General features: G+C 72.3%; 91 protein-coding genes and 1 tRNA gene (1 of these 92 running past the window's edge). 47 read left to right on the top strand and 45 right to left on the bottom strand.

Going from position 1 to position 115,343, the window contains the following annotated elements; genetic code table 11:
* The 3 genes in view from ABZT03_RS11475 to ABZT03_RS11465 are tightly spaced (at most 51 nt apart) and all read left to right on the top strand, a layout consistent with a single transcriptional unit that may run on beyond the window.
* Positions 1-582, top strand: the 3' portion of a protein-coding gene (locus ABZT03_RS11475) for a carbohydrate ABC transporter permease (protein WP_356036885.1). It extends 312 nt beyond the left edge of the window; only the last 582 of its 894 coding nucleotides appear in the window; its start codon lies off the left edge, out of view; the stop codon is at positions 580-582.
* 51 nt (positions 583-633) lie between these two features.
* Positions 634-1,947 carry a glycoside hydrolase family 36 protein gene (locus ABZT03_RS11470; RefSeq protein WP_356036883.1) on the top strand — a complete coding sequence of 438 codons (1,314 nt, stop codon included), beginning with the start codon at positions 634-636 and terminating at the stop codon, positions 1,945-1,947.
* The gene (locus ABZT03_RS11465) at positions 1,944-3,950 is read left to right on the top strand and encodes a beta-galactosidase (RefSeq protein ID WP_356036881.1); all 2,007 of its coding nucleotides are present in this window, start codon (positions 1,944-1,946) and stop codon (positions 3,948-3,950) included. The genes ABZT03_RS11470 and ABZT03_RS11465 overlap by 4 nt, the downstream gene beginning before the upstream one ends.
* Positions 3,951-3,965: 15 nt before the next feature.
* Here ABZT03_RS11465 and ABZT03_RS11460 read toward each other — a convergent pair whose 3' ends face one another.
* Entirely contained in the window at positions 3,966-4,160 is a 195-nt protein-coding gene (locus ABZT03_RS11460; RefSeq protein WP_356036879.1) for a DUF397 domain-containing protein, read from the bottom strand.
* An 11-nt stretch (positions 4,161-4,171) separates the two neighbouring features.
* Positions 4,172-5,053 (bottom strand): helix-turn-helix transcriptional regulator, encoded by an 882-nt coding sequence (locus ABZT03_RS11455; protein ID WP_356036877.1) that lies wholly within the window; start codon positions 5,051-5,053, stop codon positions 4,172-4,174.
* Between the two features lie 238 nt (positions 5,054-5,291).
* On the opposite strand from ABZT03_RS11455, the gene ABZT03_RS11450 reads away from it, so the two are divergent.
* Positions 5,292-5,732 carry an ATP-binding protein gene (locus tag ABZT03_RS11450; protein WP_356036875.1) on the top strand — a complete coding sequence of 147 codons (441 nt, stop codon included), beginning with the start codon at positions 5,292-5,294 and terminating at the stop codon, positions 5,730-5,732.
* Between the two features lie 67 nt (positions 5,733-5,799).
* Here the strand turns inward: ABZT03_RS11450 and ABZT03_RS11445 are convergent, their stop codons facing one another.
* The gene (locus ABZT03_RS11445; RefSeq protein WP_356036873.1) at positions 5,800-7,233 is read right to left on the bottom strand and encodes a GH1 family beta-glucosidase; all 1,434 of its coding nucleotides are present in this window, start codon (positions 7,231-7,233) and stop codon (positions 5,800-5,802) included.
* A 667-nt stretch (positions 7,234-7,900) separates the two neighbouring features.
* On the opposite strand from ABZT03_RS11445, the gene ABZT03_RS11440 reads away from it, so the two are divergent.
* The 5 genes from ABZT03_RS11440 to ABZT03_RS11420 all read left to right on the top strand — a co-directional run bounded on the left by ABZT03_RS11440 (position 7,901) and on the right by ABZT03_RS11420 (position 14,460).
* The gene (locus ABZT03_RS11440) at positions 7,901-9,223 is read left to right on the top strand and encodes an extracellular solute-binding protein (RefSeq protein ID WP_356036871.1); all 1,323 of its coding nucleotides are present in this window, start codon (positions 7,901-7,903) and stop codon (positions 9,221-9,223) included.
* Between the two features lie 374 nt (positions 9,224-9,597).
* On the top strand, positions 9,598-10,590 hold the full coding sequence (locus ABZT03_RS11435) for a sugar ABC transporter permease (RefSeq protein ID WP_356036869.1): 993 nt from the start codon (positions 9,598-9,600) through the stop codon (positions 10,588-10,590).
* A 14-nt stretch (positions 10,591-10,604) separates the two neighbouring features.
* On the top strand, positions 10,605-11,528 hold the full coding sequence (locus ABZT03_RS11430) for a carbohydrate ABC transporter permease (RefSeq protein WP_356036867.1): 924 nt from the start codon (positions 10,605-10,607) through the stop codon (positions 11,526-11,528).
* A 182-nt stretch (positions 11,529-11,710) separates the two neighbouring features.
* Entirely contained in the window at positions 11,711-13,162 is a 1,452-nt protein-coding gene (locus ABZT03_RS11425) for a GH1 family beta-glucosidase (RefSeq protein ID WP_356036865.1), read from the top strand.
* Positions 13,163-13,404: 242 nt separating this feature from the next.
* Positions 13,405-14,460 carry a LacI family DNA-binding transcriptional regulator gene (locus tag ABZT03_RS11420; RefSeq protein ID WP_356036863.1) on the top strand — a complete coding sequence of 352 codons (1,056 nt, stop codon included), beginning with the start codon at positions 13,405-13,407 and terminating at the stop codon, positions 14,458-14,460.
* Positions 14,461-14,564: 104 nt separating this feature from the next.
* Here ABZT03_RS11420 and ABZT03_RS11415 read toward each other — a convergent pair.
* From ABZT03_RS11415 to ABZT03_RS11400, 4 genes are all read right to left on the bottom strand, one after another.
* A tRNA-His gene (locus ABZT03_RS11415) sits at positions 14,565-14,637 on the bottom strand.
* A 115-nt stretch (positions 14,638-14,752) separates the two neighbouring features.
* Positions 14,753-15,355, bottom strand: a complete 603-nt coding sequence (gene orn, locus ABZT03_RS11410; RefSeq protein ID WP_356036861.1) for an oligoribonuclease — start codon at positions 15,353-15,355, stop codon at positions 14,753-14,755.
* 119 nt (positions 15,356-15,474) lie between these two features.
* Positions 15,475-16,737, bottom strand: coding sequence for a helix-turn-helix domain-containing protein (locus ABZT03_RS11405; RefSeq protein WP_356036859.1), 1,263 nt, complete (start codon positions 16,735-16,737; stop codon positions 15,475-15,477).
* Positions 16,738-17,124: 387 nt separating this feature from the next.
* Positions 17,125-17,430: a hypothetical protein gene (locus ABZT03_RS11400; protein ID WP_356036857.1), complete on the bottom strand. Its 306-nt coding sequence runs from the start codon at positions 17,428-17,430 to the stop codon at positions 17,125-17,127.
* A 428-nt stretch (positions 17,431-17,858) separates the two neighbouring features.
* Here ABZT03_RS11400 and ABZT03_RS11395 point away from each other — a divergent pair, with 428 nt between their 5' ends.
* Both ABZT03_RS11395 and ABZT03_RS11390 read left to right on the top strand, forming a co-directional pair.
* Positions 17,859-18,386: a universal stress protein gene (locus ABZT03_RS11395; RefSeq protein WP_356036856.1), complete on the top strand. Its 528-nt coding sequence runs from the start codon at positions 17,859-17,861 to the stop codon at positions 18,384-18,386.
* A gap of 151 nt (positions 18,387-18,537) precedes the next feature.
* Positions 18,538-19,104 (top strand): GPR1/FUN34/YaaH family transporter, encoded by a 567-nt coding sequence (locus ABZT03_RS11390; protein WP_356036853.1) that lies wholly within the window; start codon positions 18,538-18,540, stop codon positions 19,102-19,104.
* Positions 19,105-19,376: 272 nt separating this feature from the next.
* On the opposite strand, the gene glmS is transcribed toward ABZT03_RS11390, so the two are convergent.
* Both glmS and ABZT03_RS11380 read right to left on the bottom strand, forming a co-directional pair.
* Positions 19,377-21,194 (bottom strand): glutamine--fructose-6-phosphate transaminase (isomerizing), encoded by a 1,818-nt coding sequence (glmS, locus tag ABZT03_RS11385; protein WP_356036851.1) that lies wholly within the window; start codon positions 21,192-21,194, stop codon positions 19,377-19,379.
* A 19-nt stretch (positions 21,195-21,213) separates the two neighbouring features.
* Positions 21,214-21,471 carry a hypothetical protein gene (locus ABZT03_RS11380; RefSeq protein WP_356036848.1) on the bottom strand — a complete coding sequence of 86 codons (258 nt, stop codon included), beginning with the start codon at positions 21,469-21,471 and terminating at the stop codon, positions 21,214-21,216.
* A 186-nt stretch (positions 21,472-21,657) separates the two neighbouring features.
* On the opposite strand from ABZT03_RS11380, the gene ABZT03_RS11375 reads away from it, so the two are divergent.
* On the top strand, positions 21,658-23,220 hold the full coding sequence (locus tag ABZT03_RS11375) for a metallophosphoesterase family protein (RefSeq protein ID WP_356036845.1): 1,563 nt from the start codon (positions 21,658-21,660) through the stop codon (positions 23,218-23,220).
* 64 nt (positions 23,221-23,284) lie between these two features.
* Here ABZT03_RS11375 and ABZT03_RS11370 read toward each other — a convergent pair whose 3' ends face one another.
* The 11 genes from ABZT03_RS11370 to ABZT03_RS11320 form a co-directional block, all read right to left on the bottom strand.
* A complete protein-coding gene (locus ABZT03_RS11370) occupies positions 23,285-24,160 on the bottom strand; it encodes a DUF4429 domain-containing protein (RefSeq protein ID WP_356036843.1) in 876 nt (291 codons plus the stop codon).
* 93 nt (positions 24,161-24,253) lie between these two features.
* A complete protein-coding gene (locus ABZT03_RS11365; RefSeq protein ID WP_356036840.1) occupies positions 24,254-26,023 on the bottom strand; it encodes an IucA/IucC family siderophore biosynthesis protein in 1,770 nt (589 codons plus the stop codon).
* Complete coding sequence (locus ABZT03_RS11360) at positions 26,020-26,574, bottom strand: GNAT family N-acetyltransferase (protein WP_356036838.1); 555 nt, start codon at positions 26,572-26,574, stop codon at positions 26,020-26,022. Before ABZT03_RS11360 ends, ABZT03_RS11365 begins: the two co-directional genes overlap by 4 nt.
* Entirely contained in the window at positions 26,571-27,854 is a 1,284-nt protein-coding gene (locus ABZT03_RS11355; protein WP_356036835.1) for a SidA/IucD/PvdA family monooxygenase, read from the bottom strand. Before ABZT03_RS11355 ends, ABZT03_RS11360 begins: the two co-directional genes overlap by 4 nt.
* Positions 27,838-29,283, bottom strand: coding sequence for a lysine decarboxylase DesA (gene desA, locus ABZT03_RS11350; protein WP_356036832.1), 1,446 nt, complete (start codon positions 29,281-29,283; stop codon positions 27,838-27,840). The genes ABZT03_RS11355 and desA overlap by 17 nt, the downstream gene beginning before the upstream one ends.
* 136 nt (positions 29,284-29,419) lie before the next feature.
* Positions 29,420-30,322, bottom strand: a complete 903-nt coding sequence (locus ABZT03_RS11345; RefSeq protein ID WP_356036829.1) for a siderophore-interacting protein — start codon at positions 30,320-30,322, stop codon at positions 29,420-29,422.
* 42 nt (positions 30,323-30,364) lie between these two features.
* Positions 30,365-31,411, bottom strand: coding sequence for an ABC transporter substrate-binding protein (locus tag ABZT03_RS11340; protein WP_356036827.1), 1,047 nt, complete (start codon positions 31,409-31,411; stop codon positions 30,365-30,367).
* Positions 31,412-31,573: 162 nt separating this feature from the next.
* Entirely contained in the window at positions 31,574-32,734 is a 1,161-nt protein-coding gene (locus ABZT03_RS11335; protein ID WP_356036985.1) for an acyl-CoA dehydrogenase family protein, read from the bottom strand.
* A gap of 11 nt (positions 32,735-32,745) precedes the next feature.
* Positions 32,746-33,663: a hydroxymethylglutaryl-CoA lyase gene (locus ABZT03_RS11330; protein WP_356036982.1), complete on the bottom strand. Its 918-nt coding sequence runs from the start codon at positions 33,661-33,663 to the stop codon at positions 32,746-32,748.
* 8 nt (positions 33,664-33,671) lie between these two features.
* Positions 33,672-35,687, bottom strand: a complete 2,016-nt coding sequence (locus ABZT03_RS11325) for an acetyl/propionyl/methylcrotonyl-CoA carboxylase subunit alpha (RefSeq protein WP_356036825.1) — start codon at positions 35,685-35,687, stop codon at positions 33,672-33,674.
* A gap of 11 nt (positions 35,688-35,698) precedes the next feature.
* Complete coding sequence (locus tag ABZT03_RS11320; protein ID WP_356036823.1) at positions 35,699-37,315, bottom strand: carboxyl transferase domain-containing protein; 1,617 nt, start codon at positions 37,313-37,315, stop codon at positions 35,699-35,701.
* Between the two features lie 96 nt (positions 37,316-37,411).
* On the opposite strand from ABZT03_RS11320, the gene ABZT03_RS11315 reads away from it, so the two are divergent.
* The 4 genes from ABZT03_RS11315 to ABZT03_RS11300 all read left to right on the top strand — a co-directional run bounded on the left by ABZT03_RS11315 (position 37,412) and on the right by ABZT03_RS11300 (position 41,261).
* The gene (locus tag ABZT03_RS11315) at positions 37,412-38,017 is read left to right on the top strand and encodes a TetR/AcrR family transcriptional regulator (protein ID WP_356036820.1); all 606 of its coding nucleotides are present in this window, start codon (positions 37,412-37,414) and stop codon (positions 38,015-38,017) included.
* A gap of 176 nt (positions 38,018-38,193) precedes the next feature.
* Positions 38,194-39,351 carry an acyl-CoA dehydrogenase family protein gene (locus ABZT03_RS11310; protein ID WP_356036819.1) on the top strand — a complete coding sequence of 386 codons (1,158 nt, stop codon included), beginning with the start codon at positions 38,194-38,196 and terminating at the stop codon, positions 39,349-39,351.
* A 36-nt stretch (positions 39,352-39,387) separates the two neighbouring features.
* Positions 39,388-40,269: an acyl-CoA thioesterase II gene (locus ABZT03_RS11305; RefSeq protein WP_356036816.1), complete on the top strand. Its 882-nt coding sequence runs from the start codon at positions 39,388-39,390 to the stop codon at positions 40,267-40,269.
* Positions 40,270-40,274: 5 nt separating this feature from the next.
* Entirely contained in the window at positions 40,275-41,261 is a 987-nt protein-coding gene (locus ABZT03_RS11300; RefSeq protein ID WP_356036813.1) for a cation diffusion facilitator family transporter, read from the top strand.
* 34 nt (positions 41,262-41,295) lie between these two features.
* Here the strand turns inward: ABZT03_RS11300 and ABZT03_RS11295 are convergent, their stop codons facing one another.
* A complete protein-coding gene (locus ABZT03_RS11295) occupies positions 41,296-42,090 on the bottom strand; it encodes a phosphatase (protein ID WP_356036811.1) in 795 nt (264 codons plus the stop codon).
* A 62-nt stretch (positions 42,091-42,152) separates the two neighbouring features.
* Positions 42,153-43,721, bottom strand: coding sequence for a helix-turn-helix domain-containing protein (locus tag ABZT03_RS11290; protein ID WP_356036808.1), 1,569 nt, complete (start codon positions 43,719-43,721; stop codon positions 42,153-42,155).
* Positions 43,722-43,907: 186 nt separating this feature from the next.
* Here ABZT03_RS11290 and ABZT03_RS11285 point away from each other — a divergent pair, with 186 nt between their 5' ends.
* From ABZT03_RS11285 to ABZT03_RS11275, 3 genes are read left to right on the top strand one after another with little or no spacing between them, the layout of a single operon-like run.
* On the top strand, positions 43,908-45,371 hold the full coding sequence (locus ABZT03_RS11285; RefSeq protein WP_356036805.1) for a sodium:solute symporter: 1,464 nt from the start codon (positions 43,908-43,910) through the stop codon (positions 45,369-45,371).
* A gap of 57 nt (positions 45,372-45,428) precedes the next feature.
* Complete coding sequence (speB, locus tag ABZT03_RS11280) at positions 45,429-46,397, top strand: agmatinase (protein ID WP_356036803.1); 969 nt, start codon at positions 45,429-45,431, stop codon at positions 46,395-46,397.
* Positions 46,394-48,079, top strand: coding sequence for a thiamine pyrophosphate-binding protein (locus ABZT03_RS11275; protein ID WP_356036800.1), 1,686 nt, complete (start codon positions 46,394-46,396; stop codon positions 48,077-48,079). Before speB ends, ABZT03_RS11275 begins: the two co-directional genes overlap by 4 nt.
* Positions 48,080-48,341: 262 nt before the next feature.
* Here the strand turns inward: ABZT03_RS11275 and ABZT03_RS11270 are convergent, their stop codons facing one another.
* The 3 genes from ABZT03_RS11270 to ABZT03_RS11260 all read right to left on the bottom strand — a co-directional run bounded on the left by ABZT03_RS11270 (position 48,342) and on the right by ABZT03_RS11260 (position 52,359).
* Positions 48,342-48,944, bottom strand: coding sequence for a hypothetical protein (locus tag ABZT03_RS11270; RefSeq protein ID WP_356036798.1), 603 nt, complete (start codon positions 48,942-48,944; stop codon positions 48,342-48,344).
* A 114-nt stretch (positions 48,945-49,058) separates the two neighbouring features.
* Positions 49,059-49,862 carry an endonuclease gene (locus ABZT03_RS11265; RefSeq protein WP_356036979.1) on the bottom strand — a complete coding sequence of 268 codons (804 nt, stop codon included), beginning with the start codon at positions 49,860-49,862 and terminating at the stop codon, positions 49,059-49,061.
* Positions 49,863-50,052: 190 nt separating this feature from the next.
* Positions 50,053-52,359 (bottom strand): glycosyltransferase family 39 protein, encoded by a 2,307-nt coding sequence (locus ABZT03_RS11260; protein ID WP_356036795.1) that lies wholly within the window; start codon positions 52,357-52,359, stop codon positions 50,053-50,055.
* Between the two features lie 156 nt (positions 52,360-52,515).
* Here ABZT03_RS11260 and ABZT03_RS11255 point away from each other — a divergent pair, with 156 nt between their 5' ends.
* The 4 genes from ABZT03_RS11255 (at position 52,516) to ABZT03_RS11240 (ending at position 59,504) form a co-directional block, all read left to right on the top strand.
* Positions 52,516-53,376 (top strand): serine hydrolase, encoded by an 861-nt coding sequence (locus ABZT03_RS11255; protein WP_356036792.1) that lies wholly within the window; start codon positions 52,516-52,518, stop codon positions 53,374-53,376.
* Positions 53,377-53,741: 365 nt separating this feature from the next.
* Positions 53,742-57,473 (top strand): ABC transporter ATP-binding protein, encoded by a 3,732-nt coding sequence (locus ABZT03_RS11250; RefSeq protein ID WP_356036789.1) that lies wholly within the window; start codon positions 53,742-53,744, stop codon positions 57,471-57,473.
* A 77-nt stretch (positions 57,474-57,550) separates the two neighbouring features.
* On the top strand, positions 57,551-57,937 hold the full coding sequence (locus ABZT03_RS11245; protein ID WP_356036786.1) for a hypothetical protein: 387 nt from the start codon (positions 57,551-57,553) through the stop codon (positions 57,935-57,937).
* 118 nt (positions 57,938-58,055) lie between these two features.
* A complete protein-coding gene (locus ABZT03_RS11240) occupies positions 58,056-59,504 on the top strand; it encodes a S28 family serine protease (protein ID WP_356036783.1) in 1,449 nt (482 codons plus the stop codon).
* 116 nt (positions 59,505-59,620) lie between these two features.
* On the opposite strand, the gene ABZT03_RS11235 is transcribed toward ABZT03_RS11240, so the two are convergent.
* On the bottom strand, positions 59,621-61,414 hold the full coding sequence (locus ABZT03_RS11235) for a glycoside hydrolase family 3 protein (protein ID WP_356036780.1): 1,794 nt from the start codon (positions 61,412-61,414) through the stop codon (positions 59,621-59,623).
* Positions 61,415-61,731: 317 nt separating this feature from the next.
* Positions 61,732-62,649 carry a LysR family transcriptional regulator gene (locus ABZT03_RS11230; protein WP_356036777.1) on the bottom strand — a complete coding sequence of 306 codons (918 nt, stop codon included), beginning with the start codon at positions 62,647-62,649 and terminating at the stop codon, positions 61,732-61,734.
* An 88-nt stretch (positions 62,650-62,737) separates the two neighbouring features.
* Here ABZT03_RS11230 and ABZT03_RS11225 point away from each other — a divergent pair, with 88 nt between their 5' ends.
* A complete protein-coding gene (locus tag ABZT03_RS11225) occupies positions 62,738-63,667 on the top strand; it encodes an EamA family transporter (protein WP_356036775.1) in 930 nt (309 codons plus the stop codon).
* Positions 63,668-63,725: 58 nt separating this feature from the next.
* Here the strand turns inward: ABZT03_RS11225 and ABZT03_RS11220 are convergent, their stop codons facing one another.
* Complete coding sequence (locus ABZT03_RS11220; protein WP_356036772.1) at positions 63,726-64,526, bottom strand: sugar phosphate isomerase/epimerase family protein; 801 nt, start codon at positions 64,524-64,526, stop codon at positions 63,726-63,728.
* Positions 64,527-65,349: 823 nt separating this feature from the next.
* Positions 65,350-66,396, bottom strand: a complete 1,047-nt coding sequence (locus ABZT03_RS11215) for a LacI family DNA-binding transcriptional regulator (RefSeq protein WP_356036769.1) — start codon at positions 66,394-66,396, stop codon at positions 65,350-65,352.
* 372 nt (positions 66,397-66,768) lie between these two features.
* Here ABZT03_RS11215 and ABZT03_RS11210 point away from each other — a divergent pair, with 372 nt between their 5' ends.
* The 6 genes from ABZT03_RS11210 to ABZT03_RS11185 all read left to right on the top strand — a co-directional run bounded on the left by ABZT03_RS11210 (position 66,769) and on the right by ABZT03_RS11185 (position 73,011).
* The gene (locus ABZT03_RS11210) at positions 66,769-67,920 is read left to right on the top strand and encodes a Gfo/Idh/MocA family oxidoreductase (RefSeq protein ID WP_356036766.1); all 1,152 of its coding nucleotides are present in this window, start codon (positions 66,769-66,771) and stop codon (positions 67,918-67,920) included.
* Positions 67,917-69,071, top strand: a complete 1,155-nt coding sequence (locus tag ABZT03_RS11205) for a dihydrodipicolinate synthase family protein (RefSeq protein WP_356036763.1) — start codon at positions 67,917-67,919, stop codon at positions 69,069-69,071. The genes ABZT03_RS11210 and ABZT03_RS11205 overlap by 4 nt, the downstream gene beginning before the upstream one ends.
* Before the next feature lie 32 nt (positions 69,072-69,103).
* Positions 69,104-69,904, top strand: a complete 801-nt coding sequence (locus ABZT03_RS11200) for a sugar phosphate isomerase/epimerase family protein (protein ID WP_356036977.1) — start codon at positions 69,104-69,106, stop codon at positions 69,902-69,904.
* Positions 69,905-70,270: 366 nt separating this feature from the next.
* Positions 70,271-71,305 (top strand): winged helix-turn-helix domain-containing protein, encoded by a 1,035-nt coding sequence (locus ABZT03_RS11195; protein WP_356036760.1) that lies wholly within the window; start codon positions 70,271-70,273, stop codon positions 71,303-71,305.
* Between the two features lie 326 nt (positions 71,306-71,631).
* Positions 71,632-72,042 (top strand): hypothetical protein, encoded by a 411-nt coding sequence (locus ABZT03_RS11190; RefSeq protein WP_356036757.1) that lies wholly within the window; start codon positions 71,632-71,634, stop codon positions 72,040-72,042.
* Positions 72,043-72,114: 72 nt separating this feature from the next.
* Entirely contained in the window at positions 72,115-73,011 is an 897-nt protein-coding gene (locus ABZT03_RS11185) for a hypothetical protein (RefSeq protein ID WP_356036754.1), read from the top strand.
* Positions 73,012-73,330: 319 nt separating this feature from the next.
* Here ABZT03_RS11185 and rbsD read toward each other — a convergent pair whose 3' ends face one another.
* The 5 genes from rbsD to ABZT03_RS11160 all read right to left on the bottom strand — a co-directional run bounded on the left by rbsD (position 73,331) and on the right by ABZT03_RS11160 (position 79,294).
* Positions 73,331-73,720, bottom strand: coding sequence for a D-ribose pyranase (gene rbsD / locus ABZT03_RS11180; protein WP_356036752.1), 390 nt, complete (start codon positions 73,718-73,720; stop codon positions 73,331-73,333).
* On the bottom strand, positions 73,717-74,700 hold the full coding sequence (locus ABZT03_RS11175; RefSeq protein ID WP_356036749.1) for a ribokinase: 984 nt from the start codon (positions 74,698-74,700) through the stop codon (positions 73,717-73,719). The genes rbsD and ABZT03_RS11175 overlap by 4 nt, the downstream gene beginning before the upstream one ends.
* Before the next feature lie 67 nt (positions 74,701-74,767).
* On the bottom strand, positions 74,768-76,717 hold the full coding sequence (locus ABZT03_RS11170) for a substrate-binding domain-containing protein (RefSeq protein WP_356036745.1): 1,950 nt from the start codon (positions 76,715-76,717) through the stop codon (positions 74,768-74,770).
* Positions 76,707-78,245: a sugar ABC transporter ATP-binding protein gene (locus ABZT03_RS11165; RefSeq protein ID WP_356036742.1), complete on the bottom strand. Its 1,539-nt coding sequence runs from the start codon at positions 78,243-78,245 to the stop codon at positions 76,707-76,709. The genes ABZT03_RS11170 and ABZT03_RS11165 overlap by 11 nt, the downstream gene beginning before the upstream one ends.
* Positions 78,242-79,294, bottom strand: coding sequence for a LacI family DNA-binding transcriptional regulator (locus ABZT03_RS11160; protein WP_356036739.1), 1,053 nt, complete (start codon positions 79,292-79,294; stop codon positions 78,242-78,244). Before ABZT03_RS11160 ends, ABZT03_RS11165 begins: the two co-directional genes overlap by 4 nt.
* A gap of 178 nt (positions 79,295-79,472) precedes the next feature.
* Here ABZT03_RS11160 and ABZT03_RS11155 point away from each other — a divergent pair, with 178 nt between their 5' ends.
* Together ABZT03_RS11155 and ABZT03_RS11150 are read left to right on the top strand one after the other, a co-directional pair.
* On the top strand, positions 79,473-81,731 hold the full coding sequence (locus ABZT03_RS11155) for an ATP-dependent RecD-like DNA helicase (RefSeq protein ID WP_356036737.1): 2,259 nt from the start codon (positions 79,473-79,475) through the stop codon (positions 81,729-81,731).
* Between the two features lie 221 nt (positions 81,732-81,952).
* Positions 81,953-83,251, top strand: a complete 1,299-nt coding sequence (locus ABZT03_RS11150) for a citrate synthase (RefSeq protein ID WP_356036734.1) — start codon at positions 81,953-81,955, stop codon at positions 83,249-83,251.
* Positions 83,252-83,926: 675 nt separating this feature from the next.
* Here ABZT03_RS11150 and ABZT03_RS11145 read toward each other — a convergent pair.
* From ABZT03_RS11145 to ABZT03_RS11135, 3 genes are all read right to left on the bottom strand, one after another.
* On the bottom strand, positions 83,927-86,179 hold the full coding sequence (locus ABZT03_RS11145) for a heavy metal translocating P-type ATPase (RefSeq protein ID WP_356036731.1): 2,253 nt from the start codon (positions 86,177-86,179) through the stop codon (positions 83,927-83,929).
* A 202-nt stretch (positions 86,180-86,381) separates the two neighbouring features.
* On the bottom strand, positions 86,382-86,621 hold the full coding sequence (locus tag ABZT03_RS11140; RefSeq protein ID WP_356036974.1) for a heavy-metal-associated domain-containing protein: 240 nt from the start codon (positions 86,619-86,621) through the stop codon (positions 86,382-86,384).
* A gap of 191 nt (positions 86,622-86,812) precedes the next feature.
* Complete coding sequence (locus ABZT03_RS11135) at positions 86,813-87,478, bottom strand: TetR family transcriptional regulator (RefSeq protein WP_356036728.1); 666 nt, start codon at positions 87,476-87,478, stop codon at positions 86,813-86,815.
* Between the two features lie 184 nt (positions 87,479-87,662).
* On the opposite strand from ABZT03_RS11135, the gene ABZT03_RS11130 reads away from it, so the two are divergent.
* Positions 87,663-89,870: an MMPL family transporter gene (locus ABZT03_RS11130; protein ID WP_356036724.1), complete on the top strand. Its 2,208-nt coding sequence runs from the start codon at positions 87,663-87,665 to the stop codon at positions 89,868-89,870.
* A 163-nt stretch (positions 89,871-90,033) separates the two neighbouring features.
* Positions 90,034-91,077 (top strand): zinc-dependent alcohol dehydrogenase family protein, encoded by a 1,044-nt coding sequence (locus ABZT03_RS11125; RefSeq protein ID WP_356036721.1) that lies wholly within the window; start codon positions 90,034-90,036, stop codon positions 91,075-91,077.
* Here the strand turns inward: ABZT03_RS11125 and ABZT03_RS11120 are convergent.
* From ABZT03_RS11120 to ABZT03_RS11105, 4 genes are all read right to left on the bottom strand, one after another.
* Positions 91,058-91,621: a GNAT family protein gene (locus tag ABZT03_RS11120; protein ID WP_356036719.1), complete on the bottom strand. Its 564-nt coding sequence runs from the start codon at positions 91,619-91,621 to the stop codon at positions 91,058-91,060. The genes ABZT03_RS11125 and ABZT03_RS11120 overlap by 20 nt on opposite strands.
* 73 nt (positions 91,622-91,694) lie before the next feature.
* Positions 91,695-91,895, bottom strand: a complete 201-nt coding sequence (locus ABZT03_RS11115; protein ID WP_356036716.1) for a MerR family transcriptional regulator — start codon at positions 91,893-91,895, stop codon at positions 91,695-91,697.
* Positions 91,896-92,384: 489 nt separating this feature from the next.
* Positions 92,385-93,308, bottom strand: coding sequence for a helix-turn-helix domain-containing protein (locus ABZT03_RS11110; protein ID WP_356036713.1), 924 nt, complete (start codon positions 93,306-93,308; stop codon positions 92,385-92,387).
* A gap of 132 nt (positions 93,309-93,440) precedes the next feature.
* A complete protein-coding gene (locus ABZT03_RS11105) occupies positions 93,441-94,358 on the bottom strand; it encodes a sugar phosphate isomerase/epimerase (RefSeq protein ID WP_356036711.1) in 918 nt (305 codons plus the stop codon).
* Between the two features lie 160 nt (positions 94,359-94,518).
* Here ABZT03_RS11105 and iolC point away from each other — a divergent pair, with 160 nt between their 5' ends.
* The 9 genes from iolC (at position 94,519) to ABZT03_RS11060 (ending at position 107,743) form a co-directional block, all read left to right on the top strand.
* Positions 94,519-95,469, top strand: a complete 951-nt coding sequence (gene iolC / locus ABZT03_RS11100; protein WP_356036708.1) for a 5-dehydro-2-deoxygluconokinase — start codon at positions 94,519-94,521, stop codon at positions 95,467-95,469.
* Positions 95,466-96,356 carry a deoxyribose-phosphate aldolase gene (locus tag ABZT03_RS11095; RefSeq protein WP_356036705.1) on the top strand — a complete coding sequence of 297 codons (891 nt, stop codon included), beginning with the start codon at positions 95,466-95,468 and terminating at the stop codon, positions 96,354-96,356. Before iolC ends, ABZT03_RS11095 begins: the two co-directional genes overlap by 4 nt.
* A gap of 7 nt (positions 96,357-96,363) precedes the next feature.
* A complete protein-coding gene (gene iolB, locus ABZT03_RS11090) occupies positions 96,364-97,212 on the top strand; it encodes a 5-deoxy-glucuronate isomerase (RefSeq protein ID WP_356036701.1) in 849 nt (282 codons plus the stop codon).
* Positions 97,209-99,110 (top strand): 3D-(3,5/4)-trihydroxycyclohexane-1,2-dione acylhydrolase (decyclizing), encoded by a 1,902-nt coding sequence (iolD, locus tag ABZT03_RS11085; protein WP_356036698.1) that lies wholly within the window; start codon positions 97,209-97,211, stop codon positions 99,108-99,110. The genes iolB and iolD overlap by 4 nt, the downstream gene beginning before the upstream one ends.
* A 14-nt stretch (positions 99,111-99,124) precedes the next feature.
* Positions 99,125-100,627, top strand: coding sequence for a CoA-acylating methylmalonate-semialdehyde dehydrogenase (gene mmsA, locus ABZT03_RS11080; RefSeq protein WP_356036695.1), 1,503 nt, complete (start codon positions 99,125-99,127; stop codon positions 100,625-100,627).
* Positions 100,628-100,920: 293 nt separating this feature from the next.
* A complete protein-coding gene (locus ABZT03_RS11075) occupies positions 100,921-102,321 on the top strand; it encodes an APC family permease (protein WP_356036692.1) in 1,401 nt (466 codons plus the stop codon).
* A gap of 136 nt (positions 102,322-102,457) precedes the next feature.
* On the top strand, positions 102,458-105,109 hold the full coding sequence (locus tag ABZT03_RS11070; RefSeq protein ID WP_356036690.1) for an alpha/beta fold hydrolase: 2,652 nt from the start codon (positions 102,458-102,460) through the stop codon (positions 105,107-105,109).
* The gene (locus ABZT03_RS11065) at positions 105,106-105,978 is read left to right on the top strand and encodes an ABC transporter permease (RefSeq protein ID WP_356036687.1); all 873 of its coding nucleotides are present in this window, start codon (positions 105,106-105,108) and stop codon (positions 105,976-105,978) included. Before ABZT03_RS11070 ends, ABZT03_RS11065 begins: the two co-directional genes overlap by 4 nt.
* A 202-nt stretch (positions 105,979-106,180) precedes the next feature.
* Entirely contained in the window at positions 106,181-107,743 is a 1,563-nt protein-coding gene (locus ABZT03_RS11060; protein ID WP_356036684.1) for a von Willebrand factor type A domain-containing protein, read from the top strand.
* A gap of 109 nt (positions 107,744-107,852) precedes the next feature.
* Here the strand turns inward: ABZT03_RS11060 and ABZT03_RS11055 are convergent, their stop codons facing one another.
* Both ABZT03_RS11055 and ABZT03_RS11050 read right to left on the bottom strand, forming a co-directional pair.
* Positions 107,853-108,260, bottom strand: coding sequence for a rodlin (locus tag ABZT03_RS11055; protein ID WP_356036681.1), 408 nt, complete (start codon positions 108,258-108,260; stop codon positions 107,853-107,855).
* A gap of 201 nt (positions 108,261-108,461) precedes the next feature.
* Complete coding sequence (locus tag ABZT03_RS11050; protein ID WP_356036678.1) at positions 108,462-108,872, bottom strand: rodlin; 411 nt, start codon at positions 108,870-108,872, stop codon at positions 108,462-108,464.
* A 231-nt stretch (positions 108,873-109,103) separates the two neighbouring features.
* On the opposite strand from ABZT03_RS11050, the gene ABZT03_RS11045 reads away from it, so the two are divergent.
* The 3 genes from ABZT03_RS11045 (at position 109,104) to ABZT03_RS11035 (ending at position 111,121) form a co-directional block, all read left to right on the top strand.
* Positions 109,104-109,517, top strand: a complete 414-nt coding sequence (locus ABZT03_RS11045; protein ID WP_356036674.1) for a rodlin — start codon at positions 109,104-109,106, stop codon at positions 109,515-109,517.
* A gap of 238 nt (positions 109,518-109,755) precedes the next feature.
* Positions 109,756-109,983 carry a chaplin ChpD gene (gene chpD / locus ABZT03_RS11040; protein WP_356036671.1) on the top strand — a complete coding sequence of 76 codons (228 nt, stop codon included), beginning with the start codon at positions 109,756-109,758 and terminating at the stop codon, positions 109,981-109,983.
* A 109-nt stretch (positions 109,984-110,092) separates the two neighbouring features.
* Entirely contained in the window at positions 110,093-111,121 is a 1,029-nt protein-coding gene (locus ABZT03_RS11035) for a chaplin (RefSeq protein ID WP_356036668.1), read from the top strand.
* A 43-nt stretch (positions 111,122-111,164) separates the two neighbouring features.
* Here the strand turns inward: ABZT03_RS11035 and ABZT03_RS11030 are convergent, their stop codons facing one another.
* Positions 111,165-112,451, bottom strand: coding sequence for an NAD(P)-binding domain-containing protein (locus tag ABZT03_RS11030; RefSeq protein ID WP_356036665.1), 1,287 nt, complete (start codon positions 112,449-112,451; stop codon positions 111,165-111,167).
* The gene (locus tag ABZT03_RS11025) at positions 112,451-113,791 is read right to left on the bottom strand and encodes an ATP-grasp domain-containing protein (protein WP_356036662.1); all 1,341 of its coding nucleotides are present in this window, start codon (positions 113,789-113,791) and stop codon (positions 112,451-112,453) included. Before ABZT03_RS11025 ends, ABZT03_RS11030 begins: the two co-directional genes overlap by 1 nt.
* A gap of 171 nt (positions 113,792-113,962) precedes the next feature.
* Between ABZT03_RS11025 and ABZT03_RS11020 the strand changes: the two genes are divergently transcribed.
* Complete coding sequence (locus ABZT03_RS11020) at positions 113,963-115,309, top strand: glycosyl hydrolase (RefSeq protein WP_356036659.1); 1,347 nt, start codon at positions 113,963-113,965, stop codon at positions 115,307-115,309.
* Positions 115,310-115,343 lie beyond the last annotated feature (34 nt).

Genomic DNA, 115,343 nt, shown 5'->3' with positions numbered 1-115,343 from the left:
TTCTACGTCAGCCGCTTCGACTTCCGGCTCAACATCTTCCTGCTGCTGGTCTTCACGGCCGGCAACCTGCTGCCGCAGCAGGTCATCATCACCCCGCTGTACCGCCTGTACCTGCTCGTGAACCTGCCGGGCGTCACGGACAGCGGCAAGCTGTACGACTCCGCGCTCGGCCTGGTCCTGATCCACGTGGCGTTCCAGTCCGGGTTCTGCGCCTTCGTGCTGAGCAACTACATGCGCATGCTGCCGCACGAACTCACCGAGGCCGCACTGGTCGACGGGGCGTCGGTGTGGCGGATGTACTGGCAGATCGTGCTGCCGCTGTGCAAGCCCGCGATGGCCGCCCTGGCCACCCTGTTGTCGATCTGGATCTACAACGACTTCTTCTGGGCCATCGTGCTGATCTCGACCGGCGAGAACATGCCGATCACCTCGGCCCTGAACAACCTCTCCGGCCAGTACTTCACCGACCCCAACCTGGTCGCCGCCGGCGCCCTGCTCACCGCGATCCCCACCCTGATCGTGTACTTCGCGCTCCAGCGGCAGTTCGTCAGCGGTCTCACGCTGGGCGCCAACAAGGGCTGACCCGTCCCGTCCCGCCGGCCGGACCAGCCCCCTTTGTGAAAGAGAACCACCGTGCCCCACCCCTTCACACCCGTGGCCTCCGTGCCCGTGGACGTCCGCACCGCCCGCGTCCACGAGGAGGGCTGGCAGTCCTGGAGCCCCAGCGGCGCCTACGCCCTCGACGCGGCGCCGTACCGGCCGACGAACGACAACTGGGCGACCGTGTGCTACCGGCCGGGCGTCACCGTCCCCGCCGGTGCCTTCCAGGGTGAGGGGCTCCTCGCCCTCGACCCGGGTGACGGCTCGCCGGTGCGGCTGTGGGCGGCGGCCGACCCGACCCGTGAGGTGCCCTCGGTCCGCCTGGTCGCGGAGGACGGGGTGGCGGCCGTCAGCGCCGACGGCCCGGTGAAGGAGTGGACCGGCCCGGACATCCAGTCGGTGCTGGCCGACTGGGCGGCCGGCCTCGGCCTCGCGGCGCCCCGCCCGGCGCCCACCGTGTGGTGCTCCTGGTACGAGTACTTCACCGCCGTCACCGAGGACGACATCCACGAGAACCTGCGCGCGATGGACACCCTCGACCTGCCCGTCGACGTCGTGCAGATCGACGACGGCTACCAGAGCGCCCTCGGCGACTGGCTCACCCTCTCCGGCCGTTTCCGCTCCCGCCGTGACATCGCGGACGCCATCCGGGCCCGGGGCCGCAGGGCGGGCATCTGGACGGCGCCGTTCCTGGTCGACCCGAGCAGCGAACTGGCCGCCGGGCACCCCGACTGGCTGGTGCGGGACACCGACGGCGGCTTCGCGCACGCCGGCCGCAACTGGGGCCACGACCTGCGCGTCCTGGACACCACCCACCCGGACGCGGCGGCCTGGGTCACCGAGGTGTTCACCACCCTGCGCGCCGAGGGCTACGACTACTTCAAGACCGACTTCCTCTACGCGGGCGCGCTGGACGGCGTCCGGCACGGGTCCGGTGACGCACTCGCCGCGTACCGCGCGGGCATCGAACTCATCCGCGCGGCCATCGGCCCGGACGCCTACCTGCTGGGCTGCGGCGCCCCCGTGCTGCCCTCGATCGGGCTGTTCGACGCCATGCGGGTAAGCCCCGACACCGCCCCGCACCGCCTGCCCGAGGCCGGCGACTACAGTCAGCCCGGACAGGACCCGGCCGAGTTCACCGGTGCCGGCCGCCAGTGGCAGCACGGCCGCCTCTGGGTCAACGACCCCGACTGCCTGATGGCCCGCCCGGCGGTGGAGACCCGTGAACGCTGGGCCGCGCATGTCGAGGCGACCGGCGGCCTGATGGCCTCCAGCGACCGCCTGCTGTCCCTGGACGCCTGGGGCGTGACCACAACCCGACGTCTCCTCACGGGAGTTGACCAGTGAGCCGCACCCTCTCCGTCCCCGGTATCGCGTACGGCGGCGACTACAACCCGGAGCAGTGGCCGGAGGAGGTCTGGGCCGAGGACGTACGCCTGATGCGCGAGGCCGGGGTGAACCTGGTCAGCGTCGGCATCTTCTCCTGGGCCCTGCTCGAACCCGCCGAGGGCACCTACGACTTCTCCCGGCTGGACCGCGTCCTGGACCTGCTCCACGCGAACGGCATAGCCGCCGACCTGGCCACCCCGACGGCGGCGCCGCCCGCCTGGTTCTTCCGCGCCCATCCCGGGGCGCTGCCCGTCGACCACGAGGGCCGCACCCTCTCCTACGGCAGCCGCCAGACCTTCTGCTCCAGCAGCCCCGCCTACCGGACGGCGGCCCTGCGGATCGCCGGGGAACTGGCCCGCCGCTACGCGGAGCACCCGGCCGTGGTGATGTGGCACGTGCACAACGAGTACGGCTGCCACAACGCCGAGTGCTTCTGCGACACCAGCGCGGCGGCCTTCCGGGTGTGGCTGCGCGCCAGGTACGAGAACCTGGACGCGCTCAACGACGCCTGGGGCACCACCTTCTGGAGCCAGTGGTACTACGACTGGGACGAGATCATCCCGCCGCGCGCGACCGGCGCCGTCCCCAACCCCACCCACCGCCTCGACTGGCGCCGCTTCTGCAGCGACGCCCTGCTCTCGCTGTACGAGGCCGAACGCGACGTGCTGCGGAAGGCGGCCCCCGAGCGGCCCGCCACCACCAACTTCATGGTGATGCACAACTTCGACGCGCTGGACTACTGGCGCTGGGCCCCGCAGCTGGACATCGTCTCCAACGACCACTACCTGCGCTCCACCGACCCGGAGTCGCAGATCGACATCGCGCTCAGCGGCGACCTGGTCCGCTCCCTCGCCGGCGGCCGCCCCTGGCTGCTGATGGAGCACTCCACCGGAGCCGTCAACTGGCAGCCGGTCAACCGGGCCAAGAACCCGGGGGAGTTGCGCCGCAACGCCCTCGCCCACGTGGCCCGCGGCGCCGACGGCATCGCCTACTTCCAGTGGCGGGCGGCGAAGGCCGGCGCCGAGCAGTGGCACTCGGCGATGCTGCCGCACGCCGGCACCGACAGCAGGATCTGGCAGGACGTCGTCGCGCTGGGCGCCGACCTGAAGGCCCTCGCCGAGGTGCGCGGCAGCACGGGCGCGGCCGAGGTCGCGATGGTGTGGGACTGGGACGCCAAGTGGGCCCTCGAAGCGCCCTCGCAGCCCAGCGACCAGGTGCGGTATCTGGACCTCGTCCGGTCCTGGTACGAGCCGTTGTGGCGCTCGGGGATCGCGGTCGACTTCGTCCGCCCGGACGCCGACCTGTCCTCGTACCGCCTGGTCCTGGTCCCCAGTCTCTATCTGGTGGACGACGAGTCGGCCGCCAACCTCACCGCCTTCACCGCCCGAGGCGGCACCCTCGCGGTGGGCTTCCACAGCGGTGCCGTCGACGAGAACAGCCATGTCCGGCTGGGCGGTTACCCGGGCGCCTTCCGTGAAGTGCTCGGCGTCCGCACCGACGAACTGTTCCCGCTGCTGCCCGAGGAGACGGTGGAGCTGGACAACGGCGGTACGGGCTCGCTGTGGACCGAACGCGTACGCCTGGACGGCGCGCGGGCCGTCACCTCCTTCACCTCGGGACCCCTCACCGGTGTCCCGGCGGTGACCCGGCACGCGCACGGCACGGGCACCGCCTGGTACCTGGCGACGCTTCCCGACACCGACACCCTCGCCGCGCTGGTGGACCGGGTGCGCACCGAGGCGGGAGTGGCACCGGTCCGGGTCACGCCCGAGGGAGTGGAGGCCGTCCTGCGGCGGGGCGAGGACGCGGACTACCTCTTCCTCGTCGACCACCGGGGAGCCGGCGCGGAGGTGCCCGTCGCCCCGGACGCCGTCGAACTCCTCACCGCCGAGCCCCTGAAGAACGGCACGGTCACCGTGGCGCCGGGAGGCGTGGCGGTCGTACGGGAGCCGCGCCGCTGACCACGCCGACCCGGGTCAGCGACCGAGGTCGCCGGCCTTCACCGCGCGCAGGAGGTGCGCCAGGGCGCGGGGGGCTACGGCGGCGACCTCGCCGGGACGGTCGCTCTCGCGGAGGTGGATGTGAGTGGGGCCGGACGTCGTCGCCAGTTCTACGCACTCGCCCTCGCCGCCGGTGCTGAACGACGACTTCTGCCAGGCGAGTTGAGACACGACGCTTCCTCTCAAAGGGTGTACATGACGTGCTGGACAAGACTCAGCGAGTCGCGTGACTCGTGGGACTCCGGTGGCGAATCCGGGTCGACGGGCGCGAGCGCCAACTCGGAGAGGGTCTCGAACATCTTGGCGTACTCGTGGAGCTGGTTTCCATCCCGCAGGAACAGCGAGTTCGTCGGGTGTTCCAGGTAGACCGTGTCCAACTGAGCGGCGGGGCCGCCGAAGATGACGAACGAGCGGGTGTGCGCCGAGTAGACGCCGGCTTCGAAGGGGTAGACCTGCACGGTCACGTTGGGCAGCCGGGACACCTCCATCAGGCGTACCAGTTGTCTGCGCATGACTTCCGGGCCTCCCACGCGGGTGTGCAGCGCCGACTCGTGGATGACGGCCCGATAGGTGACTGATGGAACGTCCGTGAGCACGCGTTGACGGGCCAGGCGGAACGCCGTGTAGCGGTCACTGCGTCCAGGATCGCTTTCAGTGGCCGCGAGTACCGCGTGGGCGTACTCCTCAGTCTGGAGCATTCCTGGGATCACGAGGGGCGAGTGGGTACGCAACACCGTGGACCGTGACTCCAGTTCGGCCAGATCGCGGGCCGCGGGGCCGATGGTGTCGTTGAAGTCGTCCCACCAGCCCCTGCCGCTCGCCTGGCCCATGCTCATGAGTTCGTCGAAATAGGGTCCCGGTGGGCACTCGTACGCCCGAAGCAGTGCGTGCAGCCGGTTGCGGGAGACGCCGAGACGACCGGACTCGATGTAGCTGATGCGTGACCGCTCGCCCTCCAGCAGCTGTGCGGCGGCGTCGCTCGACATGCATACCCCGAGCCGCAGCTTGCGCAGCTCGGCGCCCAGGCGGCGTTGACGCTCGCTGGGGCTGGTGCGTGGTGCCATGGTGCCTCCCTCGTAACCGTGCGCAGTGTGGCGCGAGCGCAGCCGCACCGTCGCCCTGTTGCGCTCGCATCACTCACAAGGGTTGTTATCGGGGTTCACGATTGAACTCGACTCACGATTGACCCTACCGTCGACACCAAGTCACCCACCCCGCCCCACCCGGAAGCACCCCCACCCTCACCCCAGTTGAGACGTGGACCTGGTCACCGTGTGGGCCCCCACCGGGAAGGAACCCTCCATGGAGGACCCCCCACGCGCCGCCGACGTCTCGCTCGTCTTCCCGCCCCACCCCGCCTGGGTCCGCGCCGCCCGGGAGGCCGTCCGGGCCCTGCTCACCGCGGCCGGCCGCCCCCAGCTCACCGACACCGCGGTGCTGCTGACCTCCGAGGCGGTCACCAACGCCATCAACGCCTGCGCGGACAAGGGCTGCACCGCCCCCGTCACCCTCTTCGCCGGCTGGACCGACCCGCGTCTGCTGCGCGTCCTCATCCACGACGAGGCGCCGGGGCTGCCCGCCGTCCGCACGCCCGGCCGCGACGACGAGGGCGGCCGGGGCATGCACCTCATCTCCCGGGGCGCACACGCCTGGGGCGTCCGCGCGAACGGGACGGGGCGGGGCAAGGCCACCTGGTTCGAGCTGTCGTACGACGGCGACGACGGGGACGACGGGCGTCGATGACGGCGCGGGGCGCGGCTCGCCCCCACGACGTGCCGCGCCCCTTCTCCCCGTCCCCCGGGTCGGATGGTCAGGCGATCAGGCCCGTCTCCAGGGACGGAAGCGTGCCCGTGCGGGCCGCCCGGCCGTACCAGTGGGCGCTGGACTTCGGGGTGCGGGCCAGCGTCGCGTAGTCGACGTACACCGCGCCGAAGCGCTTCTCGTAGCCGTAGGCCCACTCGAAGTTGTCCATCAGGGACCACAGGTAGTAGCCGCGTACGTCGGCGCCGTCGGCGATGGCCCGGCGGACCGCCGTCAGGTGGCCGTGCAGGTAGGCGATGCGCTCCGGGTCGTGGACGCGGCCGTCCGGGTCGGGCTTGTCGTCGTAGGCCGCGCCGTTCTCCGTGATGTAGAGGGGCAGGCCCGGGGCCTCGCGGGCGTAGCGGGTGATCAGCTCGTGCAGGCCCGCCGGGTCGATGGTCCAGCCCATCTCGGTGCGCTCGCCCGGCGTCTGGTGGAAGGCCACGTCGTCCGCGCCGGGCCACGGGGTGTGCGGGCCGCCTCCGTGGCCGTCGGCGCGGGGTCCGCCGACCGCGGAGCCGGCCGCCGACACCAGCGTGGGCGTGTAGTAGTTGAGGCCCAGCGCGTCCAGCGGCTGGTTGATCGCCACCAGGTCGCCGTCCTGGACGAACGACCAGTCGGTGACGGACTCCGTCGCCGCGTACAGCGTCTCGGGGTACGCGCCGTGCAGCATCGGACCGTGGAACACCCCGTTGGCCAGGTCGTCGATCCTGCGGGCCGCGGCCAGGTCGGCCGGGTCCTGCGAAAGGGGCCTGACCACCGAGGAGTTGAGGCTGACCGCGACGGAGTTGCGGGCCGGCATGGCCGCACGCAGCGCGGTCGTGCCGAGGCCGTGCGCGAGGTTGAGGTGGTGGGCGGCCTTCAGCGAGGCGGCCGGGTCGGTGCGGCCGGGGGCGTGCACACCGGAGCCGTAGCCCAGGAAGGCGCTGCACCAGGGCTCGTTGAGGGTGATCCACTGGTCCACCCGGTCGCCGAGCGCCGCGCCGACGAGCTGCGCGTACTCGGCGAAGCGGTACGCCGTGTCGCGCTCGGGCCAGCCGCCCGCGTCCTCCAGCTCCTGCGGCAGGTCCCAGTGGTAGAGGGTGACGGCCGGCTTGATGCCGTGCGCGAGCAGCTCGTCCACCAGGTGGCGGTAGAAGTCCAGGCCCACCTGGACGGCCGGACCGCGGCCGGTGGGCTGCACCCGGGACCAGGAGACCGAGAAGCGGTACGCGGACAGGCCGAGGTCCGCCATCATCGCCACGTCGTCGCGGTAGCGGTGGTAGTGGTCGACGGCGATGTCACCGGTGTCGCCCCCGGCGGTCCTGCCCGGCGTGTGGCTGAAGGTGTCCCAGATGGAGGGCGTACGGCCGTCCTCCCGCACCGCGCCCTCGATCTGGTACGCGGAGGTCGCGGCGCCCCAGAGGAAGGCGGGAGGAAAGGCCGCGGTCGTCAGGTCGGGCATGGAGTCGCTCCCGTGGTCGGGTGAGCGCCCATTATGCATGGGAGCGCTCCCACGGCGAAAGGGGGAGGCGCGGTCGAAAAGGTCCGGTCCTTCGCGTGCCGTCCGTCGGCGGCGCCCGGTCCTTCGCGTCCGCCGGTGGGCGGCGCCCCGTTCTGGTGCGCGTGGGGCTGATCGTTCACCTTCCGGCGGCCCCGTCGAACTCGCGCCCTCGTGGCCCGGGAAATCCCGGACGCGGCCGCCGGTGATCGGCGCGGGCCCCTCCCGTCGAGCGCCGCCCCCTCGATGACCTGCGTGATTCCACCGGGGAACGCGCCGATGTCCGGGCCGGTGCCACATTGCGATGCGACACATTCACGTGACGTACAGAACACGCTTAGGCAACAACGCCGTTTTCAAGTCTTGACACCCGGCCCGGCAGGAAGGAGTCTTCCGGCATGCCGCGTGGGAGCGGTCCCACGGACTGTCGAGGGCCTCTCTTCCGTGGGCCGTACCACCAACAGTCCTTCCCTCCGTCGCACATGGCGCCATCGTTGACCAGCGCTTTTCCACCGCACCCCGCGTGCTGTGGGCTGGCCACCGCTCGAATCGAGAGGGCAGGTCGGGAGCGTCGAACCCCGGCGGTCCGATTCCTGAGATCCCGTTCCCCACTGGAACAAGGAGTAGTGGAATGCGCATCACCCGTACCCGCGGCGGTCGCGGCCGCAAAGCAGCGGCCCTGACCACCACGGTCCTGACCGCCTCGGCGTTGCTGCTGACCGGATGCAGCGACGACGGCGGCGACTCGGACGCCTCGGACTCCAACGGGAACATCACTCTCAAGGTGGCCGACTTCGGGCAGTTCGGCTACAAGGAAGCCGGCCTGTTCGCCAAGTACCACACCCTTCACCCCAAGATCACGGTGAAGGAGGAGACCACCGCCAACGAGCAGGACTACTACCCGAAGCTTCTTCAGCAGCTGAACACGGGCAGCGGTCTGGCGGACGTCACCGGCATCGAGGTCGGCCGCATCAAGGAGGTCACCGACACCCAGGCGGCCAAGTTCGCCGACCTCAGCAAGACGATCAACGTGGGCGACTGGGTCTCCTGGAAGGAGAAGCAGGCCACCGCGCAGGACGGCACGGTCATAGGCGCCGGCACCGACATCGGCCCGATGTCCCTGTGCTACCGCAAGGACCTCTTCAAGGAGGCGGGCCTGCCGACCGACCGCGAGGCCGTCGCCAACGCGGTCAAGGGCGGCTGGGAGGACTACATCAAGCTCGGTGAGCAGTACAAGAAGAAGGCGCCCTCCGGCACCTACTTCATGGACTCCGCGAGCGCCATGTACAACGCGGTCGTCAGCTCCTCCCCGAAGCAGTACTACGACGCCGACGGCAAGGCCATCTACAAGGACAGCCCGTCCGTGCAGCAGGGCTGGAACCTGGCCGCCGAGGCCGCGTCGAAGAAGCTGACGCAGGGCCTGCCGCAGTTCACCGACCCGTGGACGGCGGCGCTGCGCAAGGGCACCGTGGCCACCGTGGCCTGCCCCGCGTGGATGGCCGGCCAGATCTCCACCAACTCCGGTGACGCCTACAAGGGCAAGTGGGACATCAGCCGCGCCCCCGGCACCACCGCGGCCAACTGGGGTGGCTCCTTCCTGGCCGTGCCCAAGAGCGGCAAGCACGTCAAGGAGGCCACCGAGCTGGTCAAGTGGCTGACCGCCCCCGAGCAGCAGGCCGCCGTGTTCAAGGCGATCGGTGTCTTCCCGTCCAACAAGGGCGCCTACGAGCTCGCCGACGTCAAGGACGCGAAGCTCCCGTACTTCAGCGACGCCCCGATCGGCCAGATCTACGCCGACGAGGCCAAGTCCATCCCGGAGACCGTGCTCGGCCCGAAGGACGCCACGATCAAGGACACGATCTCCACGCAGATCAACAACATGGAGAAGCGCGGCACCAAGCCCGCTGACGCGTGGAAGGCCGCGACCGAGACGATCGACAAGGTGATCGGCTGACACCCGCCGGTGCGGGCGGCCCCACGGGCCGCCCGCACCGCCTTGCGGCGCGCGGGGCCGTGCTGCGGCTCCCGCGCCGCCGCGCGGAGGGCGTCCGCACCGGTCCGGCCTTCCGGGGCCGGTCCGCTCCGCGACATCCGGCAGACACTGACCGGACGTCGCGGCACCGTGTCGTCCGGGGGCGGTGACCGGAGTCCGAAGACGTGGCGCGAGCCGCGTGACGGGCTTCGCGCGAGCAGGAGGTGCCACGTCACCGCCGGGACGCGGGCCGCTCGCCACCGTACCGATCCGCCCAGGCGGCGGGACCGGCACCCGGCCCGTCGACTCGCCTCCCGCCCCCACCCGGCCCAGCTCTCCAGGGAAGGACTCCCTCCGTGGCAACCACAACCCCCACACGGGGTGCCCACACCCCGCCACCCGGCGGCTCCGGCGCCACGTCGAACGCACCCAGCGCGTGGCGAACGCGGCTGTGGCGCTTCGACGACAAGGCGTCGCCGTACGCGTACATCGCCCCCTTCTTCCTCATCTTCGGCGCCTTCGGGCTCTATCCGCTGCTGTACACGGGCTGGATAGCCCTGCACCGGGTGGAGATGACGGGCCTCGACCAGTCCGAATGGGTCGGCCTCGACAACTTCGTCAAGATCCTCCAGGACTCCGAGTTCTGGACGGCCGTCACGAACACCTTCGTGATCGGCGTCATCTCGACCGTCCCGCAGCTCCTCGTGGCCCTGGGCCTCGCCCACCTGCTCAACTACAAGCTGCGCGCGAGCACGTTCTGGCGGACGGTGATCCTCACCCCGTACGCCACCTCGGTGGCCACCGCCGCCCTGGTCTTCGCCCTGGTCTTCCGGGCCGACGGCGGCCTGCTCAACTGGGTGCTCCACTTCGTCGGCATCGGCAACACCGACTGGGGCGACGGCGAGTGGACGTCCAAGATCGCCATCTCCGTCATCGTGATCTGGCGCTGGACCGGCTACAACGCCCTGATCTACCTGGCGGCCATGCAGGCCGTGCCCACCGACCTGTACGAAGCGGCGTCGATCGACGGTGCGACGCGCTGGCAGCAGTTCCGCAAGGTCACCATCCCCTCGCTGCGGCCGACGATCCTGTTCACCATCGTCATCTCGACGATCGGTTCCATGCAGCTGTTCGGTGAGCCGCTGCTGCTGCAGGGCGGCACGATCGGCGCCGTCGGAGGCAGCGAGCACCAGTACGAGACCCTCAGCATCTACCTCTACAACTACGGCTGGAAGCTGGGGCATCTGGGTCCGGCGGCGGCCGTGGCCTGGGCCATGCTCGTCCTGCTGCTGCTCATCGCCTTGATCAACTGGATCGTCGGCCGGTTCGTGCGCAAGAGCGCGGCCTGACGGGAGCGATTTCGATGACCACGACCAGTCCCACCAAGACCACCGTGCCGGACCTCGCCCCGGCACCGCTTCCCGCCTCCGCCGACAGGAGCGGCAGCCGTTTCAAGCTCGGCGCCGGCCAGCACCTCAAGGGCGGGCCGTTCACCTACGCCGCCCTGGTCGTCATCGGCCTGGGCTCGATCTTCCCGCTGTACTGGACGCTGGTGGCCGCCTCCCACGACCAGCAGCGGGTCCTGGACAGCCCGCCGCCGTTCCTGCCGGGCGGCCGCCTCTGGAGCAACCTCCAAACGGCCTGGGAACAGGCCCACTTGGGGAAGGCCATCGTCAACAGCGTCATCGTGGCCGGCTGCATCACCGCGGCCACGCTGTTCTTCTGCACCCTCGCCGGTTACGCCTTCGCCAAGATGCGCTTCCGCGGCCGCGGCGCCCTGATGACCGCGGTCATCGCCACCCTGACGATTCCGCCGCAGCTCAGCGTCGTCCCGCTGTTCATGATGATGTCGGACATCGGGTGGGGCGGAAAGCTGGAGTCGGTGATCTTCCCGACCCTGGTCGGCGCGTTCGGCGTCTTCTTCATGCGCCAGTACCTGCTGGAGGCCCTGCCCTACGAGCTCATCGAGGCGGCCAAGGTGGACGGGGCGACCAACATCCGCATCGTCTGGAACGTGGTCCTGCCCGCGGCCCGGCCCGCGATGATGGTCCTCGGCATGCTGACGTTCGTACAGGCGTGGAACGACTTCTTCTGGCCCTTCCTCGCCCTGAACCAGGAGAACCCCACCCTCCAGGTGGCGCTCGGCCAGCTCAGCGCCTCCTACACCCCCGACCAGAGCATCGTCATGGCCGGGGCGCTGATCAGCACCCTGCCCCTGCTGCTGGTCTTCGTCGTCTTCGGCAAGCAGATCGTCGGCGGCATCATGGCGGGCGCCGTCAAGGGCTGATCCCGGGCCGTCGCCGGGGTGCCGGTCCCGACACCCCGGCGCCCCCCGATCGCCGCTCCGCACGGCCCGCCCCGCACACGGGCCGTGCCCGGCCGGGCGCCCAGAGCCGTGCCCCGTCCGCTTCCCCCATCGCCGGAACCATTGTCCGGCCCTTCCACACGCCACTTGGGAGCGTCCTCTCCATGACTGCCGTACGAACCGAGACCAAGGCCAAGCCGGCCGCCGACACCTCCTTCCCGCCGGGCTTCCTATGGGGTGCCGCCACCGCCTCCTACCAGGTGGAGGGCGCCGCCGCGGAGGACGGCCGCACCCCCTCCATCTGGGACACCTTCAGCCACACCCCCGGCAAGGTCCGCAACGGGGACACCGGGGACATCGCCGCCGACCACTACCACCGCTACCGCGACGACGTGGCGCTGATGAAGGACCTCGGCCTGGGCGCGTACCGCTTCTCGATCTCCTGGTCGCGGGTCCAGCCCACCGGCCGCGGCCCCGCCGTGGAGCGCGGACTCGACTTCTACCGCCGGCTCACCGACGAGCTCCTGGAGGCCGGCATCAAGCCGGTCGCCACGCTCTACCACTGGGACCTGCCGCAGGAGCTGGAGGACGCGGGCGGCTGGCCGCAGCGCGACACCGCGCACCGCTTCGCCGACTACGCGGAGATCATGAGCCGCGCGCTCGGGGACCGCGTCGGACTGTGGACCACCCTCAACGAGCCCTGGTGCAGCGCCTTCCTGGGCTACGGCTCCGGTGTGCACGCCCCCGGCCGCACCGACCCGGCCGCCACCCTGCGCGCCGCCCACCACCTCAACCTGGCCCACGGCCTCGCGGTCGGAGCGCTGCGCACCCACCTGCCGGCGTCCGCGCAGACCTCGATCACCCTCAACCTGCACCAGGTGCGCCCGCTCACCGACAGCCCCGAGGACGCCGAGGCCGCCCGCCGGATCGACGCGGTCGGCAACCGGATCTTCACCGGCCCGGTCCTGGACGGCGTCTACCCCGAGGACCTGATCGCCGACACCTCGCACCTCGTCGACTGGGCGGAGCTGGTGCACGACGGCGACCTGGAGGAGATCTCCCGCCCCATCGACGTCCTGGGCGTCAACTACTACGCCCCGACGGTGGTTTCGGCCGCCGCCAGCACCGGCACCAAGAACGACGGCCACGGCGCGAGCGACCACTCCCCGTGGACCGGCTCGGACCACGTCGGCTTCCACCTCGCCAACGACCAGCTCACCGCGATGAACTGGGCCATCGACCCGAGCGGCCTGCACACCCTGCTGACCGACCTGGCCGCGTCGCACCCGCAGCTGCCGCTGATGGTCACCGAGAACGGCGCCGCCTTCGACGACTACGTCTCTCCCGAGGGCCTGGTGAACGACCCGCAGCGGATCGCCTACCTGCACTCCCACCTGGACGCCGTCCGACGGGCCGTGGCCGACGGAGCCGATGTGCGCGGCTACTTCCTGTGGTCCCTGCTGGACAACTTCGAGTGGTCCTACGGCTATTCGAAGCGCTTCGGCGCCATCTACGTCGACTACGCCACCCAGCGCCGTATCCCCAAGGCGAGCGCCCACTGGTACGCCGAGGTGATCCGCGGGAACGCGCTGCCGGCCGCCGCCGGACAGGAGTGAGCCCCGCACCGGCCGGAGCCCGTGGGCGCGCCCCGGCCGATCCCCGCACGTCGTCCCGGGGCGCCCCCGCGTGAGCGTGGCGGACGGTGCGCCGGGCCGGCGGGGCCCGGCCGCGCCCCGCCGCGTCTCTCCGCCCCCTGGGGAGAGAAACCCCCGGTCGACGGGGGAGGATGGGCCGGGGAGGGCCGGGGCTGCGACTGTTACATTCCTGGCCTGAATGCTGCGAACGGAAGGCGGCGACCATGGCGGTCAGCAGTGGGCGGAGCCGGGGCGGCCGCCGGCCGACCCTGGAGGAGGTCGCCGCTCGTGCCGGCGTCGGTCGCGGCACGGTCTCCCGGGTGATCAACGGCTCGCCCCGGGTCAGCGACGCGACCCGCGCGGCCGTCGAGGCGGCGGTCGCCGAACTCGGCTACGTCCCGAACACGGCCGCCCGCGCCCTGGCCGCCAACCGCACCGACGCCATCGCCCTCGTCGTCCCCGAGCCGGAGACCCGCTTCTTCGCGGAGCCGTACTTCTCGGACATGCTGAAGGGCGTCGGGGCCGAGCTGTCCGACACGGAGATGCAGCTCCTGCTGATCTTCGCGGGAAGCGACAAGGAGCGCCGCCGGCTCGCCCAGTACCTGGCCGCGCACCGGGTGGACGGCGTCCTGCTGGTGTCCGTGCACGCCGACGACCCGCTGCCCGACCTGCTCGCCCAGCTGGAGATCCCCGCCGTGATCAGCGGCCCGAGGTCGGCACGCGAGTCGCTGGCGTCGGTGGACTCCGACAACTACGGCGGCGGCCGCTCCGCCGTCGAGCACCTGCTGGCACGCGGTCGCCGCGAGATCGCGCACATCACCGGACGCCTCGACGTGTACGGCGCCCAGCGCCGCGTCGACGGCTACCGCGAGGCGCTGCGCGACGCGGGCCACGCCGCGGACGAACAGCTCATCGAACCGGGGGACTTCACCGAGGAGGGCGGGCGCCGCGCGATGACCGCGCTGCTCGGCCGGCGCCCCGGACTGGACGCGGTGTTCGCGGGCTCCGACGTCATGGCGGCCGGTGCCCGGCAGGTCCTGCGCGAGCAGGGCCGCCGTATCCCCGACGACGTGGCGCTCGTCGGGTACGACGACTCGGCCATAGCGCGCCACATGGATCCGCCGCTCACCAGCGTCCGCCAGCCCATCGAGGAGATGGGCCGCAGGATGATCGACCTGCTGCTCTCCGAGATCGCGGACAGCAGTCCGTCGGTGCCCCGGGGCCTGGAGCGGCGGCAGGTGGTGCTGGCGACGAAGCTGGTGGAGCGGGCGTCGTCGTGACGTGGGCGCGGGGGCGACGGGGGGCGGGGCCCGCGCACCGCGCCCTCCCCGCAACGCAAGTCAGCCGGTGACCTTCTTCCGAAGGTCACCGGCTGACTACTCAGGGTGAGTGACGGGACTCGAACCCGCGGCATCCTGGACCACAACCAGGTGCTCTACCAGCTGAGCTACACCCACCATGACCGGCGGTTCATCGCGTGGTTTCCCCGACCGGCTGAGAAAAAGTGTACAGGGTCCCAAGGGGTGCTCGCGCCCGGCTTTCCGGGCGCCCCTCCGGGCCCGCGCGCGGCCGCTACCGCGCGGGCAGGACGTGCTTGGCGGCGATCGTGCGGGCCGTCTCCGAGTCGGGTCCGGGCTGCGGCACGAACACCGCCTCCCGGTAGTAGCGGAGTTCCACGATGGAGTCGCGGATGTCGGCGAGAGCCCGGTGATTGCCGTTCTTCTCGGGGCTGTTGAAGTAGGCGCGGGGGTACCAGCGGCGGGCCAGTTCCTTGACCGAGGAGACGTCGACGATCCGGTAGTGCAGGTAGCTCTCCAGTGTCGGCATGTCGCGGAGCAGGAAACCCCGGTCCGTGCCCACGGAGTTGCCGCACAGCGGCGCCTTGCCCGGCTCCTTGACGTGCTCCCGGATGTAGGAGAGGACCTGCTCCTCGGCGTCCGGCAGGGTCGTGCCGGCCGCCAGCTCGTCGAGCAGTCCCGAGGAGGTGTGCATCTGGCGCACCACCTCCGGCATCGTCTCCAGCGCCCGGTCCGGCGGGCGGATGACGATGTCCACCCCCTCGCCGAGCACGTTCAGCTCGGAGTCGGTGACGAGGGCGGCCACCTCGATGAGCGCGTCGTCGGACAGCGAGAGGCCGGTCATCTCGCAGTCGATCCACACCATGCGATCGTTCATGTGTCTCACCTTAAGGCTCGTTGTCGTGCGCCGAGCCGACCGTGCCGTGACCTTGGTTCCGGCAGCCGAACGCCGGACGGGCCGGTTCACCCGGCCCGTCCGGCGTCAGCCGGTCACCCTCACGTACCGCTGCGCTGCCCCGGGACACTCGCCCTGCTCGGCACGTACGCGTCGCGCCCGTTGTCCGGGCCCGTCGACATCGAGGCCGAGGGCCCCACCGAGCTCGCCGCCGCGGTCCGGCGGGTCTGCAGCGGAAGCGGGCCGCCCTCCGCGTGCAGCGCGGCCGGCACACCGGACGAGCCCACCGCGGACGGCATGCCGGACGGGTGCGTGGCGCTCTCGTCGGCCGTGGGCCGCTCGGCCTGCGGCCTGCGGGCCCGGTACGCGGCCCGGTAGGCGGCAGGGGAGGAGCCCAGCTGGCGGCGGAAGTGACCGCGCAGCGCCACCGGCGAGCGGAACCCGCACCGGCCCGCGACCTCGTCCACCGAGTAGTCCGACGTCTCCAGGAGGCGCTGCGCCTGCAGGACGCGCTGAGTGATCAGCCACTGCAGGGGTGCGCTTCCGGTCAGCGAGCGGAACCGGCGGTCGAAGGTGCGCCGGCTCATGTAGGCCCGCGCCGCCAGGGTCTCCACGTCGAACTGCTCGTGGAGGTGCTCCAGCGCCCAGGCGACGACCTCCGCGAGGGGGTCGGCGCCGATCTCCTCCGGTAAAGACCTGTCGAGGTAGCGCTCCTGGCCGCCGCTGCGGCGCGGCGGGACCACCAGGCGGCGGGCCAGGGCTCCGGCCGCCTCGTTGCCGTGGTCCGTGCGCACGATGTGCAGGCACAGGTCGATCCCCGCGGCCGTACCCGCCGACGTCAGCACGTCGCCGTCGTCGACGAACAGTTCGCGTGGATCGACGTGCACCGACGGATAGCGTTTCGCCAGCGTCGGCGCGTACATCCAGTGGGTGGTCGCGGGACGGCCGTCCAGCAGGCCCGCCGCCGCGAGGACGAACGCACCGGTGCACAGCCCGACGATGCGGGCACCCTCCTCGTGCGCCCGGCGCAGTGCGTCGAGCGCCTCCTCCGGTGGCGGGGAGGTGATCGAACGCCACGCGGGCACGACGACGGTGCCCGCCCGCGAGATCGCCTCCAGGCCATGTGGTGCGGTGAGTTCCAGGCCCCCTGTGGTCCGCAGGGGGCCTTCCTCGCCGCCGCACACCAGTAGTCGGTAGCGGGGCACGCCGGCGTCCTGGCGGTCAATCCCGAACACCGACAGCGGTATGGAACTCTCGAAGATGGGGCCGCCGCTGAACAGCAGCACCGCGACGATCTCCTTGCGGCGTCGCCCGGAAAGCTTCCGGGCCGCGGCTTCCGGCGCGGCGGTGGAGTCGTGGCTCATACTGCTAAGCCCCCCTCGGTGGTCGCGTCGCCCCTAACTTGTCGGGCATGTCGCTCCAGCACGTTTCCCCTCGGTCCTGCACGAGTCCCCCGCCGTAAGACAGTCAAGATCGAATCTACTGTGTCGCGTGGTGCCGACGTGACAACTTCAGCACTCGGCACATTGTCGACATGGCAACTTGGCGTGAAGCATTCGATCACGAAGCGTTGCACTCACGGGCCGTGCAGGGAAGTGCGCCTTGTCGCAGTGGCCAATCCCCATAGGGTGCGCGGGGTCCCCGAAGGGCTTTTCTCGCAGGTCGCACCAGGGATGAGGGGGAGTGGGGGGAGGTAATGCGCCGAACCGAGAAGTTGGCTGAAAAGAACCGGCCGCGTGCGCGGAAACCGGTCAGGCGACCGGTGTATTGCCCCCGGAGTGACGCCCGCCCCGGTGGCCCCCCGTGCCACCCCGCTGACGGTGTCCGCTCCGGGGTGCTTCCTCCTCCTCGCGCAGGCGGGCCGCGCCGCGCTCGGACTGGCGCAGGAGGATACGGCAGACGGCGGTCACCGCGGCGAGCCCGAAGGCGGTGCCGGCGGCGCCGGCCAGGGAGGTGCCGTACCAGACCAGGACCACCGGAACCAGGACACAGCTGAAGGCCGCCCAGCGGACCAGGTCCGTCGCGGTGTCCTGGGAGGGCGTTCGGGGTGCGGGCATGCAGTGCTCCCTCTGGCGTGGCTCGGCGGGTTCAACGCGGGTAGGCCGGGTCGGTCACTGGGTGTCACCCGCTTCCCGCGCCCCGGGTCCGCCGTCCGGGCCGCCGGTGGCCCGCGGGTGGTGCCCGCGGCGGGTTCCGGACCGGCCTCCGCCCGCCTCCCGCCCGCCCCCGGCCGGAACGCAGGCCCCGCCGGAAGCCGTGACGGCACGTGAATGCCATGGAAACCGGCTGTACGTCGCAGCGACCATTGCGTTACGGGCGCCCCCTCGTGCATGCTCCGGGGAACCCCCGCGGAGTACGCGCGGGAACTGGGCTAAGGAGGCGTGCCGCCGTACCCTTGCGGGTATGGGGTTGGGAAGATGATTCCCGGACACAGCTCCGCCGCACACTGTCGTCCCTCCCACGAGGATCTAACGCCGAGACACTCATGGCCGGTCACGAATTCTTCGAACCCGCGGACCGCAAGCGGCCGGTAGCCGATCACACGGCGTCCGAGCCCCGGGCGGCGGAAGAGCCACGCCATTCCTGCGACCCCGCCTTCAAGCACGGCGTCGTGGTCGGCTTCGACGGCTCGACCTCCAGCGAGAGAGCCCTCGCGTACGCCATCGGCATGGCCCACCGGTCGGGCTCCGGCCTGATCATCGTGCATGTCGCCAACCGGCTGCCCACCACCGTGTGGGCGGGCTGCGAACCGCCCGTCTTCGTCGACGTGCCGGACCACAGGACCGAGGTCCTCGGCCTCGAACTCGCCTGCGCGGAGTACCTCTCCGAAGTGCCGTGGATCCTCGTCGAGCGCGGCGGGGACATCTGCCACGAACTGGAGGAGGTCGGGCGGGAGTACGAGGCGGACGCCATCGTCGTCGGCTCCACGCACGGTCTCGTGGGCCGGCTCTTCGGGTCGGTCGCCGGGCGACTCGCCAAGCGGGCACAGCGGCCCGTCATCGTCATCCCGTAACCCGCGGTTCTCCCAGGTGAGTTGTGCCCTGGGCGCTGCCCGTCGCCTGTAGTGCGCCTGTTGAAGCTACTCGTGCGTAGAGGTGTTTGTGCCTTTGTGAAGGGCATATATCGCTCACCGCACCACCGCGCACGCAGGAAGGGAGCCCGCCGTGGACAACGACGTCTCCGCGGGAAGCACCACCACTACGATCGCCGGCCGACTCGCCCTGGGAATCACCCTGTTGGCCTTCGGCCTCGGCAACACCGGCGTCCTGGACGGAGTGACGGCGGCTGACGCCGTGTCACTCGCCCACTACGTCGGCGGAGTTGCCCTCTTCGTCGCCGGCCTGTTCGCGTTCCGCGACCGCGACACGGTCACCGGTACGGCCTTCTCGGCGCTCGGCGCCCTCTGGTTCACCTGGGCCGTCTCGGCCGGCGGCCAGGTCTCCGACAACGCGGCGGGGCTGTTCCTGCTGCTCTTCGCCCTCGTGACGCTCTCCCTCACCCTGGCCGGGGGCGACCAACTCGGCCAGGGCACCTACGGGTTGTTCTGCGTCTCGCTCGTGCTGCTCGCCGTCGGCCGCTTCGCGGACAACGACGGCCTGGCCAAGGCGGGCGGCTGGGTCGCCGTCGCGGCGGGTGCGGTCGCCTGGTACGCGGCGACCGCGGCGCTGGCGCACTGGCCCACCGTCCTTCCGCGACGCGCCGCCGGCCGGGGAGTGACGGCCACCGGTTGAGCTGCGCCGGCCGGGGGGCAGGGCGGTCCCCGGCGACAGGGCGGGGCCCCACGCGCGGGTGGCGTGCGTGGGGGTCCGTCCTGTTTTTTGCGCAGTTCCCCGCGCCCCTGTTGTCTCCGGTCGGCCTCGGTGGTGGGGTGCGGGTTTGTGGGGGGTTTGCGCAGTTCCCCGCGCCCCTGTCGACTCCCGCCGGCCTCGTGGTGGGGTGCGGGTTCGTGGGGGGTTTTGCGCCGTTCCCCGCGCCCCTAGGGGGTGCGGCCGGTGTTGTGGGCTTACTCGACCGTTACCGACTTGGCCAGGTTTCGGGGCTTGTCGATGTCCCGGCCCAGGGCCAGGGCCGTGTGGTAGGCGAGGAGTTGGAGGGGGATGCCCATGAGGATCGGGTCGAGTTCGTCCTCGTTCTTGGGGACGATGATCGTCTGGTCGGCCTTCTCCTGCTCGCGGTGGGCCACCGCGAGGATCTTGCCGCTGCGGGCCTTGATCTCCTCCAGGGCGGCGCGGTTCTTCTCCAGCAGATCGTCGTCCGGGACGATGGCGACCGTGGGCAGCGCGGGCTCGATCAGCGCCAGCGGGCCGTGCTTGAGCTCGGAGGCCGGGTAGGCCTCGGCGTGGATGTAGGAGACCTCCTTGAGCTTCAGGGAGGCCTCACGGGCCACCGGGTAGCCCCGGACGCGGCCGATGAAGAGCATGGAGCGGGCCTCGGCGTACTCCTGGGCCAGCTTCTTGATCTCGTCCTCCTGCTCCAGCATCTCGGTGATCTGCGCGGGCAGCCGGCGCAGGCCCTCGATGATCCGCTTGCCGTCGCGGACGGAGAGGTCACGGGTGCGGCCCAGGTGCAGCGCGAGGAGCGCGAAGGCGACCGTGGTGTTGGTGAAGCACTTGGTGGACACCACGCAGACCTCGGGGCCGGCGTGGACGTAGACGCCGCCGTCCGCCTCCCGGGCGATCGCGGAGCCGACCACGTTGACCACGCCCAGCACCCGCGCGCCCTTGCGCTTCAGCTCCTGGACGGCCGCCAGCACGTCGTAGGTCTCACCGGACTGGGAGACCGCGATGTACAGGGTGTCGGGGTCCACGACGGCGTTGCGGTAGCGGAACTCGGAGGCCGGCTCGGCGTCGGCGGGGATGCGGGCCAGCTCCTCGATCATCTGGGCGCCGATCATGCCCGCGTGGTACGAGGTGCCGCAGCCGAGGATCTTCACCCGGCGCACGGCGCGGGCCTCACGGGCGTCCAGGTTGAGGCCGCCGAGGTGCACGGTGGAGAAGCGGTCGTCGATGCGGCCGCGCAGCACGCGGTCCACGGCGTCGGCCTGCTCGTGGATCTCCTTGTGCATGTAGGTGTCGTGGCCGCCCATGTCGTACGACTCGGCCTCCCACTCCACGGTGGTCGGCTCGGACGTGGTCCGGGTGCCCTCCGTGGTGTACGTGCGGAAGTCGTCGGCCTTGAGGGTGGCCATCTCGCCGTCGTCCAGCGTGACGATCTGCCGGGTGTGGGCGACCAGCGCGGCCACGTCGGAGGCGACGAACATCTCCTTCTCGCCGATACCGAGCACGACCGGGGAGCCGTTGCGGGCCACCACGATGCGGTCGGGGAAGTCGGCGTGCAGCACGGCGATGCCGTACGTGCCCTCGATGACCCGCAGGGTCTCGCGGACCTTGTCCTCCAGCTTCTCGGCCTGCGCGCGGGCGATGAGGTGGACGAGGACCTCGGTGTCGGTCTCGGAGAGGAACTCGACGCCGTCCGCCTCCAGCTTGCGGCGCAGGTCGGAGGCGTTGTCGATGATGCCGTTGTGGACGACGGCGACCTTGCTGTCGGCCGACATGTGCGGGTGGGCGTTCACGTCGGAGGGGGCGCCGTGGGTGGCCCAGCGGGTGTGGGCGATACCGGTGGTGCCCTTGAAGCGCGCCGGGACCTTGGCCTCCAGGTCACGGACCCGGCCCTTGGCCTTGACCATCTTCAGACCGGTGGTCTTCGGGGAGGTGACGACGATGCCCGCGGAGTCGTAGCCGCGGTACTCCAGGCGCTGCAGTCCCTCCAGCAGCAGGGGCGCCACGTCACGCTTCCCGATGTATCCGACGATTCCGCACATATAGGTGTATCCCTCAGTCTCAGCCGTAGACCAGGCGGCGCAGCTGCCTGAGCGTGAGCTCCGGCGGCGCCACCGCGCGGTATTTCAGGTCCGCCCCGATCCGTTCGAAGATCGCCGCGTTCACCATGCCCTGGGCCTGGAGCTCGCGGTGGCGGCGACGGACGTACTCCTCGGTCGTCTCGTCGAAGTAGGCGAGAACGTCCTGGATCACGCGCAGCGCTTCGCCCCGGCTCAGGGGTGTGGAGCGCGTCAGGTGATCAACGAGTTCGTCGTGCACCCGGTAGATCCTGGGGGACCGCAGGCCGTTTCGCAAGAATCCTGCCCGATTTCGGGCAAGCCCCTGTTAAGGGCTCTTGGGAGAACATTGAATCTGTTATGGGCCCCTGTTCGTGAGCCGTCCATCCTGTGTCCCGCGACCCGTCGCCTGAGCAGACGAGTTTCAGACGCCATGGACACTCCTCGCATGGGCGTACCGGAGCAGCTGGCCGAGCGCATGAGCATCGCCGAGCAGCACGAGTACCTGCGCGCCAGATTCTCCCGGCGCACGATGATCAGAGGCGGCGCCGTCACCCTGGGCGCCGTCGCGGGTGGCGCGTTCGTACCGGGCGCCACCGCCCAGGCCGCCGTGCCGACGCGGCCCGCCACGAGCACCGAGCACGTCGACGGCGCCCTGGTCGCCCCCTTCGGCCGCCACCTCGCCTTCGGCGGCGACCCCCGTACCGAGATCACCGTCTCCTGGCAGGTCCCGGTCGCGGTGAAGAAGCCCTTCATCCGGATCGGCGCCCACCCCTGGGACCTCTCCCGCAAGATCGAGGCCGAGGTGCGCACCCTGTACACCCCGGCCGGTGTCGGCGCCAGCGGCGACCACACCCAGTACTACCTGCACGCCGAGCTCACGCACCTCAAGCCCGGCAGGACCTACTACTACGGCGTCGGCCACGCCGGCTTCGACCCGGCCGCCCCGCACCTGCTGGGCACCCTCGGCACCTTCACCACCGCCCCCGCGCACAAGAAGCCCTTCACCTTCACCGCCTTCGGCGACGAGGGCGTCAGCTACCACGCCCTCGCCAACAACAGCCTGCTGCTCGGCCAGAACCCGGCCTTCCACCTGCACGCCGGTGACATCGCCTACGGTGACCCGGCCGGCCAGGGCAAGGCCACCGACACCGGCTTCGACTCGCGCGTGTGGGACCAGTTCCTGGCCCAGACCGAGTCCGTCGCCAAGTCCGTGCCGTGGATGCCGGCCTACGGCAACCACGACATGGAGGCCTGGTACTCGCCCAACGGCTACGGCGGCGAGGACGCCCGCTGGAACCTGCCCCGCAACGGCCCCGACAAGAAGAACCTGCCGGGCGTGTACTCCTTCGTCTACGGCAACACGGCGGTCATCTCGCTGGACGCCAACGACATCTCCTTCGAGATCCCGGCGAACCTCGGCATCTCCGGCGGCACCCAGACCAAGTGGCTGGAGGCGCAGCTGAAGAAGTTCCGCGCATCCAAGGACGTCGACTTCGTCGTCGTCTTCTTCCACCACTGCGCCTACTGCACCTCCACCGCGCACGCCTCGGAGGGGGGCGTCCGCCAGGAGTGGGTGCCGCTGTTCGAGAAGTACACCGTGGACCTGGTCATCAACGGCCACAACCACCAGTACGAGCGCACCGACGTCATCAAGGCGGGCGCGGTCACCAAGAAGCTCCCGATCGGCGGCACGGCGTACCCGGAGACGGACGGCGTGGTGTACGTGACGGCGGGCGCGGCCGGCCGCAGCCTCTACGCGTTCAGCGCCCCGCTGTCCTACGAGGGCCACGAGAACGAGGTCGACTCGGTCGCCTCCTTCATCAACACCAAGGACGGCAAGGTCAACGAGACGGTCACCTGGTCGCGCGTGCGCTACCTCGACTACTCGTTCCTGCGCGTGGACGTCACCCCCGCGGCCAAGGGCCGGCACGCCACCCTGACGGTGCGCGGCATCGCCGAGACCGGTGAGCAGGTCGACCACTTCACGGTGGCCCGCAGGGCCAAGTGACACCGCTCCCGCGCCCCGGCCGCCGGGGCGCGGGAGAGACAGGCGGTCCCCGGGCGGGTGAGGACTACATCCGCCTGAGGACCGCCTGTTTGGCCTGGGTGAACTCCGCCTCGGTCAGGACACCGGCGCGGTGGAGTTCGCCGAGTTCGCGCAGCCGCCGCAGCAGCGCGTCGTGGCCGTCCTCCCCGGCGGGCGGCAGCTGCCGGGGCACCCGGGGTCCCGCCCCGCGCGGGTCGGCGGCGGCCGGGTGGGGGAGGCGGGCCTGCACGGCCGCGGCGACCAGCGCCATCAGGGGGTCCTTCCGGAACCCCCACAGCTCCACGGCGTTGGGGTCGTACTTCGGCGGGGCCGTGCTGGGGGCGTGCCGGACGGTGAAGCGCAGGTGCCCGTTCTCCAGGCCGGCCGCCGGGTGCCACTCCACGGAGGTGATCTCGGGCAGCGTGAGGACGCGCGGGCCGGCGGCGGCCTTGGTGTCCTCCGTCCTCCAGTTCCACTCCAGCCGGACCCGCTCGCCGTCGAAGCCCGCGCTGCCGTCCCCCGCGGAGGCCGCCACCGGGACGGCGGGGCCCGGCAGCAGATACGCGTCGACCGGGTCGGCCGGCACCCGGTCCAGGAGCAGCGCCTCGCGGACCTCCTCGACCAGGTACTCGGCGACGCCGTACCGGTCGGAGCGGACGGTCAGCTGGTAGGGGTCGTCGGGTTCGCCGAGCCGACCGCCGGTGGCGCGCAGCAGCGGGTCGGCGCCGTCGCGCAGCCGCAGTCTCATCCGGCCGGACCGCCTGCCCTGCTCGAACGAGATCCCCGCCAACGCGCCCAGCGGTACGACCAGTTCACCCAGGGCCCGGCGGAAGGGGCTGACGTCCCTGTCGCGTCCCGGTGTCAGCCGCAGGGCGTCGGCGTCGAAGGCCCAGGTGCCGTCCTTCTGGATGATTTCCGCCATGGGCGGATTGTCCCACCCCGGACTCTGCCCGCCGGGCCGGCGGGCACCCCGCGGGACGGTACCGCGGGGCGCCCGGCCGTCCCCGGCGGCCGGTCACCGGCCGGCGAGGGGGTTCTCCAGGGTGCCGGCCAGCTGGAGCGCGCCGGAGGGGTCGGCGAGGTCCACCATCTGCCGGTTGTCGCGCAGCTGGAGCCGGTTGAGGCAGGACAGGGCGAACTCCGGGGCGAACAGGTCGTACTGCCGGAACCGGTCGGCGAGTTCGGGCGCCGACCGCTGGTAGTCGCGGGCGACCTCGGCGACGGTGTCCCAGAAGCCGTCCTCCTCCAGGATCCCCTCGGCGGCGAGGTTCGCGGCCAGGAAGCGGAAGAAGCAGTCGAAGACGTCCGTGAACACCGACAGGAGTTTCATGTCCTCCGGCACCTCGACCCGGACGCGCCGCACCTCCGGCGGCAGCACCGCGTCCGGGTCCATGACCGCGATCTCCTCGGCGATGTCCTTGTAGACCGCGCGCCGCACCGCGCCGTCCGCCAGGACGAGGATCACGTTCTCACCGTGCGGCATGTAGACCAGGTCGTAGGCGTAGAAGCTGTGCAGCAGCGGGGTGAAGTAGGCCCGCAGATACCCGCGCAGCCACTCCCTCGGGGGGAGCCCGGACCGTTCGATCAGCGCGCCCGCGAAGGAGGCGCCCTCGTGGTCCACGTGCAGCAGGGAGGCCATCGTCGCCAGGGACTCGCCGTCCGCCAGGGAGGGGACGGGGCTCTCGCGCCACAGCGCCGCGAGCATCTTCCGGTACGGCGAGTAGCGGTCCGTGGCCGCCTCGTACTCCAGGTGCCGGTAGCCGACCGCGGCCCGCTCGCGGATGATCGTCAGGCCCGTCGACCTCAGCACCGGGTCGTTCGCGACGAGCTGCGCCAGCCAGTCGTTGATCGCGGGGGTGGCCTCCATGTAGGCGGCGGACAGGCCCCGCATGAAGCCCATGTTGAGGACGGACAGGGCCGTCTTCACATAGTGCTTGCCGGGGTGGGAGGTGTTGAAGAAGGTCCGGATGGACTGCTGGGCCAGGTACTCGTCGTCGCCCTCCCCGAGGCACACCAGGTGGCCGCGCGCGACCTCGGCGGCGAAGGTCACGGTCAGCTTGTTCCACCACTGCCAGGGGTGGACGGGGATGAGGAGGTAGTCGGCGGGGTCGAGACCCCGGTCGCGGAGGGTGGCGGTGAAGCGGTCCAGGGTCGCGTCCCCGAGTTCCTCCCGCACGAAGGACTCGTACTCGATGCCCACCCCGGCCGTGAACGCGGCCCGGGAGCGGTGCGCGGCCAGCCACACCAGCCGGACCGGGCTCGCGGCCTCGGGGGCGTACGACAGGTAGTCGTGCATGCCGAAGCCGAGCCGGCCGTTGTTGGCGACGAAGCAGGGATGGCCCTCGGTCATCCCGGTCTCGATCGCCTGGAAGCCGCCGCCGGCGAGTTCGGCGGACCGGATCCGCGGCTTGGTGAGCTTGTAGCAGGTGCCGGACAGGGTGGAGGAGATCTCCTCCAGGTAGACCGGCAGGATCTCGTCGCTCAGACCGAGCGACTTCCGCAGCTCGACGAGGAAGTCCAGTGCCTCCAGCGGCAGTTCGGTCCCGTCGCGGTGCCGGGTGATCGAGTCGGCGTCCACCTGCCAGTGGTCCAGGGCACGGCGGACGGCGGTGAAGCGGTAGCGGGTCAGGCCGTCGTCGCCGCGCACCACGTACCCGTCGCCGTCCGGCTCGGGCGTGATCAGCCGCTCGTGCGCGAACTCGGCGAGCGCCTTGCGGATCAGCAGGCGGTTGGCCCGCTCCCAGCGTTCGGGGGAGAGGTGGTCCACGGCGTCGGCGAGGCTCATACGGACACCCCGGTCGCCGCGGTGAACCGCTCGCGGGTGCAGAAACCGAGCAGGGCCCGCTTCTCCGGCTTGCTGATCACCCGCTCGGGCAGGAATCCGACGGCCTCGTTCAGCGCGTGCACCGCCTTGTTGTCCACGTCGGGTTCGACGACGACGCGGGTGGTGGCGGGGTCCGTGAACAGGTGCGCCATGACAGCGGTGATGACGGCCCGGGTGAAGCCGTGCACCGGTGTGTCGGTCGGCGCGACGAGGAAGTGCATGCCGACGTCGCCCGGTTCGGGCGGGTAGAGGCCGACGAGTTCCCGGTGCGCCGGGTCGTACCGCTCCATCAGGAAGGCGGGGACGCCGTCGTGCAGGCCGAGGTACGCGTCGTGGTGCTCGTCGGCGGCTATCTCCATGTAGGCCCGCTCGACGTCCTCCAGCCTGGCGTCACCCATCATCCAGAAGGCCGACTTGGGGTGGGTGACCCAGCCGTGCAGCAGTTCGGCGTCCTTCAGCGGGTCGAGCGGGCGGACGGAGAGAGCACCGATCCCGGTGCCGGGGGTGGTCATACCGCGAACTCCTGGAAGGCGATCGTCTTCTCGACGGGGTAGGGGTCGGTGCCGAGCAGCTCACGGATGATGTAGCTGTTGCGGTACGCGCCCATGCCCAGGTCGGGGGAGGTGATGCTGTGCGTGTGGACTCCCGCGTTCTGCAGGAAGACGCCTCTGCCGGTGACGTCCACGGCGTAGTTGCGGGCGAGGTCGAAGTTGCCGTGCGAGTCGTAGCGCAGCCGGTGACGCACGGGCTTGAGGAACTCGGGCTCGGTGTACTTGTAGCCGGTGGCGAGGATCAGGCCCTCGGAGCGCAGTTCGTAGTCCCTGCCCTGTTCCTCCTGGCGCAGGCCGAGGGTGTACGTCCCGTCCGTGTGGGCGGCCGAGGTGAGCGCGGAGTTGGTGAGCAGCCGGGTGGGGACCGGGCCGCCGAGGTTCTTCCGGTAGAGCAGGTCGAAGATCTCGTTGATCAGGTCGCCGTCGATGCCTTTGAACAGGCCCTTCTGTTGCTCGGTGAGGCGGTAGCGGGTCTGTTCCGGCAGCGCGTGGTAGTAGTCGACGTACTCCGGGGAGGTCATCTCCAGCGTGAGCTTGGTGTACTCCAGCGGGAAGAAACGCGGGGAGCGCGTGACCCAGTTCAGCCGGTAGCCGTGGACGTCGATCTCGCTGAGCAGGTCGTGGTAGATCTCGGCGGCGGACTGGCCGCTGCCGACCAGCGTGATCGACTCCTTCGCCTGGAGCTCCGCCTTGTGCTGGAGATAACGGGAGTTGTGGATGAAGTCGCCGCCCAGGCCCCGGCAGGCGTCGGGGATGTGGGGCGGGGTGCCGGTGCCGAGGACCAGGTGCCGGGCGCGGTGGAGGTCCCCCGCCTCGGTGCGCACGTCGTACAGCTCGGCGTCTTCGTCGTACGTCACCTCGGTGACCGTCGTGCCGAAGCGCACGCTGTCCAGCTTGTTCGCGGCCCACCGGCAGTAGTCGTCGTACTCCACGCGCAGCGGGTAGAAGTTCTCCCGGATGTAGAACGAGTACAGCCGGCCGCGCTCCTTCAGGTAGTTGAGGAAGGAGTACGGCGAGGTCGGGTCGGCGAGGGTGACCAGGTCCGACAGGAACGGGGTCTGGAGGTGGGCGCCGTCCAGGAACATGCCCGCGTGCCACTCGAAGTCGGGCTTCGACTCCAGGAAGACCCCGTCGAGTCCGGCGATGGGCTCGGTCAGGCAGGCCAGGCCGAGGTTGAAGGGCCCGAGCCCGATGCCCACGAAGTCGTGTGTGTGCGTGCGGGGTTCAGGATGCGCGGTCAAGGGACTCTCCCAGGTACTGCTCGGCGTGGCCGGCGATCAGGTCGAGGACGGCGGTGATGTCGGCCCTCGTGGTCTCGGGGTTCAGCAGGGTGAACTTCAGGTAGTGGCGGCCGCCCACCTTGGTGCCCGCGACCACCGCGTCGCCGGAGGCGGCGAGGGCCTTGCGGGCGTACAGGTTGGCGCGGTCGATCTCGGCCGGGTCGGTGACGGCGGCCGGGATGTGCCGGAAGACCAGGGTGGACAGGCTCGGCTCGACGACGACGTCGAAGCGCGGGTCGGCGACCAGCAGTTCCCAGCCCGACCGGGCCAGGTCGCAGACCTCGTCGAAGAGTTCGCCGATGCCGTCGGCGCCCATCACACGCAGCGTCATCCACAGCTTGAGCGCGTCGAAACGGCGGGTGGTCTGCAGGGACTTGTCGACCTGGTTGGGGATGCGCTCCTCCACCATGCGGCGCGGGTTGAGGTACTCCGCGTGGTAGGTGGCGTGCCGAAGGGTGGAGCCGTCGCGGACCAGCACGGCGGAGGAACTCACCGGCTGGAAGAACGACTTGTGGTAGTCGACGGTGACCGAGTCGGCGCGCTCGATGCCGTCGATGCGCCCGCGGTACCTGCGGGAGGCGAGCAGCCCGCAGCCGTAGGCCGCGTCGACGTGCAGCCAGGTGCCGTGGCGCGAGCACAGTTCGGCGATCTCCGGCAGCGGGTCGATGGAGCCGAAGTCGGTGGTGCCGGCCGTGGCGACGACGGCCATCGGGATCAGGCCCTCCCGCTCGCAGCGCTCCAGCTCGCGGGCGAGCGCCACGGTCTGCATGCGCTTGTCGTGGTCGACGGGGATCGACACGACCGCGTCGGGGCCCAGGCCGAGCAGTTTCGCGGACTTCTGCACGCTGAAGTGGCTGACCTCGGAGGCGAAGACGCGCAGCGGGGCGAGCGATCCGGCGGTCTTCGCCTCCTCGCGGGCCAGCAGCAGCGCCTGGAGGTTGGACTGGGTGCCGCCGGAGGTGAACACGCCGTCGGCGGCCGGGCCGAGGCCGATGCGCGCGGTCGTCCAGTCGATCAGCTTGCGCTCGATGAGGGTGCCTCCGGCCGACTGGTCCCAGGTGTCGAGGGAGGAGTTGACGGCGGACAGGACCGCCTCGCCGAGCAGGGCCGGGATGACGACCGGGCAGTTGAGGTGGGCCAGGTAGCGGGGGTGGTGGAAGTAGACCGCGTCCCGCAGGTAGACCTCCTCCAGCTCGTCCAGGGCGGCCGTGGTGTCGAGCAGGGGCCGGTCGAGGTCGATCCGGTCGACGCGGGGGGAGAGGGCGTCGACCGTGACGCCGGTGAACGGTCGTTCGGTGGTGGCGAGTTTGGCCGCCACCCGCTCCACGCCCTCCGTCACGGAGCGGCGGTACTGCTCCGTGGTCGTGTCATTGAGCAGGTGCGAGCGCATCTGGGGGTCCTCCGGTGGGGACGGTCCGTGCGGGACGGGGAAGAGCGGCGACTCTAACTTAGGTAAGCCTAACCTAATCAGTTGACCTCGAAACTCCGCCCTTCCGTGACCGGCGTCACTCCGGACGGGGCCGCCGTCACTCGGCCTCGCGCAGCTGTTCCTCGCTCAGCCCCTGCCGCCAGTAGCCCACGAACGTCACCCGCCGGCGGTCGATGCCGCGCTCGCGCACGAAGTGGCGGCGCAGCGCCTTCACGCACCCGGACTCGCCCGCGATCCAGACGTACGGGTGCTCCGCGGGCGGGAGTCGCGCCCCACGGATCGCCTGGAGGGCCGCCGGGGAACCCGGGGCGGAGGGGGAGTCCGGGGAGCCTGGGGAGCCGTCCCCGCCGTGTCCCTGGCGCACCAGCCAGGTGATCTCGGCGTCCGCCTCCGTCGCCAGGTCCTGGATGTCCCCGGCGTCCCGCACCTCCAGCCAGACGCGGGCGCGGGTGCCGGCCGGCAGTGAGGCGACGATCGCGGAGACGGCCGGCAGCGCGGTCTCGTCACCCCACAGGACCACCAGGTCGGTGTCCTGGGGCGGCCGGAACCGGATCGCCCGGTTGTCGGCGACCGCCGGGCCGAGCATCACGACCCGGTCACCGGCGGCGGCCCGCGCGGCCCACCGGGAGGCGGGACCGGCCTGGACGGCGGACCCGGGCTCCACGCCGTGCAGCACGAAGTCGACGTCGATCTCGGCCGTGTTCCCACAGGCGTCGCGGCGCAGTGCGCGCAACGTGTACGAGCGCATCACCGCCCGTACGCCGTCGGGCAGTTCACGCCACGCCTGCCACCAGCCGTCGCCCAGTTCGTACGGCACGGCCGGTTCGGACTGGCCTGGATGCGGCAGGAAAAGGGACAGGCTCTGGTCGTGTCCGTGGGAGTGGAACGCGAGCAGGTCGGGCCCGGCGAAGGTGACCCGGACCAGGGACGGGCCGAGCCGCCTCGTTCCGGTGACCTGGAGGGAGAAGAAGCGGAACGGGGCGGCGACGGCCGTCGTCATGAGGGCTCCTGAGCGTGCGGGGGTGTCAGGAAGGGCGGAGGGTCAGCTGACCTTCTTCGCCTGCTCCAGCGCCTCGGCGAGGTTGGTGAGCAGCGGGACGCACTTGTCGTACGACAGGATCGGCTCGGGGGAGCGCGCGATGACCTGGCCGGCCTTGACGGCGGGCAGCTTCTTCCAGGTGGCCTCGGTGATGTCGGCCGGCTGGATGGTCGAGGAGCGGTCGTCCATCATGATGATGTCCGCCGGGTACTTGTCGACGTTCTCCCAGCTCAGGGACTCGTACCAGCCGCCGCCGACGGCCTTGGCCTTCTCCGGGGGCTCCACGAGGTTCACGCCGAGGGCCTTGAAGTACTCCAGGTCGACGGAGAGGTTGGAGCCGGAGACGTAGAAGAGTTCCTGGCTCGCGGAACCGGCCATCACCTTGATGTCGGGCTTGGCCTTCGCGGCGGCGCGCAGCCGGGTGGCCGCCGCCTCGAACCTCTTTCTGGCGCCGGTGACCCTGGCGGCCGTCAGGTCGGCGCCCAGCGACTCCGCGAGCTTCCACATGCGCTCCAGCGGCGCGGTGAGCTGACGGTCGTAGACGGAGATGCCGACGCTGGGGGCCAGCTTGGCGATCTTTCCCTTGGACGCCTCGGGGACGTACCAGAGGGTGCCGGCGTCGTCGAACATCGTGGAGATGAGGAGCTGGGGGGCGAGCGCCGCGTACTTCTCGACGCTGAACTGGTCCCAGGCGTTGCCGAGGACGGTCAGCTTGCTGACGTCCATGTCGCCGGCCTGCACGTCGGCCTTGCCGTCGGCGGTCTTCGTCGGGCCGAACACGCCCTTCACCTGGATGCCGTAGTCGTGGAGGGCGGCGGCGACACCGGTGAACGCGACGATGGTCGTGGGCACCTTGTCGAGCTTCACGGTCGTGCCGCGGTCGTCCTTGAACGTCCAGGGGCCCGACGCGGCGGCCGTGGTCCCCGCGCCCGAACCACCGCTTGTCTCTTTGTCGTCACCGCAGGCGGCGAGCGCGGCACCGAGGCCGAGTGCGCCGCCCGCGGCGAGGATGCCGCGGCGGGTGAAGCGGGGGGCACGGGCGTTGGGCATGAGTGTGCTGCTTTCGAACGGGGCGGAACGCCCGCCGGACAGGTTCGAACGAAGGTTAGCCTAACCTCATTAACTGTCCATAGGGCGGGCGCGACCCGCTCGCAGGCGGGTGGCCGGTCCGGTGCGGACCGGCCACGCGCGCGCGACGCTCGGACCCGACTGTCAGCCCGTCAGGCCCAACTCCCGCGCGATCAGCATCCGCTGCACCTCGCTCGTGCCCTCGCCGATCTCCAGGATCTTGGAGTCGCGCCACATCCGGGCCACCGGGTACTCGTTCATGAAGCCGTAGCCGCCGTGGATCTGCGTGGCGTCCCGGGCGTTGTCCACGGCGACCGTGGACGAGTACAGCTTCGCCAGCGCCGCCTCCTTCTTGAACGGGTCGCCGGACACCAGGCGGGAGGCCGCGTCGCGCCAGGCGAGACGGGCGGTGTGCGCCTTCATCTCCATGTCGGCGATCTTGAACTGGATCGCCTGGTTCGCCCCGATCGGGCGGCCGAACGCCTGCCGTTCCTTGGCGTAGCGCACCGACTCGTCCACACAGCCCTGCGCCAGGCCCGTCGCCAGCGCCGCGATCGCGACGCGGCCCTCGTCGAGGATGCGCAGGAACTGCGCGTAGCCGCGGCCCTGTTCGCCGAGCAGGTTCGCCGCCGGCACCCGGACGTCCTGGAAGGACAGTTCACGGGTGTCCGAGGCGTTCCAGCCGACCTTGGAGTAGGGGGCGGCGACGGTGAAGCCGGGCGTACCGGACGGCACGATGATCGCCGAGATCAGCGGCCTGCCGTCCGGCTTGCGGCCGGTGACCGCGGTGACGGTGACCAGGCCCGTGATGTCCGTGCCCGAGTTGGTGATGAAGCACTTGGTGCCGTTGATCACCCACTCGTCGGTGTCGGCGTCGAGGCGGGCCGTCGTACGGGTCGCCCCCGCGTCCGAGCCGCCGTCCGGCTCCGTCAGCCCGAACGCGCCGAGGATCTCCCCGGAGCACAGCCGGGGCAGCCACTCCCGCTTCTGGGCCTCCGTGCCGAAGAGATGCAGCGGCATCGCGCCCAGCGAGACACCCGCCTCCAGGGTGATGGCGACCGAGGAGTCGACCCGGGCGAGCTCCTCCAGGGCGATGCCGAGGGCGAGGTAGTCGCCGCCCATCCCGCCGTACTCCTCGGGGAACGGCAGCCCGAACAGGCCCATCCGCCCCATCTCGCGGACGATCTCGTACGGGAACTCGTGCCGCTCGTAGAAGTCGCCGATCTTCGGTGCGACGACGTCGTGGGCGAACTCCTCGACCGTACGCCGGAGTTCCTCCAGCTCGGGCGAGAGACGGTGGTCCAGGGACATGCTGATCACTCCTGGTGGGAGAGGGCTTTGACGGTGCGGGACGGGCTGGGTCGGCCCAGTCGTTCGGCCATCCACACGCTGGTGGCGGTGAGACGGCCCAGGTCCACCCCGGTGTCGACACCGAGGCCCTGGAGCATCCACACGAGGTCCTCGGTGGCGAGGTTGCCGGTCGCGGACTTCGCGTACGGGCAGCCGCCGAGGCCGCCCGCGGAGGCGTCGACGGTCGTGACGCCGAACTGGAGGGCGGCCAGGGTGTTCGCGAGCGCCTGGCCGTAGGTGTCGTGGAAGTGCACGCCGAGCGCGCCGGCCCCGACGCCCTGCTCGCCCAGCGCCGTGAGGAGTGCGAGAACGTGCCCAGGGGTCGCCACGCCGATGGTGTCGCCCAGGCTCAGCTCGTCGCAGCCCAGGTCCATGAGGGCCCGGCAGACCCGGACGACCTGGGCGACGGGGACCGCGCCCTCCCACGGGTCGCCGAAGCACATGGAGAGATAGCCCCGCACGTGCACGCCCTCCGCCTTCGCCCGCGCCACCACCGGCTCGAACATGGCCAGCGCCTCGTCCACCGTGCGGTTGAGGTTGGCCTTCGCGAAGGACTCGGTGGCGCTCGCGAAGACCGCGACCCGGCGGGCCCCGAGGGCGAGCGCGCGGTCGAGCCCGCGTTCGTTGGGCACCAGGACCGGCAGCGCCACCTCCAGATCGCTCACCAGCGGGAACAGCTGCTCGGCGTCGGCGAGTTGGGGCACCCACTTGGGGTGGACGAAGCTGGTCGCCTCGATCGTGGTCAGTCCCGCGCCGGCGAGGCGGCGGACGAACTCCGCCTTGACGGCCGTCGGCACGGTCGTCTTCTCGTTCTGCAGGCCGTCGCGGGCGCCGACCTCGTGGATACGCACCCGCGCGGGCAGGCCCGGGGCCGGCACCACCATGGGAAGGGTCACCGGTCCTCCTCCGCCGGGGCGATGACGGCCAGGACCTGGTCCATGGCGACCGTCGTGCCCGCGGTCACGTCCAGTTGGGCGACGGTGCCGGCGTGCGGGGCGGAGATGACGTGCTCCATCTTCATCGCCTCCACCACCAGCAGGCTCTGGCCCGCGCTCACCTCGTCGCCGACGGCGACCTTGACGACGGTGACCGTGCCGGGCATCGGCGCCGTGAGCGAGTCGGCGCCCGCGTGCGCCCCCCGGGTGAGGGACGCGGCGACCGGGTCGTGGTCACGGACCTGCCAGGCGTCGCCGTCGCGGCCCAGCCAGGTGCCGTCCGGCAGGGCGGCGAAGGTGTGGCTGACGCCGTCGAGCCGGCAGGTGAACCGGGCGTCCCCGTCCGTCGGCGGGGGCGGGCCGCCGTAGCCGCTTCGCGGGGTGTCCTCGCCCTCCAGCAGGACCTCGGTGCCGCCGTCCGCGCCGGCCCGCAGGCGGACCGTCACCGGGTCGTGCCCGGGCACGTGCAGAGGGTGGGCCGTCCAGGCGCGCTCGCCGCCCAGGCGCCAGCCGTCCGCGGCGGAGAACGGGTCCACCCAGCCCGCGCCGGGCGCGGGGGCGAGCGCGGCCTGACGCAGCAGCGCGGCCGCCGCGTACACCTCGCCCGGCACCTCGGTGGTCACCAGGGAGTCCACCTCCCGCTCCACCAGCCCGGTGTCCAACTCGCCCGCCACGACCGCCGGATGGGCCAGCAGCCGGCGCAGGAACCCGGCGTTGGTCGGCACGCCCAGCGTGACCGTCCGCGCGAGGGCGCCCCGGAGTCTGCGGAGCGCGGTCGCCCGGTCGGGGCCGTACGCGATCACCTTGGACAGCATCGGGTCGTACAGGCTGCCGACCTCGGTGCCCTCGCTGAGCCCGGAGTCGGTGCGCACGCCGTCGCCCTCGGGCTCGCTCAGCCGCAGCACCGTGCCGCCCGAGGGCAGGAACCCGCGCGCGGGGTCCTCGGCGCACAGGCGGGCCTCCACGGCGTGCCCGGTGAGCGTGACGTCCCGCTGCGTGTACGGCAGTCGCTCACCGGCCGCCACCCGCAGTTGCCACTCCACCAGGTCGAGGCCGGTGACCAGTTCGGTGACCGGGTGCTCCACCTGGAGGCGGGTGTTCATCTCCATGAAGTAGTACGAGGAGGGGTCGGTGCCGGGCACGATGAACTCCACCGTGCCCGCGCCCCGGTAGCCGCAGGAGCGGGCCGCCTGGACCGCGGCCTCGCCCATCGCGGCCCGGGTCGCTTCGTCGAGCAGGACGCTCGGCGCCTCCTCGATGATCTTCTGGTGCCGGCGCTGGAGGGAGCACTCGCGCTCGCCCAGGTGGATCACGCCGCCGTGGCCGTCGGCCAGGACCTGGATCTCGATGTGGCGGGGCCGGTCCACCCACCGCTCGACCAGGAGCGTGTCGTCCCCGAAGGAGGCGCGGGCCTCGCGCCGGGCGGCGGCGATCTCGTCGGCGAGGTCGGCCTCCGCGCGCACCAGGCGCATGCCCTTGCCGCCGCCGCCGGCGCTCGGCTTCAGCAGCACCGGCATGCCGATCTCCCGTGAGGCGGCGGCCAGTTCGCCGTCGGTCAGACCGCTGCCGCTGGACCCGGGCACCACCGGCACCCCGGCGGCGCGGACGGTCTCCTTGGCGCGGATCTTGTCGCCCATGAGGGAGATCGCGTCGGCGGGCGGTCCGATGAAGACGAGCCCGGCGTCGGCGCAGGCGCGCGCGAATCCGGCGTTCTCGGCGAGGAAGCCGTAACCGGGGTGGACGGCCTGGGCGCCGGTGCGTTCGGCCGCCTCCAGCAGCCGCGGCACCGACAGATAGCTCTCCGCCGCCGGCGCCGGACCGATGCGTACCGCCGTGTCGGCCTCCCGGACGTGCCGGGCGTCGGCGTCCGCGTCGGAGAAGACGGCCACCGAGCGCACGCCCAGCGAGCGCAGCGTGCGGATGACGCGGACGGCGATCTCGCCGCGGTTGGCCACGAGCACTGTGTCGAACATGGGTCCCCTCCTCACATCCGGAAGACGCCGAAGCGCGGCTCGCCCAGCGGCGCGTTGGCGCACGCGGTCAGGGCGAGTCCCAGCACCTGGCGGGTCTCCAGCGGGTCGATCACACCGTCGTCCCACAGGCGGGCGGTGGCGTAGTAGGCGTTGCCCTGGCGCTCGTACTGGGCGCGGATCGGGTCCTTGAAGGTCTCCTCGTCCTCGGTGGGCCAGGACTCGCCGCGCGCCTCCAGCTGGTCGCGCTTGACGGTCGCGAGGACGGAGGCCGCCTGCTCGCCGCCCATCACGGAGATCTTGGCGCCGGGCCACATCCACAGGAAGCGCGGCGAGTAGGCCCGGCCGCACATCGAGTAGTTGCCCGCGCCGTAGGACCCGCCGACCACCACCGTCAGCTTGGGCACGCGGGTGCAGGCCACCGCCGTGACCATCTTGGCGCCGTGTTTGGCGATGCCGCCCGCCTCGTAGTCCCGGCCGACCATGAAGCCCGAGATGTTCTGCAGGAACACCAGCGGGATGCCGCGCTGGTCGCACAGCTCGATGAAGTGGGCGCCCTTCTGGGCGGACTCGGAGAACAGGATGCCGTTGTTGGCGACGATCCCCACCGGGTGGCCGTGGATGCGGGCGAAGCCGGTGACCAGGGTCTGCCCGAACTCGGCCTTGAACTCCGCGAAGCGGGAGCCGTCGGCCACGCGCGCGATGACCTCGCGCACGTCGTAGGGGGTGCGGGAGTCGACCGGCACCGCGCCGTACAGCCCGAAGGGGTCGACCTTCGGTTCGGCGGGCGCCGTCACCTCCCAGGGCAGCGGTCCGCGCGCGGGGAGCGTGGCGACGATGTTCCGCACGATCCGCAGCGCGTGCGCGTCGTCCTCGGCGAGATGGTCGGTGACGCCCGACACGCGCGCGTGGACCTCGCCGCCGCCCAGTTCCTCGGCGGTCACCACCTCACCCGTGGCGGCCTTCACCAGCGGCGGTCCGCCGAGGAAGATCGTGCCCTGGCCGCGGACGATGACGGCCTCGTCGCTCATGGCCGGGACGTACGCCCCGCCGGCCGTGCAGGAGCCGAGCACCGCCGCGATCTGCGGGATGCCGGCGCCCGACATCCGGGCCTGGTTGTAGAAGATCCGCCCGAAGTGGTCGCGGTCGGGGAACACCTCGTCCTGCATGGGCAGGAAGGCGCCGCCGGAGTCGACCAGGTAGAGGCAGGGCAGCCGGTTGTCGAGGGCCACCTCCTGCGCGCGCAGGTGCTTCTTCACGGTCATCGGGTAGTACGTGCCGCCCTTGACGGTCGCGTCGTTGGCGACGATCACGCACTCGCGGCCGCTGACCCGGCCGATCCCGGCGATCACCCCGGCGGCCGGGGCCTGCCCCTCGTACATCCCGTCGGCGGCCAGCGGCGCCAGCTCCAGGAAGGGCGAGCCGGGGTCGAGCAGCGTGTCCACGCGCTCGCGCGGCAGCAGCTTCCCGCGCGCGGTGTGCCGGGCCCTGGCCCGCTCACCGCCGCCCAGCCGGGCCGCGGCCAGCTTGCCGCGCAGTTCCTCCACGAGGGCGCGGTGCGCCTCCTCGTTGGCCCGCCAGGCCTCCGACGCGGGATCAGCCGCGCTCTGGAGCTCCGGTGCCTCTTGCATCCTGCGGTCCCCTCACCCAGTGGTCGACTGGTTAATGAGCGTTAACCATTTCCGACAGGTTAACGACCGCTAACCTCCCTGTCTAGAATCGTTCGCATGACCACCAGAACCGACGCCCCCACCCGGCGCGAGCAGATCCTCAGGGAGGCGGCCCGGCTGTTCGCCGAGCGCGGTTTCCACGGCGTCGGAGTCGACGAGATAGGCGCCGCGGTCGGCATCAGCGGGCCGGGCCTGTACCGGCACTTCGCCGGCAAGGACGCGATGCTCGCCGAGTTGCTGGTCGGCATCAGCGGCCAGTTGCTGACGGGCGCGAAGCGGCGCGTCCAGGAGGCCCGGGAGGGCCGGGAGGCGGCGGCCCCCGGGGAGGTCCTCGACTCGCTCGTCGAGGGCCACATCGACTTCGCCCTGGACGACCGCCCGCTGATCACCCTGCACGACCGCGAGCTGGACCGGCTGCGGGACACCGACCGCAAGCTGGTGCGGCAGTTGCAGCGGCAGTACGTGGAGCTGTGGGTGGAGGTGGTCCGCGAGGTGTATCCGGGCCTCGCCGAACCGGCCGCCAGGTCCGCGGTCCACTCGGTCTTCGGCCTGCTCAACTCCACCCCCCACCTGGGTCGCCCCGGCGCCCTCCCCGGCCGCGCGATCACCGCGGCCCTGCTGCACCGCATGGCGAGGGGAGCCTTCGCGGCAGCGGGGGAGTGACGAGCGTTACGGCTCCCCCCTGCCCTGATCCTCTGGACGCGTCTGCCTACCCGCCGGTACGGTTAATGAGCAAGCGCTTAGCCGAGGGACCGTAACCACGCATTGAGCAACCCCCACGGCGAGCAACCACGTACGCGAGAGCGGCGCCGGTTTAGGCGCAAGGAAGGGTGGCGGCGGTGCGCCGTACGGTGTTCAACGAGGATCACGAGGCGTTCCGGGAGACCCTCCGGGCCTTCATCGAGGCCGAGGTCGTCCCCGTCTACGACGAGTGGTTCGCTGCCGGCCAGGCGCCGCGCGACTTCTACTACAAGCTCGCCGAGCTCGGCGTGTTCGGTATCCGCGTGGACGAGGAGTACGGCGGCGCGGGCATCGACTCGTACAAGTTCGAGGCCGTGATGTACGAGGAGACCGCCCGCGCGGGCGTGTCCTTCGGCGGCTCCGGTGTGCACGTGCTGCTGGGCCTGCCGTACATCAAGGCGCTCGCGTCCGACGAGCAGAAGAAGCGTTTCCTGCCGAAGTTCGTCTCCGGTGAGGAGATGTGGGCGCTGGCGATGACCGAGCCGGGCACGGGTTCGGACCTGGCGGGCATGAAGACCACCGCGAAGCTCTCCGAGGACGGCACGCACTACGTCCTCAACGGCGCCAAGACCTTCATCACCGGTGGTGTGCACGCCGACCGGGTCATCGTCTGCGCCCGCACCTCGGCGCCGACGGCGGAGGACCGCCGTTTCGGCATCTCCCTGTTCGCGGTGGACACGAAGTCCGAGGGCTACTCCGTCGGCCGCAAGCTCGACAAGCTGGGCCTGAAGACCTCCGACACGGCCGAGCTGGCGTTCGTCGACGTCAAGGTGCCGGTCGAGGACCTGCTCGGCGAGGAGAACAAGGGCTTCTACTACCTCGGCGGCAACCTGCCCTCCGAGCGCTGGGGCATCGCGTTCGGCGCGTACGCGCAGGCCAAGGCGGCTGTCCGGTTCGCCAAGGAGTACGTGCTGGAGCGCACGGTCTTCGGCAAGCCGGTCGCCCACTTCCAGAACACCAAGTTCGAGCTGGCCGCCTGCCAGGCCGAGGTGGACGCGGCCGAGGCCGTCGCCGACCGCGCGCTCGAGGCTCTCGACGCGGGCGAGCTCAGCGCCGCCGAGGCCGCCAGCGCCAAGCTGTTCTGCACCGAGGTCGCGCACCGCGTCATCGACCGCTGCCTCCAGCTGCACGGCGGCTACGGCTTCATGAACGAGTACCCGATCGCCCGCCTGTACGCGGACAACCGCGTCAACCGTATCTACGGCGGCACCAGCGAGATCATGAAGTCGATCATCGCGAAGAACATGGGTCTGTAAGGTCCGCGAAATTTCCGGCCGGTAGAACTGAGCCCCATGAGCCAGGCACTACTCGATCTCCTCGATCTGCTCGACCTGGAGCAGATCGAGGAGAACATCTTCCGCGGCCAGTCGCGGTCCGCCGTCGTCCCCCGGGTCTTCGGCGGGCAGGTCGCCGCGCAGGCGCTGGTCGCCGCCGGGCGGACGGTCCCCGCGGACCGTCACGCCCATTCCCTGCACGCGTACTTCCTGCGCCCCGGTGACCCCGGCGCGCCCATCGTCTACAACGTCGACCGGCTTCGCGACGGACGCTCGTTCACCACCCGCCGGGTGGTCGCCGTGCAGCACGGCAAGGCGATCTTCGGCCTGTCGGCGTCCTTCCAGACGTACGAGGAGGGGCTCGACCACCAGGCCCCGATGCCGCCGGCGCCGGACCCGGTGACGCTGCCGACCTCGCAGGAGCGGCTGCGCGGCTACCGCCATCTGGACCCGCGGGTGGTGGAGAAGTTCATCGAGGCGCGCGAGGCGATCGACCTGCGCCATGTGGAGGAGCCGCCCTACGGCGAGTTCGGGGCGCCCCGCGAGCCGCGTTCACAGGTCTGGTTCCGCACCAACGGCAAGCTCGAGGGCGCCGTCGACATCCCCCTGCTGCACGTGGTCCTCGCCACGTACGTCTCCGACATGACCCTTCTCGACTCCATCCTGATCGCGCACGGCCGGGGCGGCTGGGCCGTGGGGGACGTCGTCGGGGCCTCCCTGGACCACGCCATGTGGTTCCACCGGCCCTTCCGCGCCGACGACTGGCTGCTGTACGACCAGGAGTCGCCGTCCGCACACGGCGGCCGCGGTCTCGGGCAGGCCCGCATCTACACGCAGGACGGCCGGCTCGCCATCTCGGTCGTGCAGGAGGGCGTGGTCCGGGTCCCTCGGGAAAACTGAAGGACATGGCACAGGTGCAGGCACAGCAGACGGAGCAGCAGCAGGGCGGCGGCGAGAGCACCTTCACGGTGATCGTCGCCGCCGTCGCCAATCTGGGCATCGCGCTCGCCAAGGCGGTCGCCGGCGTCATCAGCGGATCGAGCGCGATGCTGTCGGAGGCCGCGCACTCCGTCGCGGACACGGTCACCGAGGTCCTGCTGCTGACCGCGCTGAAGCGCAGCGAGAAACCGGCCGACGAGGACCATCCGCTCGGCTACGGCCCCGAGCGCTACATCTGGGCCATGCTCGCCGCCGTCGCCACCTTCGTCGGCGGCGCGGTCTTCTCCCTCTACGACGGCGTCCACACCCTGGTGGCGGGGGAGGACCTGGGTGATCCCCTCGTGTCGTACATCGTGCTCGCCGTCGCCTTCCTGCTGGAGGGCTACTCCCTGCGCACCGGCGTCCGGCAGGCGCGCGGCGAGGCGGCCAGGGCCCGGGTGGCCTTCGGGCGCTACCTTCGGCACACCCCCGACACCGCTGTGAAGGCGGTCGTCCTGGAGGACTCCGCCGCCCTCGTCGGCCTGGTCCTCGCCGCGGGCGGACTGCTCGGCGGGCAGCTCTCCGGATCGGGGGTGTGGGACGGCGTCGCCTCGCTCCTCATCGGCGTGCTCCTGCTGTACGTCGCCTGGGTGCTCGGCCGCTCCAACGCCGAACTGCTCATCGGACGGCCGCTGCCGAAGTCCGTTCGGGAGCGGATCAGGGCGGAACTGCTCGCGGTGGAGCACATCGAGGCCGTACTGGAGCTGACCACGCTCGTGCAGGGCCCGCGGGAAGCACTCGTGGCCGCCAAGGTCGACTTCCGCGACATCTCGACGGCAGCCCAGATCGAGTGGGCCTGCGAGCAGGCCGAGCAGCGGCTGCGGGAGGTCGTCCCGGCGGTGAGCCGGGTCTACCTGGACCCGACGCCCGGGTACGCGCAGCGGCGGGCCGAAGGTCTCAACCCCTGGCCGTGACCGGCCCGCGAGCCCGGCCTGATCCGAACAAGCCCTAGCTCTGTGTGAGTCCGGCCTCCGACAGCAGGTACGCCGTCATCGGGTCGTAGTGGCGCGGGCTGAGGACGTGGTCGTCGAGGGGGACCGTCACCTGGACGGTGCCCTCCGCCTCGGCGAGGAACAGGGCCGGGTCGTTGGAGTCGGCGTAGCCCACGGAGTCCACGCCGTGCCGGCCGGCGTATCCGGCCCAGCCGTGGTCGGCGACGACCAGGTCGGGCAGCGGGCGCCCCTGGCGCTCCAGGGCGGTGAGGATCGCCTTCATGGGCTCGCCGGAGTGCGTGTGCCACAGCGTGGCGCCGTGTTCGAGCACCGCCACGTCCGCGAACTGCATGACGTACCCCTCGTCGGTCTGCAGCCCGTCGGGGATGACGACGATCTCGCAGCCGGCCGCGCGCAGGGCGGCGGCGGTGGCGCGGTGGACGTCGAGGAGGCCGCCCGGGTGGCCGGTCGCGAACAGCACCCGCTGCTGTCCTTCGGCGGCCTTGCGCAGCCGTCCCGCGAGACGCTGGAGGGCGTCGACGGTCAGCTCGGGGTCGATGGTGTCCTGGCCGAACCGGTACTCGGGATCGTCGTTCACGCCGACCCGCTCCGCCATCACCGCGAGCACGTCCTGCTCGTCGCTCCAGCGGTCGCCGAGTTCCAGGCCGAGCCAGAAGTTGCGGACGCCGTTGGAGAGCTGGCGGTAGTGGGAGAGGTTGTTCTCGCGGGGTGTCGCGACGTCGCCCGCGATGCGGGTCCGTACGAGGTGGTCGACGAGCTCGGCGCGGCTGGGTGTCCCGGGTATCGGCATGGTTCCCATTGTGAGGCAGGCGACTGCGCGAGTTCCCGGCGTCCCGCCCGCTGGGACGTGTGTCACTGGTCCTCTTGACGCAGGGCGAACCACAGCTCCATGCGTACGTCCGCGTCGTCCAGGTCCGTGCCGAGGAGGGCCGCGCAGCGCGCGATCCGCTGCCGGACGGTGTTGCGGTGCACGCCCAGGGCCACCGCCGTGCGGTCCCAGCCGCCGTGCAGGGAGAGCCAGGTGCGCAGGGTCTCGGTGAGCGCGGGCAGCGCGGCCACGGGCGCGAGGACGGCCCGGGCGTGGGCTGCGGCCTCGTCGCGGGGGAGCAGCGCGGCGAGCCCGGCCCGGGAGCCGTGCCGGACCAGGTCGGTGCGGGTGGCGCGGGCCCGGGCCAGGGCGCGGGCCGCCCGGGCGTCGGCGGCCGCCCACTCCCCGGGGGTGACGGCGTCGCTGACGCCCAGGGTCCAGCCGGGCTGCGGGGCCGGTTCCCGGCCGGCCGGGACGAGGACCCGCACGACGTCCGGCGCCAGGTCCACCAGCGCGGACCCGAGGGCCGCGCCCAGCGCGGCGGCGGCCATGGCGTCGGGCGCCCGGGTGTCCGGGCGGGCGTGCACGACGAGCCACCGCTGCCGCCCGCCGAGCAGCGGGGCGACCTCCTCGGGCGCCGCGCCCAGCAGCAGCCGTACGAGCGCCGACGAGCGGTCCGCCCCCGCTTCGCCGCGCTGTTCGCCGGTCAGCAGGGAGAGCAGGACCGCGGCGACGGAGGCGATCGTGTGATCCCCCGGCTCCCGCCCCGGCACCACCACCCCCAGCACGAACCCCTCCCCGGCCCCCAGGGCGTAGGCGGCGAGGTGCGCGTCACCGGCGGTGTCGGTCGCGGAGGCGGGGTGCGCGGGGCCGGGCCCCGGTTCGGGGCCGGTCGCCCCGGCTTCCGCGCCTCCCTCGCCGCGGGGGCCCGGGGGCGCCGGCCGTACGACCCCTGCCAGCGTCGCCAGCGCGTTCCTCGTGCCGGGTCCGGGCTCCCGGCCCGCCGAGGCGATCTCCGCGCCTTCCGGGCCGTAGAGCACCGCCCGGCCGCCCAGGCGCTGGGCGAGCCGGCGCAGCACCGAGGGGACCGGGTCGGGGCCCGAGGCGGCGGCCGCCAGGCTCTGCTGGGCGGCCGTGACGCGGCGGAGTTCCGCCAGGCGGGCCTGCGCCATCAGCTGCCAGACCGCGCGGGCCACCCCCGAGAACGTGGTCTGCGGCGGCACCTCCAGCAGCGGCAGCCCGTACGCCTCGCAGGCCGCCACCAGCGCCCCCGGCACCGTGTCGTGCACCGGGGCCAGGCCGAAGCCGAGGGCCGCGCCGCCCGCCGCCACGATCCGCGAGACGTAGCCGTCGAAGTACTCCCCCGGTCCCGACCTCGCTCGACCGGGACCCCCGGCGGACACGGCCGCCTCCGGGATGTGCACGCCGGCCGTCAGCAGCAGCTCCCCGCCCAGCAGGTACGGGTACGGGTCGGCCATCTCCGAGGTGTGCGCCCAGTGGATCACGATGCCCGGGTCCGCCGGCCCGGCGACGCGGCGCAGGGCCAGGTCCTCACGGGCCAGCAGGGCCGCGAGGGGCACGGGCGGGGTCGGCGGAACGGCGGGGTCCGGCATGGTGGACGTTTCCTCCGTCCGGGGAGTCGGGAGTGGATGAAACGTACACTTCGCAGTCGCTTTCCGGCCACCTAGTGTCGGTCCCGACCGGCGGCCACGGGTACGGGCGGATGTCCCCGTGAACCGCCGCCGGCCGTCCCCGGTATCTGCACGACACGCCACCGACCGTGCGCGAAGGAGAGCCCCATGGCCGTCGACTACACAGTGATCGTCGTCTACCTGGCCGGCATGCTGGCCGTGGGCTGGTGGGGCATGCGCCGCGCCCGGTCCAAGAGCGACTTCCTCGTCGCCGGACGACGGCTCGGGCCCGCGATGTACTCCGGCACCATGGCGGCCATCGTCCTCGGCGGCGCCTCCACCATCGGCGGCGTGGGACTGGGCTACCAGTACGGACTGTCCGGGGCGTGGATGGTCTTCACCATCGGCCTGGGCCTGCTCGCGCTGAGCGTCTTCTTCTCCGCCCGCATCGCCCGCCTCAAGGTCTACACCGTCTCCGAGATGCTCGACCTGCGCTACGGCGGCCGGGCGGGCGTGATCTCCGGTGTCGTCATGTGGGCGTACACCCTGATGCTCGCGGTGACCTCCACGATCGCCTACGCCACGATCTTCGACGTCCTCTTCGACATGAACCGGACCCTCGCGATCGTCCTCGGCGGCTCCATCGTCGTCGCCTACTCGACGCTCGGCGGCATGTGGTCCATCACGCTCACCGACATGGTGCAGTTCGTCGTGAAGACCGTCGGCGTGCTGCTCCTGCTGCTGCCGATCGCGGTGGTCCGGGCCGGCGGCTTCTCCGAGATGCGGGCGAAACTGCCCACCGAGTACTTCGACCCGCTGGGCATCGGCGGCGAGACGATCTTCACCTACGTGCTGATCTACACCTTCGGCATGCTCATCGGCCAGGACATCTGGCAGCGCGTGTTCACCGCCCGCGGCGACCGCACCGCGAAGTGGGGCGGCACCGTCGCCGGCACCTACTGCCTCCTCTACGCCCTCGCCGGCGCCGTCATCGGCACCGCGGCCAAGGTGCTCTACCCCACGCTCTCCAGCCCCGACGACGCCTTCGCGACCATCGTCAAGGACGAGCTGCCCGTCGGTGTGCGCGGTCTGGTGCTCGCCGCCGCCCTGGCCGCCGTGATGTCGACGTCCTCCGGCGCGCTCATCGCCTGCGCGACCGTCGCCAACAACGACATCTGGTCCCGGCTGCGCGGAGCGGTCCGGCCGGCCGCCGGGGACGCGCGGGACGAGGTCCGGGACAACCGGGTGTTCATCCTGGTGATGGGTCTCGCGGTGATCGGCACCGCGATCGCCCTCAACAACGTCGTCGAGGCGCTGACCGTGGCGTACAACCTGCTGGTCGGCGGCCTGCTCGTGCCGATCCTCGGCGGACTGCTGTGGCGGCGCGGCACCGTGCGGGGCGCCCTCGCCGCCGTCACCGTCGGCGGCCTCGCGGTGATCGGCCTGATGGCGGGCTACGGCATCCTCGCCAACGAACCCGTCTACTACGGCCTGCTGTCGTCCCTGGCCGCCTACGTCGTCGTGTCCCTGGCGACCCGGCCGACCGACGCCGCCGTCCTCGCCGCCTGGCGCGAGCGGCTCGCCGGCCGGAGCCCCGAACGCGCGTCCGAACCCGTGGCGGCTTCCCAGTAAAGTCGTCAGAAGACGCAGTACATACGCGATGTAGCGTAGGAAAGAAGGCAGTTCCCCATGAGCAGCAACGAGACGCCCCGCGGCCCCGTCGACTCCTCCCGGATCCCGCGCTACGCCGGACCCGCGACCTTCGCCCGGCTGCCCCGCCTGGACGAGGTCGGCCGCGCCGACGTCGCCGTGATCGGCGTGCCCTTCGACTCGGGCGTCTCCTACCGGCCGGGCGCCCGCTTCGGCGGCAACGCGATCCGCGAGGCGTCCCGGCTGCTGCGCCCGTACAACCCGGCCCAGGACGCGTCGCCCTTCGCGCTGGCGCAGGTCGCGGACGGCGGCGACATCGCCGTGAACCCGTTCAACATCAACGAGGCCGTCGAGACCGTCGAGGCCGCCGCCGACGACCTGCTCGGCACCGGCGCCCGCCTGATGACCCTGGGCGGCGACCACACCATCGCGCTGCCCCTGCTGCGGTCCGTGGCGAAGAAGCACGGCCCGGTCGCCCTGCTCCACTTCGACGCGCACCTCGACACCTGGGACACCTACTTCGGCGCCGAGTACACCCACGGCACGCCGTTCCGCCGCGCGGTCGAGGAGGGCATCCTCGACACCTCGGCGCTGTCCCACGTCGGCATCCGCGGCCCGCTGTACGGCAAGCAGGACCTCACCGACGACGAGAAGATGGGCTTCGGCATCGTCACCTCCGCCGACGTCTACCGCCGGGGCGCCGACGAGGTCGCCGACCAGCTCCGCCAGCGCATCGGCGACCGCCCGCTGTACATCTCCATCGACATCGACTGCCTCGACCCGGCGCACGCGCCCGGCACGGGCACGCCGGAGGCGGGCGGCATGACCTCCCGCGAACTCCTGGAGATCCTGCGCGGCCTCGCCTCCTGTCACCTCGTCTCGGCCGACGTCGTCGAGGTGGCCCCCGCCTACGACCACGCCGAGATCACGTCGGTGGCCGCGTCCCACACGGCGTACGAACTGACCACGATCATGTCCCGCCAGATTGCCGAGGCCCGCGCGAAGTGACTCACGACCACGACCTGGAACTCCGTCCCACGCCCGCCCAGACGGAGGCCGCGCTGAACCCTCCTCCCGGCCGCAACGGCGGAGACCTGGTCGTGGAGACACTGGCCGGGCTCGGCGCGACCACCGTGTTCGGGCTGCCCGGCCAGCACGCCCTCGGCATGTTCGACGCGCTGCGCCGCTCGGACCTGCGGTACGTGGGCCTGCGGGTGGAGAACAACGCGGGCTTCGCGGCCGACGCCTACGGCCGGATCACCGGCGAGGCGGCGCCGCTGCTGCTGTCCACCGGTCCGGGCGCGCTGACCTCGCTGGCCGCGCTCCAGGAGGCGGCGGCCGCCTCCGCCCCCGTGCTGGCGATCAGCAGCCAGATCCCGACCCGCGGCCTCGGCGGCGGCCGCCACGGCTACCTCCACGAACTCCCCGACCAGGCGGCCTCGTTCCGGGGTGTGGTGAAGTCGGTGCACACCGTGCGCGCCCAGTCCCAGATCCCGTCCGCGATCGCGGCGGCCTGGAAGTCGGCGCTCACGGCCCCGCACGGGCCGGTGTGGGTGGAGATCCCGCAGGACGTGCTGCTCGCCGAAACACCCCTGCCCGTCGTGACGGCGGCGGACGCGACGCCCGAGGAGCTGCCGCCGCGCCCCGAACTGACCGCCGTGGCAGCCCACTTGCTGTCGCGGGCCGAGCGTCCGGTGATCATCGCGGGCGGCGGGGTCGTCCGGGCGGACGCGTCGCGGAAGCTCCGCCAGCTGGCGGAGAAGCTCCGGGCCCCCGTGGTCACGACCTTCGGCGGCAAGGGCGCGTTCCCCTGGGAACACCCGCTCTCCCTCCAGTCCTGGCTGGAGGACCGGCACACCACCGATTTCCTGGAGGACGCCGACGTCGTCCTGGTCGTCGGCTCGGGCCTCGGTGAACTCTCCTCGAACTACCACACGTTCAGGCCGCGCGGCCGGGTGATCCAGATCGAGGCGGACCTCGGCAAGCTGGAGTCCAACCAGCCGGCGCTGGGCATCCACGCCGACGCGCGTCTCGGGCTCCAGGCGTTGCTGGAGACGGTGGACGCGCGGGAGGACCCGACGGCCCCGGATCGCGTACGAACCCTGCTGGCGAAGGTGCGTGAGCGCATCGACGCCCAGGAACTCACCCTGGAGCAGGACCTGTTGGCGTCGGTGCGGCGCGCGCTGCCGGACGACTCGCCGTCCTTCTGGGACATGACGATCCTCGCCTACTGGGCGTGGTCGGCCTTCGACGCCAAGGGTCCCAACCACATGCACTCCGCGCAGGGCGCCGGCGGCCTCGGCTACGGCTTCCCGGCGGCGCTGGGCGCGGCGGCCGCCGACCCGACCCGCCCGGTCCTCGCGGTGTCAGGTGACGGTGGTGCCCTGTACTCGATCGCGGAGTTGGCGACGGCACGGCAGTACGACCTCAACGTCACCTGGCTCATCGTCGACGACGGCGGCTACGGCATCCTGCGCGAGTACATGACCGACGCCTTCGGCCAGGCCACGGCGACGGAACTGAGCCGCCCCGACTACGTGGCGCTGGCCGAGTCGTTCGCGGTCCCGGCGGCCCCGACGACCCCGGAAACCCTGGAAGACGACCTGAGGAAAGCCCTGACGACCCCCGGCCCCACGGTGGTGGTCCTCCCAGCCCGACTCCACATGTTCGCCCCCACCCACCTGCCATAACCACCCCCGGCCCTTCAGGGGCGGCGGGAAACGGCCCAAACCAACAAACTGGAGGGGCGCGGGGAACGGCGCAAACCAACAACGCACCAGCACCCGACCAGCGCCCCTGAGCCCACCCCACCAGGGGCGCGGGGAACTGCGCGACAAGCCCCCACGCACCGGCACCCGACCGACGAACGTGCAGCCCCTCAGGGGCGCGGGGAACCGCGCAAAACATCAACGCACCCGCGCCAACCAGCCACCCACGCCCCGCAGGGACCCGTCAGCTGAACCAGAAGAAGATCGTGTCCGGACACCCCCCAAGCTTCTGCGCCCGCTCGAACTCCTCCGCCTCGAACCGCATCAACCCCCCGAACTTCCCCACGGTGTCCTGGTATTCGGGACTCAGACGCTGGTGAATCGCCTCGTACACGTCCGCGAGCGCCGCCGCCCGCTGCGCCGGCAGGATCCCCACCGAGGGGAACCCGTCGCCGGGATGCGGCATCGGTATCGGCGGCCCGCTGAACAGGAACGAGCCCGGCAGCAGGTCGGACGGCACTCCGTGGCGGACCAGTTCGTCGTCCATGCGGTAGAACCAGGACGGCCACCGCCACACCCCGAGGTCGGTGGTGTCGGAGAAGTGGGACGCCACCGCCTCGTGGAAGGCGTAGGTGTACGCCGGGCTCATCTCCACGCTGGGCGTTCCCTCGATCAGTTCGTCGAGCGCCCGGCTCACGGTCACCCCGAGTTCGACGTGCTGCTCGCGAAACCGCGCGTCGGTCCGCGCGCAGCGTTCACGGACGACGCCGAGGACCCGTTCCTGCTTCTCCGTGCGCTCCACCGCGGTGAGCAGACGGATCACGTCCCGCATGTCCCCGGTGCTCATCTCCAGGCAGTGGCCCACTCTTTCCTCCCCGTTGGCCGGACGACTGCGTCCATGATCCGCAACGGGGTGGGGGCGCGGTGCGGCGGGGGGCACCGCGCCCGGCGAACGTGAGTCCTACCAGATCGCCTCGACCCACTCCGGGTGGTCGATGAACGGGTTCCGGTTGTGCTGGTAGGTGTCGTAGATGACCTGGTTGCGCTTCTCCTCGAAGGCGCTGGGCGGGTCCGCCTCGTTCCACGCCTTGAGGACGGAGAGCTTGCCCATGTACGGGTTGCTGCCGTTGTTGACCTGCTCGTTGGGCTCCAGGTCGGCGAAGCCGTCGTCGCCCTCGTAGCGCACGGCCATGTAGAGGATCATGCGGGCCACGTCGCCCCGGTCGGCGGCGCGCGGCTGGAAGGAGTCGGAGTCGACGAGGCTGCCGCCGCCGTTGGTGACCGTGCTGCCCCCGTTGTCGAAGTCCAGGTTGCCGCGGGTGCTGTTGACCTGCACGTCGGCGGGGCGCAGATGGTGCAGGTCGGTGCCGGGGCCCGTCACCTCGCCGAAGTCGCCGTGGGACTTGGCCCAGGTGTGCTCGCGGTTCCAGTCGCCGACGTCACCGCCGTTGAGGGACTTGGCACGCGAGACGCCGCTGTACAGCAGGATCACGTTGTTGCTGTTGTTCGGGTCCTGGTCGGTGACCTTCAGCGCGTTCCAGACCGCGGAGTAGGAGATCTTCGTCTGGCTGCTGATGATCGTGTGCAGCGAGGACTTGAGGCTCGTACCGGTCTTTCCGATCGCGTTCTTGTAGTACGTCGAGTCGTACGCGGTCGTGGTCGCCGCGGCGGGGGTCGCGGTGAGCGCGGGAACGGTGAGTCCGACCAGGACGGTGGCGGTGGTGAGCGCCACCGACTTCCAGTGGCGTAGGCGTGTCGCCGGCATGTAGGGGAGTCCCATCTACGCGGGTTGAATGAAGGCGGCAAACGGGAGAGTGGCATGGACATGCAGGCTTGTCCATGAACCGAACGTGTCCATCGGATGACGGAGACCGGCAATCTGCCCCTTGTCTACGCGAGTTGACATACCGAAACGGCCCCCGACCGGTGGGTCGGGGGCCGTCGGACCGCGTACGTCAGCCGACGTCCGAGGCGTCGAGCCGGTAGACCGTCGACGTGTCGCTCTGCGCGGACGAGGACGAGGCGGACGAAGACGACGAAGATGAGGGCGAAGACGAAGACGAAGACGAGGACGAGGACGAGGACGAGGACGAGCTGTACTCGCTCTCCTTCACCGCCGTCCCGTTCTTCTTCACCCAGGCGGTGACCTCCTGGTTGAGGCTGCTGTTGCCGCCCATGCCACCGCCACCGAGCTGGACGTAGTGCAGCTCGCCCTTCTTCACCAGCTCCTTGAGCTTGGGCAGGGTCATCGCCGCGTCGGAGCCGGTGAAGCCCCACATGGAGATGACGGGCTTGCCGGTGCTGATGATCAGCTGACCGGCGCTCTGTAAATTGGCCACCGCGAGCAGCCACTTGGCGCCGTCCTGGTGCTTCTCCAGGTAGGAGACCAGCTGGGTGTCGGTGCCGCCGCCCATGCCACCGCCGCCGAAGCCGCCGCCCGCACCGCCCGGGGCCGTACCGGTGCCGCCGGGCGCGGTCCCGCCGGACGGGGTCTCGCCGCCGCCCGGGAACCCGCCGTTCGTGCCGCCCGGGAACCCGCCGTTCGTGCCGCCCGGCGCCCCACCGGGTGCCCCGCCGCCCTGGGGGAGTTCGCCGTTGCCGCCGCCGGGTGTCGTCTGGCCCTGGCCGCCGCCGGGGAACTCCCCGTTCGCCTGGCCGCCCTGCCGCGTGCCGCCGGGCATCTCGCCGCGTTGTCCGCCGAAGCCACCACCCCCGCCGCCGGGACCGCCCATGCCGTTGCCGGTGGAGGGGCCCGCGGTCGGGTTGGTGCCGCCCATGCCGCCGCCGGCGGACGAGGCGAAAGCGGGGGAGGCGGCGTACGCCGTCGGGCCCGCGAGCCCCGCCACGATCGCCGCGGCGACGGACACCGCGAGCAGCCGTGCCCTGGTGCCGGAGCCGGCGGACCGGAACACCAGCAGGCCCGTGATCGCGAGGATCATGACCGCGCCGACGGCCGGCCACAGCCAGGTGTTCCAGCCGGAGGCCCGGCGCAGCAGCACGATCGCCCAGACGGCGGTGACCGCGAGCCCGGCCGGCAGCACCCACGACCAGCGTGGGTCGCCGCCGCGGAAGGCACGCCACAGCATGACGCCGCCCGCGCCGGTCAGTGCCGCGATGCCCGGGGCGAGCGCGGTCGTGTAGTACGGGTGCATCGTGCCCTCGGCCATCGCGAAGGTCAGGTAGTGCAGCACGAGCCAGCCGCCCCACAGCAGCAGCGCGGCCCGTGTGAGGTCGGTACGCGGGGCGCGGCCGCACCGCACCAGGCCGGCGACGAGCGCGATGCCCGCGAAGGGGATCAGCCAGGAGATCTGGCCGCCGAGGATGTCGTTGAACATCCGGCCGATGCCGGCGGTTCCGGCGAAGGTGCCGCCCCCGCCGCCTCCGCCTCCGCCGTTGCCCTCGCCGCCGAGGACCCGGCCCAGGCCGTTGTAGCCCATGATCAGGTTCCAGGCGGAGCCGTCGGTCGAACCACCGATGTACGGCCGGTCGTCGGCGGGCACGAGTGAGACAGCCGTCGCCCACCAGAAGCTGGAGACCGCCAACGCCACAGCCGCCAGTGCCAGGTTGACGGCCTTCTTCCTCCAGCCCAGCTTCGAGGCGTACACGTACACGGCGAAGACGGCCGGCAGCGCGATGTAGCCCTGGAGCATCTTCGTGTTGAAGGCGAGGCCGAAGCAGACCGCGGAGCCCAGCAGCGGCAGCAGCCTGCCGTCGCGGACCGCGCGCAGGCCGAGCGCCGCCCCGCCCACCATGAGCAGGACCAGCAGCGTGTCCGGGTTGTTGTCGCGGTTGATGGCGACCGTGATCGGCGTCAGGGCGAGGACCAGCGCGGCCACGGTGGCGGCCGCATGCCCGAACACCCGCTTGACGCTGGAGTGCAGGATCCAGATCGTGCCGAGGGCGGCCACGATCATCGGCGCCATCATCTGCCAGGTGCCGTATCCGAAGATCCGGCACGACAGGCCCATCACCATGAGGGCGAGCGGCGGCTTGTCGACGGTGAGGAAGTTGCCCGCGTCCAGCGAGCCGAAGAACCACGCCTTCCAGCTCTGCGTGCCGCTCAGTACGGCGGCGCTGTAGAAGCTGTTGAGGCTGGAGCCGGACAGGTTCCAGGAGTAGAGGACCGCCGCCAGCGCCATGATCGCGATCAGGGCGGGGAGGGACCAGCGGGGCGCCGTGTCCGGGACCGCCGCGGCGGGGTCCGGCGGCGGCCGGTCGGAGGTCACGGTGGTCTGGGCGTGTGGGTCGGTGGCAGATGTCACCCGCGCAGCGTGTCCGGCCGGGGTGGGTGAGCGCTGTGCCGGAGCTGGCTCCGGGCTGTGAATTCGCCGAGGACGCGGTGACGCCTTGCCGAGCCTTTGCCCAACGCGGCAGAGGACCCGTACAACCTTTCGATCGAACTCGTGAGTCAACAGGGCATGACTCACGGGAACCCCAGACGCGCGAGACTCGTCGCGGCCGCCCTCGGCGCCGGCGTGCTCATACCCGTCGTGGCCGGCGCGACCCCGGCGGCCGCGGCCACGACGACGGTCAGCTGCACGTCCACGAACGCGGCGCTGGCCACGAAGCTGAAGAAGGACATCACCGCCGCCCTGGTCAACCGCACGGGCACCATCGCGGTCGGCCTCTACGACCGGACCACCAAGACCACCTGCACCCTGCGCCCCACCACCTCCTACGACTCCGCCAGCGTCGTCAAGGTGACCGTCCTCGCCACCCTGCTGTGGGACGCGCAGAAGACCGGCCGCGCGCTCACCGACCGCGAGAAGACCCTGGCCAAGGCCATGATCACGCAGTCGGACAACGACGCCACCAGCAGCCTGTGGAAGCAGTTGGGGCTCACCAGGGTCAACGGCTTCCTGGCCGCCGCCAACATGACCCGCACCACGCCCGGCGCGGACAACTACTGGGGCCTGACCCAGATCAACGTGACCGACGAGCAGCGGCTGCTCAAGCTGATCACCGCGAGCAACACGGTGCTGACGGACGCGTCCCGCACCTACATCCGGACGCTGATGAGCCAGGTCGTCTCCTCACAGCGCTGGGGCACCCCGTACGGCGCCCCCTCCACCGTCTCCGTGCACGTCAAGAACGGCTGGCTGGAGCGCGCCACACACGGCTGGCGGGTGCACAGCGTCGGCACGTTCAAGGGCGGCGGCCACGACTACATGATGACGATCCTCACCCACGGCAACACCACCATGAGCTACGGCATCACCACCATCCAGAACATAGCCAAGGTCATCCACAGAGACCTGGCGGCCAACACCCCCACATAACCCCGGCCCCCACGGACCCGCACCCAGGCCCCGGGCCACGAACCCCAGGGGCGCGGGGAACTGCGCACCCCGCCCCCACGGACCCGCACGGAAATCCAGGGGCGCGGGGAACTGCGCAATCCCCCCACGGACCCGCACCCAGGCCCCAGGGGCGCGGGGAACCGCGCACCCCGCCCCCACGGACCCGCACGGAAATTTAGGGGCGCGGGGAACTGCGCAAACCCCCCACCCACCCGCACCCACCCACCGACGCAAGCCACCGCACCCCCCACCCTCCAGCGAAGCGAATTGTTGCGGAGGGATGAAATCCGCTCCCGCCCGCGTTGGTGCCTTCCGGTACATCAGGTCGAACGGAAGGCTCCGGCGTGGCAGGGCAACAGGCGCAGACGCGAGGCTGGGCGCGCAGACTCGCCGGATACGCATGGCGCTATCCGAAGGACGTCGTCCTCGCCCTCGGTGCCTCGCTCGCCGGCATGGCCGTCATGGCGCTGGTCCCGCTGGTCACCAAGGTGATCATCGACGACGTGATCGGCGACCACACCCGTGACATGGCCCCCTGGGCGGGCGCCCTGGTCGTCGCGGCCCTGCTGGTGTACGTCTCCGCCTACGTCCGCCGCTACTACGGCGGCCGGCTCGCCCTGGACGTCCAGCACGACCTGCGCACCGAGATGTACGAGACGATCACCCGGCTCGACGGGCGCCGTCAGGACGAGCTGTCCACGGGCCAGGTGGTCGGCCGGGCCACCAGCGACCTCCAGCTGATCCAGGGCCTGCTGTTCATGCTCCCGATGACCATCGGGAACCTGCTCCTCTTCGTCATCTCCCTGGCGATCATGGCGTCGCTGTCGCTGCCGCTCACCCTCGTCGCCCTCGCGGTGGCCCCCGCCCTGTGGTGGATCGCGCGGCGCAGCCGGACCCGGCTGCACCCCGCCACCTGGTACTCCCAGGCCCAGGCCGCCGCCGTGGCCGGCGTGGTCGACGGCGCCGTCAGCGGCGTCCGGGTCGTGAAGGGCTTCGGCCAGGAGGAGCAGGAGACCGGGAAGCTGCGCGAGGTCGGCCGGCGGCTGTTCGCGGGGCGGCTGCGCACCATCCGGCTGAACGCCCGCTACACCCCGGCCCTCCAGGCCGTGCCCGCCCTCGGGCAGGTCGCGATGCTCGCGCTCGGCGGCTGGCTCGCCGTCGGCGGGCACATCACGCTCGGCACGTTCGTCGCCTTCTCCAGCTACCTCGCGCAGCTCGTCGGCCCGGTGCGCATGCTCGCCGTGGTCCTCACGGTCGGGCAGCAGGCGCGGGCCGGCACCGAACGCGTCCTGGAGCTGATCGACACCGAGCCGTCGATGGCCGACGGCACCAAGGAGCTGCCCGCCGACGCCCCGGCGAGCGTCGAGTTCGACGACGTCCACTTCGGCTACGCCGACGGACGTCCCGTCCTCGACGGGCTCTCCTTCGAGATCCGCCCCGGCGAGACCCTCGCCGTCGTCGGTTCCTCCGGCTCCGGCAAGTCCACGGTCTCGCTGCTCCTGCCGCGCTTCTACGACGTGACGCACGGCGCCGTCCTGATCGGCGGCCACGACGTCCGCGAGCTCACCCTCGACTCCCTGCGCGCCGCGATCGGCCTGGTCCCCGAGGACTCCTTCCTCTTCTCGGACACGGTGCGCAGCAACATCGCCTACGGCCGCCCCGACGCGAGTGACGAGGAGATCCGGGCCGCCGCCCGGGCCGCCCAGGCGGACCGTTTCATCTCCGAGCTGCCCCACGGCTACGACACCACGGTCGGCGAGCACGGCCTCACCCTCTCCGGCGGCCAGCGCCAGCGCGTCGCACTCGCCCGCGCGATCCTCACCGACCCGCGCCTGCTCGTCCTGGACGACGCCACCTCCGCCGTGGACGCCCGCGTGGAGCACGAGATCCACGAGGCCCTCAAACACGTCATGGAGGGCCGCACGACCCTCCTGATAGCCCACCGCCGCTCCACCCTCAACCTCGCCGACCGCATCGCCGTCCTCGACGGCGGCCGGCTCGCCGACCTCGGCACCCACGAGGAGCTCCAGGCCCGCTCCGCCCTCTACCGGCGGCTGCTCACCGACCCGGACGAGCTCGGCGGTGTCTCGCCCGGCCACGCCCCGGCGGCGGCACCCCGGGAGGACACCTCCGTACGGGACGAGCTGGACGCCGAGTTCGACGCCGAGCGCGGCATCACGCCCCGGCTGTGGGCGGGCGAACGCGCTCCGAGGGACACCGCGATGGAGGGCATGCCGGCGACCCCCGGACTCCTCGACCAGGTCGAGGCGCTGCCCCCGGCGACCGACGTCCCCGACGTCGACGAGTCCCGCGCGGTCACCGCCGAGGAGTCCTACGGACTGCGGCGGCTGCTGCACGGGTTCGGCCTGCCGCTGCTGGTCAGCCTCGGCCTGGTCGCCGTGGACGCCGGCATGAGCCTGCTGCTGCCGGTGATGATCCGGCACGGCATCGACCAGGGTGTCTCCGCCGCCGCCCTCGGCGCGGTCTGGACGGCCTCGCTGTTCGCGCTGCTCGCCGTCGGCGTCCAGTGGGCGGCCCAGGTGGGCGAGACCCGGATGACCGGACGCACCGGTGAACGCGTCCTGTACTCGCTGCGCCTGAAGATCTTCGCCCAGCTCCAGCGGCTCGGTCTCGACTACTACGAGCGGGAGCTGACCGGCCGGATCATGACGAGGATGACGACGGACGTCGACGCCCTCTCCACGTTTCTGCAGACCGGCCTGGTCACCGCCTTCGTCTCGGTCGTCACGTTCTTCGGCATCATGGCCGCGCTGCTGGTCATCGACGTGCAGCTCGCGCTCGTCGTGTTCGCCACGCTGCCCCCACTGCTCGTCGCCACGTTCTTCTTCCGCAGGGCGAGCGTGAAGGCGTACGAACTGGCCCGCGAGCGCGTGTCGGCGGTCAACGCCGACCTCCAGGAGTCGGTGTCCGGGCTCAGGATCGTGCAGGCGTTCCGGCGTGAGAAGGACGGCGGACGCCGCTTCGCCGAGCGCAGCGACAGCTACCGCCAGGCCCGGGTCCGGGGACAGCGGCTGATCTCCGTCTACTTCCCGTTCGTGCAGCTGCTGTCCTCCGTCGCCGCGGCCGCCGTGCTCATCGCGGGTGCCGGCCGGGTGGACGCGGCCACGCTGACGACCGGCGCGCTGGTCGCCTACCTGCTGTACATCGACCTGTTCTTCGCGCCCGTGCAGCAGCTCTCGCAGGTCTTCGACGGCTACCAGCAGGCGACCGTCTCGCTGGGCCGCATCCAGGAACTGCTGCGGGAACCGACGTCGACGAAGGCCGCCGAGGAGGCGCTCCCCGTGCGGTCCCTGCGGGGCGAGATCGCCTTCGAGGACGTGGACTTCAGGTACGGCACGGAGGAAGAGGCCCTGAGCGGCGTCGCGTTGCGGATCCCGGCCGGCCAGACGGTCGCCTTCGTCGGCGAGACCGGCGCCGGCAAGTCGACCCTGGTGAAGCTGGTGGCCCGCTTCTACGACCCGACCGGCGGCCGGGTCACCGTCGACGGCACGGACCTGCGCTCCCTCGACCTCACCTCCTATCGTCACCGCCTGGGGGTCGTCCCGCAGGAGGCGTACCTCTTCCAGGGCACCGTGCGCGACGCGATCGCCTACGGCCGCCCCGACGCCACCGACGCCGAGGTGGAGGCGGCGGCCCGCGCGGTGGGCGCCCACGAGATGATCGCCACGCTGACCGGCGGCTACCTGCACGAGGTCGCCGAACGCGGCCGCAACCTCTCCGCCGGACAACGCCAGTTGATCGCCCTGGCCCGAGCCGAGCTGGTCGACCCCGACGTCCTGCTCCTGGACGAGGCGACGGCCGCGCTCGACCTGGCCACCGAGGCCCTGGTCAACCAGGCGACGGACCGTCTCGCGGGCCGCCGTACGACCCTCGTCGTCGCCCACCGCCTCACCACCGCCGCCCGCGCCGACCGGGTCGTGGTGATGGACCACGGCCGGGTCGTGGAGGACGGCACACACGGCGAACTGCTGTCCCTGGGCGGGCGGTACGCCGAACTGTGGCGGACGTTCGCCGGCGAGGACGAGCCGGAGGAATCCGTCACCGCGGCCACCTGAGAATCGGGCAACCGTCCGACACACGTTCTGCGTCCGTACACCCGTACGCTCGTTGCCGGGGTGTGGGAGGGACGACAGTGGATCGTGGGGCGATACGCCGGAGGCTCGCGGCCGGGGTGGCCGTACTGACGGCGTCCGGGCTGCTCGCGCTGGTGGCGCCGGCGGACGCGCAGGCCGCCACCTCGTGCTCGGGCCGCAAGGTCCGCACGCTGCCGTTCGCCACCGGCGCCGTGCACGTCTACAAGCGCGGCGGCTACGTCTGTGCCGTCACCCTCCCGGATGCACCCGGCACCCGCAGGGACATGTCGGTCAGCGTCCAGGCGCGCGGCAGCCGTCCCGTGGTCGACCGGGGCCGCTACTCCCACCGCGCCGGGCCGGTGACCGTGCACGCCGGCCACCGCTGCGTGTGGATCAAGGGCTCGGTGGGACGCAAGGCGGTCAGCTCCGGCTGGATCCTGTGCTGAACCGGGGCGCTTCGCGCCGCTCGACGGAGGGATTTCCCTCTTCTGCCCATCTCCCCTGGTGCTGAGGCGAGTTGCTCCGCTAGCTTCCGGCGCACATACGTCTCACAGGGGAGTGTGCATGCGCAAGGCGCTCAGATGGCTGCTGGCGCTCACCGTGCTCATCGGCACGTTGGGCACGGCAGGTGCGGCCACCGCCGCCGCCGGGCCGGAGGCCACCGGCACCACCGCCACGGACACCGACATCAAGGACCAGCTGCTCGCCATCCCGGGGATGAGCCTGGTCCAGGAGAAGCCCTACACCGGCTACCGCTTCTTCGTCCTGAACTACACCCAGCCGGTGGACCACCGCCACCCGTCCAAGGGCACGTTCCAGCAGCGGATCACCGTGCTGCACAAGGACGTCTCGCGCCCGACGGTCTTCTACACCGGCGGCTACAGCGTCTCCACGACCCCGAGCCGCCGCGAGCCGACCCAGATCGTGGACGGCAACCAGGTCTCCATGGAGTACCGCTTCTTCACCCCCTCGCGGCCCGCCCCGGCCGACTGGAGCAAGCTGGACATCTGGCAGGCGGCCACTGACCAGCACCGCATCTTCACCGCGCTCAAGTCCGTCTACACCAAGAAGTGGATCTCGACGGGCGGCTCCAAGGGCGGCATGACCGCCACCTACTACGAGCGCTTCTACCCGCGGGACATGGACGGGGTCGTCGCCTACGTCGCCCCCGACGACGTCGTCAACGACGAGGACTCCGCCTACGACCGCTTCTTCACCAAGGTCGGCACCAAGGAGTGCCGCGACCGGCTGAACGCGGTGCAGCGCGAGGCCCTGGTGCGCCGGGAGCCGCTGGAGAAGAAGTACGCGGCCTACGCGGCCGGCAACGGCTACACCTTCGACACCATCGGCAGCCTGGACCGGGCCTACGAGGCGGTCGTCCTCGACTACGTCTGGGGCTTCTGGCAGTACAGCCTGCTGTCCGACTGCGAGTCGATCCCGGCGGACGCCAAGGCCGCGACCGACGACGACATCTGGAACTCCGTCGACACGATCTCCGGGTTCTCCTTCTACACCGACCAGGGCCTGGAGCCGTACACGCCGTACTACTACCAGGCGGGCACCCAGCTCGGCGCCCCGACGATCCACTTCCCGTACATCGAGAGGAAGTACCTCCGCTACGGCTACCAGCCGCCCCGGAACTTCGTCCCGCGCTCCATCCCCATGAAGTTCCGGCCCACGGCGATGCGTGACGTCGACTCCTGGGTCCGGCACCACGCCCACCACATGCTCTTCGTCTACGGCCAGAACGACCCGTGGGGCGCGGAGCGGTTCGCCGTCGGCAAGGGGGCGAAGGACGCGTACGTCTTCACGGCACCCGGTCTCAACCACGGCGCGAACGTCGCCGGTCTGGTCCCCGACCAGAAGGCCCTCGCCACGGCCCGCATCCTGCAGTGGGCGGGCGTCGCCTCCGCCTCCGTCCAGGCGGACCCGGCGGCGGCCAGGCCGCTGGCGGCGTTCGACGCGCGGCTCGACCGCAGGGACGTCGAGCGCGAACCGGCGCTGCGTCCGTAACCGAAGTGCCGCGCCCGGCCGGTGGGTTCACACCGGCCGGGCGCGGCCCACCGGGTCCGCACCGGATGTGTGCCGAGGACGCGGCGCACCGGCGGCACGCCCGGCACGGGTGGCCGCTACGACTCGTACGACAGCCCGTGTCCGACCGGGAACAGCACCCGCGCCGGATCGTCCGCCCGCTGCACCGCGACCGGCAGCCTCCCGCGCGGCGCGACCCTCCCGGCGATCACCCGGGCGGCGGCTCGCAGTTCGACGTCGGTCCAGGAGTAGGCGGCCAAGTAGGCTCTCACCGACGGCAGTTGAGCGACGTCGTAGGGGTTGCGGACCGCGATCGCCACCACCGGCCTCCCGGTCGCCGTCAACCGTTCGACCAGCGTCTTCTGCGAGTTGGACGCGGTGACGTTGTACGTCCCGACCACCACCGCGTCCACGTCCGCGGCCGCCGCGACGGCCCGGTCGACGACCGCCGCGGACGGGGTCGTACCGGTGGACAGGGCGGTCGCGGCGAAGCCGAGTTCGGTGAGGGCCGCGGCCAGCACGCCGGTCGGCGGGCCGGTGGTGCCGGAGGGGGAGGCCGGGTCGGCGCCGACGACGAGCAGCTTCCGGTGGGTGCGAGGGGACAGCGGCAGCAGACGCCCCTCGTTGACCAGCAGCGTCGTCGTGCGCTCGGCGATCCGGTCGGCCGCCCTGAGGTGCGCCGCGGTGCCGACCGTCCGCGTGACCTGGGAGCGGCTGACGTACGGCCGTTCGAAGAGACCCAGCCTCGACTTGAGCCGCAGCACGCGCAGCAGGGACTCGTCCAGGCGGGCCTCGGTGAGCTCGCCGTCGCGCAGGGCGGCGAGGACGGCGTGCCAGGCGACGTCCAGGGAGGGCGGGTTGAGGAGCTGGTCGGCGCCGGCCTTGAGCGCGAGCACGGGCACCCGGTCGTCGCCGTACTTGGTGCGCACGCCCTCCATCGCGAGGGAGTCGGTGACCACCACCCCGTCGTAGCCGAGCTGCCCGCGCAGGATGCCGGTCAGGATCGGGTGGGAGAGAGTGGCCGGGTCGCCGGAGGCGTCGAGCGCCGGGACCATGATGTGCGCGGTCATGATCGAGTCGATGCCGGCGGCGACGGCCGCCCGGAAGGGGACCGCGTCGAGGTTCTCCCACACCTCGCGGCTGTGGGTGATGACCGGGAAGCCGAAGTGGCTGTCGACGGCGGTGTCCCCGTGCCCGGGGAAGTGCTTGGCGGTCGCGGCGACCCCGGAGCGCTGGTACCCGGACACCTCGGCGGCCACCAGCGACGCCACCGCGCCCGGGTCCGCGCCGAAGGACCGTACGCCGATGACCGGGTTGGCCGGGTTGACGTTCACGTCGGCCACCGGGGCGTAGTCCTGCCGGATGCCCGTCGCGCGCAGCTCCGCGCCCGCGATCCGGCCGAGGTTGCGGGCGTCGGTCCGGGACCGGCCGGCGCCCACCGCCATCGCGCCGGGGAACAGGGTGGCGGGCTCTCCCACGCGCGTGACCGTGCCGTGCTCCTGGTCGGTGGAGATCAGCACCGGCAGCCCGCGCGGCTGCTCGAGGGAGGCCCGCTGGATGCCGTTGGACAGCGCGGCGATCTGGTACGGGTCACGGGTGTTGTGCGCCCAGGTGAAGTAGATGATGCCGCCGACCCGGTACTTCGCGATCAGCTCGGCGGCCGTGCGGACGCCGATCTCCGCGAGGTTGGCGTCGGCGTCGGCCTGGTCGGGCGCGGTGGCCGAGTGGCCGTACACCCGCATCACGAACAGCTGGCCGACCTTCTCCTCCGGCGTCATGCGGGAGATGAGGGCGCGCAGCCGGCGGTCGTCCGCGTGCGCCGGGCCGCCGGCCGTCAGGGCCGCGGCGACACCGCCGGCCGTGGCGGCGAGAACGGTACGTCTGGAGGGCACGTGCGCTCCTTCCGGAGGCGATCCACTGAAGGAAACTGCCAAGGGGCCAGCAATAGCCGGGAAGTTTCTGCCAGTCAAGACAGCGCGCGCACCGCTCGTCGGCGGGGGCCGTCACCGGCGCGGTCGGAGGGGGCGCGCGCCGATGACGGCAGGCTGCCGGCCGCGGTACGGCGGAGAGGGTGGTTCGGCGGTCGCAGCCAGCGGCGAGGCCGATACCGCACCGAGGTGACTCATCCGGCAGCGTGCGCGTTGGACGGACCGGGGCCGCGGCGGGTTCCCGGGCCGGGGCCGATTCCCGCAAGTCGGTGGGCGTGGGGTCAGCGGGACGTGTGCGCCGCGGCGCCGGGCCAGTGCTCCCGCAGGGCGCGCACGGTCTCCGCGATCGCCGGACGCCCCGCCGCCCCCGCCCGCCACAGCGCGTACAGCCGTCGTACCGGCATCGGGTCCAGCGGCACCTCCACCACCCCGGCGGGCAGCGGACCGCGGCCCAGGCGCGGGATCAGCGCGACCCCCAGGCCGGCCGCGACCAGCGCCACCAGGGTGGGGTTCTCCTCCGCCTGGTGGACGATCTCCGGCTCGTGGCCGGCGGCGCGCAGCGTCCGCACCAGCCAGTCGTGACAGACCCGGCCGGGCGGCTGGCAGATCCACCGCTCCCCTCCCAGCTCCGCCCGCCGTACGGCCGTCCGCCCGGCGAGGGGATGCCCCTCGGGCACCAGCAGATCGCACAGGTCGTCGCCGATGACCGCCTGCTCCACCCCCGCCGGCGCCGGCAGCGGGGCGATGTCCCAGTCGTGCGCGACGGCCAGATCGACGGCCCCCTTCGCCACCAGGTCCACGGACAGATGCGGGTCGATCTCGGTCAGCCGGGTGTCGAGGGCGGGGTGCCGCGCCGCCAGGTCGGCCAGCACGCCGGGCAGCAGACCGCGTGCCGCCGACGCGAACGCGGCGATCGTCAGCCAGCCCGCCGGCACCCCGCGCCGCTGCTCGAGCTCGGTCTCCGCCCGCTCCACGATGGCGAGCAACTGACCTGCGGTGCAGACCAGTTGGCGGGCCTCCGCGGTGAGCCGGACCCCGCGCCCCTCCCGCTCCAGCAGGACGGTCCTGGTCTCCCGCTCCAGCTTCGCGATCTGCTGGGACACGGCGGAGGGCGTGTAGCCGAGGGCCGCGGCGGCCGCTCCCACGGTCCCGTGGACCGAGACGGCGTGCAGGGCGCGCAGACGCTGCAGATCGAGCACGGAGCCTCACTTCCGTTAGCGTTGCTTCATCCCACCATGCAGCAATCATCGCTGGTGCTACACGGTCGACGCACGTGATCCTCGACGTATGCGCCCCGCTCACCTCGCCCTCGCCGTTCTCGTCGCCGCCGTCTGGGGCGTGAACTTCACCGTCATCGAGATCGGCCTCGGCCACTTCCCGCCCCTGCTCTTCTCCGCCCTGCGCTTCCTCGTGGCCGCCCTCCCCGCGGTGTTCCTGGTGGGCCGCCCCAAGGTGGCCTGGAAGTGGATCGTGGCGGTCGGACTCACCCTGGGCGTGGCCAAGTTCGGGCTGCTGTTCGTCGGGATGGACGCCGGCATGCCGGCCGGTCTCTCGTCGCTCGTCCTGCAGATCCAGGCCGTGTTCACCGCCGTGATCGCGGGCGTGGTGCTGGGTGAACGCCCCACCCGCGTCCGGGTGACGGGCATGCTGGTCGCCCTCGCGGGCATCGGCGTCGCCGCCGTCGACGAGGGCGCCTCCGGGCCGCTCGGCGCCTTCGCGCTGGTCGTCGCTGCGGCCGCCTGCTGGGGCGTGTCGAACGTCCTCACGCGCAGGGCCGCACCCCCCGACGCCCTGAACTTCATGGTCTGGGTCAGCACCGTCCCCGTGCTGCCCCTGCTGGCCCTGTCCCTGCTGACGGAGGGCCCGCACCGGGACCTGGACGCCCTGCGGGCCCTGGACTGGCAGGGCGCGGGCACGGTCCTCTACGTCGCCTGGATCACCACCGTCGGCGGGTTCGGCGTGTGGGGGTGGCTGCTGCGCCGCCACCCCGCCTCCACCGTCGCCCCCTTCTCCCTGCTCGTCCCCGTCTTCGGCATGTCGTCCGCCGCCCTGTTCCTGAACGAGCCGGTGACCCCGCTCAGATGGTGCGCGGCGGCCCTCCTGGTGGGCGGAGTCGCCCTCACCTCGACCCGGGGAGGGCGACCGGCAGAGGCCGCGGGGCCGGCACCGGTGCCCGCGCCGGCCCCGGCAGCGCGGGGAGCGGCGGTTCGGCAGTGAGGGGAGGGCCTGCCCGGTGCCCGCGCTCGGCCCTCGCCCGTGCCGTCCTCCGGTCGGGTCAGGCCGAGTCGTTGAGGAGGCGGGACAGGTGCTCGCGGCCGGGGCCCAGCAGGCCGGGCAGCGGGGCGGCCCGCTCGTACCACCGCTTCTCGTACTCCCAGCACAGCCAGCCGTCCCAGCCGTGCCGGGAGAGCACCTCCACGCACTCGGTCAGCGGCAGCACGCCCGTGCCGAGCCGGACGGGCGTGGTGTCCTCGGCCGAGGCGATGTCCTTGACCTGGACGTAGCCGAGGGTGGGGGCGAGGGCCGCGTACGTCTCCGCGGGCTGCTCGCCGCCCAGCCAGGTGTGCATGACGTCCCACAGCGAGCCCACCTGGTGGTGGCCGACCGGGCCGATGATCCGGATCGCGTCGGCGCCCGTACGGTGCGAGTCGTGGGTCTCCAGCAGGATGCGGACCCCGAGGTCGGCGGCGTACTCGGCGGCGGTGCCCAGCCGCCGGGCCGCCGTGGCGTCGGTGTCCTCCCGGCTCTGGTCGGGGGCGCCGCCGGGGAAGACCCGGACGAAGGGGGCGCCCAGGTCGCGGGCGAGATCCAGGAGCCGGCGGATCTCCTCGATGACGGGGGCGTCCGCGCCAGGCGCGGCGACGCGCGCGTAGCCCGCCACACCGAGCAGCTCCACGCCCGCCGCCTTGAACTCGGCCGCCACCTCGGCCCGTTGGGCGAGGTCGAGGCCGACATGGACCGGTTCCTCGGAATGAGCGCGCAGTTCGATGCCGTGATAGCCGTACGTGGTCGCGAGCCGCAGCACCTCCGGGATGGGAAGGCCGGGAACGCCGAGGGTGGAGAACGCCAGTTTCATGCCCCCACTCTCACCCCCCGGTACCCCGCGGGTCCAGGCGCCAGTCCCAGCCGACCAGGTCCTTTCCACGTGGCTCGGCTCGCGCGCTCGCGGCAAACCCCGGCCACCGCCCCGCGAGACCTGCCCCGGCCCGGACGGCAGGAGCCGCCCCTCGCCCCGAGCCCTCGCCCCCGTCCCGCCCGGCGAATCCCGAGCCCTCGTCCCCTCGTCCCCGTCCCGCCCGGCGAATCGCGAAGCCCTCGTCCCCTCGTCCCCGAGCCCTCGTCCCCGTCCCGCCCGGCGAATCCCGACCCGGCGGACCCGGCGGACCTGGCCGACCCGGGACTGTCCGTCCGGCCCAGGCAACACGCGCCACCGCCCCGCGAGACCTGGTCCAGACGGCAGGGGCCCCCTCGCCGCCCTGAAGCCTTCGCCCGGCCCGGCGAATCCCGACCCGTCGGCCCCGGCGAGACCCGGGGCCGCCCGGCCCCGGCGATTCCCCCGCCACCGCCCCGCGAGAGCTGCCCCGGCCTCAGCCGGACCTGACTCCGCCCGGCCTCAGCCGGACCTGACTCCGCCCGGCCTCAGCCGGACCTGACTCCGCCCGGCCCCCGCCGAACCCCGCCCGGCCTCCGCCGAACCCCCGCCCGGCCCCCGCCGATCCCGGCCCCGCCGAACCCCGCCCGGCCCCGCCGAACCCCGCCCGGCCCCGCCGAACCCCGCCCGGCCTCCGCCGAACCCCGCCCGGCCCCGCCGAACCCCGCCCGGCCTCCGCCGGACCTGACCCCGCCGAACCCCGCCGAACCCCGCCGAACCCGGCCCCGCCGGCACCTCGGCCCCGTCCTCACTTCCGGGGCGCCCCGGAGGAGCCCCGGACCATCAGGTCTCCCCGTACCGTGGCGATTCCGCCGGGCGGGGGTTCCTCGCGGCCCATCGCGATGCGGCCGGCACGCGCGCCCGCCTCCGCGAGGGGGAGCCGCACCGTCGTGAGGGACGGCACCGTGTCCACGCTGAACGGCAGGTCGTCGAAGCCGGCCACGGACACGTCGTCCGGGATGCGCAGGCCGGAGTCGCGCAGGGCGGCGCACGCGCCGAGGGCGACGGAGTCGTTCGCCGCCACCACCGCCGTCAGGGACGAGTCCCGGCGCAGCAGTTCGAGGGTGGCCTCGTACCCGGAGCGTCTGTCGTACCGTCCGTGCACCGTCCAGCCCGGGTCCTCCTCGATGCCGTGCGCCTCCAGCGCCGCCCGGTGGCCCTCCAGCCGGTGCCGGGTGGTCGTGCGCTCCTCGGGGCCGGTGATGTAGCCGAGGCGCCGGTGGCCCAGCCCGATCAGGTGGTCCGTGAGCTGCCGGGCACCCCCGCGGTTGTCGAAGGTGAGCGCGATCGCCCGGGTGTCGGGCGCGGGCGGGCGCCCGCACAGCACCACCCGGGTCCCGGCGTCCGCGAGTTTCCGCAGCTTCGCCGTCATCGCCGCCGCGTGCGGCACGCTCTCCACCGCGCCGCCGGTCAGCACGACGGCCGCCGCCCGCTGCCGTTGCAGCAGCGTGAGGTAGGTCAGCTCGCGTTCCGGGGAGCCCCCGGTGTTGCACACCACCGCGAGCCGCTCCCCGCCCGCCCGGCCGCCGGGCCCGCCGATCTCGGACTGGATCGCGCTCGCCATGATCCCGAAGAAGGGGTCGGCGATGTCGTTCACCAGGATGCCGACCAGGTCGGAGGTGGCCGCGGCGAGGGCGCTCGCCGGACCGTTGAGCACGTAGTCCAGGTCGTCCACCGCCCGCAGCACCCGCTCACGGGTGGACGCGGCGACGGGGTAGTTCCCGTTCAGCACGCGCGACACCGTCGCGGGGGAGACCTGCGCGCGGGCCGCCACGTCCGCCAGGGTCACCGTCATGTCCTCGTCCTCCGGTCGCGCATCTCGTCGCATCTCGTCGTACGTCATCGTCTGCGGTTCTGCGGTTCTGCGGATCCGCGGTTCCACGGGTTCGCGGGTCCGGGTCGTACGGTCCGGACGGCCGACACCGACCGCACAGCCGCCGCACAGCGGCGACGGTCCGAGCAGACCTTACGGCCCCCGACCCCTGTTGTTCGCCCCCTCGAACAACTCAACCCCGTCACGGTCTTGTCCAGACCGCTGGTCAGAGGCTAGCTTCTCAGAGGATAGAAAGCGCTTGCTGCACCGCTCATCGGGTAGGGCGGACGCGGCGCGCACCCGCGCGTACGACGCGCGTACGACGCTGCGTACGACACCTACGAAGGGACAGACGTGACACGCAAGACGGTGCGTATCGCCATGAACGGCGTGACCGGGCGCATGGGTTACCGCCAGCACCTCGTCCGCTCGATCCTGGCCATCCGCGAACAGGGCGGCCTCGACCTCGGCGACGGCACCGTGCTGTGGCCCGAGCCGATCCTCGTCGGCCGCCGCGAGCACGTGCTCAGGTCGCTCGCCGAACAGCACGGCCTGGAACACGTCTCGACGGACCTGGACGCCGTCCTCGCCGACGACGGCGTCGACATCTACTTCGACGCCCAGGTCACCTCCGCCCGCGAGGAGGCCCTCCGCAAGGCGATCGCCGCCGGAAAGCACGTCTACACCGAGAAGCCGACCGCCACCGGCCTCGACGGCGCCCTCGAACTCGCCCGGCTGGCCGCCGCCGCCGGCATCAAGCACGGCGTCGTCCAGGACAAGCTGTTCCTGCCGGGCCTGCTGAAGCTCAAGCGCCTCATCGACGGCGGCTTCTTCGGCCGCATCCTGTCCGTCCGCGGCGAGTTCGGCTACTGGGTCTTCGAGGGCGACTGGCAGTCCGCCCAGCGCCCGTCCTGGAACTACCGCAGCGAGGACGGCGGCGGCATCGTCGTCGACATGTTCCCGCACTGGGAGTACGTCCTGCACGAGCTGTTCGGCCGGGTGAAGACCGTCCAGGCCATCGCCACCACCCACATCCCGCAGCGCTGGGACGAGACCGGCAAGCCCTACGACGCCACCGCCGACGACGCCGCCTACGGCATCTTCGAACTCGACGGCGGCGCCATCGCCCAGATCAACTCCTCCTGGGCCGTCCGCGTGCACCGCGACGAACTCGTCGAGTTCCAGGTCGACGGCACCGAGGGCTCCGCGGTGGCCGGCCTGCGCGACTGCCGCGTCCAGCACCGCAGCGCCACCCCCAAGCCGGTGTGGAACCCCGACATCCCCGCCACCGAGGTCTTCCGCGACCAGTGGCAGGAGATCCCGGACAACGCCGAGTTCGACAACGGCTTCAAGGCCCAGTGGGAGCTGTTCCTGCGGCACGTCTACGCCGACACCCCCTACCACTGGGACCTCCTCGCCGGGGCCCGCGGTGTGCAGCTCGCCGAACTGGGCCTGCGGTCCTCGGCCGAGGGCGTCCGCCTCGACGTACCGGAGATCACGCTGTGACCATCCGACTCCCCGACTCCGAAGGGGGCCTGCGGACGTACGAGCCGCGCGGCCACCCTCTCGCCGTCGCCGCCGGCACCCCCTTCACCTCGCGCACGGTCTACTCGGCGGCGCACGTCGTCGCCGACCCCTTCGCGGACGTCTCCCCGGACTCGCCCGCCGCCGTCGACTGGGACGCCACCCTCGCCTTCCGCCGCCATCTGTGGTCCCACGGGCTGGGCGTGGCGGAGGCGATGGACACCGCGCAGCGCGGCATGGGCCTGGACTGGGCGGGCGCGGCCGAACTGATCCGGCGCAGCGCCGCCGAGGCCAGGTCCGTGGGCGGCCGCATCGCCTGCGGTGTCGGCACCGACCAGCTGACCGGCCCGGCGTCCCTGGCCGAGGTCCGGGCCGCGTACGAGGAACAGCTCGCGCTGGTGGAGGAGTCCGGCGCCCGCGCGATCCTGATGGCCTCCCGCGCCCTCGCGGCCGCCGCCGAGGACCCCGCGGACTACCTGGAGGTCTACGGCCACCTGCTGCGCCAGGCCGCCGAACCGGTGATCCTGCACTGGCTCGGCCCGATGTTCGACCCGGCCCTGGACGGCTACTGGGGCTCCGCCGACCTCGACGCCGCCACGGACACCTTCCTGGAGGTGATCGCGGCGCACCCCGACAAGATCGACGGCATCAAGGTCTCCCTCCTGGACGCCCGGCGCGAGATCGACCTCCGCCGCCGCCTGCCCGACGGCGTCCGCTGCTACACGGGCGACGACTTCAACTACCCGGAGCTCATCGCCGGCGACGAACAGGGCTTCAGCCACGCCCTGCTCGGCATCTTCGACCCGCTGGGACCGCTGGCGGCCCAGGCCGTACGGGTGCTCGACACGGGCGACGTCCCCGGCTTCCGCGCCCTCCTCGACCCGACGGTCGAGCTGTCACGGCACCTCTTCCAGCCGCCCACCCGCTTCTACAAGACCGGCGTGGTGTTCCTGGCCTGGCTCGCCGGCCACCAGCCGCACTTCACGATGGTCGGCGGCCTCCAGTCGGCCCGCTCCCTCCCGCACCTCACCCGCGCCTACGAACTCGCCGACGGCCTGGGCCTGTTCCCCGACCCGAAGCTCGCCGAGGAACGGATGAAGACCCTGCTCGCACTCCACGGGGTGACCCAGTGACCGGCCCGCTCTCCCGCTTCTCCGTCAACCAGATGACCGTCAAGCAGCTGTCGCTGCCGGACCTGGCCGACGCCTGCCTCGCGCTCGGCGTGCCCGCGGTCGGCCTCTGGCGCGAACCCGTACGGTCGTACGGCCTGGAGGCCACCGCCAAACTGGTCAGGGACGCGGGCCTGACCGTCACCACGCTGTGCCGCGGCGGTTTCCTCACCGCGATCGACCCGGCCGAGCGGGCCGAGGCCCTGGCCGACAACCGGCGCGCGGTCGACGAGGCCGCAGCCCTCGGCACCGACACCCTGGTCCTGGTCTCCGGCGGCCTGCCGGCCGGCTCCAGGGACCTGCACGGTGCCCGGGAGCGGATCGCGGACGCGCTCGGGGAACTCGGCCCGTACGCGGAGACCCACGGGGTGCGGCTGGCCATCGAGCCGCTGCACCCCATGTTCGCCTCGGACCGCTGCGTCGTGTCGACCCTCGCCCAGGCCCTCGACCTTGCCGAACGCTTCCCCGCCCACCAGGTCGGCGTCACCGTCGACACCTACCACGTCTGGTGGGACGACACGGCGCCGCGCCAGATCGCCCGGGCCGGCGCGGGCGGCCGTATCCACACCTTCCAGCTCGCCGACTGGACCACCCCCCTCCCCGAGGGCGTCCTCAACGGGCGCGGCCAGATCGGCGACGGCTCGGTCGACATGCGCGAGTGGAGGGGATACGTCGAGGCGGCCGGCTACACCGGGCCGATCGAGGTCGAACTGTTCAACGACGCGCTGTGGGCCCGGGACGGGCGCGAGGTGCTGGCGGAGACGGCCGAGCGGTTCGTGGAGCACGTCGTCGGGTGAACGCCGAAAAGAATCCCCGCAACCCGTGCAACCCTTCCCGCACTTCGCGGGTCGTACGTGGCATCAGGACTTCTGGGGTGGGATCTGGGGGGATCGCGGAGTCCTGACACGGAGGGGAAAACCCGAAGGGGCCCGGTCGACAGACCGGGTCCTTTCGAATGTCCGGCCCCCGTCGACCAGGCGTCCGCCGGTCCGTCCGGCACCGTGCCCCGCGCGTCCGCGACAGCGCTCCGGTCCGTCCGGCACCGCCGCCGTCGCCTCCCCGGTGACGCTCCGGAGCGGCCGGAACCGGGAGTTGTCCCCCGTGCGAAGGGGACCCACGCTGCTCCTGGGCAGGACGACAGTCGATTCGGCGGGTGGGGTCTCGTGCTGCGCATCCACTTCGGTCCCGAGGACCTCGCCCGCGTCCAGGTGGCACGCACCCCCGACCCGCTCTGGGAGATCGCCTGCAGCCTGCACCGGCTCCAGACCACGCGCGGACGATGGGCGTACGCCGACTGGTACCGCGAGACCCGGGCCACCCTCGCCGGCGGCCCGCTCGACCGGGCCGTACGACGACTGCTGATCCCCGTACTGCCCCGGGCCCGCTACATGCCCGACTTCCTGACCCCGCCCGAAGCCGCCGACGGGCTGGAGCAGGCGTTCGAGGCGATCCTCGACACCCCCGCGGAGCGGGTCACCCACGAGATGCGCGTCCTCGACCGGCTGAGCGGCGCCCCCGACTGGGCCCCGAGGCTGTCCGAGCGCGCGACCCGCGAGGAACTGGTCAAGGTGCTCCGCGCCTACCACGAGGCCGTCATCGCGCCCTACGAGGACCGCATCCTGGCCACCATCACCGGGGAACGCGCCCTGCGCGGCCGGGAGGCCCTGGACACCGGCGTCGGCGGACTGCTGTCCGGGCTGTCGCCGGGCGTCCGCTGGCACCCACCGGTCCTGCACGTCGACTACGTCGAGGACCGGGACCTGCACCTGGGGGGCCGAGGGCTGCGCCTGGTCCCCTCCTACTTCTGCTGGCACACGCCGGTCTCCCTGGCCGACGAGGCCCTGGGACCGGTACTGGTCTACCCCGTGCACGGCACCCGGCCGCCCGCGCCCGTCCGCCCCGCCGACGCCTCCCTCGCCGCGCTGCTCGGCCGTACCCGCGCCGCCGCCCTGAAGGCGCTGGCGCCCGGCGCCACGACCTCCGAACTGGCGGGGTTCCTGGGTGTCTCGCCGGCCACCGTGACCCACCACGTCACGGTGCTGCGGGACGCCGGCCTGGTCCAGAGCCGCCGCCGCACCAACACGGTGCTGCACACCCTCACCCCGCTCGGCGCGGCCATGCTCCGCCGGACCCCGCCCGCGCGGCACGCGCGAGCCGTCGGCCCGCACGCCCACCCCTTCCCGGACGCCGGACGCTGACGGGGCGCCAGGCAGGTCGCGTCGGTCGCGTCCGGAGGGATCCGAGAGTTCCGGGTGTTCCGGGTGTTCCGGCGGGGAGCGTCGCGATCCGGTCAGACGTCACCCGGGTCCATGGCCGCCCCGGGCCCCCGATCGGACCCCGTGCCTCCCACGGGTCACAGCGGTACCGGGGACACCACCGGAGCAACCGCTTCCGCCCCTCGGCCGGGAACTTTCGACGCCGGTCGAAGGTCGTGGTCCGGCGGTGCCCCCTCTGCGAGCGTTTCCCGCGAAGCAAGGACGGGCGGGGCAGCCGCCCCACCCGCACCCGCAGAAGGGGGAATCCCATGCAGAAGGCCCTCGCGGCCGGCGCGCTCGCGCTGGTGTCCGCCGCCACATGTCTGGTCCTCGCTCCGGCGGCGTCAGCCGCCCCGGACGCGTGCACGACCGTCACCCTGAAGACCGGGGGCAACGAGGGCGTGGGCGGCACGGCCAACAAGTCGTCCACCAGCTCGTGCAGCGACCTCAACCTCGTCTACGCCCACGACGCGGCGGGCGACGGCTACGACGCCTACGCCGGCCGCCTCTACCACTCGTCCACGGGCTCGTGGAAGACCTGCGACGCCGGATACATCGGGGTCCTCGACGGCTCGTACGCCGTCGACCGGTACGTGCTGTGCACCGACGTCAGCGACGGCACCAAGTTCACCGTCGCGAGCAAGTACGACTCCGGCGACACCGTCAAGATCACTCACTGACCGTCCGCGGGCGGGGGTGCCGCCGTTCATGGCGGCGCCCCCGCCCGCGCCACAGAACGAAGGGATCCACGGATGACGCGCCCCGCCGCCCGGCGCCGGTTCGCGGTGCGCGCCGCCGCGGCCGCCGCCGTCCTGCTCCTGGCAGCCTGCTCGGCCGGCGCCGACGAGCCCGACAGCGCCCCCGCCGCGCCGGTGACCCCGGCCCGTCTCACGCACACGCTGCCGAAGGACCCGCTGACCATGGTCCTCCCGGCCACCGGTGCCGAGACCCGCTGGACCCAGGGTCTGGATGTGTTCGTCCAGCAGGTGGGACGGGTCACCGCGGCCGCGTGCGCCCGCGACCGGGGCACCGAGCCGCCGGCGGCGGTCCCGCTCGCCTACATCCGGTTCTTCGACGTGCCCGACCTCGCGTTCGTCGCCCGGCACGGCCTCAGCGAGAGCGCCGAGGTGCCGCGTCCCACGGCGAGCCCCCGTCCGCTCCCCGCGCCGCGGCGCGCGGCCGCCCGGACGGCCCGGTCCGGCTCCGTCCGGAACTGCGCGGACGAGGGCACGGCCGCGGTCGCCGCACTGCGCGACACCTACGCCCCGCTCCAGCGGCAGTGGCTGACCCAAGTGGCCGCACTGCGCCGCGACCCCGCCGTCGCCCGGGCGCTTGCCGCTCTGCCGGGCTGCCTCGCGGGCCGGGGCGTACCGGCCCGCGACGAGATGGCCTTCATGGCCCGCGCCGAGGAGCGCGAGAGCACCGCGGGACCGGCCGAACTCCCCGCCGTCGAACGGTCCATGGGCCGTACGTACGCCACCTGCATGCGCCCCGTGGAAGCCGTCCGCGAACCCGCCCGCCTGCGCCTGCGCGACCGGTTCCTGACCGCCCACCCCGACGAGGCATACGAACTGCGCGGGACCCTCGTCCCGACCCTCCACACCGCCGAACGACGCTACGGCCTGCGCCTGTCCTTCCCGGCGCCGTGAGCCACGGGAGCGGTCCTGCGACGGCCGACGACTGCCGGCGGCCGGTCGTCGGCCGAGCAAGTGGCCGGCCCTCGGTCGACGGCGACCGGGGGCAAGCGGTCCGGCGGCGGCCGGGATCGGCCCGGCGTACCGACCGGCAACGCTTGTCAGCGGCCTGCGGCGGCCTGCGGCGGCCTGCACCGGCCCGCAGCGGCCGAGCGGTGGACGAGGATGCGGCCGGCCCCCGGTCGACGGCGACCCGGGGCAAGCCGTCCGGCGGCGGCCTGGGCCGGTCCGGCGGCGACCGGCGGCGTCGGCCGAGCAAGTGGCCCGCCCCCGTCTAGAAGAACACCCCGCACCGCAGCAGCACGTTCGCGTACGGTCGGGCCTCCCCGGTTCGGACGATCAGGCGCGCGTCCCGGGAGAGGGTCTTCAGCCGGTCGTGCGGGACCAGGGACAGGGCGGGGAAGTGGCCGTCCAGCAGCGCCGCGGTCCCCGGGTTCGCCTCCCGTACCTCCGTCGCCGCCGTCGCGCCCTCCACCACCAGCTCGGCGAGCAGCCCGTCCAGCACCTCCGCGAAGGACGGCACCCCCGCCCGGAACGCCAGGTCCACGACGCTCGGGCCGTCGGGTATCGGCATCCCCGCGTCGCACACCAGCACCCCGTCCCCGTGGCCCAGTTCGGCCAGGGCGCCGGAGAGACGCCGGTTCAGGATTCCGGCCTTCTTCACCGGGAGCCACCTCGCGCGCTCGCGCCGGACGCGCCCGAGCCGTGACCGGCGGTCCCCGCCTGGCCGCCCAGCGCCTCGACCTCCGCCGCCGTGGGGAAGGACACCTGCGCCCCCTCCCGGGTGACCGCGGCCGCCCCGACCCGGGACGCGTAGGCCGCCGCCTGCGCGAGGGAGGCGCCGGCCCCCAGCCGCCAGGCCAGCGCGGCGGTGAACGCGTCGCCCGCGCCCGTCGTGTCCACCGCGTCCACCCGTACCGCCGGCACCCGCGTCACGCCCTCCGCGGAGGCGACCAGCGCGCCCTGCGCGCCCAGGGTCACGACCACCGAGCGGGGGCCCCTCGCGAGCAGGGCACGCGCCCAGTCCTCGGGCCGCCCGCCGGCGTCAGCACCGTCGCCGGCCTCGCCGAGGATCACCTTCGCCTCGTGCTCGTTGACGATCAACGGGTCGCAGGCGGCCAGCAGTTCGTCCGGCAGCGGCCGCGGCGGCGACGGGTTGAGGACGAAGCGGCTGCCCGCGTCCAGGTTCCGTACCGTCTCCACGACCGTCTCCAGCGGGATCTCCAGCTGCGCCGACACCACCCGCGAGGCGCGCAGGAGCGGCGCGGCGGCCCGCACGTCCCCGGGGGTCAGCCGGCCGTTCGCGCCCGGCGAGACGACGATGCTGTTGTCGCCGGACGGGTCCACGGTGATCAGCGCGACCCCGGTCGGCGCCCCGCCCACCAGGACGCCGGAGGTGTCGACCCCGGCCGTCCGCTGCGAGTCGAGCAGCAGCTCACCGTGCGCGTCGGCGCCCACCCGGGCCAGCAGGGCCGTCCGGGCGCCCAGCCGGGCGGCCGCGACCGCCTGGTTGGCGCCCTTGCCGCCCGGATGGACAGCCAGGTCCGAGCCGAGCACCGTCTCCCCGGTCCCGGGCCGCCGCTCGACCGCGATCACCAGGTCGGCGTTGGCCGACCCCACGACCAGGAGGTCGTAGTCGTACATGCAGTGTCTCCCCTGGGTATAGGCGGTGGGCGGGCGGCCCCGTGGACCGCCCGCCCGCTCGCCGATGTCAGCCGCCGAAGCCGGCCACGTTCTGCTTCGTGACCACCTTCACCGGCACCTTCACCGTCTTCTCGACCTTCTTGCCCTCGGCCGCCCGCACGGCGTTGTCCACCGCGATCCGGCCGAGCTGGGTCGGCTGCTGCGCGACCGACGCGTACAGCGTGCCGTCCGCGACCGCCTTCAGCCCGTCCGGCGTGCCGTCGAACCCGACGACCTGCACCGAGGTGCCGGCCTTCGCGCCGAGCGCCTTGACCGCGCCGAGCGCCATCTCGTCGTTCTCGGCGAAGACGCCGTCGATGTCGGGGTGGGCCTGGAGCAGGTTCGTCATCACGTCCAGGCCCTTGGTGCGGTCGAAGTCGGCGGGCTGCTCGGCGACGACCTTGATGCCCGGGTACTCCTTCAGCCCGGCCGCGAAGCCGGCGCCGCGCTCGCGGCTCGCGGAGGTGCCGGCCTGGCCCTGGAGGATCACGATGGTGCCCTTGCCGCCGAGCTTCCCGGCCAGCGCCCGGGCGCCCAGCTTTCCGCCCTCGACGTTGTCGGAGGCGACCAGGGCGGCCGTCTCGGCGTTGTTCACCCCGCGGTCCACGCCGACGACGGGGATGTCGGCCTTGTTCGCGGAGCGCACCGAGGGGCCCGCCGCGTCGGAGTCCACCGGGTTGACGATGATCGAGGCGATGCCCTCGCTGGTGAAGTTCTGCAGCTGGTTGGCCTGCTGCGAGGCGTCGTTCTGCGCGTCGGTGACCGTCAGGTCCACGCCCAGCCGCTTCGCCTCGGCCTGCGCGCCGGAACGGATCTGCACGAAGAAGGGGTTGTTCAGGGTCGACAGCGACAGGCCGAGCTTGCGCTCCTCGGCCGGCGAGCCGCCGTGCAGGAACGACATCGCGCCCACCACGGCCGCCGCGACCACCGCGGCCAGGACGTACGTCATCGCCTGCCGGCCCCGGTTGCCCGCGGAGGCTCCCGCGGCCACCGGGGTCGCCCCCGCCTTGCGCCGCAGCGTGTCCAGGAGCACCGCCAGGGCGATGACGACACCGATGACGACCTGCTGCCAGAACGCCGACACGGACAGCAGGTTGAGGCCGTTGCGCAGCACCGCGAGGATCAGCGCGCCGATCAGCGTGCCGGAGGCCTTGCCGGTGCCGCCGGCCAGCGAGGCGCCGCCGATGACGACCGCCGCGATCGCGTCCAGCTCGTAGCCCTGCGCGGCCTGCGGCTGCGCGGAGGACAGCCGGGAGGCCAGCACGATGCCGGCGGCCGCCGCGAACAGGCCGGAGAAGGCGTAGATCGCGAGCTTCTGCTTCTTGACCCGCAGCCCGGACAGGCGGGCCGCCTCCTCGTTGCCGCCGATCGCGTACATGGAGCGGCCGATGTAGGTGCGCCCCAGCACGAACGCCGTGAGCAGCCCCATGACGACCATCACGAGCACCGGCACCGGCAGCCATCCGCCGAGGGTGTCGCCGAGGTGGGAGACGGAGTCGGGGAAGGCGATGGGGGAGCCCTGGGATATCACCAGCGACAGACCGCGGGCCACCGAGAGCATGGCCAGCGTCGCGATGAACGGCGGCAGTTTCCCGTACGAGATCAGGAAGCCGTTGACCAGGCCGCAGGCGATGCCGGTGGCGATCGCGAGGACGACCGCCAGGGCGACCGGGACGCCCTCGGAGGTGGCGCTCCAGGCCAGGACGGTGGCCGACAGGGCCGCCACCGAGCCGACCGACAGGTCGATGCCCGCCGAGACGATCACGAAGGTGACGCCGAAGGCGAGGATCGCGGTCACGGCCGCCTGGACACCGATGTTGAGCAGGTTGTCCGTGGTCATGAAGTCGCCGGACAGCGCCGACATCGCGACCACGAGGACGATCAGCGCGGTCAGCGCGCCGTTGTCGAGCAGGAGGCGGCGCAGGCCGCCCGTGGCGCCTCGCGCGCCCGTCGTGCTCTTGAGCGTGTCAGTGGCCACGGGGGGCCTCCGTCTCGGTCTCGTTCTCGTTCGGGGGAGTGGGGGAGCCGACGGCGAGCGCCATGACGGCGTCCTGGGTCGCCTCGGCGGCGTCGAGTTCGCCGGCGATCCGGCCCTGGGCCATCACCAGCACCCGGTCGCTCATCCCGAGCACCTCGGGCAGGTCACTGGAGATCATCAGGACGGCCGCGCCGGCCGCCGTCAGCTCGTTGACGAGCTGGTAGATCTCGACCTTGGCGCCGACGTCGACCCCGCGTGTCGGCTCGTCGAGGATCAGCACCCTGGTGTCGGCGAGCAGCCACTTGCCGATGACGACCTTCTGCTGGTTGCCGCCGGACAGCGTCCGCACCTGCTGGCCCAGGCCCGCCATCCGCACGCCGAGCTGCCCGGCGATCCGGGCGGCGGCCTCGTGCTGGCCCCTGAGGTCGACGAGCCCGCCGCGGGTCGCGGACCTCAGCGTCACGAGCCCGAGGTTCTCCTCGACGGACGCGTCGAGCAGCAGGCCCTGGCCCTTGCGGTCCTCGGGGACCAGGCCGATCCCGGCCGACAGGGCGGCGTTCACGTCGTGCCGCCGCAGCGGGGCGCCCGCGACCCGCACGGTGCCCGTGTCGTAGGGGTCGGCGCCGAACACGGCCCGCACGACCTCCGTACGGCCGGCCCCGACGAGCCCGGCGACGCCGACGACCTCACCGGCCCGCACCTCGAAGCTGACGTCGTGGAAGACGCCGTCGCGGGTGAGTCCCTCGACGGTGAGCAGCGCGGCGCCGGTCTCGGCCCGCTCCCGCGGGTACTGCTGCTCGATCGAGCGGCCCACCATCAGCCGTACGAGCTCGTCCTCGGGCGTGGAGGCGGGGACCTGGCCGACGCTTCTGCCGTCGCGGATGACGGTGACCCGGTCGCCCAGGGCGGCGATCTCCTCCAGGTGGTGGGTGATGAAGACGACGCCCACGCCGTCCTCGCGCAGCCTGCGCACGATGGAGAAGAGCTTGTCCACCTCGTCGGAGGTGAGCACGGCGGTCGGCTCGTCCATGATCAGGACGCGCGCGTCGAGACTGAGGGCCTTGGCGATCTCGACCATCTGCAGGCGCGCGATGCCGAGTTCACGCACCCGCGCGCGCGGGGACACGTTCACCCCGACGCGCTCCAGCAGTACGGCGGCCTCGGCCTCCATCCGCTTGCGGTCGATCACCCCGAAGCGGCGCGGCTGCCGGCCGAGGAAGATGTTCTCGGCGACCGTCAGGTCGGGCACCAGGTTGAACTCCTGGTAGATGGTGGCGATCCCGAGGCGTTCGGAATCCTGCGCCCCGTGGATGCGGACCTCCTCGCCGCCGACCAGGACACGGCCGGCGTCGGGGGTGTAGGCGCCCGACAGCATCTTGATGAGGGTGCTCTTGCCCGCGCCGTTCTCGCCGAGGAGCACGTGCACCTCTCCGCGCCGCAGGTCGAAGTCGACGCCGTCGAGCGCGATCACGCCGGGGAAGGTCTTCCGTATGCCCTCGATGCGCAGCAACTCGTCCCGGTTGCTCACGTCGTGCTCCTGTTCGTTGCGGGGGACGGCTCCGGTGGGCCGGCCGGGGCGGACGGCCCGGGCTCGCCGCACGAGCGGCGGACGACGAGCCGGGCGGGCAGGGTGACGGACTCGGGGGGCCGTCCTTCGATGCGGTCGACGAGCGCCCGTACGGCGGCGCGCCCCAACTCGCCGGTGGGCTGGGCGATCGCGGTGATCGGCGGGTCGGTGTGCACGAACCAGGGGATGTCGTCGAACGCGGCGAGCGCGATGTCCCGGGGCACCCGCAGCCCGCGTGCGCGGACGGCGTCCAGCGCGCCGAGGGCCATCAGGTTGTCCGCGGCGAACACGACCTCGGGGGGCTCGGGCAGGTCGAGGAACCCCTCGGTGACCCGTCGTCCGCTCTCGGCCTGGAAGTCGCCCTGGCCGGTGTAGGCGTCCGGGAGGGGCAGGCCGTACGCGGCCAGGGCCTGCCGGAAGGCCTCGACGCGCTCGCTGCCGGTGGTGGTGGCGGCCGGGCCCGCGATGATCGCGAGCCGCCGGTGGCCGAGTCCGTGCAGGTGCGCGACGAGGTCGCGGACGGCCTGCCGTCCGTCGGACCGCACCACGGGCACGTCCACGCCGGGGATCCACCGGTCCACGAAGACCATCGGTGTGCCCGCGCGCGCGGCGTCGACGATGAGCGGCGACCCGCCGTCGGTGGGGGAGACCAGCAGTCCGTCGATACGGCGGTCGAGCAGGGTCCGTACGTGGTGGTCCTGGAGGTCGGGCCGTTCGTCGGCGTTGCCGATGATGACGCTGTAGCCCAGCGCGCGGGCCGCCTCCTCGACGGACCGGGCGAGTTCGGTGAAGTACGGGTTCATCACGTCGCTGATGACCAGGCCGAGGGTGTGGGTCTGGTCGGTGCGCAGCGACCGGGCGACCGCGTTCGGGCGGTAGCCGAGCGCCTCGACTGCGGCCAGCACGCGCGCGCGGGCGTCCGCGCTGACCGACGGATGGTCGTTCAGGACGCGTGACACCGTGGCGACGGACACGCCCGCCCCGGCAGCGACGTCCTTGATGCTCGCCATCGCCGCCCCACCTCCTCGTGGAATCGATTACATCGGCGTACAGAGAAGATTGGAATCGATTACACGGAGGTTGGGCAAGCCCCCGGGGGCATCCCGCAACCGGATCGTGATGAACGGCCCCGCCGGGGGTGTTCCGGCCGGCGGGCCCGTTGTCGGACCGCCGCTGTAGCGTCGGATCATGTCCAATCAGGCGGGGAGCGGGGCGGACGGCGGGGAACGACGGCTCGCCGTGCTCGAAGGCGTCCTGGAGCGCATCACGTACGCCAACGAGGAGAACGGCTACACGGTCGCCCGGGTCGACACAGGCCGGGGCGCCGGCGACCTCCTGACCGTGGTGGGCGCGCTGCTCGGCGCCCAGGTCGGCGAGTCCCTGCGGATGGAGGGCCGTTGGGGCTCCCACCCGCAGTACGGAAAGCAGTTCACCGTCGAGAACTACACGACGCTGCTGCCCGCCACCGTCCAGGGCATCCGCCGCTATCTCGGGTCCGGTCTGGTCAAGGGCATCGGACCCGTCTTCGCCGACCGCATCACCCAGCACTTCGGCCTGGACACCCTCACGATCATCGAGGAGGAGCCGAAGCGCCTGGTCGAGGTGCCCGGCCTCGGCCCCAAACGCACCCGGAAGATCGCCGACGCCTGGGAGGAGCAGAAGGCGATCAAGGAGGTCATGCTCTTCCTGCAGAGCGTCGAGGTGTCCACGTCCGTCGCGGTCCGCATCTACAAGAAGTACGGCGACGCCTCGATCTCCGTGGTCAGGAACCAGCCCTACCGGCTGGCCTCCGACGTCTGGGGCATCGGCTTCCTCACCGCCGACCGCATCGCCCAGTCGGTCGGCATCCCGCACGACAGCCCGGAGCGCGTGAAGGCGGGCCTGCAGTACGCCCTTTCGCAGTCCGCCGACCAGGGCCACTGCTATCTGCCCGAGGAGCGGCTGATCGCCGACGCGGTCAAGCTCCTCCAGGTCGACACCGGGCTGGTCATCGAGTGCCTCGCCGAACTCGCGGCTCCCGCGCAGGACGGCGAGGACCCCGGAGTCGTACGCGAGAAGGTCCCCGGTCCGGACGGCGGCGACCCGGTCACCGCCATCTGGCTCGTCCCCTTCCATCGCGCCGAACTCTCCCTCTCCGCCCAGCTGTTGCGCCTGCTGCGCACGGACGAGGACCGGATGCCCGGTTTCCGTGACGTGGCCTGGGACAAGGCGCTGGGCTGGCTGAGGGCGCGCACGGGCACGGACCTCGCTCCGGAGCAGGAGGCCGCCGTCCGGCTCGCGCTGACCAGGAAGGTCGCCGTCCTCACCGGCGGTCCAGGCTGCGGCAAGTCCTTCACGGTCCGCTCGATCGTGGAGCTGGCCCGGGCCAGGAAGGCCAGGGTGGTGCTGGCGGCCCCCACCGGCCGGGCGGCCAAGCGGCTGGCCGAGCTCACCGGCGCCGAGGCGTCCACCGTGCACCGGCTGCTGGAGCTGAAGCCCGGCGGGGACGCCGCCTACGACCGGGAACGCCCGCTGGACGCCGACCTGGTGGTCGTCGACGAGGCGTCCATGCTGGACCTGCTGCTGGCGAACAAGCTGGTCAAGGCGGTGCCCCCGGGCGCTCACCTGCTGTTCGTCGGGGATGTGGACCAACTGCCCAGCGTGGGCGCCGGCGAGGTGCTGCGCGACCTGCTCGCCGACGGCGGCCCCATCCCGGCCGTCCGCCTCACCCGCGTCTTCCGCCAGGCCCAGCAGTCGGGGGTGGTGACGAACGCCCACCGGATCAACTCGGGGCAGCACCCGCTCACCGACGGCATGAAGGACTTCTTCCTCTTCGTCGAGGACGAGACGGAGGAGGCCGGCCGGCTCACCGTGGACGTGGCCGCCCGCCGTATCCCGGCCCGCTTCGGCCTCGACCCGCGCCGGGACGTGCAGGTGCTCGCGCCGATGCACCGGGGACCGGCGGGCGCCGGCACCCTCAACGGCCTGCTCCAGCAGGCCATCACCCCGGGCCGCCCCGACCTGCCCGAGAAGCGGTTCGGCGGCCGGGTCTTCCGGGTCGGCGACAAGGTCACCCAGATCCGCAACAACTACGACAAGGGCGCCAACGGAGTCTTCAACGGCACGGTGGGCGTGGTCACCTCGCTCGACCCGGTCGACCAGCGGCTGACCGTGCGCACGGACGAGGACGAGGAAGTGCCGTACGACTTCGACGAACTGGACGAACTGGCGCACGCCTACGCGGTGACCATCCACCGTTCACAGGGAAGTGAATATCCCGCCGTCGTGATCCCGGTCACCACCGGCGCGTGGATGATGCTCCAGCGGAACCTGCTGTACACGGCGGTGACGCGGGCCAGGAAGCTGGTCGTCCTCGTCGGCTCCCGCAAGGCGATCGGCCAGGCGGTCCGCACGGTGTCCGCGGGGCGCCGCTGCACGGCCCTCGACTTCCGTCTCGCGGGCGGCTGACGGCACCTCCCGGGGCGAATGATCGATCAAATGAGTCACCTAGGTCACAGAGCTCTTCCACTAGCGGGCCGGAGGGGGGCAGGATGAGCAGGTTGGCGGCACTGAGTGCCGCCAATAGGCCCAATGGTCGACCCCGAGTGCACTCTCCTGCGCCAAATGGGGGATGGTAGAGACAGTCAGGGCAACCTCGAAGAAGAGGCACAACGTCGGTGAGGGATGACGTGAGCGAGCACACCAAGAATGCTGTAGTACTGCGGTACGGCGACGACGAGTACACCTACCCGGTGATCGACAGCACCGTCGGCGACGAGGGCTTCGACATCGGCAAGCTCCGCGCCCAGACCGGTCTGGTGACCCTGGACAGCGGGTACGGCAACACCGCCGCCTATAAATCCGCCATCACCTACCTCGACGGCGAGGCGGGCATCCTCCGGTACCGCGGCTACCCGATCGAGCAGCTGGCCGAGCGCTCCACCTTCGTGGAGGTCGCCTACCTGCTGATCAACGGCGAGCTGCCGACCGTCGACGAGCTCACCTCGTTCAAGAACGACATCACGCAGCACACCCTGCTGCACGAGGACGTCAAGAACTTCTACCGGGGCTTCCCCCGCGACGCCCACCCGATGGCGATGCTGTCGTCCGTGGTCTCCGCGCTGTCCACCTTCTACCAGGACAGCCACAACCCGTTCGACGAGAAGCAGCGCAACCTCTCCACGATCCGCCTGCTCGCCAAGCTTCCGACGATCGCGGCCTACGCCTACAAGAAGTCGATCGGCCACCCGTTCGTCTACCCGCGCAACGACCTGGGCTACGTCGAGAACTTCCTCCGGATGACCTTCTCCGTGCCGGCGCAGGAGTACGAGCTCGACCCGGTCGTGGTGTCCGCCCTGGACAAGCTGCTCATCCTGCACGCGGACCACGAGCAGAACTGCTCGACCTCCACCGTCCGCCTGGTCGGCTCCTCGCAGGCGAACATGTTCGCGTCGATCTCGGCCGGCATCAACGCCCTGTGGGGCCCGCTGCACGGCGGCGCCAACCAGTCCGTGCTGGAGATGCTCGAAGGCATCCGCGACGCCGGCGGCGACGTCGACTCCTTCATCCGCAAGGTGAAGAACAAGGAGGACGGCGTCCGTCTGATGGGCTTCGGCCACCGGGTCTACAAGAACTTCGACCCGCGCGCCAAGATCATCAAGGCCGCCGCGCACGACGTACTGTCCGCGCTCGGCAAGTCCGACGAGCTGCTGGACATCGCGCTCAAGCTGGAGGAGCACGCGCTCTCCGACGACTACTTCGTCTCGCGCAGCCTCTACCCGAACGTCGACTTCTACACCGGCCTGATCTACCGCGCCATGGGCTTCCCGACCGAGATGTTCACGGTCCTGTTCGCCCTCGGCCGGCTGCCGGGCTGGATCGCCCAGTGGCACGAGATGATCAAGGAGCCGGGCTCCCGCATCGGCCGCCCGCGCCAGATCTACACGGGCGTCGTCGAGCGGGACTTCGTCCCCGTCGAGGCGCGCTGAGCCCCGCAGCCCCAGGGCCCCGCACCCGGCGACCGGGCGCGGGGCCCCGTGCGTGCCGGGCCGGCGCGGGACCCGGCGGTGGGGCTCGCGTGCGGGCGGACGCGCCGGTGCGAGGGACGTACACGCTCGCGCCGCGCGGGGTGGTCATAGCGGAAGGCGCCCTGGCGACGGTCCCCCCACGGGCCGGCGTCCAGGGCGCCTTCCCATGTCCCGGTGCGGATTCCCCCCACGGGATCCGGCCGGGCGCCTGTGAGACAGCGCCTGAATCGCTGTTGAGCAAAACGAGCAGAACTCGCCGTACTACTGGTGTGTGCGGTCTGCCGGGACAGCGCACGCCGAGAGGGCCGCTCAAAGCTTCCCGGTGTACGTGCCCCGGCAACGCACCTCTGAGGAAGTCCCCCAAGACATCCCCAGATGCCAGTCCGCGCCCCCCAAGACGCTTCCTGACATCGTCAATTTAGACCTTCGCACCCCTTCGATGGTTACGTTCGCATCACTGTGATCTGCGTCTCTTGCAAATGTCCGTTAGGTGCGCAAGAGCACGGATACGGCGAACGGGACCCAAGCGTAAGGATGATGCGCGAGCCTTGTGAAGAGCTTATGTGAGGGTGGCGCCGGACTCCAGAGGGACCGGTGCCCCGTTCTTCGGCTAACCGCGGGTAACAGTCGCGAACTTCAACGGAACGTCCGCAGGCGGAGGCTGTTGGTCACCACGAACACCGACGAGAAGGCCATCGCCGCCCCCGCGATCATCGGGTTCAGCAGACCGGCGGCGGCCAGCGGCAGCGCCGCCACGTTGTAGCCGAAGGCCCACACCAGGTTGCCCCTGATGATGCCGAGCGTGCGGCGCGAGAGCCGGATCGCGTCCGCGGCCACCCGCAAATCGCCGCGCACCAGCGTCAGGTCGCCCGCCTCGATCGCCGCGTCGGTCCCGGTGCCCATGGCGAGCCCGAGATCGGCGGTGGCGAGCGCGGCCGCGTCGTTGACCCCGTCGCCCACCATGGCGACGGTGCGCCCCTCGGCCTGGAGCCGCCGTACGACGTCGACCTTGTCCTCGGGCAGCACCTCGGCGATCACCCGGTCGACCCCGACCTCACGGGCCACGGCCTCGGCCACCGCCTGGTTGTCCCCGGTCAGCAGGACCGGTGTCAGGCCCAGCGCGCGCAGGGCGGCCACCGCCTCCGCGCTGGTCTCCTTGACCGCGTCCGCGACGGCGACGACACCGCGTGCCGCGCCGTCCCAGCCGACCACGACGGCCGTACGCCCGTCCCGCTCGGCCTCGTCCTTCGCCCGGGCCAGCTCCGCCGGCAGCTCCCCGGACAGCTCGGCGAGCCGCCCCACGGCCACCTCGTGGCCCTCCACCAGCCCGCGCACGCCCCGGCCGGGCACGTTCTCGAACCGCTCCACCGGCGGCAGCGCCCCGACCCGCTCCTCGGCGCCCGCTGCCACCGCCCGCGCGACCGGGTGCTCGGAGGCGTGCTCGACGGCGCCCGCGAGCCGAAGCACCTGCTGCTCGTCGGTGCCCTCGGCGGCATACACCCCCTGGAGGGTCATCCGGCCGGTGGTGACCGTGCCCGTCTTGTCCAGGACGACGGTGTCGACGCGGCGCGTGGACTCCAGCACCTCGGGTCCCTTGATGAGGATGCCGAGCTGCGCCCCGCGCCCGGTGCCGACCAGCAGCGCGGTCGGCGTGGCCAGGCCCAGCGCGCACGGGCAGGCGATGATCAGCACCGCGACGGCCGCGGTGAAGGCGGCGACGGTGTCGCCCGTCACGCCGAGCCACCCGCCGAAGGTGGCGAGGGCGACCAGCACCACGACCGGCACGAAGACCCCGGAGACCCGGTCGGCCAGCCGCTGCACCTCGGCCTTGCCGCTCTGCGCGTCCTCCACGAGCTTCGCCATCCGGGCCAGCTGGGTGTCCGCGCCGACCCGGGTGGCCTCGACGACCAGCCGGCCACCGGCGTTCACGGTGGCGCCCGTGACCGGGTCGCCGACGGACACGTCCACCGGCACCGACTCGCCGGTCAGCAGGGCCGCGTCCACCGCGGAGGCGCCTTCCACGACGGTGCCGTCGGTGGCGATCTTCTCCCCGGGCCGTACGACGAAACGGTCACCGACCGTCAGCCGGGCCACCGGTATCCGTACCTCGCGCCCGTCCCGCAGGACGGCCACGTCCTTGGCGCCCAGTTCCAGCAGGGCCCGCAGCGCCGCCCCCGCCCGCCGCTTGGAGCGGGCCTCCAGATAGCGGCCGAGCAGGATGAAGGCGACGACTCCGGCGGCGACCTCCAGGTAGATCGTGGAGGCGCCGTCCATGCGGTCGACGGTGAGGGTGAAGCGGTCCTTCATGCCGGGCATGCCCGCGTCGCCGAAGAACAGCGCCCAGAGCGACCAGCCGAAGGCCGCGAGGGTGCCCAGCGACACCAGGGTGTCCATGGTGGCCGCGCCGTGCCGCAGGTTCGTCCACGCGGCCCGGTGGAACGGCCACCCGCCCCAGACCACCACGGGCGCGGCCAGCGTCAGCGCGAGCCACTGCCAGTTGTCGAACTGGAGCGCCGGGACCATCGACAGCAGGACGACGGGCACCGCGAGCAGGGCGGAGACGATGAGCCGCTCGCGCAGGGCCACCAGTTCGGGGTCCCGGGGCGCGTCCTCCGGCGCCTGTGCGTCCGGGGTCTCCACCTCGGGCGCGGGCTCCTCGGCGGTGTACCCGGTCTTCACCACGGTGGCGATCAGGTCGGCGACCTCGACGCCGGCCGGGAAGGCGACTCTGGCCTTCTCCGTCGCGTAGTTGACCGTGGCGCTGACGCCGTCCATCCGGTTGAGCTTCTTCTCTACGCGGGCCGCGCAGGAGGCACAGGTCATCCCGCCGATGAGCAGCTCGACCTCGGTCGTGGCGGCTGCCGTCGGCTGCGTGGTGGTGCTGGTCATGTCCCGACTCCTCACTGCTGCTCCGGACCGCCGCGACCGCTCGTCGCGTGCTCGGCCCTGCGTGCTGCGGCCTTGCCGGCTCCGGACCGTGGGTGCGCCGGGCCCCGTGCGTGCTCCGGACCTTGCCGCGCTCGCGGCCTTGCGTGCTCCCGTGCTCATCTGGCCGGGTCCGGGTCCGGTCCGGGTCCGACGTCCGCCGCCGTCAGGCTTCGGTGGCGAGCTCGAAGCCGGCCTCGTCCACGGCGGCGCGTACGGCCGCCTGGTCCAGCGGGGCCGCGGACACGACGGTGACCTCGCCGGTGGAGGCGACCGCCTTCACCGAGGTGACGCCGGGGATCTCGGAGATCTCGCTCGAAACGGAACCCTCGCAGTGCCCACAGCTCATGCCGGTCACCTGGTAGACGGTGGTGACGGAACCCGTGGTGTCGGTCTGAGCGGTCATCTCGTTCTCCTCGCAGAGGCGGGTGGGGGTGGTGTGCCCACCATGGCGTACCCGGCCCACAGTGGCGCTCACCTCACTCAGGTTATACCCCTAGGGGGTATTTCTCAAAGAGAGCTCCCGGCGGGCCGGGGTGCCGGGGTGAGCGGGGGAGGGTGGGGTGCCGGGGCGAGCGGGGGAGGGACGGGGTCCGGTCAGGCGGACGGGGTGGCGGCGGGAGACGCCGGAGCGGCGGCCGGCTCGCCGATCAGCGGCCCCAGGTAGCGGATCAGGACGTGCTTCAGCTCCTGGACGTACGCGTCGCGCTCGGCGCCCTCGTGGGCGAGGACCAGTTCCAGGCCGGCTTTGTACAGGCCCAGGCACATGTGCGCGGTGCGGGTGACGTCGGCCGGTGGGGTGCCAGGCAGGAGTGAGCGCAGCAGGTCCTCGATGCGGGCGAGCAGGGTCGCGTGCAGCGCGTCGTGCTCCTCGGAGAGCCGGCCCGGGATGTCGGGGCCGTGCACCAGCGCGAAGAACACGGGGTGCGCGCAGTTGAAGTCGATGAACCGGTCCACGGCGGCGCCCACCGCCTCCTCCAGCGGCGTCGCGGGGTCGACCGGGGCGAGCGCCTCGCCGTAGGTCTCCCGCATCTCGTGCATCAGGCGGTCGCCCAGCTCGATCGCGATCGCTTCCTTGTTGGGGAAGAACTGGTAGAGCGTGCCCGGCGAGACGCCCGCCTCGCGGGCGATGGCGTTGGTGCTGGCGGCGGTGTATCCGGTGAGGCAGAAGACGGACGCGGCGGCTTCGAGCAGCTGGGCGACGCGGCGTTCGCCGCGGGCCTGACGGCGGCGCGGCTGGTCCTTTTCCTGGTTGTCGGGCACGCGTTATCCCCAGCTCTCCGAACGCGATTGACAAACGCGAGCGGTCGCTCGCATTCTTGTGGAACGCGAGTGATCACTCGTGTTTGCCAGTCTATGGCAACGACTCACCATGCTGCCTGCGCCCGGACGGCCCGGACACCGCGGGGGGCACGGTTCACGGTGAAGAAAAAGGGGACACCGCACGATGACCGAAGCCGACAGGGAGCCCCGGCCCGGGGGCTGGACCCGATTCGTCACCGCCCGCCCCCGGTTGTCGCTGCTCGTGGCCCTGGTGCTCACCGCGCTCGCCGTGCTGGCCGGCAGCGGCGTCGCCGACCGCCTCGGCAGCGGCGGCTGGGAGGACCCGGCCGCCGAGTCGGCCTACGCGACCAAGGCGCTGGAGCGCGAGTTCCCGGGCTCGCAGCCCAACCTGCTGCTGCTCGTCGACTCGGGCGACTCCTCGGTGGACGCCCCGGCGGTCGCCGCCGAGGCCGGACGGCTCGCCACCCGCCTGGCCGGTGAGCCCGGCGTCACCGGGGTCGGCTCCTACTGGCAGTCGAAGTCCCCCGCCCTGCGGGCGACGGACGGTCACCAGGCACTGATCGCCGCCCGCATCACGGGTGACGAGAAGGCCATGGGCCGGACCCTCGACCGCATAGCGCCCACCTACCGCGGCGGACACGGCCCGGTGGAGGTGACGGTCGGCGGCCCGGTCGCCGTCCGGCACGAGATGCAGACGATCATCCAGGAGGACCTCACCCGGGCCGAGATGATCGCCCTGCCGGTGACGCTGCTGCTACTGGTGATGGTCTTCGGCAGCGCGGTCGCTGCCCTGCTGCCGCTCGGCATCGGCATCATCGCGATCCTCGGCACCAACGCGGTGCTGCGCGGCCTCACCGAGTTCACCGACGTCTCCGTCTTCGCGATGAACCTGACCACGGCCCTCGGACTCGGCCTCGCCATCGACTACGCCCTGTTCATCGTCCGCCGCTTCCGCGAGGAACTCGCCGCCGGCGCCCCGCCCTTGACGGCGGTGAACACCACCCTGCGCACCGCCGGCCGCACCGTGCTGTTCTCCTCGCTCACGGTCGCCGTGTCACTGGCCGCGATGCTCCTGTTCCCGCAGTACTTCCTGCGGTCCTTCGCCTACGCCGGCATCGCCGTCGTCCTGCTCGCGGCGGCCGCCGCACTCATCCTGCTCCCGGCGGCCCTGGTGCTGCTCGGCCATCGCGTCGACTCCCTCGACCTGCGCCGCCTGCTGCGGCGCGGCCGGCCGCCGCGGCCGGCGGGGGAGGAAGGCACCGCCTGGGGCCGCGCGGCCACCCTCGTGATGCGCCGAGCCCCGGTCTTCGCCCTCGGCACCACCGCGGTCCTGATCCTGCTCGGACTGCCCTTCCTGGGCGTGAAGTTCGGCACCGCCGACGACCGCCAGCTGCCCTCCTCCGCCGAGTCCCGCGTCGTGCAGCAGCACATCCGCGACGACTTCCCCGGCAGCCCCGGTGGCGGCCTGGAGGTCCTCGCCGAAGGGCGGGCGACCCCCGCGCAGTACACCGCCTACAAGGAGCGCATCGCCGCCCTGCCCGAGGTGCGGCGGGTGGACGGCCCGCTGGTCCGGGGCGACTCGGCGTACTTCACGGTGCTCCCCGAGGGGGAGGCCGTCGACGCCCCCGCCCAGCGACTGGTGGGCGACCTGCGGGCCACCCGCGCCCCCTTCGACACCAAGGTGACCGGCACGGCCGCGGTCCTCGTCGACTCCAAGCAGGCGATAGGCGAGCGTCTGCCGTGGGCGGCCGGCTTCATCGCGGTCGTCACCCTCATCCTGGTCTTCCTGCTCACCGGCAGCGTGCTGATCCCCGTCCAGGCGGTGCTGCTCAACGCGCTCAGCCTGACGGCGATGTTCGGCGCGGTGGTGTGGGTCTTCCAGGACGGCCACCTCTCCGGCTGGCTCGGCTTCACCAGCCCCGGCTCCATAGAGACGACCCTCCCGGTCCTGATGTTCTGCGTGGCCTTCGGCCTCTCCATGGACTACGGCGTCTTCCTGCTCTCCCGCATCAAGGAGGAGTACGACCGGACGGGCGACCACGACGAAGCGGTCCGGCACGGCCTCCAGCGCACCGGCGGGCTCATCACGGCCGCCGCGGTCATCCTGGCCGTGGTGATGGTCGCCATCGGCACCTCCCGCGTGACCAACACCAAGATGCTCGGCCTCGGCATCGCGCTGGCCGTCCTGATGGACGCGATGATCGTCCGCAGCCTCCTGGTCCCCGCGGTCATGCGCCTCACCGGCCGGGCGACCTGGTGGGCGCCCGCCCCGCTGCGCCGCTTCCACCGCCGGTTCGGTCTCAGCGAGGGCGAGGACACGCCGGCCGTCCGGACCGAGAAGGAGCGGCCCAAGGTCACGGCGGGCGGCTGACCCGTGCCACACCGGGCCCGGTTCCCGGCAGGCGATGATGTCCGGGTGTCCGGGTGTCCGGGTGTCCGGGTGTCCGGGTGTCCGGGTGACCGGGTGTGGTCGCCGCCCCCGCACAGGGTTCGGTGCACCCGGGGACGGATCGGGTCCACGGAGGAGGAGTGACATGCGGGCGGTGGTGTTCGAGCGGTTCGGGGAGCCGGCCGAGGTGCGGGAGGTGCCGGACCCGCGGCCCGCGGAGCACGGGGTGGTGGTCCGCGTCGAGGCCACCGGCCTGTGCCGCAGCGACTGGCACGCCTGGCAGGGGCACGACCCGGATGTCACGCTGCCGCACGTACCGGGGCACGAACTCGCCGGCGTGGTCGAGGCGGTGGGCGCCCGGGTGACCGGCGCGCGCCCCGGCGACCGGGTCACCGTGCCCTTCGTCTGCGCCTGCGGCACCTGCCCGGCCTGCGCGGTGGGCGACCAGCAGGTCTGCGAGCGGCAGACCCAGCCCGGCTTCACCCACTGGGGTTCGTTCGCGCAGTTCGTGGCGCTGGACCACTCCGACGTGAACCTCGTCGCCGTGCCGGAGGAGCTGTCCTTCGCGACGGCGGCCTCGCTCGGCTGCCGGTTCGCCACCGCGTTCCGTGCGGTCGTGCGGCAGGGCCGGGTGGCCGCGGGGGAGTGGGTCGCCGTGCACGGGTGCGGAGGCGTTGGCCTGTCCGCGGTGATGATCGCGGCGGCCGCCGGCGCTCGGGTCGTCGCCGTCGACGTGTCACCGGCGGCCCTGGACCTCGCCCGCCGTTTCGGGGCGGCGAAGTGCGTGGACGCCACCCGCACCCCGGACGCGGCGGCGGCGGTCCTCGACCTCACCGGCGGCGGAGCGCACCTCTCCCTGGACGCCCTCGGCTCGCCCGCCACCTGCGCCGCCTCCGTCAACGGCCTGCGCCGCCGCGGCCGGCACGTCCAGGTCGGCCTGCTGCCCTCGCCGGCCGGCACCACCCCGGTCCCGATGGGCAGGGTGATCGCCCTGGAGCTCGAACTCCTCGGCAGCCACGGCATGGCCGCGCACGCCTACCCCGGGATGCTGGAACTGGTGCGTTCGGGGGTGCTGCGCCCCGACCTGCTGGTCACCTCCACGATCACGCTGGACGCGGCCCCGGCCGCGCTGGCGGCGATGGGCTCGGCACCCGGTGCGGGGGTGACGGTCATCGCGCCGTGGAGCTGACCCCCGGCCACTCGTGGTCGAGGATCGCCATCACGACCTCGTCGGCCCACCGGCCGTCACGCAGCTGCGTCTCGCGCCGGACACCCTCCACGACGAACCCCACCTTCTCGTAGACCCGCAGCGCGCGGTGGTTGTCGCGGTAGACCTCCAACTGGATGCGGTGCAGGCCGAGTTCCTCGAAGCCGTACCCGACGATGAGCCGCGTCGCCTCGGTGCCCAGCCCCCGGCCCCGGCCGCGCGGCCCGATCAGCGTGCGGAACGTGCAGCTGCGCGCGTCCGGGTCCCACTCGTGCAGGACCACCTCGCCGACGAGTTCGCCGGTGGCGCGGTCGGTGACCGCCAGGTCGAGCCGGTCGGTCCGGGTGGCGCGCGAGCCGTACCAGGACCGCAGGTGCTCGAGGGTCAGCTTGGTGGACGGCTCGAAGGTGAAACGGACGACCTCCGGATCGTCGAGGATCCTCCGGATGTCGTCGGCGTCGCGCTCGGTGAAGGGCCGCAGCACGGTCCGCTCGCCGGTCAGTATGGGTTTGACGGAGAGGTCCATGGGGAGGACTGTGCCCCACGCACGCGGTGGGGCACAGGTTGTTTTTCCGGGGGCGGCCGCCGGCGGGCCGGAGTCAGCCCTCGCGGCGGCCGCGGTTACCGGGCCGGGACGCCACCCACGCCCGCACGGTGTCCGCGTACCAGTAGGGCTTGCCGCCCTCCACGTGGTCGGGTGCCGGAAGCAGCCCGTGCTTGCGGTAGGACCGTACGGTGTCCGGCTGCACCCGGATGTGCGCCGCGATCTCCTTGTACGACCAGAGCCTTCGGTCGGTCATGGGTTGCACCTCCCTGCGCGTGCCGCGGCGGCGGCCCAGGGCGGCCGGCGGGGGAGCCGGGCACTGCGCTGGCGATCACAAAGCCTGTCCTCCGAGAACGACGCCGAGTGAGGGCAGGGCAGGGTCGGTGCACGGGGTGTGACGGAAGACCCGCGTATACGAGACATGTGTGACAGGAAGGGGGCGTTTGTGACAGGAGTGACGCAAAGGCGTACGCCGGTCTGCTGGCGCGGCGCGTTGACTCCGGGCCCGGGAAGTGTGTGCAGCGGGCGGTGCCGTCCCGTCGCGTGGGCCGCGTCCGGCGGACCGCGGTGGTGGCGGGGTGGGCCGGACGCGCTGCGCCGGGCCCGGCCCACCGGCCTTCCCCGGCCTCCCCCGTGTCCCCGCTTCCACCGGCCGGACGCCCAGCCTGCAGGGCGTCGACCCCGCCGGTCTTGGAGAAAAGCGCGCTTCAGCCGGAGACGAGGACTTCAGCCGGAGGCGAGGACGTCAGCCGGGGGCGAGGACGAGGCTCGTCGCCTCTCCCGGCAGCCGGTCCTCCTCGGGCGTCCGGTCGGGAAGCCCGCGGGCCACCGTGAACTCACGGGGCGTGCACCCCGTCATCGTCCTGAACTCGCCGCTCAGGTGCGCCTGGTCGTAGAAGCCGCAGGCCGCCGCCGTCTCCGCCTGCCCGCGCCCGTCGGCAAGCAGCCGCCGGGCGCGTTGCAGCCGCAGCACGCGGGCGGCGGCCTTCGGACCCAGCCCGATCTGCTCCCGGAAACGGTTCTCCAGGTGCCGTACGCTCCAGCCGACCTCGTCGGCGAGCCGTCGTACGGGCATCGCGCCGCCCGTGCGCACCAGTTCCGACCAGGCCCGCACCACCCGCGCCGAACACGGGGTGCCGGCCTCGGACCAGCGCGCGAACACGTCGTCGAGCAGCGCGAACCGGTCCGTCCAGGCCGGCAACGCGGCCAGCGCGGCGGAGAGTTCACCGACACTGCGCGGCCCGCCGCCGGCCGGCCGGGTGCTGAGGGCGTGCGGCAGTTCGTCGGGGTCGACGGCGCGGTCGGCGAGTTCGTACTGCGGGGTGCCGAAGAGGGTGAACGCGGCCCACGGCATGAGCAGGACCTCGATGCCCGACAGCTGTCCGCCGTGCTCGCCGACGGCGGCCGTCGTGGTGGGCCCCGAGTACACGGACACGAGCGTGACCGGCGGCCGGCCCGCGCGGGAGACGCGCACCGGCTGTTCGAAGCCGATCAGCAGGGTGGCCGCGCCGATGGGCGCCTCCAGCCTGCGCCGCGGCCGGTCCATCCGCAGCCGTATCCCGCGGTAGCTGATCACACCGGGCCGCAGTCGCGGATGGGGCGACGCGACGGCGGTCTCCCACCGGCCGCCCGGCCCCTGTCCGGACCGTGTCCGCACCGTACGCGCCATCCGTCCGCGCCCCTCCCGCCGCCGGGCACCCATGGTGCTACGGCGGCGGGAGGGGCGGAAGGCGCGGGCACGTGCCGGTGCGGGCGGCGGCGCGGGACTCCGGGGAAGAGCTCGGCCCGCGCCCCGGGGCGGTCACGCCCCGCAGGAGCGGAGGAACGCCCGGGTCCGCTGCGCGATGGGCAGCGGCTTGTCCGGCTCGCACGGGTACATGTCCTGCTCGACGATCGCGAACAGGTCGACGTCCAGCCTCTGCGCCGCCTCCAGCACCGGCCCCAGCGCGGGCACGCCGGACGGCGGTTCGCACATCACCCCGCGCGCGACGGCCGGCCCGAACGGCACCTCGTTGGCCCGTACGTCCGCCAGGATCTCCGGGTCGACCTGCTTCAGGTGCAGGTACCCGATGCGCTCGCCGTAGGTCTCGATGAGCTTGACGCTGTCGCCGCCGCAGTAGGCGTAGTGGCCGGTGTCCAGGCACAGCGACACCAGGGAGGAGTCGGTCCCGTCGAGGAAGCGGGCGACGTTCTCCTCGCTGTCGATGTGCGTGTCGGCGTGCGGGTGGACGACGATCTCCAGCCCGTACCGCTCCCGCACCTCGTGTCCGAGCCGCTCGGTCTGCGAGGTCAGGTTCCGCCACTGCCCGGGCGTGAGCGTGTCGGGCTCCAGCACCTCGCCCGTCTTGTCGTCCCGCCAGAAGGACGGGATGACGACCAGGTGGGAGGCGCCCATGGCCTGCGTGAGGGCGGCGATGTCCGCGACGTGCGCCCAGGTCTTGTCCCAGACCGCCGGGCCGTGGTGCAGCCCGGTGAAGACCGTGCCGGCCGACACCTTCAGGCCACGTTTCGCGGTCTCCTCGGCGAGTACGGCCGGATCGCTCGGCAGGTACCCGTAGGGGCCGAGTTCGATCCATTCGTAGCCGGAGGCGGCGACCTCGTCGAGGAAGCGCTGCCAGGGCACCTGCTGCGGGTCGTCCGGGAACCAGACGCCCCAGGAGTCGGGGGCCGATCCGATCCGGATGCGGGACAGTGAGGACTGAGGCGGCAACGACGTCATGGCCGCCAGCGTGCGGATCGCGGCCGGGAGTGTCAAGGGCTCGTCCGAATGTCTGGACAAAACATTGACAGGGCGCGGCGGACGGGGCTAGAAACCCTGGAGAGCCGTGTGCGCCGAAGGGCCGCGCCGGAGCGAAGCGAATCAGCGCGAAGGGAACTCGATGGCGTACGACCTGATCACCATGGGGCGGATCGGAGTGGACCTCTATCCGTTGCAGACGGGCGTCCCGCTGCCGCAGGTGACGTCCTTCGGGAAGTTCCTCGGCGGGTCGGCGACGAACGTCGCGGTCGCCGCGGCCCGGCTGGGACGGCGCACCGCGGTGATCACGCGCACCGGCGACGACCCCTTCGGGACCTACCTCCACGAGGCGCTGCGGGACTTCGGCGTCGACGACCGCTGGGTCACCCCGGTCGCCGGTCTGCCCACCCCGGTCACCTTCTGCGAGGTCTTCCCGCCGGACGACTTCCCGCTGTACTTCTACCGGCGGCCCAAGGCCCCCGACCTGGAGATCGACGCGCACGACCTCGACCTCGACGGCATCCGCGAGGCCCGGATCTTCTGGGTCACCGGCACCGGCCTGAGCGAGGAGCCCAGCCGTACGGCGACCCTCGCCGCCCTCGCCCACCGGGACAGGGCGGGCACGACGGTCTTCGACCTCGACTGGCGCCCCATGTTCTGGTCCGCCCCCGACGAGGCCCGCCCCTTCTACGCCGAGGCCCTGAAACACACCACCGTCGCCGTCGGCAACCTCGACGAGGTGGAGATCGCCACCGGAGTGCGCGAGCCGCACGCCGCCGCCCGGGCACTGCTGGAGGCGGGAGTCGAACTCGCCGTCGTCAAGCAGGGACCGAAGGGCGTCCTCGCCGTCAACAGCAAGGGCGAGTCCGCCGAGGTCCCGCCGCTGCCGGTGGACGTCCTCAACGGCCTCGGGGCCGGCGACGCCTTCGGCGGCTCCCTCTGCCACGGCCTGCTGGAGGGCTGGGACCTGGAGAAGATCATGCGGCACGCCAACGCGGCCGGCGCCATCGTCGCCTCCCGCCTGGAGTGCTCGTCCGCGATGCCGACCCCCGACGAGGTCGAGGCGGCGCTCACGGCAGGGGCCGTACGGTGACCGTCGACGTGTCCGCCCTGGTCCGTACCCGCACCCGGCACCCCGAGGCGATCGCCGAGGCGGCCGCCCGCCGGGCCCGCCGGCCTCTTCTCGGCGACTCCGGCCGACTGATGATCGTCGCCGCCGACCACCCGGCCCGGGGCGCCCTCGGTGTCGGCGACCGCCGGTTCGCCATGGCCAACCGCGCCGACCTGCTCGAACGCCTCTGCCTCGCGCTGTCGCGCCCCGGCGTCGACGGGGTCCTCGCCACCGCCGACATACTCGACGACCTGCTGCTGCTGGGCGCCCTCGAACACAAGGTCGTCATGGGCTCGATGAACCGCGGCGGCCTCCAGGGCGCGTCCTTCGAACTCGACGACCGCTTCACCGGCCACCGCCCCGAGGACATCCAGCGCCTCGGGTTCGACGCCGGCAAACTGCTGCTGCGCGTCGACTACGACGACCCGGGCTCTCTCACCACCCTGGAGTCCACCGCCCGCGCCGTCGACGACATGGCCGCCCGCCGGCTGCCCGTCTTCGTCGAGCCGTTCATCAGCGGCCGCGACGCCGAGGGCAGGCTCCGCAACGACCTGAGCGCCGAGGCCGTCACCAAGTCGATCGCCATCGCCTCCGGTCTGGGCGGCACCTCCGCCTACACCTGGCTGAAGGTCCCGGTCACCGACAACCCCGACGACATGGCCGAGGTCATGGAGACGTCGACACTGCCCGCCGTGCTGCTCGGCGGCGAGGTCGGCGGTTCCCCCGAGGACCAGGCGGGCGCGTACGAGAAGTGGCGCGGTGCGCTGCAACTCCCCACCGTGCAGGGTCTGGTGGTGGGCCGCTCGCTGCTGTACCCGGCCGACGGCGACGTGGCCGCGGCCGTGGACACCGCCGTAGGACTGCTGTGAGGGCCGCATGACGAACACAGAGCCGCAGCCGGCGACCGGCGGTGGGCTGTACGTGCCGAAGGGCGCCGCCGCCACCGCCGAGTACGCCCTCGACATCGACCCGAAGCGGGCCGGCTGGACCCACAGCAGCCTGCGGATCGTCGAGCTCGCGCCCGGTGACACGCACACCTTCACCACCGGCGGCAGCGAGTGGATCGTGCTCCCGCTGAACGGCGGATGCACCGTGCGCACCGATGCCGACGAGTTCCACCTCCTGGGCAGGGAGAGCGTGTTCGCGTCGGTCACCGACTTCGCGTACGTGCCCCGAGACGCCCGGGTCCAGATCGCCTCCGGCGCGGGAGGCCGCTTCGCCCTGGCAGGAGCGAAGTGCGAGCGACGACTCCCCGCTCGCTACGGCCCCGCGCCGGAGGTTCCGACCGAGGTGCGCGGCAGCGGGACCTGCACCCGCCACGTCCGCAACTTCGCCTCCGCCGACGCCTTCGACTGCGACAAGCTCATCGCCGTCGAGGTGATCACCCCCGGCGGCAACTGGTCCTCGTACCCACCGCACAAGCACGACGAGCACCGGCCGGGCAAGGAGGCGGAGCTGGAGGAGATCTACTACTTCGAGATCGACGGCCCGCACGGCTTCGGCTACCAGCGCGTGTTCCCCTCCCGTGCGGGCGGGGCGGACGTCCTCGCGGAGGTCCGCTCCGGCGACGCCGTCCTCGTCCCCGACGGCTGGCACGGGCCGTCCGTCGCCCAGCCCGGCCACGCCATGTACTACCTCAACGTCATGGCCGGCCCGGGCGAGACCCGGGAGTGGCGGATCTGCTTCCACCCGGACCACGTCGACAGCACAGGGGGGTACCGATGACTCCGCCCACCCCGGCCGCCGCGACGACCCGGCTCACCGTCGCGCAGGCGCTCGTGCGCTTCCTGTCCGCCCAGTACACCGAGCGCGACGGCGTGCGGCAGCGGCTGATCGGCGCGACCTGGGGCATCTTCGGCCACGGGAACGTCGCCGGCCTCGGCCAGGCGCTCGTCGAGTACGCCGACGACATGCCGTTCCACCAGGGCCGCAACGAACAGTCCATGGTGCACGCTGCGGTCGGCTACGCCCGCCAGTCGGGCCGCCTGTCCACCCACGCGGTGACGACGTCCATCGGCCCCGGCGCGACCAACCTGGTCACGGGCGCCGCCCTGGCCACCGTCAACCACCTGCCGGTGCTGCTGCTGCCCGGCGACACCTTCGCGACCCGGGTCGCCGACCCGGTGCTCCAGCAGCTGGAGGTCCCGCACGCGGGTGACGTGTCGGTCAACGACTGTCTGCGCCCGGTGTCCCGGTACTTCGACCGGATCATGCGGCCCGAGGCCCTGATCCCGGCCGCGCTCCACGCGATGCGGGTGCTCACCGACCCGGTGGAGACCGGCGCGGTCACCCTCGCGCTGCCCCAGGACGTCCAGGCCGAGGCGTACGACTGGCCGCGGGAGTTCTTCGCCCCGCGCACCTGGGCGGTACGCCGTCCGGGCGCCGACCCGGCCGAACTCGCCGAAGCCGTAGGGGTGATACGCGCCGCCCGCCGGCCTCTCGTCGTCGCGGGCGGCGGCGTCCACCACAGCCGCGCCGAGGAGGCCCTCGCCGAGTTCGCCGCAGCCACCGGCATACCCGTCGCCTCCACCCAGGCCGGCAAGGGCTCACTGCGCCACGACCACCCGCAGGACGTCGGCGGCATCGGGCACACCGGCACGGTCACCGCCGACGAACTCGCCCGCACCGCCGACCTGGTGATCGGTGTGGGCACCCGCTACACCGACTTCACCACCGCCTCCGGCACCCTGTTCACGGGCGACGGCGTCCGCTTCCTCAACCTCAACATCGCGCCCTACGACGGCCACAAGCTCGCCGGGCTGCCGCTGGTCGCGGACGCCCGCAGCGGCCTCCAGGAACTCACCGAGGCACTCGGCATGCACGGGCACCGGCTGCCCGAGGCGTACGTCGCCGAGTACACCGAGGACAAGGAGCGCTGGGAGCAGCGCGTCGACGCCTGCTACGAGGCCGAGGAGCCCGACGTACGCCCGACGCAGCCGCAGGTCCTGGGCGCGCTGGACGCGATCGTCGACGAGACGGACGTGATCATCAACGCGGCCGGCTCCCTCCCGGGAGACCTCCACAAGATGTGGCGGGCCCGCTCCCGCGACCAGTACCACCTGGAGTACGGCTACTCCTGCATGGGCTACGAGATCCCGGCCGCGATCGGCGTGAAACTCGCCGCTCCCGATCGTCCCGTGTGGGCGCTGGTCGGTGACGGCACCTACCTGATGATGCCGACGGAGATCGTGACCGCCGTCCAGGAGGGCATCGCGATCAAGGTCCTGCTGGTGCAGAACCACGGATACGCCTCCATCGGCGGACTGTCGGAGTCGGTGGGCGGCGAGCGGTTCGGCACCGCCTACCGCTACCGGGCGCAGGACGGCACGTACACGGGGGCGCCGCTGCCCGTGGACCTCGCCGCCAACGCCGCCAGCCTGGGCATGCGCGTGCTGCGCGCGAAGACCGTACGGGACCTGCGGGCGGCACTCGCCGAAGCCCGCGCCGCCGACACGCCCACATGTGTCTACGTCGAGACGGAAACGGCAGACACAGTGTCGGGGGCGCCCCCCGCGCAGGCCTGGTGGGATGTACCTGTGGCCGAGACCGCGACCCGATCGTCCGCGGTCAAGGCGCGTGAGCTGTACGAACGGCACGTCTCCACCCGACGCCGCCATCTGTGAAGGAGCACTCGGTCATGACGAAGATCGTCAACCACTGGATCGGCGGCAAGCCCGCCGAAGGCGCGTCGGGTACGTACGGGCCGGTCACCGACCCGGCGACCGGCGCCGTCACCACGAAGGTCCCGTTCGCCACCGTCGACGAGGTCGACGCCGCGGTCGCCGCCGCCAAGGACGCCTACGCGAGCTGGGGCCAGTCCTCGCTGGCCAGGCGCACGGAGATCCTCTTCCGCTTCCGCGCGCTGCTGGACGCCAACCGCGACGCCATCGCGGAGCTGATCACCGCCGAGCACGGCAAGGTGCACTCCGACGCCCTCGGCGAGGTCGCCCGCGGCCTGGAGATCGTCGACCTGGCGTGCGGGATCACCGTGCAGCTGAAGGGCGAGCTGTCCACGCAGGTCGCGAGCCGCGTGGACGTGTCCTCGATCCGCCAGCCGCTCGGTGTCGTCGCCGGCATCACGCCGTTCAACTTCCCGGCGATGGTCCCGATGTGGATGTTCCCCATCGCCATCGCGTGCGGCAACACCTTCGTGCTGAAGCCGTCGGAGAAGGACCCGTCGGCCTCCCTGAAGCTCGCCGAGCTGTTCGCCGAGGCCGGTCTGCCGGACGGCGTCTTCAACGTCGTCCACGGCGACAAGGTGGCGGTGGACCGTCTCCTGGAGCACCCCGACGTCAAGGCGGTGTCCTTCGTCGGCTCGACCCCGATCGCCCGGTACATCCACACCACCGCCTCCGCGAACCACAAGCGGGTCCAGGCGCTCGGCGGCGCCAAGAACCACATGCTGGTGCTGCCGGACGCGGACCTCGACGCGGCGGCCGACGCGGCCGTCTCGGCGGCCTACGGCTCCGCGGGCGAGCGCTGCATGGCGATCTCGGCCGTGGTCGCGGTCGGCGCGATCGGCGACGAGCTGGTGGACAAGATCCGCGAGCGCGCCGAGAAGATCAAGATCGGTCCCGGCAACGACCCGGCCTCCGAGATGGGCCCGCTCATCACGAAGGTGCACCGCGACAAGGTGGCGTCCTACGTCGAGGGCGCGTCGGCCGAGGGCGCGGAGGTCGTCCTGGACGGCACCGGGCTCACCGTCGAGGGCTTCGAGGACGGCCACTGGATCGGCATCTCGCTGCTCGACAAGGTGCCCACCACCGCGAAGGCGTACCAGGACGAGATCTTCGGCCCGGTGCTGTGCGTCCTGCGCGTCGACACCTACGAGGACGGCGTCGCCCTCATCAACGCCTCCCCGTTCGGCAACGGCACCGCGATCTTCACCCGGGACGGCGGCGCGGCCCGCCGCTTCCAGCTGGAGATCGAGGCCGGCATGGTCGGCGTGAACGTGCCGATCCCGGTCCCCGTCGGCTACCACAGCTTCGGCGGCTGGAAGGACTCGCTCTTCGGCGACCACCACATCTACGGCAACGACGGCACGCACTTCTACACCCGCGGCAAGGTCGTCACCACCCGCTGGCCCGACCCGTCCGACGCCCCCGCGGGCGTCGACCTCGGGTTCCCGCGCAACCACTGAGGCCGTGCGCGGTGCCCCGCCCCTCCCACGGGGGCGGGGCACCGTCATGTCCGGCCCCGGCCCGGTCCGGATGCCGGACGGCCCCACATTTTTTCGACGCCCCGCCTGCGGTTCCCGTACGGCCCAAGCGGGCGGTAGGGCTTGGGTCGAACTGTCGAATAAGTGATTGACGAGGGCTTCAAGCTGCGGATTCCGTAGATCGAAGCCTATTGACGTGTCGGTTTTCGTCGGGGTTCCATGCAGCACCGTCCCAGCCGCCGGAGCCATCCGCACGAGTCGATCGGAACCGCCGCATGACCGACACGCTCCGCCCTGCCGACACCGCCGTCGCCAAGGCGACGGACACCGGCGCCACCACGCTCAAGCGTTCCATCGGTGTCGTCGGCGGCACCCTGCTCACGCTCTCGTGCGTGACGCCCGCGTCCACGCTCTTCGTGGTCGTCCCCGACCTGTTCGGCACCCTCGGCACCGCCACCGCCCTCACGATCGCCATCGGCTCCCTGCTCTGTATCGCCGTGGCGTTCTGCTACGCCGAGCTGGGCACCCTCATCCCCAGCGCGGGCGGCGAGTACGCCATGGTCTCCACGATGGCCGGACGCCTCGCCGGCTGGCTCGTGTTCGTCCTCTCCCTCCTGGTCGTGATGATCGTCCCGCCGGTGATCGCGATGGGCACCGCCGACTACCTGGCCCCGATCGTCCACCTCGACCCCTCGCTCGCGGGCGCCGCGGTCATGCTGCTCGCCACCCTCGCCGGCCTGCTCGACCTGCGCGCCAACGCCTGGATCACCGGCATCTTCCTGGTCCTGGAGGTCATCGCGGCGGCCGTCGTGGCGGTACTCGGCTTCGCGCACAGCGAGCGCGGCGCGGGCAGCCTGGTCTCGATGCGGGTCGCGGGCGCCCACGGCCACCCGGACACCGTCACCGCCATGCTGGTCGTCTCCGGCCTCGCGATCGCCCTCTTCGTCACCCAGGGCTTCTCCACCGCCGTCTACCTCTCCGAGGAGCTGGAGAACCCGCGCCGCAACGTCGCCCGCACGGTCCTCGCCACCCTCGCCATCTCCACCGTGATCATCCTGGTGCCGGTCGCCGCCATCACCCTGGGCGCCTCCGACCTCGGCCAGCTCAGCGGCGGTGACATCAGCGGCATGGTCACCGCCTGGTCCAACTCCGCCGTCGGCACCTTCGTCAGCCTCTGCGTGGCCCTCGCGATCATCAACGCGGGCATCGTCATGGTCATCCAGAACTCCCGCGTCCTGTTCGCCTCCGCCCGCGACAAGGCCTGGCCCGAGCCGGTCAACCAGGCCTTCGCCAAGCTCGGCCGCTTCGGCTCCCCGTGGGTGGCCACCCTCGCGGTCGGCATCCCCGGCGCACTGCTGTGCTTCGTCAACCTCGACACCCTCTACGGCGTCACCGGCGTGTCCGTGACCGCGATGTACCTGCTGGTCGCGGTCGCCGCCCTGCTCGCCCGCCGCGGCGCGCACCGGCACACCCCCGCCTGGCGCATGCCGCTGTGGCCCGCGATGCCGGTCCTGCTGATCGCGGTCCTCGCCTACATCCTGAGCCGGCAGGAGACGAGCTATCTCCTGTGGACCGGCGGCATCACCGCCGCCGCCTCCCTCTACTGGGCCCTGTACCTGCGCCCCCGCCGCGCCACCCGCTGGCTGGTGTCGATCCCCGAGGACGCGCGGGCCTGACCGCGCGGACGGGTCCGCGCCGGCCCCGTGTACGCCGGCCGCGGTACACGGCGCGGGCCGTGTACGCCGCGAGGAGGGGCCGGGGTTCAGCCCGGGGGCTCAATCGGTTGTCGGTGGCGGCCCGTACCGTTGACGCATGGATCTTCGACCGCCCCGACTGCGAGGGCTACTTCGGGGGCCGCGCCGGTGGGGTGCCGCCGCGGCCGCCGTCGTCGTGCTCGCCGGCGCCGGCACCTGGACGGCCGCCGCCTCCGACGGCCCGCCCCCGGTGCACCGCACCGACCGGGTCCTCGCCACCGGCGGCGGAGAGCGCCTGGACACCTCGTACTTCACCTCGGGCCCATCCGGCCGCCGGCCCGCCGTCCTGCTCGCGCACGGCTTCGGCGGCAGCAAGGCCGACGTCCGCGAGCAGGCCCAGGATCTCGCCCGCGACGGGTACGCGGTGCTGACCTGGTCGGCGCGCGGCTTCGGCCGGTCCAACGGCAGGATCGGGCTGAACGACCCGAAGGGCGAGGTCGCCGACGTCTCGAAGCTGATCGACTGGCTCGCCCGGCAGCCCCAGGTCCAGCTCGACAAGCCCGGCGACCCGCGCGTGGGCATGGCCGGCGCCTCCTACGGCGGCGCGATCTCCCTGCTCGGCGCCGCCCATGACGACCGGGTCGACGCCATCGCCCCGGCGATCACCTACTGGAACCTCGCCGACGCCCTGTTCCCCGACGGCGTCTTCAAGAAGCTGTGGGCCGGCATCTTCATCAACTCCGGCGGCGGCTGCGGCCGGTTCGAGCCCGCGCTGTGCCGGATGTACGAGCGGGTCGCCGAGTCCGGCACCCCGGACGCGGCGGCCAGGTCCCTGCTGGAGGCCCGCTCCCCGTCCGCCGTCGGCGACCGCGTCAAGGTGCCCACCCTCCTCGTGCAGGGCCAGACCGACTCCCTCTTCCCGCTCGGCCAGGCCGACGCGGCGGCGAAGGCCATCCGCGCCAACGGCGCCCCGGTGGACGTCGACTGGATCGCCGGCGGCCACGACGGCGGGGACATGGAGACCAGCCGCGTCCAGGCCCGCGTGAACTCCTGGTTCGACCGCTACCTCAAGGGCGACAAGAACGCCGACACCGGCCCCGCCTTCCGCGTCACCCGCACCGGAGGCGTCGACTCCACCGACGGCGCCGCCCGGTTGAGGGGCGCGAGCGGCACCACCTACCCCGGCCTGGAGAGCGGCACCGAGTCCGTCGCCCTCACCGGCCGCGAGCAGACCTTCGCCAACCCGGCCGGCGCGAGCCCGCCCGCCGTCTCCGCGCTGCCCGGCCTCGGCGGCTCCGGCGGCCTGGCCCAGCTGTCCTCGCTCGGCGTCGGCGTGTCACTGGACTTCCCCGGCCAGTACGCGCGCTTCGACTCGGCCCCCGTCCGGGACGACCTCCGCATCACCGGCTCCCCGAAGGTCACCGTCCACATCAAGTCCTCCGGCGACGACGCGGTCCTCTTCGCGAAGGTCTACGACGTCGGCCCCGGCGGCACCCGGCAGGTCCTGCCCTCCCAGCTCGTCACCCCGCTCCGCGTCGAGGGCACCAGGACCGGCAAGGACGTGACGATCACGCTCCCCGCCGTCGACCACGACATCGACAAGGGCCACCAGCTGCGTCTGGTCCTCGCCTCCACGGACCTCGGCTACGCCTCCCCGCTCACCCCGGCGACGTACACCGTCTCCCTGAAGTCGGACCTGAAGGTGCCCACCGCGCCCGGTGTGAGCACCGCGGCCGCCCCGCTGCCCTCCTGGGTGTGGTGGCTGCCGCTCGCCGGCGCCGGCCTCGCCCTGGCCCTGCTGCTGACCGGCCGCCGCCGCACCGCCCCGCCCGCCCCGGACCCCGCGCGGGCCGAGGTCCCGCTCCAGATCACCGGCCTGAGCAAGCGCTACGCGAAGTCCGCCGACCGGTACGCGGTCAGGGAGCTGTCCTTCCGCGTGGAGAAGGGCCAGGTCCTCGGCCTGCTGGGTCCCAACGGCGCGGGCAAGACGACCACACTGCGCATGCTCATGGGCCTCATCAAGCCCGACGCGGGCGAGATCCGCGTCTTCGGCCACGCCATCCGCCCGGGCGCGCCCGTCCTGTCCCGGGTCGGAGCCTTCGTCGAGGGGTCGGGCTTCCTGCCGCACCTGTCCGGCCGGGAGAACCTGGAGCTGTACTGGAGGGCGACCGGCCGGCCGACCGGGGACTCCCACCTGGACGAGGCGCTGGCGATCGCCGGCCTCGGCGACGCGCTGGCCCGCGCGGTCCGCACCTACTCGCAGGGCATGCGCCAGCGCCTGGCCATCGCCCAGGCCATGCTCGGCCTGCCGGACCTGCTCATCCTCGACGAGCCGACCAACGGCCTCGACCCGCCCCAGATCCGCGAGATGCGCGAGGTACTCATCCGGTACGCGGCCGCCGGGCGCACGGTCATCGTCTCCAGCCACCTGCTGGCGGAGGTCGAGCAGTCCTGCACGCACCTCGTGGTGATGGACCGCGGCCGTCTGGTCCAGGCCGGCCCGGTCCGGGACATCATCGGCTCCGGCGACACCCTGCTCGTGGGCACCGGCACACCGGTGGAGGAACCCGTCGTGGAGAAGATCGCCGCCCTGCCGGGCGTGACCTCGGCGCTCAGCACCGACGACGGACTCCTCGTCCGCCTCGACCCCGGCGGCTCCGCCGAGCGCCTGGTCGTCGAACTCGTACGGCTGGAGGTGCCCGTCGCCTCGGTCGGCCCCCACCGCCGCCTGGAAGACGCCTTCCTCACCCTGATCGGAGGCTCCGCGTGAGCACCCTCGCCGAGCGCACCGACCCGGTCGAGGTCGCCTCCGGCTACCGGGCCGGCCGCACCCTGCCCCCGCGCGTGGAGCTGGTCCGCCAGCTGAAGCGGCGCCGCACCCTCGTCATGGGCGGCATCCTCGCCGCGCTGCCGTTCGTGCTGCTGGTCGCCTTCGCCATCGGCGGCGACCCCGGCGGCCGCAACAACACGGTGACCCTGATGGACACCGCCACCGCGTCCGGCGCCAACTTCGCCGCCGTCAACCTCTTCGTGTCGGCGGGGTTCCTGCTGGTCGTCCCGGTCGCCCTGTTCTGCGGGGACACCGTCGCCTCCGAGGCGAGCTGGTCCTCGCTGCGCTACCTGCTCGCCGCGCCCGTGCCCCGGGCCCGCCTGCTGTGGTCCAAGCTCGTCGTCGGGCTGGGGCTCAGCCTGGCCGCGATGATCCTGCTGCCGGTGGTGGCGCTGGCCGTCGGCACGGCCGCCTACGGCTGGGGGCCGCTGGAGATCCCCACCGGCGGAGCGCTCGCGGCGGGCACCGCGGCCCAGCGGCTCCTGGTGGTCGTGGCGTACATCTTCGTGTCCCAACTGGTCACCGCCGGGCTCGCGTTCTGGCTGTCGACCAGGACGGACGCACCCCTGGGCGCGGTCGGCGGCGCGGTCGGACTGACCATCGTCGGCAACGTCCTCGACGCCGTGACCGCCCTCGGCCACTGGCGGGACTTCCTGCCCGCGCACTGGCAGTTCGCCTGGGCCGACGCCGTACAGCCCCATCTCGAATGGTCCGGCATGATCCAGGGCACCGCCGTCTCCGTGACGTACGCCCTGGTGCTGTTCGCGCTGGCCTTCCGCGGTTTCGCCCGCAAGGACGTGGTGTCCTAGCGTCTGTCGGCGCCGGGGCGCGCGAGCCCGGCCTGCTCCGAGGGGGAGGCCCCAGGCCGGCGGAGGGTCACCCACCGGTCTCGAAGGCCGCCCACCGTGCCCTCTTCGAGACGCATCCGCAACGCTTCGTAGCGCACACTTCGCCGCCCTGCGCCGTCACAGTCACAGACGTCGACGTCAACGGACACAGGGGGCACGGCACATGGAGACCCACCACACACGAAGGCCGGGCACGACCCGCCCGCGCGCGGCCCTGATCGCTCTCCTCGCGGCCGCCGGACTGCTCACCGGCTGCGGAGCGGGCGGCCAGGGAGCGCACAGCGCAGACGGTTCAGACCGCTCGGACGGCTCGGCGGGCCTCCCGGCGCCCGCCCCGGCGTACACCTCGGGCGGCGGACAACAGGGCGGCGAGCAGGGCGAGGACGGCACGGCCCGCGAGGTGGCGCCGTCCCCGGACCACCTGTCCACCTTCGCCCTCGACGTCGACACCGCCTCCTACGGCTACGCCCGCCGCTCCCTGGCCGACGGCCGGCGGCCCGACCCCTCGACCGTCCGCCCCGAGGAGTTCGTCAACAGCTTCCGGCAGGACTACGCACGCCCCGACGGCGACGGCTTCTCCGTCACCGTCGACGGCGCCCGCACCGACCGGCGCGACTGGTCCCTGGTCCGCGTCGGCCTCGCCACCCGGTCCGCCGGGCCGGCCGGTGAACGCCCGCCCGCCGCCCTCACCTTCGTCGTCGACATCTCCGGCTCGATGGGCGAACCGGGCCGCCTCGACCTCGCCCGGCAGTCCCTGGACACGATGACCGACCGGCTGCGGGACGACGACTCGGTCGCGATCGTCACCTTCAGCGCCCAGGCCGAGACGGTCCTGCCGATGACCCGGCTCGGCGATCACCGCGGCCGCGTCCACGACGCCGTCGACGGTCTGGAGCCGACCGATTCCACCAACCTCGGCGCGGGGGTGGAGAAGGGCTACGCCACCGCCGTCGAGGGGCTGCGCCGGGGCGCCACCAACCGGGTCGTCCTCGTCTCCGACGCGCTCGCCAACGACGGCGACACCGACCCCGACTCGATCCTCGACCGCATCGACGGCGCCCGCCGCGAGTACGGCATCACCCTCTTCGGTGTCGGCGTGGGCAGCGACTACGGGGACGCCCTGATGGAACGCCTCGCCGACAAGGGCGACGGCCACACCGTGTACGTGTCGGGGGAGGACGACGCCCGCAAGGTGTTCTGCGAGCAACTCCCGCGGAACATCGACCTCGTGGCCCGCGACGCCAAGGCCCAGGTCGCCTTCGACCCCGAGACGGTCGCCGAGTTCCGCCTCGTCGGCTACGACGACCGGCGCGTCGCCGACGACGACTTCCGCGACGACCGCGTCGACGGCGGCGAGGTCGGCCCCGGCCACACGGTCACCGCCCTCTACGCCGTCCGCACCAGGCCCGGCGCCGGCGGCCACCTCGCCACGGCAAGCGTCCGCTGGCTCGACCCCGACACCCGCGCCCCGCACGAGCGGTCCGGGCAGCTGGAGTCCGGCTCCCTCGACGGCTCCCTCTGGAAGGCCGCCCCCCGCCTCCAGGTCACCGCCGTCGCCGCCTACTTCGCCGACGCCCTGCGCTCGGGCGACGAGCGGTACCGCACCCTGCCCGGCGACCCCGGTCTCACCGAGCTGGGACGGCACGCGGCCGCCCTGGCGAACACCACCGAGGACGGGGACGTCCGCGGGCTCGCCGACGCCATCGACCGGGCCCGCGACCTCTGAGCGACACCGCGCCCCGGGACACGGGAGCGGCGGACAGACGGCAGCGGCGGACACACGAAAGCGGCGGGCCACCGGAGGACCGGTGACCCGCCGCGGGCGGAGCCGAGGCTCAGCCGTTGCCCGCGCCGTTGCCGGAGAGGGCCGAGATGTCGTCCAGGACGTGCGAGAGCGGCTCGTCGCCCTTGGCCTGGGTGGAGTTCTCGACGCACTGCTGGGTCTGCGGGGCCGACAGGATCGGGACGTCCTGCACGCCGACGTTGAGCAGCGCGACCAGCGACTGCGCGTTGAGCTTCGCCGGCAGACCGACGCAGGGCTTGTTCAGCGAGCCCTGGACCAGCGACAGCTGGGGGCTCATGTCACCGAACGTGGCCGAGTTGCCGAACTCCTGCGAGGCGCCGTTGCCGCTGGCGGAGGTCGTGCCGTTGTCGTCACCGATGGCGAGCGCCTGGGGGACGGCCGCTGCCGAGAGACCGGCGACGGAAGCGGCAATAGCCGCGGTTGCCCACAGCTTCTTCATGTTCATTCCCTTCGAAAAGCGGACTCCGGGGAGGAGCTGCATGATCGTCAACGCTTCCGGACCCGCCGAAGTTGCGAGCTTTGCCCCGAATGGCCCAGCGCATTTCGCGGCCGAGTGGGCGCCGAAGTCATGAGTGGACGCCGAACAGCGGGTCGCCGGAATCCGGCAGCCCGCTGAAGGGAATTCACAGCCGCCCGGCAATCAGTGGTTCTGGACGCCGTTGCCCGCGAGGACGGAGATGTCGTCCAGGATGTGCGAGAGCGGCTCGTCGCCCTTGGCCTGGGTGGAGTTCTCGACGCACTGCTGGGTCTGCGGGGCCGACAGGATCGGGACGTCCTGCACGCCGACGTTGACCAGGGCCAGGACCGACTGCACGTTGGCCTTCGCCGGCAGGCCGATGCAGGGCTTGTTCAGGGAGCCCTGGATGAGCGCCATCTGCGGGCTCATGTTGCCGTACGTCGCCGAGTTGCCGAACGCCTGGTGCGCGCCGTTGCCACTGGCCGACGTGGTGCCCGTGTCGTTGCCGATGGCGAGGGCCGTCGGCGCGGCGGCGGCGGAGACGCCTACGACGGACGCGGCGACCGCGGCGGAAGCCAGAACCTTCTTGATCACTTGCTAGTCCCTTCTGGGAAAACCCCGTCCACCGGAGCGCTCTGGTCAACTCCCGTGGGCCCGCTTGGTTGCTGCCATTCACTCCGATGGCTCAGAGGAAAAGGAGAGATCCGATCGAGTGAAGCGCCGCAACCAATCGCCGGATATCCGGGTTGATGCGACTGCAGGAACACGCGTCTTGCCGGGATGCGTCTCGTCAGGGCGCCTCTTGTTCCAGGAAAGGAAAGCGAAATGCTGAAGAAGGCAATGGCCACGGCGGCGATCGCCGTGTCGGCCGTCGGTGTTTCGGCGGCCGCTGCCCCCCAGGCGCTTGCCATCGGCGACGACGCCAACACCACCTCGGCGAGCGGCAACGGCGCGCAGAGCGCGTTCGGCAACCAGGTCACCAAGGGTGACATGAGCCCCCAGGCCACCCTGGTCCAGGGCTCGCTGAACAAGCTCTGTGTCGGCCTGCCGGCCAAGGCCGACGCCCAGTCGCTGGTCGCCGTCATCGCCAACGTCGGCGTCCAGGACATCCCCGTCCTGTCGGCCCCGCAGACCCAGCAGTGCGCCGAGAACTCCACCCAGGCCAAGGGTGACGAGCCGCTCTCCCACGTCCTGGACGACATCTCGGCCCTCTCCGGCAACGGTGCCGCCAACGGCTGACCCGACGCCCCCGACCGTTCGGGCCGCCCCCTTCCTTTCCCCGGGCGGCACGAGCGGGTCCGGCATTTGTAGTAATAATCCCAAGGCGTTCGAGTGAATTACCCGGTCGCCCATGTTCCGTAGTTTCTTCGGCTGTCTATGCCTCGTTTCACAGCTGCAGGTCATGGTGCGAGCCGTTCCGGCTGTGCTCGCTCGGTTTCGACCGTCACAGGGCATGACCGCAGAGAAGGGAAATCCAATGAAGAAGACCGCTGCTGTCGCCGCGGGCGCGATCATGGCTCTGAGCATGGCCGCCCCCGCCTTCGCCGACGCGGGGGCCGAGGGTGCGGCCGTCGGCTCCCCGGGCGTCCTCTCCGGCAACGTGGTCCAGGTTCCCGTGCACATCCCGATCAACGTGTGCGGCAACACCATCAACGTCATCGGGCTGCTGAACCCCGCGATCGGCAACTCCTGCGTCAACGGCTGATCCCGTAACGCACCAGCCGTAAGGCTGGGTCATGGCCGGCCTCGGATCGTTCTCGCGCTCCGGGGCCAGCTGTATTTTCCCACTTCTCCCAGCAGGAAGACACAAGATCTTGCGACAGACCCTGAGCAGGGGAATGGTCGCGGCAGCCGCCGCAACCAGCATTCTGTCCCTGTGCGGCAGCCCCGCCGTCGCCGACACGCACGCGAGCAATGCCGCCATGGATTCACCCGGCGTCCTGTCCGGCAACAGCGTGCAGGTGCCGGTCGACGTGCCCGTCAACGCCTGTGGCAACTCCGCCGACGTCGTCGCGGCGCTCAACCCGACGTTCGGCAACTCGTGCGCGAACGTCGGCGACGCCCACGGCGGCGGTGCGCACGGCGCGCCCCACAGCGACTCCGGACACGACCCGCGTCACACCCCGGACCACGGCCGCAACCACGGCCACGACTCCGGCCGTGACACCGGTGGCCACTACGGCTCCGCGGACGGCTACGGCCACGGGTCCGAAAACGGCTACGGCTCCGACACCGGTTACGGCTCCGACACCGGCTACGGCTCCGGGGACGACTTCGGACGCGGTCACGACCGGGGCCACGGTCCTGGCACGGGCCACGGTCACGGTGCCGGTCACGATCGGGGGCACGGCCACGACAGGGACCACGGTCACGGTGCCGTGCACGGCGACACCCCCCGTTCCGGGGGTTCCGGTGCGTACGGTGAGGCCGAGGGATCGCCCGGTGTCGGGTCCGGGGACCAGGCGCAGGTGCCGGTCGACGTACCGGTGAACCTGTGCGGCGACACGGTGGACGTGATCGGCGTGCTCAACCCCGTCTTCGGCAACCACTGCGACAACGGGCACCAGCCGCCGGCCGGGTACGGAGACACTCCGCCGTCGGTGCCGCCGCACACCACGCCGCCCCCGCACTCCCCGCCGCCGCACTCCCCACCCCCGCACACCCCGCCGCCCACGGGAGGTGAGCATCCCGGGCTCCCGCCCTCCAGTGCCCACCCCGGCCTGCCGCCGTCCCTGGCCCACACCGGCAGCGAGTCGCTGATGGCCGCCTCGGGCGCCGCGGCCGTGCTGGTCGCGGCTGGTTCGATCCTCTACCGACGAGGCCGAGCCGCGTCCCGCCGGTGACCCACCGGGTGCCGGACGGCCTACGTCCGGCACCCGTGCCCGCTCAGCGCCGTACCGCCTCCACCGGGCCCCCCAGGTCCCGTCCGCCCGTCGCCGGGACGGCCCGGTCCTCCGCCCAGGGTGCCCCCGTCCGCAGCCGGCGCCGCACCCCCCGTACCAGCGCGGCCGCCGTGTAGGTCGCGCCGTGTACGAAGCGCATCGACGGGCCGAAGGCGGGGGCCGTCACCAGGCCCGCCATGAAGAGTCCGGGGTACGACGACTCGAAGTCGCGCCCGATGCGCGGCGCGCCGCCCGCCACGGTCGCCAGGGTGCCGCGCAGGTCGTCGTGGAGCAGGCCGAGCCGCTCGCAGGTCGCGCCGAAGCCGGTGCCCGCGATCACGTGGTCGGTCTCCAGTGAGCGCAGCGAGGGCACGCCCCCAGCGGTCGCCCGCACGTCCAGCCGGACCCTCGCCCCCGACACCTCCCGGGCCGCCACCACCTCGTGGCCCGGCAGCACCTCGACCGCCGCCTCCACCCGCTCCCGCACCCACCAGGCGCCCGCCGGTCCCAGGGCCGTGGCCGCGATCCGGGCCCGGGTCGGTTCGGGGAGCCGGTGGAAGAGGCCGGGCCGCTCGGCGTAGAACCAGTTGCGCCAGCCGCAGCCCAGGCCGCTGTGCGGGGCACGGGCCGACCGCCACCACGGGCGCTCCCACGGCGGCGGCGTGTCGTTCCAGTGCAGCCGCCCGGCGCGGGCCAGCACCCGGACGCGGGTGCCCTGTTCGGCGAGCAGGGCCGCCGTCTCCAGTGCCGCCTGGCCGCCGCCGACGACCGTGACGTCCCGGCCGCGGAACCGGTCCAGGTCGGCGTGGTGGCTGCTGTGCGAGACCAGTGAGGGGCCGAGGGGGCGCAGGGCGGCCGGAACCTCCACGAACGGCAGCACACCGACGGCCAGGGCGACCGTACGGGCGTGCAGGACCTGCCCGTCGTCGGTGACCGCCTCGAAGCCGCCCGGGCAGGGCGTCACCCGGGTCACCGTGCGCTCGTCGACCTCCGGCGCCGCGTTGCGCGCGAACCAGCGGCCGTAGGCGGCGAACATCTCCACCGGGATGGGCTCCCCGTGCCGGGCCCGGACGCCCTGGCCGGCGCAGTACACGTCGAGACGCCAACGCCCGTCCGGGTCGGAGAGGTTGGAGGCCCACGGTTCGGACTTGAGGAACATCCCGCGGGGCATGTGGTCGCGCCAGGACGCCATGGGCCGGCCGAACACGCGCAGCCTCAGTCCGGCGGCCGCGGCATGGGAGGCGATGGACAGGCCGTAGGGACCGGCGCCGACCACCAACAGGTCGTACATCAGCAGCTGCTCGCTTTCTCGTCATCGGTCAGGCCGTCCGCCGCACCGGCGGACGCGCCCGCGGCCAGGCCGGCGGGCAGGTCGTGCGCACCGGCCGCGGCGGGGGCCGCCTGACGCACCACCCGCCCGCGCGCCCTCGCCGCGCTCTCGGGGGCCGGCCCGCGCAGCCGGCCGAGCAGGCGGCGCGCGACATGGCGGCCCCACAGGCCCCACAGGGCCCGGCCCGGAGCCCGGTCGTCCCGGGCGTGCCAGGCCAGTTCGCGCCCGCCGGGCCCGCTGGGGGCCGGCAGCAGAGCCGTGAGCGGGGCGTAGTTCTCCACCACGAACTCCCGTCCGGGCCGCGGCACTCCGTCCGGCAGCGGCCGGCGCGTGAGGTCCAGGTGCAGGGCCCTTACGACGTCCAGGCCCGCGGTGTCGGTGAAGAGCCGGAACTGCGCTCCGGGGCGCGGGTTGAAGTCGAGCAGGTGGTAGCGGCCCGTCGCGCCGCAGCGCCGGAAGTCGAGGTCGAAGATGCCGCGGTAGCCGAGTTCGCGCATCAGGCGCTCGGTGAGCTCCTGCAGGGGCGGGTTGGGGGCCCAGTGGCCGACGGCCGTCAGCCCGGCGCCGCGCGGCCAGGCCCGTCGCTTCACGCCGGAGCCGCCGCCGCGCAGCGCCCCGGAGCGGTCGGCGTACCCGTGGAAGAACCAGTCGCGGTCCGTGCCCGGCGGCAGGAACGCCTGGAGCAGCAGTGGGCTGCCGGCCTCCTCGGTGCGCAGGTACAGCTCGCGGGCCTCCTGCGCGGAGCGCACCACGACCGTGCTGCGCAGCCCGCTGCCCGCGGGCACCAGCCAGGGCCTGCTCCACTTCGCGACCAGCGGCAGTCCCAGCTGCCAGGCGGCGCCCGCGGCCTGTGCGGCGCTGTCCGGGATCAGGGTGACCGGGTGCGGGACGGCCGCCGAGGCGCAGACGGTGGCGAGCTCCGCCTTGTCGGCCACGCGGGCGGGCAGTTGACCCGGCTGCCGCGGCAGCAGGTAGGCCGGGGCGAGTTCGTCGCCCAGCCGGCCCACCGCCACGGCGCTCGCGTCGTCCATCGGGATCAGCACGGCGGGACGCGCGACGCGCGCGGCGACCCGGCGCAGCGCGGCGGCGATGTCGTCGGCGGACGCGAACGGCGGCGGCGGAGGGTGCAGTTGACGTACGAAACGCGACTCGCGCACCGGACTGGCCGTACAGTCTGCGACCACGTGCACCTCCACGCCGGCCCGGCCGAGCGAGCGCACGGCACCCAGGGTTCCGTGGTGAAAGGGATTCCGGTCGATCCGCAGCAATACGGCGGGGACGCGGATGTCGAACAGCGACACGGACTTTTTCCTTCGGGTCTCTTCACTCGTGCGGGCGATCGAGGCACTCGAAAGCCGTAACCACGGTGGCGGAATTCATATTGATATGACTGAGTGTCAGGTGACGGAAAGAAATGTCAGGACAGTCACGCGACAAGGCGTCCAAGCGCGAGAGCGAAGACAGGAGCAGGCATGTCCTCAGCACAGCGACGGGCCCGTTCCCGGCGACTGGCGGTCGTCGCGGCGGCGGTCGCCGCGTCGGCCGCCCTGGCGTCGGGCCCGGGTTTCGCGGCGGGGGCGGCGCGGGCCGCCGATCCACCCGTGCCGGCATCCGCGCTCACCCCGGCCCCCGTGACCCTGCCCGCCCCGGCGAAGACGCCGGTGATCCCGGTCGCCGCCACCGACCCGAGCGTCAAGCCCGTGCCGCCCGCCCCGGCGGCGGTCCCGGCGAAACCCGTGCCGCCGGTCAAGCCCGCGCAGGACGTGCCCGCCAAGGACGTGCCCGCCTTCGGCGCCTACCTCGACTACGGCCCCCGCGGAGTCGCCCGCATCGCCGAGCTCAGCCACTGGCTGGGCAACGCCGAGCTGCGCGTCGGGCACACCTATCTGCCCGGTGACCGCTGGAGCAACATCGAGGGCGCCCACGGATTCCTCGACGTGTGGGCGGACTGGCGCACCGAGAAGGCCGAACGGATGCTCGTCCTCAACGTGCCCATGATGGAGCGCAACGAGGACGACGTCTCCGACGACGAGGTCCGGGAACTGCTGCGGCAGGGCGCCGCGGGCCAGTTCGACGAGCACTTCCGGGCGCTCGCCCGGCGACTGGTCGCACTGGACGTGCCGGACACGGTCGTCGTGCTCGGCTGGGAGATGAACGGCACCACCTACACCCACCGCTGCGGGCCCGACCCCGAGTCCTGGAAGAAGTACTGGAACCGGATCGTCACCACCATGCGCGCGGTGCCCGGCCAGAGGTTCCGGTTCGACTTCGCGCCGACCCGCGGCCGGGACGCCGTGCCGTGGACGCAGTGCTACCCCGGGGACGACACGGTCGACATCATCGGCATGGACTCCTACGACCAGCCGCGCGGACTGTCCTTCGACCAGCAGGTGAAGGAGCCCTACGGACTCCAGGCGCACGTGGACTTCGCCAAGGCGCACCACAAGCCCATCTCCTACCCGGAGTGGGGACTGTTCCGCAACGGGGACAACTCCGAGTACATGCGGCGGATGCTCGGCTGGATGGACACGCACAAAGCGCTCTACAACACGCTGACCGACTACTGCCCGCACGGCGTCTGGCAGTGCGCGGACAACCCGCAGTCGTCCCGGATCTACCGGTCCATGCTGTTCGGCCGCACCGACGGCCCGGCCTCGCAGCCCACGCCCACCACACCCGCCACGCCGCCGGCCCCGACCACCCCGACCGTTCCGCTGCCGCCGCCCAACTGCTCGCCGCTGAACCTGGGCGACTGGGTCGAGCACTGGCTCGGCGGGAGGCTGTGCCTGCGCCTCGACTGGTGGTCGCGCAACCGGTGAGTCCCCGGTGGCGGCGGGTCGTTCACGACCCGCC

Source organism: Streptomyces sp. NPDC005574 (genome assembly GCF_040605435.1).
In the GTDB taxonomy this organism is placed as follows: domain Bacteria; phylum Actinomycetota; class Actinomycetes; order Streptomycetales; family Streptomycetaceae; genus Streptomyces.
Note: the sequence above shows the minus strand (reverse complement) of the source record. Positions and strands in the feature narration are given on the sequence as shown.

Coding starts and splice junctions, on each gene's coding strand:
- orn (WP_356036861.1), bottom strand. CDS start 15,355: ATGAACGATCGCATGGTGTGGATCGACTGCGAGATGACCGGCCTCTCG.
- glmS (WP_356036851.1), bottom strand. CDS start 21,194: ATGTGCGGAATCGTCGGATACATCGGGAAGCGTGACGTGGCGCCCCTG.
- ABZT03_RS11145 (WP_356036731.1), bottom strand. CDS start 86,179: ATGACCAGCACCACCACGCAGCCGACGGCAGCCGCCACGACCGAGGTC.
- ABZT03_RS11240 (WP_356036783.1), top strand. CDS start 58,056: ATGCGCAAGGCGCTCAGATGGCTGCTGGCGCTCACCGTGCTCATCGGC.
- ABZT03_RS11405 (WP_356036859.1), bottom strand. CDS start 16,737: ATGAGCCACGACTCCACCGCCGCGCCGGAAGCCGCGGCCCGGAAGCTT.
- ABZT03_RS11445 (WP_356036873.1), bottom strand. CDS start 7,233: ATGCCCGACCTGACGACCGCGGCCTTTCCTCCCGCCTTCCTCTGGGGC.
- desA (WP_356036832.1), bottom strand. CDS start 29,283: ATGCGCTCGCACCTGCTCAATGACACGACCACGGAGCAGTACCGCCGC.
- ABZT03_RS11305 (WP_356036816.1), top strand. CDS start 39,388: ATGAGCCAGGCACTACTCGATCTCCTCGATCTGCTCGACCTGGAGCAG.
- ABZT03_RS11125 (WP_356036721.1), top strand. CDS start 90,034: ATGCGGGCGGTGGTGTTCGAGCGGTTCGGGGAGCCGGCCGAGGTGCGG.
- ABZT03_RS11315 (WP_356036820.1), top strand. CDS start 37,412: ATGACCACCAGAACCGACGCCCCCACCCGGCGCGAGCAGATCCTCAGG.
- ABZT03_RS11225 (WP_356036775.1), top strand. CDS start 62,738: ATGCGCCCCGCTCACCTCGCCCTCGCCGTTCTCGTCGCCGCCGTCTGG.
- ABZT03_RS11285 (WP_356036805.1), top strand. CDS start 43,908: ATGGCCGTCGACTACACAGTGATCGTCGTCTACCTGGCCGGCATGCTG.
- ABZT03_RS11295 (WP_356036811.1), bottom strand. CDS start 42,090: ATGCCGATACCCGGGACACCCAGCCGCGCCGAGCTCGTCGACCACCTC.
- ABZT03_RS11020 (WP_356036659.1), top strand. CDS start 113,963: ATGTCCTCAGCACAGCGACGGGCCCGTTCCCGGCGACTGGCGGTCGTC.
- ABZT03_RS11185 (WP_356036754.1), top strand. CDS start 72,115: ATGACGCGCCCCGCCGCCCGGCGCCGGTTCGCGGTGCGCGCCGCCGCG.
- ABZT03_RS11430 (WP_356036867.1), top strand. CDS start 10,605: ATGACCACGACCAGTCCCACCAAGACCACCGTGCCGGACCTCGCCCCG.
- ABZT03_RS11320 (WP_356036823.1), bottom strand. CDS start 37,315: ATGCAAGAGGCACCGGAGCTCCAGAGCGCGGCTGATCCCGCGTCGGAG.
- ABZT03_RS11345 (WP_356036829.1), bottom strand. CDS start 30,322: ATGACGACGGCCGTCGCCGCCCCGTTCCGCTTCTTCTCCCTCCAGGTC.
- ABZT03_RS11420 (WP_356036863.1), top strand. CDS start 13,405: ATGGCGGTCAGCAGTGGGCGGAGCCGGGGCGGCCGCCGGCCGACCCTG.
- ABZT03_RS11360 (WP_356036838.1), bottom strand. CDS start 26,574: ATGACCACCCCCGGCACCGGGATCGGTGCTCTCTCCGTCCGCCCGCTC.
- ABZT03_RS11375 (WP_356036845.1), top strand. CDS start 21,658: ATGGGCGTACCGGAGCAGCTGGCCGAGCGCATGAGCATCGCCGAGCAG.
- ABZT03_RS11105 (WP_356036711.1), bottom strand. CDS start 94,358: ATGACGTCGTTGCCGCCTCAGTCCTCACTGTCCCGCATCCGGATCGGA.
- ABZT03_RS11140 (WP_356036974.1), bottom strand. CDS start 86,621: ATGACCGCTCAGACCGACACCACGGGTTCCGTCACCACCGTCTACCAG.
- ABZT03_RS11045 (WP_356036674.1), top strand. CDS start 109,104: ATGCTGAAGAAGGCAATGGCCACGGCGGCGATCGCCGTGTCGGCCGTC.
- ABZT03_RS11255 (WP_356036792.1), top strand. CDS start 52,516: ATGACTCACGGGAACCCCAGACGCGCGAGACTCGTCGCGGCCGCCCTC.
- ABZT03_RS11365 (WP_356036840.1), bottom strand. CDS start 26,023: ATGAGCCTCGCCGACGCCGTGGACCACCTCTCCCCCGAACGCTGGGAG.
- iolD (WP_356036698.1), top strand. CDS start 97,209: ATGACTCCGCCCACCCCGGCCGCCGCGACGACCCGGCTCACCGTCGCG.
- ABZT03_RS11110 (WP_356036713.1), bottom strand. CDS start 93,308: ATGGCGCGTACGGTGCGGACACGGTCCGGACAGGGGCCGGGCGGCCGG.
- ABZT03_RS11060 (WP_356036684.1), top strand. CDS start 106,181: ATGGAGACCCACCACACACGAAGGCCGGGCACGACCCGCCCGCGCGCG.
- ABZT03_RS11070 (WP_356036690.1), top strand. CDS start 102,458: ATGGATCTTCGACCGCCCCGACTGCGAGGGCTACTTCGGGGGCCGCGC.
- ABZT03_RS11030 (WP_356036665.1), bottom strand. CDS start 112,451: ATGTACGACCTGTTGGTGGTCGGCGCCGGTCCCTACGGCCTGTCCATC.
- ABZT03_RS11190 (WP_356036757.1), top strand. CDS start 71,632: ATGCAGAAGGCCCTCGCGGCCGGCGCGCTCGCGCTGGTGTCCGCCGCC.
- ABZT03_RS11220 (WP_356036772.1), bottom strand. CDS start 64,526: ATGAAACTGGCGTTCTCCACCCTCGGCGTTCCCGGCCTTCCCATCCCG.
- ABZT03_RS11120 (WP_356036719.1), bottom strand. CDS start 91,621: ATGGACCTCTCCGTCAAACCCATACTGACCGGCGAGCGGACCGTGCTG.
- ABZT03_RS11455 (WP_356036877.1), bottom strand. CDS start 5,053: ATGGCACCACGCACCAGCCCCAGCGAGCGTCAACGCCGCCTGGGCGCC.
- ABZT03_RS11325 (WP_356036825.1), bottom strand. CDS start 35,687: ATGTTCGACACAGTGCTCGTGGCCAACCGCGGCGAGATCGCCGTCCGC.
- speB (WP_356036803.1), top strand. CDS start 45,429: ATGAGCAGCAACGAGACGCCCCGCGGCCCCGTCGACTCCTCCCGGATC.
- ABZT03_RS11200 (WP_356036977.1), top strand. CDS start 69,104: ATGACCGTCAAGCAGCTGTCGCTGCCGGACCTGGCCGACGCCTGCCTC.
- ABZT03_RS11055 (WP_356036681.1), bottom strand. CDS start 108,260: ATGAAGAAGCTGTGGGCAACCGCGGCTATTGCCGCTTCCGTCGCCGGT.
- iolB (WP_356036701.1), top strand. CDS start 96,364: ATGACGAACACAGAGCCGCAGCCGGCGACCGGCGGTGGGCTGTACGTG.
- ABZT03_RS11300 (WP_356036813.1), top strand. CDS start 40,275: ATGGCACAGGTGCAGGCACAGCAGACGGAGCAGCAGCAGGGCGGCGGC.
- ABZT03_RS11130 (WP_356036724.1), top strand. CDS start 87,663: ATGACCGAAGCCGACAGGGAGCCCCGGCCCGGGGGCTGGACCCGATTC.
- ABZT03_RS11115 (WP_356036716.1), bottom strand. CDS start 91,895: ATGACCGACCGAAGGCTCTGGTCGTACAAGGAGATCGCGGCGCACATC.
- ABZT03_RS11075 (WP_356036692.1), top strand. CDS start 100,921: ATGACCGACACGCTCCGCCCTGCCGACACCGCCGTCGCCAAGGCGACG.
- ABZT03_RS11155 (WP_356036737.1), top strand. CDS start 79,473: ATGTCCAATCAGGCGGGGAGCGGGGCGGACGGCGGGGAACGACGGCTC.
- ABZT03_RS11330 (WP_356036982.1), bottom strand. CDS start 33,663: ATGGTGGTGCCGGCCCCGGGCCTGCCCGCGCGGGTGCGTATCCACGAG.
- ABZT03_RS11440 (WP_356036871.1), top strand. CDS start 7,901: ATGCGCATCACCCGTACCCGCGGCGGTCGCGGCCGCAAAGCAGCGGCC.
- ABZT03_RS11340 (WP_356036827.1), bottom strand. CDS start 31,411: ATGCCCAACGCCCGTGCCCCCCGCTTCACCCGCCGCGGCATCCTCGCC.
- ABZT03_RS11400 (WP_356036857.1), bottom strand. CDS start 17,430: ATGCCCGCACCCCGAACGCCCTCCCAGGACACCGCGACGGACCTGGTC.
- ABZT03_RS11425 (WP_356036865.1), top strand. CDS start 11,711: ATGACTGCCGTACGAACCGAGACCAAGGCCAAGCCGGCCGCCGACACC.
- ABZT03_RS11270 (WP_356036798.1), bottom strand. CDS start 48,944: ATGAGCACCGGGGACATGCGGGACGTGATCCGTCTGCTCACCGCGGTG.
- ABZT03_RS11290 (WP_356036808.1), bottom strand. CDS start 43,721: ATGCCGGACCCCGCCGTTCCGCCGACCCCGCCCGTGCCCCTCGCGGCC.
- ABZT03_RS11160 (WP_356036739.1), bottom strand. CDS start 79,294: ATGGCGAGCATCAAGGACGTCGCTGCCGGGGCGGGCGTGTCCGTCGCC.
- ABZT03_RS11175 (WP_356036749.1), bottom strand. CDS start 74,700: ATGTACGACTACGACCTCCTGGTCGTGGGGTCGGCCAACGCCGACCTG.
- iolC (WP_356036708.1), top strand. CDS start 94,519: ATGGCGTACGACCTGATCACCATGGGGCGGATCGGAGTGGACCTCTAT.
- chpD (WP_356036671.1), top strand. CDS start 109,756: ATGAAGAAGACCGCTGCTGTCGCCGCGGGCGCGATCATGGCTCTGAGC.
- mmsA (WP_356036695.1), top strand. CDS start 99,125: ATGACGAAGATCGTCAACCACTGGATCGGCGGCAAGCCCGCCGAAGGC.
- ABZT03_RS11450 (WP_356036875.1), top strand. CDS start 5,292: ATGGAGGACCCCCCACGCGCCGCCGACGTCTCGCTCGTCTTCCCGCCC.
- ABZT03_RS11395 (WP_356036856.1), top strand. CDS start 17,859: ATGGCCGGTCACGAATTCTTCGAACCCGCGGACCGCAAGCGGCCGGTA.
- ABZT03_RS11265 (WP_356036979.1), bottom strand. CDS start 49,862: ATGCCGGCGACACGCCTACGCCACTGGAAGTCGGTGGCGCTCACCACC.
- ABZT03_RS11370 (WP_356036843.1), bottom strand. CDS start 24,160: ATGGCGGAAATCATCCAGAAGGACGGCACCTGGGCCTTCGACGCCGAC.
- ABZT03_RS11215 (WP_356036769.1), bottom strand. CDS start 66,396: ATGACGGTGACCCTGGCGGACGTGGCGGCCCGCGCGCAGGTCTCCCCC.